Annotated in this window: 97 protein-coding genes, 11 pseudogenes and 2 riboswitches; of the genes and pseudogenes, 94 read left to right on the top strand and 14 right to left on the bottom strand. The window is 45.3% G+C overall.

What is annotated here, in order from left to right; genetic code table 11:
* The first annotated feature begins 5 nt into the window (after positions 1–5).
* The 11 genes and pseudogenes from XI25_RS36940 to XI25_RS34950 all read left to right on the top strand — a co-directional run bounded on the left by XI25_RS36940 (position 6) and on the right by XI25_RS34950 (position 7,834).
* Positions 6–167 carry an IS3 family transposase gene (locus tag XI25_RS36940; RefSeq protein ID WP_442950412.1) on the top strand — a complete coding sequence of 54 codons (162 nt, stop codon included), beginning with the start codon at positions 6–8 and terminating at the stop codon, positions 165–167.
* A gap of 220 nt (positions 168–387) precedes the next feature.
* Complete coding sequence (locus tag XI25_RS18200) at positions 388–768, top strand: VOC family protein (RefSeq protein ID WP_046679629.1); 381 nt, start codon at positions 388–390, stop codon at positions 766–768.
* 51 nt (positions 769–819) lie between these two features.
* The gene (locus tag XI25_RS18195) at positions 820–1,299 is read left to right on the top strand and encodes an NUDIX domain-containing protein (protein WP_046679642.1); all 480 of its coding nucleotides are present in this window, start codon (positions 820–822) and stop codon (positions 1,297–1,299) included.
* 183 nt (positions 1,300–1,482) lie between these two features.
* On the top strand, positions 1,483–2,241 hold the full coding sequence (locus tag XI25_RS18190; RefSeq protein ID WP_052759667.1) for a GNAT family N-acetyltransferase: 759 nt from the start codon (positions 1,483–1,485) through the stop codon (positions 2,239–2,241).
* On the top strand, positions 2,223–2,405 hold the full coding sequence (locus XI25_RS31455) for an N-acetyltransferase (RefSeq protein ID WP_052759666.1): 183 nt from the start codon (positions 2,223–2,225) through the stop codon (positions 2,403–2,405). The genes XI25_RS18190 and XI25_RS31455 overlap by 19 nt, the downstream gene beginning before the upstream one ends.
* Positions 2,406–2,692: 287 nt before the next feature.
* Positions 2,693–3,280, top strand: a complete 588-nt coding sequence (locus XI25_RS18185; protein WP_152669166.1) for a YkoP family protein — start codon at positions 2,693–2,695, stop codon at positions 3,278–3,280.
* A 2-nt stretch (positions 3,281–3,282) separates the two neighbouring features.
* A complete protein-coding gene (locus XI25_RS18180) occupies positions 3,283–4,011 on the top strand; it encodes a polysaccharide deacetylase family protein (protein ID WP_046679628.1) in 729 nt (242 codons plus the stop codon).
* A 513-nt stretch (positions 4,012–4,524) separates the two neighbouring features.
* The gene (locus tag XI25_RS18175) at positions 4,525–5,697 is read left to right on the top strand and encodes a serine hydrolase domain-containing protein (protein ID WP_046679627.1); all 1,173 of its coding nucleotides are present in this window, start codon (positions 4,525–4,527) and stop codon (positions 5,695–5,697) included.
* Positions 5,698–5,755: 58 nt separating this feature from the next.
* Positions 5,756–7,130 (top strand): annotated as a pseudogene (locus XI25_RS34960) (serine hydrolase domain-containing protein).
* Between the two features lie 103 nt (positions 7,131–7,233).
* Positions 7,234–7,485: a hypothetical protein gene (locus XI25_RS34955; protein WP_235439970.1), complete on the top strand. Its 252-nt coding sequence runs from the start codon at positions 7,234–7,236 to the stop codon at positions 7,483–7,485.
* On the top strand, positions 7,472–7,834 hold the full coding sequence (locus XI25_RS34950; RefSeq protein ID WP_235439969.1) for a hypothetical protein: 363 nt from the start codon (positions 7,472–7,474) through the stop codon (positions 7,832–7,834). Before XI25_RS34955 ends, XI25_RS34950 begins: the two co-directional genes overlap by 14 nt.
* Before the next feature lie 534 nt (positions 7,835–8,368).
* Here XI25_RS34950 and XI25_RS18155 read toward each other — a convergent pair.
* Positions 8,369–9,848, bottom strand: a pseudogene (locus tag XI25_RS18155) (aldehyde dehydrogenase family protein).
* A 198-nt stretch (positions 9,849–10,046) separates the two neighbouring features.
* Positions 10,047–10,136: riboswitch (glycine riboswitch) on the top strand.
* A gap of 11 nt (positions 10,137–10,147) precedes the next feature.
* A riboswitch (glycine riboswitch) is annotated at positions 10,148–10,247 on the top strand.
* 146 nt (positions 10,248–10,393) lie between these two features.
* Here XI25_RS18155 and XI25_RS18150 point away from each other — a divergent pair.
* From XI25_RS18150 to XI25_RS18065, 22 genes and pseudogenes are all read left to right on the top strand, one after another.
* Positions 10,394–11,774 (top strand): annotated as a pseudogene (locus tag XI25_RS18150) (alanine/glycine:cation symporter family protein).
* A gap of 504 nt (positions 11,775–12,278) precedes the next feature.
* Positions 12,279–12,395: pseudogene (locus XI25_RS32315) on the top strand (NUDIX domain-containing protein); the annotation flags it as partial.
* Positions 12,396–12,649: 254 nt separating this feature from the next.
* On the top strand, positions 12,650–15,286 hold the full coding sequence (locus XI25_RS18145) for a LuxR C-terminal-related transcriptional regulator (RefSeq protein WP_046679624.1): 2,637 nt from the start codon (positions 12,650–12,652) through the stop codon (positions 15,284–15,286).
* Between the two features lie 143 nt (positions 15,287–15,429).
* A complete protein-coding gene (locus XI25_RS18140; RefSeq protein ID WP_046679623.1) occupies positions 15,430–15,693 on the top strand; it encodes a hypothetical protein in 264 nt (87 codons plus the stop codon).
* A 333-nt stretch (positions 15,694–16,026) separates the two neighbouring features.
* A complete protein-coding gene (locus tag XI25_RS18135; protein WP_160308933.1) occupies positions 16,027–16,620 on the top strand; it encodes a DUF4386 domain-containing protein in 594 nt (197 codons plus the stop codon).
* Positions 16,617–17,333: an NAD(P)-binding oxidoreductase gene (locus XI25_RS18130; protein ID WP_046679622.1), complete on the top strand. Its 717-nt coding sequence runs from the start codon at positions 16,617–16,619 to the stop codon at positions 17,331–17,333. Before XI25_RS18135 ends, XI25_RS18130 begins: the two co-directional genes overlap by 4 nt.
* A 25-nt stretch (positions 17,334–17,358) precedes the next feature.
* Positions 17,359–17,562, top strand: a pseudogene (locus XI25_RS32310) (IS256 family transposase); the annotation flags it as partial.
* Between the two features lie 223 nt (positions 17,563–17,785).
* Positions 17,786–18,224: pseudogene (locus XI25_RS34945) on the top strand (IS1595 family transposase); the annotation flags it as partial.
* Positions 18,225–18,456: 232 nt separating this feature from the next.
* Positions 18,457–18,741, top strand: coding sequence for a hypothetical protein (locus XI25_RS18125; protein WP_235439968.1), 285 nt, complete (start codon positions 18,457–18,459; stop codon positions 18,739–18,741).
* A 497-nt stretch (positions 18,742–19,238) separates the two neighbouring features.
* The gene (locus XI25_RS18120; protein WP_046679621.1) at positions 19,239–19,661 is read left to right on the top strand and encodes an NUDIX hydrolase; all 423 of its coding nucleotides are present in this window, start codon (positions 19,239–19,241) and stop codon (positions 19,659–19,661) included.
* Between the two features lie 234 nt (positions 19,662–19,895).
* A complete protein-coding gene (locus XI25_RS18115) occupies positions 19,896–20,090 on the top strand; it encodes a hypothetical protein (RefSeq protein WP_052759664.1) in 195 nt (64 codons plus the stop codon).
* Between the two features lie 950 nt (positions 20,091–21,040).
* Positions 21,041–21,568, top strand: coding sequence for a GNAT family N-acetyltransferase (locus tag XI25_RS18105; protein ID WP_046679620.1), 528 nt, complete (start codon positions 21,041–21,043; stop codon positions 21,566–21,568).
* Between the two features lie 267 nt (positions 21,569–21,835).
* A complete protein-coding gene (locus tag XI25_RS18100; protein ID WP_046679619.1) occupies positions 21,836–22,183 on the top strand; it encodes a hypothetical protein in 348 nt (115 codons plus the stop codon).
* 181 nt (positions 22,184–22,364) lie between these two features.
* Positions 22,365–22,577: an NUDIX domain-containing protein gene (locus XI25_RS32305; protein WP_082112424.1), complete on the top strand. Its 213-nt coding sequence runs from the start codon at positions 22,365–22,367 to the stop codon at positions 22,575–22,577.
* A 53-nt stretch (positions 22,578–22,630) separates the two neighbouring features.
* Positions 22,631–22,834 (top strand): hypothetical protein, encoded by a 204-nt coding sequence (locus XI25_RS18095; protein ID WP_046679618.1) that lies wholly within the window; start codon positions 22,631–22,633, stop codon positions 22,832–22,834.
* Between the two features lie 11 nt (positions 22,835–22,845).
* Positions 22,846–23,568, top strand: coding sequence for a serine hydrolase domain-containing protein (locus XI25_RS18090; protein WP_046679617.1), 723 nt, complete (start codon positions 22,846–22,848; stop codon positions 23,566–23,568).
* A 587-nt stretch (positions 23,569–24,155) separates the two neighbouring features.
* The gene (locus tag XI25_RS18080) at positions 24,156–24,911 is read left to right on the top strand and encodes an alpha/beta fold hydrolase (protein WP_046679616.1); all 756 of its coding nucleotides are present in this window, start codon (positions 24,156–24,158) and stop codon (positions 24,909–24,911) included.
* 253 nt (positions 24,912–25,164) lie between these two features.
* The gene (locus XI25_RS32300) at positions 25,165–25,461 is read left to right on the top strand and encodes a DJ-1/PfpI family protein (RefSeq protein ID WP_082112419.1); all 297 of its coding nucleotides are present in this window, start codon (positions 25,165–25,167) and stop codon (positions 25,459–25,461) included.
* A gap of 327 nt (positions 25,462–25,788) precedes the next feature.
* Positions 25,789–26,343 carry an ATP-binding protein gene (locus XI25_RS18075; RefSeq protein WP_046679615.1) on the top strand — a complete coding sequence of 185 codons (555 nt, stop codon included), beginning with the start codon at positions 25,789–25,791 and terminating at the stop codon, positions 26,341–26,343.
* A gap of 265 nt (positions 26,344–26,608) precedes the next feature.
* Positions 26,609–27,034 (top strand): GNAT family N-acetyltransferase, encoded by a 426-nt coding sequence (locus XI25_RS32290; RefSeq protein ID WP_235439967.1) that lies wholly within the window; start codon positions 26,609–26,611, stop codon positions 27,032–27,034.
* Between the two features lie 163 nt (positions 27,035–27,197).
* Positions 27,198–27,752 (top strand): GNAT family N-acetyltransferase, encoded by a 555-nt coding sequence (locus tag XI25_RS18070; RefSeq protein WP_046679614.1) that lies wholly within the window; start codon positions 27,198–27,200, stop codon positions 27,750–27,752.
* Positions 27,753–27,843: 91 nt separating this feature from the next.
* Positions 27,844–28,083, top strand: coding sequence for a hypothetical protein (locus tag XI25_RS18065; RefSeq protein ID WP_046679613.1), 240 nt, complete (start codon positions 27,844–27,846; stop codon positions 28,081–28,083).
* 598 nt (positions 28,084–28,681) lie between these two features.
* On the opposite strand, the gene XI25_RS35850 is transcribed toward XI25_RS18065, so the two are convergent.
* Positions 28,682–28,939 carry a prolipoprotein diacylglyceryl transferase family protein gene (locus XI25_RS35850; RefSeq protein ID WP_268794533.1) on the bottom strand — a complete coding sequence of 86 codons (258 nt, stop codon included), beginning with the start codon at positions 28,937–28,939 and terminating at the stop codon, positions 28,682–28,684.
* Positions 28,833–29,450 carry a prolipoprotein diacylglyceryl transferase gene (locus XI25_RS18060; RefSeq protein ID WP_268794532.1) on the bottom strand — a complete coding sequence of 206 codons (618 nt, stop codon included), beginning with the start codon at positions 29,448–29,450 and terminating at the stop codon, positions 28,833–28,835. The genes XI25_RS35850 and XI25_RS18060 overlap by 107 nt, the downstream gene beginning before the upstream one ends.
* A gap of 580 nt (positions 29,451–30,030) precedes the next feature.
* Here XI25_RS18060 and XI25_RS18050 point away from each other — a divergent pair.
* The 5 genes from XI25_RS18050 to XI25_RS18030 all read left to right on the top strand — a co-directional run bounded on the left by XI25_RS18050 (position 30,031) and on the right by XI25_RS18030 (position 32,523).
* On the top strand, positions 30,031–30,279 hold the full coding sequence (locus tag XI25_RS18050; protein ID WP_046679611.1) for a hypothetical protein: 249 nt from the start codon (positions 30,031–30,033) through the stop codon (positions 30,277–30,279).
* 162 nt (positions 30,280–30,441) lie between these two features.
* Positions 30,442–30,735: an antibiotic biosynthesis monooxygenase family protein gene (locus XI25_RS18045; RefSeq protein ID WP_046679610.1), complete on the top strand. Its 294-nt coding sequence runs from the start codon at positions 30,442–30,444 to the stop codon at positions 30,733–30,735.
* A gap of 17 nt (positions 30,736–30,752) precedes the next feature.
* A complete protein-coding gene (locus XI25_RS18040; protein ID WP_327204811.1) occupies positions 30,753–31,163 on the top strand; it encodes an HD domain-containing protein in 411 nt (136 codons plus the stop codon).
* 382 nt (positions 31,164–31,545) lie between these two features.
* Positions 31,546–31,899, top strand: coding sequence for a GyrI-like domain-containing protein (locus XI25_RS18035; protein ID WP_235439966.1), 354 nt, complete (start codon positions 31,546–31,548; stop codon positions 31,897–31,899).
* Positions 31,900–32,085: 186 nt separating this feature from the next.
* Complete coding sequence (locus XI25_RS18030; protein ID WP_046679609.1) at positions 32,086–32,523, top strand: GNAT family N-acetyltransferase; 438 nt, start codon at positions 32,086–32,088, stop codon at positions 32,521–32,523.
* Here the strand turns inward: XI25_RS18030 and XI25_RS34935 are convergent.
* Entirely contained in the window at positions 32,405–32,782 is a 378-nt protein-coding gene (locus tag XI25_RS34935; RefSeq protein WP_235439973.1) for an IS110 family transposase, read from the bottom strand. The two genes, XI25_RS18030 and XI25_RS34935, sit on opposite strands and share 119 nt — an antisense overlap.
* Here XI25_RS34935 and XI25_RS18025 point away from each other — a divergent pair.
* The 9 genes and pseudogenes from XI25_RS18025 (at position 32,757) to XI25_RS17985 (ending at position 38,886) form a co-directional block, all read left to right on the top strand.
* A complete protein-coding gene (locus tag XI25_RS18025; protein WP_046679608.1) occupies positions 32,757–33,431 on the top strand; it encodes an HAD family hydrolase in 675 nt (224 codons plus the stop codon). The two genes, XI25_RS34935 and XI25_RS18025, sit on opposite strands and share 26 nt — an antisense overlap.
* A gap of 89 nt (positions 33,432–33,520) precedes the next feature.
* The gene (locus tag XI25_RS18020) at positions 33,521–34,186 is read left to right on the top strand and encodes a CPBP family glutamic-type intramembrane protease (RefSeq protein ID WP_046679607.1); all 666 of its coding nucleotides are present in this window, start codon (positions 33,521–33,523) and stop codon (positions 34,184–34,186) included.
* Positions 34,187–34,263: 77 nt separating this feature from the next.
* Positions 34,264–34,817, top strand: a pseudogene (locus XI25_RS18015) (GNAT family N-acetyltransferase).
* 182 nt (positions 34,818–34,999) lie between these two features.
* Entirely contained in the window at positions 35,000–35,614 is a 615-nt protein-coding gene (locus tag XI25_RS18010; protein ID WP_052759662.1) for a class I SAM-dependent methyltransferase, read from the top strand.
* Positions 35,598–35,741 carry a hypothetical protein gene (locus XI25_RS33420; protein ID WP_160308932.1) on the top strand — a complete coding sequence of 48 codons (144 nt, stop codon included), beginning with the start codon at positions 35,598–35,600 and terminating at the stop codon, positions 35,739–35,741. The genes XI25_RS18010 and XI25_RS33420 overlap by 17 nt, the downstream gene beginning before the upstream one ends.
* Before the next feature lie 245 nt (positions 35,742–35,986).
* Positions 35,987–36,796 (top strand): hypothetical protein, encoded by an 810-nt coding sequence (locus XI25_RS18005; RefSeq protein ID WP_046679606.1) that lies wholly within the window; start codon positions 35,987–35,989, stop codon positions 36,794–36,796.
* Between the two features lie 33 nt (positions 36,797–36,829).
* The gene (locus XI25_RS34930; RefSeq protein WP_235439965.1) at positions 36,830–37,792 is read left to right on the top strand and encodes a hypothetical protein; all 963 of its coding nucleotides are present in this window, start codon (positions 36,830–36,832) and stop codon (positions 37,790–37,792) included.
* Between the two features lie 166 nt (positions 37,793–37,958).
* On the top strand, positions 37,959–38,480 hold the full coding sequence (locus XI25_RS17990) for a hypothetical protein (RefSeq protein ID WP_235439964.1): 522 nt from the start codon (positions 37,959–37,961) through the stop codon (positions 38,478–38,480).
* A gap of 139 nt (positions 38,481–38,619) precedes the next feature.
* Complete coding sequence (locus XI25_RS17985) at positions 38,620–38,886, top strand: DUF4176 domain-containing protein (protein WP_046679605.1); 267 nt, start codon at positions 38,620–38,622, stop codon at positions 38,884–38,886.
* 82 nt (positions 38,887–38,968) lie between these two features.
* Here the strand turns inward: XI25_RS17985 and XI25_RS17980 are convergent, their stop codons facing one another.
* Complete coding sequence (locus XI25_RS17980) at positions 38,969–39,244, bottom strand: WXG100 family type VII secretion target (RefSeq protein ID WP_046679604.1); 276 nt, start codon at positions 39,242–39,244, stop codon at positions 38,969–38,971.
* A gap of 86 nt (positions 39,245–39,330) precedes the next feature.
* Between XI25_RS17980 and XI25_RS17975 the strand changes: the two genes are divergently transcribed.
* The 25 genes and pseudogenes from XI25_RS17975 to XI25_RS31440 all read left to right on the top strand — a co-directional run bounded on the left by XI25_RS17975 (position 39,331) and on the right by XI25_RS31440 (position 56,013).
* On the top strand, positions 39,331–39,543 hold the full coding sequence (locus XI25_RS17975; RefSeq protein ID WP_152669165.1) for a hypothetical protein: 213 nt from the start codon (positions 39,331–39,333) through the stop codon (positions 39,541–39,543).
* Positions 39,544–39,644: 101 nt separating this feature from the next.
* Positions 39,645–40,121: a hypothetical protein gene (locus XI25_RS17970; protein WP_235439963.1), complete on the top strand. Its 477-nt coding sequence runs from the start codon at positions 39,645–39,647 to the stop codon at positions 40,119–40,121.
* A 47-nt stretch (positions 40,122–40,168) separates the two neighbouring features.
* Entirely contained in the window at positions 40,169–40,591 is a 423-nt protein-coding gene (locus XI25_RS17965) for a VOC family protein (protein ID WP_046679601.1), read from the top strand.
* A gap of 100 nt (positions 40,592–40,691) precedes the next feature.
* Positions 40,692–41,039, top strand: a complete 348-nt coding sequence (locus XI25_RS17960) for a GNAT family N-acetyltransferase (RefSeq protein WP_082112418.1) — start codon at positions 40,692–40,694, stop codon at positions 41,037–41,039.
* A gap of 170 nt (positions 41,040–41,209) precedes the next feature.
* Positions 41,210–41,722, top strand: coding sequence for an 8-oxo-dGTP diphosphatase (locus XI25_RS17955; RefSeq protein ID WP_046679600.1), 513 nt, complete (start codon positions 41,210–41,212; stop codon positions 41,720–41,722).
* A gap of 66 nt (positions 41,723–41,788) precedes the next feature.
* Positions 41,789–42,295, top strand: coding sequence for a GNAT family N-acetyltransferase (locus XI25_RS17950; protein WP_046679599.1), 507 nt, complete (start codon positions 41,789–41,791; stop codon positions 42,293–42,295).
* 21 nt (positions 42,296–42,316) lie between these two features.
* Positions 42,317–42,778: an SRPBCC family protein gene (locus tag XI25_RS17945; protein WP_046679598.1), complete on the top strand. Its 462-nt coding sequence runs from the start codon at positions 42,317–42,319 to the stop codon at positions 42,776–42,778.
* Positions 42,779–43,165: 387 nt separating this feature from the next.
* On the top strand, positions 43,166–43,378 hold the full coding sequence (locus XI25_RS36375) for a hypothetical protein (RefSeq protein WP_327204810.1): 213 nt from the start codon (positions 43,166–43,168) through the stop codon (positions 43,376–43,378).
* Positions 43,379–43,391: 13 nt separating this feature from the next.
* Positions 43,392–43,763, top strand: a complete 372-nt coding sequence (locus XI25_RS36370) for a GNAT family N-acetyltransferase (RefSeq protein ID WP_327204809.1) — start codon at positions 43,392–43,394, stop codon at positions 43,761–43,763.
* A gap of 291 nt (positions 43,764–44,054) precedes the next feature.
* A complete protein-coding gene (locus XI25_RS17935; protein WP_046679597.1) occupies positions 44,055–44,810 on the top strand; it encodes a class I SAM-dependent methyltransferase in 756 nt (251 codons plus the stop codon).
* A 117-nt stretch (positions 44,811–44,927) separates the two neighbouring features.
* Positions 44,928–45,422, top strand: coding sequence for a GNAT family N-acetyltransferase (locus XI25_RS17930; RefSeq protein WP_235439962.1), 495 nt, complete (start codon positions 44,928–44,930; stop codon positions 45,420–45,422).
* 121 nt (positions 45,423–45,543) lie between these two features.
* Positions 45,544–46,014 carry a hypothetical protein gene (locus XI25_RS31450; RefSeq protein WP_052759660.1) on the top strand — a complete coding sequence of 157 codons (471 nt, stop codon included), beginning with the start codon at positions 45,544–45,546 and terminating at the stop codon, positions 46,012–46,014.
* A gap of 65 nt (positions 46,015–46,079) precedes the next feature.
* The gene (locus XI25_RS31445; RefSeq protein ID WP_152669164.1) at positions 46,080–46,412 is read left to right on the top strand and encodes a hypothetical protein; all 333 of its coding nucleotides are present in this window, start codon (positions 46,080–46,082) and stop codon (positions 46,410–46,412) included.
* 69 nt (positions 46,413–46,481) lie between these two features.
* The gene (locus tag XI25_RS17920) at positions 46,482–46,925 is read left to right on the top strand and encodes an SMI1/KNR4 family protein (protein ID WP_046679595.1); all 444 of its coding nucleotides are present in this window, start codon (positions 46,482–46,484) and stop codon (positions 46,923–46,925) included.
* 147 nt (positions 46,926–47,072) lie between these two features.
* Positions 47,073–47,666 (top strand): SUKH-4 family immunity protein, encoded by a 594-nt coding sequence (locus tag XI25_RS17915; RefSeq protein ID WP_046679594.1) that lies wholly within the window; start codon positions 47,073–47,075, stop codon positions 47,664–47,666.
* Positions 47,667–47,777: 111 nt separating this feature from the next.
* Positions 47,778–48,242: an aminoacyl-tRNA deacylase gene (locus XI25_RS17910; protein WP_046679593.1), complete on the top strand. Its 465-nt coding sequence runs from the start codon at positions 47,778–47,780 to the stop codon at positions 48,240–48,242.
* A 152-nt stretch (positions 48,243–48,394) separates the two neighbouring features.
* The gene (locus tag XI25_RS17905) at positions 48,395–48,778 is read left to right on the top strand and encodes a histidine phosphatase family protein (RefSeq protein ID WP_046679592.1); all 384 of its coding nucleotides are present in this window, start codon (positions 48,395–48,397) and stop codon (positions 48,776–48,778) included.
* A gap of 383 nt (positions 48,779–49,161) precedes the next feature.
* A complete protein-coding gene (locus tag XI25_RS17900) occupies positions 49,162–50,163 on the top strand; it encodes an iron-hydroxamate ABC transporter substrate-binding protein (RefSeq protein ID WP_052759658.1) in 1,002 nt (333 codons plus the stop codon).
* A 154-nt stretch (positions 50,164–50,317) separates the two neighbouring features.
* Positions 50,318–51,025 carry a response regulator transcription factor gene (locus tag XI25_RS17895; RefSeq protein WP_046679591.1) on the top strand — a complete coding sequence of 236 codons (708 nt, stop codon included), beginning with the start codon at positions 50,318–50,320 and terminating at the stop codon, positions 51,023–51,025.
* Positions 51,026–51,141: 116 nt separating this feature from the next.
* Positions 51,142–52,182 (top strand): HAMP domain-containing sensor histidine kinase, encoded by a 1,041-nt coding sequence (locus XI25_RS17890; protein WP_235439961.1) that lies wholly within the window; start codon positions 51,142–51,144, stop codon positions 52,180–52,182.
* A 99-nt stretch (positions 52,183–52,281) separates the two neighbouring features.
* Positions 52,282–54,544 (top strand): annotated as a pseudogene (gene bahA / locus XI25_RS17885) (bacitracin amidohydrolase BahA).
* Positions 54,545–54,654: 110 nt separating this feature from the next.
* Complete coding sequence (locus XI25_RS17880; RefSeq protein WP_235439960.1) at positions 54,655–54,861, top strand: hypothetical protein; 207 nt, start codon at positions 54,655–54,657, stop codon at positions 54,859–54,861.
* A 52-nt stretch (positions 54,862–54,913) separates the two neighbouring features.
* Entirely contained in the window at positions 54,914–55,135 is a 222-nt protein-coding gene (locus tag XI25_RS34925) for a DUF1572 family protein (RefSeq protein WP_235439959.1), read from the top strand.
* Positions 55,065–55,505, top strand: a complete 441-nt coding sequence (locus XI25_RS17875; protein WP_327204812.1) for a DUF1572 family protein — start codon at positions 55,065–55,067, stop codon at positions 55,503–55,505. Before XI25_RS34925 ends, XI25_RS17875 begins: the two co-directional genes overlap by 71 nt.
* 19 nt (positions 55,506–55,524) lie before the next feature.
* Positions 55,525–56,013 (top strand): GNAT family N-acetyltransferase, encoded by a 489-nt coding sequence (locus XI25_RS31440; RefSeq protein WP_052759657.1) that lies wholly within the window; start codon positions 55,525–55,527, stop codon positions 56,011–56,013.
* 158 nt (positions 56,014–56,171) lie between these two features.
* On the opposite strand, the gene XI25_RS17865 is transcribed toward XI25_RS31440, so the two are convergent.
* Positions 56,172–57,959 carry a S41 family peptidase gene (locus tag XI25_RS17865; RefSeq protein WP_046679589.1) on the bottom strand — a complete coding sequence of 596 codons (1,788 nt, stop codon included), beginning with the start codon at positions 57,957–57,959 and terminating at the stop codon, positions 56,172–56,174.
* A gap of 461 nt (positions 57,960–58,420) precedes the next feature.
* Here XI25_RS17865 and XI25_RS17860 point away from each other — a divergent pair, with 461 nt between their 5' ends.
* The 6 genes from XI25_RS17860 (at position 58,421) to XI25_RS34920 (ending at position 61,999) form a co-directional block, all read left to right on the top strand.
* A complete protein-coding gene (locus tag XI25_RS17860) occupies positions 58,421–58,723 on the top strand; it encodes a hypothetical protein (protein WP_152669163.1) in 303 nt (100 codons plus the stop codon).
* Between the two features lie 17 nt (positions 58,724–58,740).
* The gene (locus tag XI25_RS17855; protein WP_046679587.1) at positions 58,741–59,055 is read left to right on the top strand and encodes a hypothetical protein; all 315 of its coding nucleotides are present in this window, start codon (positions 58,741–58,743) and stop codon (positions 59,053–59,055) included.
* A gap of 36 nt (positions 59,056–59,091) precedes the next feature.
* Positions 59,092–59,976 (top strand): phosphotransferase family protein, encoded by an 885-nt coding sequence (locus XI25_RS17850; RefSeq protein ID WP_235439958.1) that lies wholly within the window; start codon positions 59,092–59,094, stop codon positions 59,974–59,976.
* 45 nt (positions 59,977–60,021) lie between these two features.
* A complete protein-coding gene (locus XI25_RS17845) occupies positions 60,022–60,552 on the top strand; it encodes a GrpB family protein (protein WP_046679586.1) in 531 nt (176 codons plus the stop codon).
* 357 nt (positions 60,553–60,909) lie between these two features.
* On the top strand, positions 60,910–61,239 hold the full coding sequence (gene csaA / locus XI25_RS17840) for a chaperone CsaA (RefSeq protein ID WP_046679585.1): 330 nt from the start codon (positions 60,910–60,912) through the stop codon (positions 61,237–61,239).
* Positions 61,240–61,744: 505 nt separating this feature from the next.
* Positions 61,745–61,999 (top strand): hypothetical protein, encoded by a 255-nt coding sequence (locus XI25_RS34920; RefSeq protein WP_235439957.1) that lies wholly within the window; start codon positions 61,745–61,747, stop codon positions 61,997–61,999.
* Between the two features lie 108 nt (positions 62,000–62,107).
* On the opposite strand, the gene XI25_RS17830 is transcribed toward XI25_RS34920, so the two are convergent.
* Genes XI25_RS17830 through XI25_RS34910 form a run of 3 tightly spaced genes read right to left on the bottom strand, consistent with a single transcriptional unit; the run spans position 62,108 to position 64,429 of the window.
* Positions 62,108–63,133 carry an N-acetylglucosamine kinase gene (locus tag XI25_RS17830; RefSeq protein ID WP_235439956.1) on the bottom strand — a complete coding sequence of 342 codons (1,026 nt, stop codon included), beginning with the start codon at positions 63,131–63,133 and terminating at the stop codon, positions 62,108–62,110.
* Positions 63,130–64,068, bottom strand: a complete 939-nt coding sequence (locus tag XI25_RS34915) for a family 4 glycosyl hydrolase (RefSeq protein ID WP_268794531.1) — start codon at positions 64,066–64,068, stop codon at positions 63,130–63,132. The genes XI25_RS17830 and XI25_RS34915 overlap by 4 nt, the downstream gene beginning before the upstream one ends.
* Positions 64,069–64,072: 4 nt before the next feature.
* A complete protein-coding gene (locus tag XI25_RS34910; RefSeq protein WP_268794530.1) occupies positions 64,073–64,429 on the bottom strand; it encodes a family 4 glycosyl hydrolase in 357 nt (118 codons plus the stop codon).
* A 316-nt stretch (positions 64,430–64,745) separates the two neighbouring features.
* Here XI25_RS34910 and XI25_RS17820 point away from each other — a divergent pair, with 316 nt between their 5' ends.
* From XI25_RS17820 to XI25_RS17785, 9 genes are all read left to right on the top strand, one after another.
* Entirely contained in the window at positions 64,746–65,609 is an 864-nt protein-coding gene (locus tag XI25_RS17820; protein ID WP_046679583.1) for a MurR/RpiR family transcriptional regulator, read from the top strand.
* 179 nt (positions 65,610–65,788) lie between these two features.
* Complete coding sequence (gene murQ / locus XI25_RS17815; protein WP_046679582.1) at positions 65,789–66,703, top strand: N-acetylmuramic acid 6-phosphate etherase; 915 nt, start codon at positions 65,789–65,791, stop codon at positions 66,701–66,703.
* 37 nt (positions 66,704–66,740) lie between these two features.
* Positions 66,741–68,177, top strand: a complete 1,437-nt coding sequence (locus XI25_RS17810; protein WP_046679581.1) for an ABC transporter substrate-binding protein — start codon at positions 66,741–66,743, stop codon at positions 68,175–68,177.
* Between the two features lie 88 nt (positions 68,178–68,265).
* Complete coding sequence (locus XI25_RS17805; RefSeq protein ID WP_046679580.1) at positions 68,266–69,168, top strand: carbohydrate ABC transporter permease; 903 nt, start codon at positions 68,266–68,268, stop codon at positions 69,166–69,168.
* Between the two features lie 18 nt (positions 69,169–69,186).
* On the top strand, positions 69,187–70,047 hold the full coding sequence (locus tag XI25_RS17800; protein ID WP_046679579.1) for a carbohydrate ABC transporter permease: 861 nt from the start codon (positions 69,187–69,189) through the stop codon (positions 70,045–70,047).
* A gap of 223 nt (positions 70,048–70,270) precedes the next feature.
* Positions 70,271–70,393: a hypothetical protein gene (locus XI25_RS36365; protein ID WP_327204808.1), complete on the top strand. Its 123-nt coding sequence runs from the start codon at positions 70,271–70,273 to the stop codon at positions 70,391–70,393.
* Positions 70,386–71,237: a GNAT family N-acetyltransferase gene (locus XI25_RS17795; RefSeq protein ID WP_327204807.1), complete on the top strand. Its 852-nt coding sequence runs from the start codon at positions 70,386–70,388 to the stop codon at positions 71,235–71,237. Before XI25_RS36365 ends, XI25_RS17795 begins: the two co-directional genes overlap by 8 nt.
* 2 nt (positions 71,238–71,239) lie before the next feature.
* On the top strand, positions 71,240–71,944 hold the full coding sequence (locus tag XI25_RS17790; RefSeq protein ID WP_046679578.1) for a PIG-L deacetylase family protein: 705 nt from the start codon (positions 71,240–71,242) through the stop codon (positions 71,942–71,944).
* A gap of 5 nt (positions 71,945–71,949) precedes the next feature.
* On the top strand, positions 71,950–73,089 hold the full coding sequence (locus XI25_RS17785) for an exo-beta-N-acetylmuramidase NamZ family protein (RefSeq protein WP_046679577.1): 1,140 nt from the start codon (positions 71,950–71,952) through the stop codon (positions 73,087–73,089).
* A gap of 135 nt (positions 73,090–73,224) precedes the next feature.
* On the opposite strand, the gene XI25_RS17780 is transcribed toward XI25_RS17785, so the two are convergent.
* Positions 73,225–74,262, bottom strand: a complete 1,038-nt coding sequence (locus XI25_RS17780) for a hypothetical protein (RefSeq protein WP_235439955.1) — start codon at positions 74,260–74,262, stop codon at positions 73,225–73,227.
* A 321-nt stretch (positions 74,263–74,583) separates the two neighbouring features.
* Between XI25_RS17780 and XI25_RS17770 the strand changes: the two genes are divergently transcribed.
* From XI25_RS17770 to XI25_RS17745, 5 genes and pseudogenes are all read left to right on the top strand, one after another.
* Entirely contained in the window at positions 74,584–75,600 is a 1,017-nt protein-coding gene (locus tag XI25_RS17770; protein WP_046679574.1) for a S66 family peptidase, read from the top strand.
* A 104-nt stretch (positions 75,601–75,704) separates the two neighbouring features.
* Complete coding sequence (locus tag XI25_RS17765; RefSeq protein ID WP_082112414.1) at positions 75,705–76,298, top strand: TetR/AcrR family transcriptional regulator; 594 nt, start codon at positions 75,705–75,707, stop codon at positions 76,296–76,298.
* Between the two features lie 141 nt (positions 76,299–76,439).
* Positions 76,440–76,962: pseudogene (locus tag XI25_RS32280) on the top strand (DinB family protein).
* Positions 76,963–77,010: 48 nt separating this feature from the next.
* Positions 77,011–77,436 carry a DUF3995 domain-containing protein gene (locus tag XI25_RS17750; protein ID WP_046679570.1) on the top strand — a complete coding sequence of 142 codons (426 nt, stop codon included), beginning with the start codon at positions 77,011–77,013 and terminating at the stop codon, positions 77,434–77,436.
* A gap of 237 nt (positions 77,437–77,673) precedes the next feature.
* Entirely contained in the window at positions 77,674–78,624 is a 951-nt protein-coding gene (locus XI25_RS17745) for a DMT family transporter (RefSeq protein WP_152669162.1), read from the top strand.
* A gap of 45 nt (positions 78,625–78,669) precedes the next feature.
* Here XI25_RS17745 and XI25_RS17740 read toward each other — a convergent pair.
* The 4 genes and pseudogenes from XI25_RS17740 to XI25_RS17725 form a co-directional block, all read right to left on the bottom strand.
* Positions 78,670–79,066, bottom strand: a pseudogene (locus tag XI25_RS17740) (DUF2871 domain-containing protein).
* Positions 79,067–79,156: 90 nt separating this feature from the next.
* Entirely contained in the window at positions 79,157–79,489 is a 333-nt protein-coding gene (locus tag XI25_RS17735; protein WP_046679568.1) for an AzlD domain-containing protein, read from the bottom strand.
* Positions 79,480–80,203: pseudogene (locus XI25_RS17730) on the bottom strand (AzlC family ABC transporter permease). Before XI25_RS17730 ends, XI25_RS17735 begins: the two are co-directional and overlap by 10 nt.
* 95 nt (positions 80,204–80,298) lie before the next feature.
* On the bottom strand, positions 80,299–81,114 hold the full coding sequence (locus XI25_RS17725) for a TrmB family transcriptional regulator (RefSeq protein WP_046679567.1): 816 nt from the start codon (positions 81,112–81,114) through the stop codon (positions 80,299–80,301).
* A 361-nt stretch (positions 81,115–81,475) separates the two neighbouring features.
* Here XI25_RS17725 and XI25_RS17720 point away from each other — a divergent pair, with 361 nt between their 5' ends.
* Both XI25_RS17720 and XI25_RS17715 read left to right on the top strand, forming a co-directional pair.
* Positions 81,476–82,348, top strand: coding sequence for an aminoglycoside 6-adenylyltransferase (locus tag XI25_RS17720; RefSeq protein ID WP_046679566.1), 873 nt, complete (start codon positions 81,476–81,478; stop codon positions 82,346–82,348).
* Positions 82,349–82,481: 133 nt separating this feature from the next.
* A partial coding sequence (locus XI25_RS17715) for an HTH domain-containing protein (protein ID WP_327204806.1) occupies positions 82,482–82,685 on the top strand: 204 nt, incomplete at its 3' end.

The raw sequence follows: 82,685 nt of genomic DNA, 5'->3' as shown, positions 1-82,685 counted from the left end.
AGTTCATAAATCAAATCAATTTCCAAAGTCTTCACCATCTAAACGTAGAATTATATGATTATGTGAACTGGTTCAACAGGCATCGAGTTCATGGCTCACTAGGTTACATGACACCAGTTCAGTACAAAGCTGCAGCCCTTAAAAAAAGTTGTCTGATTTACTGTTGACAGTCCACAACTGCCCTTAATTTGATGATAGCCATGGTAAGAAAGGTTCATTATCATACAGGCCAGATTATTTATGTTGCAAAAATGAGAAAAGGACAACTTGTTTGGATATATGACTAAGTACATGTAGGGAATGACTTTAAGAAGAAATGCATGTGGGCCGACGTCTTGTCTCTTTTTTTGAAAAAAGTATGGCTAAAATCACGGAGGTATATACATTATGAAAAACCCAATTGCTAATAGAGTTGATACCATATTTATTCATGTAACCGACCTAGAGAAATCAGTTGAATGGTATAGCAAACTTCTGGGCGTAGATGTTAAGGGCCCGGTTCAAGGACCAATTTATACATTCGATATGGGAGCAGGGCGACCGGGGTTAACGCTGGATAATCATTGTTTTGATGACATGCACGAAATCAAACCACTGAATCATCCACTCTTTAATTTGAGTGCCGTGGATATAAATGCAGCCTATCAACATGTTAAAGATCTAGGTGCCGAGATCGTGAACGAGATTCAAACATTCCCGGATTTATCTGAGTTCTCTTTTAAAGATCCAGATGGAAATATCATGATGATATGTACTTGTTTTAGCTAAATAGTGGTAGCAGCTGATCAACTCAACGCAATATTAAGCAGAAAGGAACAGATCCCAACCGTGAAAATAATCGTTACTGCAGGAGCGATCATAAGAGATAATCAAGGCAGAATATTGCTTCAAAAAAGATCGGATTATGGCAACTGGGGATTACCTGGTGGAGGTATGGAACCGGGAGAAACGATCGAAGCCACAATGATAAGAGAAGTGCTTGAAGAAACTGGACTTGAAGTACTGAAATATCATTTTTACGCCGTATATAGCGGTGAGAGAATGCAGTATACATATCCGGATGGAAATGAAGTTGTTTTTGTAATGTTCTTATTCAATGCAGAAGTAGACTTGCAAGGAAAAGTAGGAGAAGACGGACAAATCTTACTCTATAATGATGCATCGAACGAATCTCTACAACTAAAATTCATCGATATGGAAGATATACATATTTCAGATTTAAGTTCAGTCCAAAGACCTGTATTTGAAGATCTAAAAGCTAACAAAAAAAACACTATTAAGAACATGACTTGTAGATAATACATGGAAGGTGTTAATATGAACTAACATTGCGGCATGCCGTTAGCCGGCAACATTAGCGTTGCGGAAATACATGAAATGAGGAATAAACTATCGTGAAAATACGATTCAGTAAAGAGCAAGTGAAGGCGTGGGCAAAAGAGGACCGTGCGAACGGCCTCCACCAAAGGAGATGAACAGGCATTGATCCAAGATGGCGTACATGCGTTTAAGCGATTTGACTCGGAAAAGCTTGCTTCCATTCGTCAATTGGCTGACCTGTGCAACGAGCATGATCAAATCATTCTGAAATTGAATTGGGACACCTTGCAAGATCAGAAGAGCAATTCAATAATTGGTTTTCTGTATTACGTTGGCGAGCAACTTGCCGGGTTTCTCGGTCTCTATCAGTTCCAGTCGTCAGAGGCAGAAGTGAGCGGTATGGTGCATCCGGAATATCGTCGCCAAGGAATATTCGGGCAACTCGTCCGTGCCGCTCAAGAGGAATGTCTTCGGCGAAAAACGGGGAGGTTTATCTTCATCTGCGAACGGCGTTCGGAATCCGGGAGGGAGTATGCAAAGAGTATAGGAGCGAATTACAGCTTCTCGGAATATTGGATGCAGCTTGGGGAAAAGAAGGATGAAGACCCAAGCAACTCGCTTCCCTCTGAGCTGAAGCTTGAGCTTCGCCAAGCTGACCCAACCGACATTGAACTGCTCACTCGGCTGAACATGGGCGGGTTCGATGTGACAGAAGCGGATGCGAGGGAATTTGCGCAGAGTTCTTTTCGTTCAGAATCCGATAAAACGTACATTGCCGAACTGCTGCAAGAGGGCGGCGAGCCGCTGCCAATCGGAAAAATTCATGTGCAGCTGGATGAAAATAAAGCGTTCATTTTCGGATTTTGCATCTTGGCGGCGCATCGGAAGCAGGGATACGGCAGATGGATCTGCGGCATATGATTCACACCATCAAGAGTCAAAATGAAGCCGCTGAAGTAGCTTTGGAGGTTGCGGTGGAGAATGAGAACGCGCTCGGATTATATACGTCATGCGGTTTCGAAATTCGCAATGCGAACGATTATTATGACATGGTTCTTACGGCCGAGAAAGTTCAGTCTACATAAAACAAAGACCTAATCCATTTACAAAGCAGTGCGGTACTGATAAGGTGCTGCACTATTTTTTTTGCTGTGCGAGTCGGAATTCGACTTGGGCCGTAAGAATCTTAAGAAACTTGTAAGATTAGAGAAAGAAAAAAGAAAATTCAGCCTTGTACTATAAAGGTGCTAGGAAAGTTTCGATCGAATCCTGCTTCTTCATTCACTTCACGATCAACAGCAGGCGAATAGAACTACTTTCTATCAGCAAGAAGATAAATGTATTTATACATAGGGAAGGAATTGATGTTTTCGTGAGTTACGCCTTATACAACAAAATGCTGCAGTCGCTGTGGATGGCCTGGGAGACTGTATTTGAACGTATAACGCCGCTTCGAAGTGTGTACCAGTCGCAATTCGGCATTTGCAAAATTGTCGTTCGCGCCCATCGTGGTAGTTCTATCCGCTGTGAGGATGGGACATACATACATGCGGGTGATCAAGTCTGTGAGATTCACCTTGATAATCGGGAAGTTCTGCAGCTATCCCGAACGGTCGGGGCGGATCGGGCCGCGATTGTAACGGCTCGCAGGCTGCGCGAAGCGTTGAAGGATATTGGCCGAGCGGTCGAATCAGATCCGAAATTGGCAAGGGTTAAGGCTTTGACCGGCATTACCTTGCTGCATCGCGGCATTATTCATGGATTGGGATTCGAGCTGCATCCGCTGGAGACGAAGTGGATGCAGCGGATATCGACGGTATATCTTCGCTTGCTGCTTCGTATGCTCAATCCAGAAGGGGCCAAACGATTAAAGCAGCAGAGATCGAAGCTCGTGCCGAAAATGCTCATGATGTCCCGAACGTCTTTGGTAAATCGATATGCAAGCGAGGCGAAGGCGTAATTATGGACCATCCCATTGCAGGTTTACTCATTTTCTTGATTGCGCTTTATATGGGGCTGCCTTTCCTGCTGACTCGAATATTCGGTTGGGGAGTTTTTCGCAAGGCAAATCGTAAGCGGGCAGTGCGCCATGTTGCCTTCACATTCGATGATGGACCCGATCCTCGCTATACGCCCAAGCTGCTTGATCTTCTTCGGGACCGAGGCGTGAAGGCAACCTTCTTCGTTCTCGGCAGCAAGGCGGAGAAATATCCGGAGTTAGTGAAGCGCATGCACGTGGAAGGACATCAGATCGGCATTCATAATTATACGCATATGCTGAATTGGATCATGTCTCCAAGAAACATACGTCGAAAGCACGTTGAACGATCTGCAGACATTATCGAACGAATTACGGGAGAACGTCCGACCTACTATCGTCCTCCTTGGGGGATTTTGAACATTATGGACCTGTTCCTGCTTCGCAAGGCATATCGGCTCGTGTTATGGTCGGTTATCGCGCGCGACTGGAAACTGAATACGGGTGAACGTCATTTGCATAATCTGCTGTCCGAGCATATCCGTCCCGGGGCTGTCATCGTATTGCATGATAGCGGCGATACTTTCGGAGCTGACAAAGAAGCCCCCGGACAAATGCTGACGGTGCTTCGGGACATCCTGTCCGAGACCGAGCGAAGAGGCTTGAAGTGCGTGCGAACGGATGAACTGCTGAAGCTGGAGCATGCAGCGTAAAATCGCAAAAAAGAAGGATCATTCACTATCTAAAAGCAGCAAACCATAGAGAGGCAAGGAATCCTTGTTAGCCCATTTCCCGGCCAATCCACGATTGCGGTCAGCCTCCGAAAGGGCCGGAATTCAACCTGTTCGGAGTAAATCGAATCTTAAATAATTTAAGGACGAAAAAAGAAACATAGAAGTGAAAAACTTCTATGTTTCTTTTTGATTTATTGGAAAATACTTTGCATTTTCCGAGCACAGATGCTCCTTCTAACCTATTATGGAAGCTATTTTGAACGTAATGGATTTGTAAGGAATGAATAAGAAAAAAAGAAATTTTTACTGTGTAGGATAAAAATATAAAGAAGGTGAGGGGGGAGTAGATAAGATATACTTATGTGAAAAACAAACCAGTAAAGATGATTACGAATTCATGTTGCCCTTTTGTCATTGGTGGAGATGTTAGCTGTGCAGTACGAAACAACAAGCAACCACCCATACCATATGAATAGAGGAGTGGAATGCCTTATGAAAACACGTAGTCAAATTACATTTGCAAGTTTGGCCCTTTTAATAGCTGGAAGTTCCCTGTTATACACAACAACACCAACCCCAATTGTAAAAGCAGAGCCCGCTCAAAGTGTATCTAGTTCGTTACAAACAAGTATTCAACGAGATCGTGCTTCCGTCAAGCAAGCAATGCGGGATACATTGCAACTTGGATACCCGGGGATACTTGCTAAAACTTTTGAGAGTGGAAAAACGTGGAGTTATGCCGCTGGGATAGCAGATCTGAGAACCAAGAAACCAATGGAAACAGATTTTCGCTTTCGCATTGGCAGCGTGACGAAGACGTTCACCGCAACGGTTGTACTTCAATTAGCCGGAGAGAACCGCTTGAATCTAGACGATTCCATTGAAAAATGGTTGCCTGGTGTCATTCAAGGAAACGGATATGATGGTAACCGGATTACGATCCGGCAGATATTGAACCATACAAGTGGTATCGCTGAATACTCAAGGTCAAAAGACTTTAATCTTATGGATACGAAAAAATCGTACACGGCTGAAGAATTAGTAAAGATGGGGATTTCTCTGCCCCCGGACTTTGCTCCAGGAAAGGGCTGGTTTTATTCAAACACAGGATACGTATTACTGGGTATCCTTATTGAAAAAGTAACCGGAAACAGCTATGAAGAAGAGATTGAAAATCGGATTATTGAACCGCTTGACTTGTCGAATACATTCCTACCTGGCAATTCAAGCGTTATTCCAGGCACCAAGCATCCTCGTGGATATATCCAACTAGACGGAGCGAGTGAGCTAAAAGACGTTACTTATTATAACCCAAGTATGGGTCAATCGGCTGGAGAGATGATTTCTACTGCTGACGACTTAAACAAATTCTTTTCCTACTTGCTCGGTGGCAAATTACTAAAAGAACAGCAACTAAAACAAATGCTTACTACAGTTCCTACAGGAATAGAAGGAATCGATGGATATGGTCTTGGAATTTATGAAACTAAACTTCCAAACGGAGTCTCGATATGGGGACACACAGGTGGCATTCCAGGATTTGATACTTTTGCTGGAGGTACATATGGAGGTAGGCATACGTTGGCCGTCAGTTTGAACAGTATGGGTAAAGTTAACAGTTCGGATCTTTTTAAAAATATTTTACTTGCTGAATTTAGCAAGTAGCCAAAAAGAAAAAACGGATAAATATGTCATTGTCATTATCTAAGGAGGCAATTCTCTCATGAAAAATAAACTATCTGGGGTGTTAGCCGCTACATTGGCGCTGACCATGACCCTGCCAACAGGAGCGATAGCATCTTCCAGCAGTAAGACTACAGTTGTGGCAAGCCAAGAAGTTGCTAGCCAAGAACTGAAGAAGATCGCAGCAGAGAAAGCTGCTCTACTCACGAAGTCCTATGGAACGACCAGCGTGCAGTATGCGCTAATTGATAATGGAAAAATTATTTTGTCGGGTCAGACAGGCAAGAACGATATGGAAGGGAAACAGCCGCTGACCAAAGATACTCTATACGGGATTGGTTCAACCAGTAAAGTATATACAGCTGCGGCTGTAATGAAATTAGTCGACGAAGGAAAAGTCGATTTGGATGCTCCTGTCGTCCGCTATGTTCCTGATTTCAAGATGAAAGATGAGCGGTACAAGCGCATTACGCCGCGTATGCTGTTGAACCACTCCTCGGGTTTGCCAGGTATGACGTTCAATAATGCATTTTTATTTAAAGATAATGATACTTATGCCCATGATATTTTGTTGCGGGAACTATCCAGCCAAAGCTTGAAGGCGGACCCTGGCGCGTTCTCGGTATACTGCAACGACGGCTTTACGCTGGCCGAGATTTTGGTGGAAAGAGTCAGCGGTATGAGTTTTACTGAATTTCTACATCAACGGTTTACAGAACCCTTAAAGTTGAATCATACGAAAAACGCCGCAGGACAAGTGGGAAGACGAAAAGCGCGCTGGACTTTATACTCCGACGTATCAAGGGCAGCTTCCTATTGAATCAGTGAATGTGATTGGTTCGGGAGGGATCTCTTCCACGGCAGAAGATGTGGTGCGATTCTCACAATTATTTATGGGACAGGGAAAAGGAATCCTTTCTAATAAGGCAGTCAAGGAGATGGAGCTAGAGGAATATAAAAAAGGAATGTGGCCGGGGGATGGAGATAGTGTGTTCAACTATGGTCTTGGATGGGATAGCGTGGAACTATATCCATTCAATAGATATGGGATAAAGGCCTTGGCTAAGGGCGGAGACACGATACTGCAACATGCTGCACTGGTCGTGCTTCCGGAACAGAAGATGGCAGCGGCTGTGTTGTCATCCGGCGGCAGCAGCCTTACAAATCAAATGGTGGCAACTAAATTACTGCTCACCGCGCTTAAAGAGAAGGGTACGATTAAGGATATAAAGCCGGATAAAACCTTTGGCAAGCCAGTCAAGGCTAAGATGCCTCAAGACGTGGCAAAGAAAGCGGGCCTTTACGCAAATACCTACAGTCATTTCAAAATAGAAATTACGAAGAAGGGAGAACTGCTCTTACCATTTAAGCCAGAAGAAAAAATATGTATATACGGCGGATGGAAGCTTTATTAATGAAAAGGGTACCTCCAAGCTCAATTTCGTCACCGAGAAGAATGGAAAAACTTATTTGAGGGAGAACACATATGAATTATCGCCGGGCTTGGGGCAAATTGCAATGATTAACTATTTAGCCGAAAAACTAGAAGATAATGTGCTACCGAAGAAAACCGCTGCTGCATGGGCGAAGCGGGAAGGCGGCAAGTTCTATCTTGTGAACGAGAAATTTAGTTCCATGAACTATCTTGGACAACTAATACCTCATATCACACAAATCACTGTCAAGGAAGGCTATTGGGAAGGCAAAAAAAATAACGGGTCCGAATACGGCGAAGCATCAACTCCAGATTCCCGTTATGGATGGGCGTGATACGAAGGAAGCTCGTTTCTATACAGAGCACGGTAATGAATATATGGAGATGGCCACCTTCTTATACGTAAGTGAATCCAACGTAAAACCGCTTGATGCAGGTCAATCATCGAAAGTTACATTGCAAGCAAATGGACATGCGAAATGGTTTAAGATCCCGCAAGCGGCAGCAGGAAAAACGATGACCGTGGCGTTGCCATCGAAGAGTTCGTTCGCGGTGTATGATGAGAAGGGAGTATGCATCAATTTTAGCGTTATGAGCGGCAATAACAAAGTAAAACTGCCGAAGAACGGAACGGTTGTATTTGCTGGTGCGCCGAACTCGGAATTTGCAATTACGTTGAACTAGCAACAATTTAAGATGAACTTCAACAAAACCAGCACGACATAGAAAAGATGTTTTGCTGGTTTTGTTTGTATTTTACGTATTGCCTTTACGAAGAGGCTTTATAATATCACGCTCAAACTCTGTAAGAATAGCAAGCATATCAGTTCTGGGTTATCATCTTTTGCCCCACTCATCTTCTCGGTGTAAATACGTTCGCAGCCGGTATTATGATGTATAACCCCGCGGGACTCGCGATAGCTGCCCGGATATGGGAGCGTCCTTCGTATCATGACGGCGAAGGACGCTTTTTTTCAAGAGATAAGAAAGTATAAACTTCAGAGGATTGGCCACCTTATCTCGCAAGAAAAACTTCCGCAAACTGCGGTCTGTCTTCTGAGAAAGTACGTCGATAGACGTTTTTTCTTATGGCCGGTGAACGCAAGCGGTAAAAGGAATCGCTTCAGGATAGCCATTGAGGAACACGATCTCCCGGTGGCCGTTCGGCAACAGATGCTCGATCGCCTTCTGCGGTTTAAATTAAATAGTTGTACTTGCCTAGTCCATGTTTACCCAGACAGTCTTCACTTCCGTATAATTGTCGAGCGCATAAGAGCCCATTTCCCGGCCGAGCCCCGATTGCTTGTAACCTCCGAATGGAGCGGCTGCATCGAACACGTTATAGCAGTTCACCCAGACGGTACCTGCTTTGAGTTTGCTTGCCAAATAGTGCGCGTGCTTCAGGTTTTGGGTCCATACTCCTGCAGCGAGTCCGTAGTTGGATTGGTTGGCCTGTTCAATCAAGTCGTCGAGAGTATCGTAGGGCATCGCTGTCACGACAGGCCCGAATATCTCTTCCCGGGCAATCTTCATCTTCGGATCGACGTGCGCGAATATAGTCGGTTCCACGAAGTAGCCCTGCGGATGCGGAACCCCGCCGCCTGTTACCAGTTCAGCGCCTGCTGCAGATCCGGCTTCGATATAACGCTTGACGATGTCATGCTGCTCGGAGGAAACGAGCGGTCCCATTTCCGTCTCCGGATCGAGGCCGGTTCCGACCCGGATTCGCTGAGCTTCCGATGCCAAGTCGGCCACGACGTTGTCGTACATTTTCTTCTGCACGTAGAGCCGCGAACCAGCTGAACATACCTGCCCCTGGTTGAATGTGATGCCGCGTAACGCTCCGGGCACCGCAAGTGACAGATCGGCATCCGGTAGGATGATGTTCGGGGATTTGCCGCCAAGCTCAAGGGTCACTTTTTTTGACGGTGTCTGCCGCTTCGCGCATAATGGATTTTCCGACGATCGTGGAGCCGGTGAATGCGATCTTGTCGACTTGCGGATGCCGCACGAGCGGCGCGCCTGCCGTCTCTCCAAATCCGGGAATCACGTTGATTACGCCGCGGGGGAAACCTGCTTCCTGTGTCAGTTGAGCCAGGTACAAGGCGGAAAGCGGCGTCTGCTCCGCAGGCTTCAGGACGACGGTGCAGCCGGTGGCCAGGGCGGCTCCGAGCTTCCAGGCTGCCATCAGGAGAGGGAAGTTCCACGGGATGATTTGCCCGACGACCCCGACGGCTTCATGCCTCGTATAGGTATGAAAGTTGCCCGCCGTAGGGATGGTTTGTCCGACTATTTTCGTTGCCCATCCGGCGTAATAGCGGAAATGCTCGATGGTCAAGGGAAGATCGGCCGCCAACGTTTCCCGCAGCGGCTTGCCGTTGTCCAGCGTCTCCAGCTCGGCCAGTTCTTGCTTGTTCGCTTCAATGAGGTCGGCCAGCTTATAGATGAGACGGCCGCGATCCGCCGCGCTGATCGTCGACCATTCTCCCTGGTCGAATGCTTGACGGGCAGCCTTTACCGCTCGATCCACATCCTCCTCTCTCGCTTCCGCCACAACCGCCAGCACTTCTCCGGTAGCCGGATTGATGGAGGAAAATTCGTTGTTCTGAACGGATTCAACCCATTCCCCATCGATAAATAGCTTTTTGGTGCCCTGCAAAAAGGATTCTACCTTCGGACTAAGTTGGATTTGCGACAATGGACATTCACTCCTTTGCAATCCATGTCATGGACAGGGATTAAATGATAGATTTTCAACCTATATGTATTCTTTTAAAAGAGGAATCATTCCCGTTAAATTCAAGTACGGTGGTGGCATGGAGGTTATTTCCATATCAAACATCCTTGCGCAATCGAAGCCGGTTTTCTATAATAGATGAACAACTTCATAAACTGGATGAAGTATGCGGGAGACAGGCACCAGCCTGGCCGAAGGGGCAAAACTCTCAGGCGTTTGTTTCAATCTTTAAAGGATTGCACGCAAGCAGGACCGTGTACGGACAGAACTCTGGAGAGACTCCGCTGAAACGGGGCACCGAAGGGGCAAGACGTGTCACCACACGTTAAAACTCTCAGGTAAAAGGACAGGGATTGCAGATGATATGCATTATTATTCGGATTCGTGATTAGTATCACCTATCGTTTTATTTGCGTTTCTGCAAAAATGTCCCCAGAGTCAAATCTATCGATTTGGCTCTTTTTCGTGTCGCGAGACACATCGATATCGATGAAGAGGGGAAGAGGATGAACATGTTGGAAGAATGGTTAAACCGTGTGGATCATTTTGTATGGGGGCCGCCGCTGTTGGTATTGTTGGTGGGAACGGGGATCTTTTTCACGATCCGCCTCGGTTTGCTGCAAGTGTTTCGTCTGCCGCTGGCACTGAGGCTCATTTTTACCGCGAAAAATGAAGGGCAAGGAGACGTCACCAGCTTTGGCGCGCTCGCTACCGCCCTGGCTGCCACGATCGGGACGGGGAATATTGTCGGTGTAGCGACGGCGATTCAAATAGGCGGACCGGGAGCGCTGTTCTGGATGTGGTTGGCCGCTTTTTTTTGGCATGGCGACCAAATACGCCGAAGGCGTACTGGCCGTGAAATACCGGAAGATAGACGAGAATGGGCAAGTCTCGGGCGGCCCGATGTATTATATTGAACAAGGTTTGGGCGCGAGATATAAACCGCTGGCCGTATTTTTCGCTGTGAGCGGGGTATTGGTCGCATGTTTCGGGATTGGCACCTTCCCGCAAGTCAATGCCATTGTAACGTCTACGCAGTCAAGTTTGGGAGTTCCAGCCGCTGCAACTGCAGCTGTGGTGACGGCTTTGACGGCATTGGTGACCATCGGAGGGCTCAAAAAAATAACAAAGGTGACTACCAAAGTGGTGCCCATCATGGCCATTGCCTATGTGGCAACAAGCTGTTTCGTGCTTGTTGTTTTCGCTGACAAACTTCCATATGCGCTGTCGCTCGTATTTCAAAGCGCGTTCAACCCGACTGCGGCAGGCGGCGGATTCCTCGGCGCTACGGTCATGATGGCCATTCGCAACGGCGTGGCAAGAGGCGTATTTTCCAATGAGTCCGGCCTTGGGAGCGCGCCGATTGCAGCCGCGGCGGCCAAGGTAAAGTGGCCTGCAGAGCAGGGACTTGTGTCGATGACGGGTACTTTTATAGATACGATTATTGTATGCACGCTGACCGGCTTGACGCTGATTGTGACCGGCTCATGGAATGGGGCGGCGGAAGGGGCTGAGATGACCCAAGCCGCTTTTGATGCGGCCATGCCGTTTGGTTCCTTCATTCTTATGTTTTGCCTCATTTTATTTGCGTTTACGACGATTTTGGGCTGGAACTATTACGGCGAGCGCTGCATGGTATATTTATTTGGCGTCAAGTCCATCCTGCCTTACCGCATCGTGTTTATCGTTCTGGTTGGAGCGGGCGCGTTTATCAAGCTTCAGGCGATCTGGCTTCTCGCAGACATTGTGAATGGACTGATGGCGCTGCCGAACCTGATTGCCCTGCTTGGTTTGTCCGGGGTGGTTGTGGCTGAAACGCGCCTCTATTTGCGGCATAAACGGCGAGAGAAAGTGATTGGGGAAGAGAAGATGAGGACAGCAGGATAAGGAGTACTATAACGATTGGGCAATTCGGACGAATTGGAAAACGAGGTGATCTGTCACGGCTTCCCACGGCCAAGCTTGCCTCCGAATGGTGGTCAACCCGTATTTCCGATTTACTTCAGAGTCCTGGGTGTATCTATACAACTGAGAAAATTTGCTCTTTCGCAATACTGGACGTATCCTGCTATACTAGTGTTTTGAAAAACCTGGATATCTTTCAGGCGACAGTTTTCGTGCTGTCGCCTGTTTGCGTGAAAACAGTCGGAGATTGATTTCGTAGAAGAAGTTTATTCGGACAGTAGGACGGAAGGCTTTGTTTGAGTAGGAGTAAACCCAAAAAGCTTTGGGTGTCTTAGGAGTTGGAGTGTTTACGAAGTTCAGCAATGCACGTATGATGGAGGTATTCACGAAGTTCGTGAATATGACGTTATATGAAACCTGCGAAGAGCATATAAAAACAAAAATACCTTAGATCATTCTTAGATCAATCTATTAAGGAGTGAGTTTATGAATCCACCAAAGCATATAGTTTCGGCAGGTGCAATTGTAATAAATGACAAAAACGAATTGTTACTTATTAAAGGACCAAGAAGAGGCTGGGAGATGCCTGGTGGTCAAGTTGAAATTAAATAAAGAAATTACTCTGATCAATTCGCAACTTGATAAATCTTCCTACATTACAAAACAACAATATGATAAGGAGTTTTCGATATATCCAATCATCCGCAAATCCTGTTGACGGTCAGAGGCATGGGGTATAAGTGGAAGGTAACGAATTGAGGTGGGGCGATGAACCTAAAAGTTGTGTCATTGTGCAAGTACGGTAGAGAAGCTGCCTCGATTGTGCGTAAAAATGAAAAACGTGGTGAAGAAATTTTATGAACATACCTATATTAACCACAAAGCTGCATATTCCTCCAGCGCGATCGAATGTGGTTCAACGCTCACATTTGTTCAAACGCTTGTATGAGGGTCAGCGAGGAAAACTAACGCTTATCTCCGCTTCTGCAGGCTATGGTAAAACCACGTTGGTCAGCGAGTGGCTGGCTGACTGTAGACATCGGGCCGCTTGGTTATCGCTGGATGAAGGTGACAATGATCCTGTGCGATTTCTCCTTCTTCTTATCGTTGCAATAAAGAAGAGCGTTAACGTTAACGACCAAGGTGTATGGAAAGCGTTGCAATCTCCGCAACCGTTGCCGATCAAATACATCCTTACTGCTTTAGTCAATGAAATATCATCCGGTTCAGATCCATTTATTCTCGTTCTTGATGACTATCACGTCATTGAATCTCAATCCGTGCATGATGCTCTGTCTTTTCTAATCGATAATCAACCGTTACAGATGCATTTGATCATCATGACGCGCGAAGAGCCGCAGCTGCCGATCGCCAGATTACGGGCAAAAAACCAATTGACCGAACTGCGTGGAAACGACCTGCGTTTCACCCGGCATGAAGCGACGTTATTTTTAAACCAAATCATGGGGTTTAATCTATCGTCTGCAGAGGTATTTTCTCTAGGGGCACGCACAGAAGGGTGGATTGTCGGGTTGCATTTAGCCGCTATCTCTATGCAGGGCTGTTCGAATACGGCCCAATTCATCTCGTCCTTTACCGGCAGCCACCGTTTTGTGTTGGACTATTTAATGGAGGAAGTCCTTACGCAGCAGTCCGAAAAGGTTCAGACCTTTTTGCTTCATACCTCCATTCTTGATCGATTTTGCGGTTCCCTCTGTGATGCAGTTCTACAGAATGGCATGGGAGGATATGAAATCCTGGAGTATCTTGAGCGTTCCAACCTCTTCATCATCCCGTTGGATAGCGAGCGTCATTGGTACCGCTATCATCATCTTTTTGCCGATTTGTTGCGACAGCGTTTTTATCATGCCTATAAGGATAAAGCCAATGAGATTGCCGTTCTGCACATCAGGGCAAGCCATTGGTTTGAAGAGAATGAACTTGAGATCGAAGCTTTTCAGCACGCTGTGGCGTCTCAAGATGTGGATCGGGCCGCAACATTAATCGAAGGAAGGGGAATGCCTCTACATTTTCGCGGCGCCGCACAGCCTGTATTAAATTGGTTGAAGCGCCAGGATGAGTCCACGCTCAATGAGCGGCCATCGCTTTGGGTGATTTATGCCTCCGCCCTATTGATGACCGGTCAATTGAACGGAATCGAACAAAAACTATCCGCTGCCGAAGCGGCCATGAAACATATCGATCCCCATGAGGTAGATCATGATCTAATCGGGCATATAGCATCGATCCGGGCCACGCTTGGAGTCACTCGGAACGAGACGGATACCATTATTGCCCAATCACTCCTCGCGCTGGATCATCTGCATCCGAATAATCTACCTGTGCGCGCAGCGACAACCTGGACGTTAGGCGTTGCCTACCAGCTGCAGGGCGATCGCGCAGCCGCCAGACGAGCTTATACCGAAGCGTTATCGATAAGCAAGCGAATGGGACACCTGATTATTACGCTTATGGCAACTTTAGGTACAGGCCAGATCCAGGAGCTCGACAATCAGTTGAACCTGGCCGTGCGAACCTATAAACAAGTCATTGAACTAGCTGGCGAACCGCCACTGCCGGCCGCTTGTGATGCATATTTAGGCATGGCTCGAATCTTCTATGAATGGAACGATTTGGAGGCAGCCGAACAACATATACAACAGAGTATCCTGTTGGCCAGGCAGATCGAGAATACGGATAGGCTATCCGATAGTGAATTATTTGCTGCAAAATTGAAACTCGCCAGACAAGATATTTCTGCATCGGAAGCTTTGTTAACTAAAGCTCGTCATGAAGTGCAAGAACGATCCTTTACACACCTTTTGGGCGAAGTTCAGCACTTGGAACTTCTTATTTCTCTTCATCGCGGCAACTTTCCGGAAGCCGTAAAGCTTCTGAAAACTAGTAAATGGCCTGTTCTTCAGTCAAGAATCGATATGATCCAAGGGAACGCAAGAGCGGCCCTGGCAATACTGGGTCCTTTGTATGACCAAGCGAAAGCGAAGCAATGGAAGAACGAACAGCTTAAGCTTCTTGTACTCCAAGCATTGGCGTTTCAGGTCCAAGGCAATATGGAGAGGGCGCTTCAAAGATTAAATGATGCTTTGACGCTGGCGGAGAATGAGGGTTTCGTTCGTCTTTTTGTTGACGAAGGAAAGCCCATGTTTGATTTATTAACGGAAGCGGCTATCCGTCGGATCCAGCCGGATTATACCGGGTTTTTACTGTCTAATATTTATAATGAACAGAAGCTCAATGATTTCGCTATTCACAGGCCCCCCATCCGCTTCGAACCTTTAATCGATGCCTTAAGCGAGCGTGAACTGGAAGTTCTGCAACTGATCGCCCAAGGCCTCTCCAATCAAGAAATAGGTGATCGACTTTTCCTGGCCTTAAGTACGGTGAAGGGGTATAATCGCAACATTTTTGATAAATTACAGGTTAAACGGCGAACCGAAGCGATCGCCCGTGCCAGGGAACTCGGACTGATTTAACTTACTCCGGTCTTAAGCAATGCCTAGAGGCAATGCTTGGGCCTTTTTTTATTTCGAACCATACTTTAATACTTTAGTATCTACTCGGTCAAACCTTGCAGCAAATATAATATTCAAAGATCAGGTGGGAGGGAGAACATAAAATGAAAACTTACAGAATGACAGCCGTGATCGTACATCATCGGAACGGTATCGGGGATTTTAAGTCTTGTTGTTACCAAGGATTTGCTTGCTGGAGAGGATTTTTTTTAACCCGAATCGCCGCCAATCCTTCTCAGCTTAACCTAGGCGCATTCAGCAAAGAATTCACTGCCGCTCAGGCAGAGGCGGCTTCGTTACAGGTTGTTGGTCATGTCCTGCTACAGACCAAAGACATCATAACCCCCCGTTCTGACGATTGTTTTTAACATCGGGGCCATATTTTTATACACCCTCTTCTATCTCACCAAACTTATCCCTCTCGTATTATTCGGACTCGACCTTCACTTGGATATTTTGTATGTACCATTGGCCGTACAGGAGATGGCTACGGCACTCTGGCTGATCATCAGGGGATTCAGTCAAACGGCCCTTAATGAGCTTCTGAATGATAAGCAAAGCGCATAATTACCAGAAAGCAAAAGGGGGTGTAGTCATACAAACCAACAGAAAAACGGCTGTCTATCTTGGGCTGCTGCTTATATTCAGTTTTGTTTTTGGAATATTTAGCTCTGTTCCTGCATTAGAACGTTCAGATTACCTTGAAAAGTTGTCAGAGATCGAAATGCAAGTTTTGGTCGCAACTTTTTTTTCAAGCGGCAATGGCTGTAGTATATGTCACGATAACCGTATTATTATATCTAATAATTAAAAAATACAACAAAAGTCTGGCGGTGGGATATTTCGGTTTCAGGATTATTGGCTCAGGCTTTCTCTTTGCCGGTATAGGCTCTCTTCTTCTTTTATTAGGATTGAGTCAGAGTTCTGCAGCTGCCGGTCAAGCTGACTCATTGTATTTTGAAGTTATAGCTGAATTGTTTAGACAAGGCAGAGATAATTTGAATCATATAGGGATGATATTGCCATGGAGTATTGGGGGTTTGATGCTCTATTATTGCCTATATAAAATTAGACTTATCCCAAGATGGTTATCGATATGGGGTATAATCGGTTCTACCTTGGCTCTTCTGGCTACGTTACTGTTGATGTTGAACATCATAATATTAGCGAGCCCGGTCTACTTTATCCTAAATGCGCCAATAGCTATTTGCGAGATGTTTCTTGCAATACTTCTAATATTCAGAGGATTCAATCAAGTTGAAATAAAATCTAATGATAACGGAGATGGAATATGAGAGTATTAGTGCTTGGAGCAAGCGGCGCAACCGGCAAACAAGTCGTCAGGCAATTTATCAAAAGACAAATCCATATTCGAATTCTCATCAGAAAGAGTGCTGTTCTTCCCGTAGACGTACAAGAACATCCATTAGTGGAAATCGTAAAGGGGAATATTAACGAATTAAATGATGCTGAGATGAATCACCTTATAAGTGATTGTGATGTCGTTATCTCCTGTCTTGGTCACAATGTTACGCTCAAAGGGATGTTCGGCAAACCTCGATATTTGGTATTTGATGCAATAAAAAGAATCTGTGAGACAGTCCCAAAAAGGGCTGACCAAAGAGTAAAACTCATACTGATGAGTACAACAGGTTATACGAATACGTTATCGGGAGAGACAAATTCACCGGGAGAAAAAATCATCTTTTCCTTACTAAAGCTCTTGCTTCCTCCTCATCGAGATAATGTTAAGGCTGCAAATTATTTGATTGCCAGAATGGGTAAAGAAGACGAAAATGTCGGATGGATTGCCGTACGGCCGGATACATTAGTCAATCATGATGAAGAGAGCCCATATGAAGTTTGTGAATCTCCGGTAAGCAGCCCAATATTCAATGCGGGTAAAACAAGCAGAATAAATGTAAGTCATTTTATGGCTGAACTAGCGACAGGTGATAAACTGTGGAAATGTTGGGAATTCAAAACTCCGGTGATTTATAATAAATAGAGAGGCTGCGCATGAAGATCGAGGAATGATTGAGAGTTACCACCGCCAATTACGCAAAGTAACCAAAGGCAAGAGCATATTCCCCACCGTTGAAGCTCTCTTGAAAATGCTCTATCTGGTCACCGTAGACGTTACTCGCAAGTGGACAGGTCGTGTCCAGAACTGGGGACAAATACTGCTTCAATTGTCCGTTTTCTGCAATGAACGAATCGGGCAGCACTTACCATGAAAGGCCACCTCCCATAAAACGGAGGTTCCCATATATTAGAGTTTACACAAGCTTATTGACAGACCCTTTTTATTTGGAGGAATCGGTTTGTTGATACTGTCATATATGCATTCCTTAAGAAAGATTATAAAGTGCGTTAAGTAGTGGGATTAATCAAAGAGGAAGTCACTTTGCCTAACACCATATTTACGCTGCGGAGCCCGCGTCTCCTTGGTCTGCAGGAGTTGGGTTCGGCAAATACGTCATTAAAATTCGAACAAAAGTTATCGAACGCCAACGTTACGCTGTAAATCCTTCCGACAAACGTTTAACAACCTCACGAATACCTTTCTTCAACTACCTGAAAACATCATCTTTAGGTTCGATTTTATCGAATGTATGTTCGAATCTATTTACTTAGGCGATGTGCTGAGCTGTTGAATGAAGAGGTGACGTATATGACTTTTTTTTATGCAACATAAACTCTTATCCGATTTGAAACAAATTCCTACTGAAACATTTCAAAGAATCGTTGAAATGGATGAGACTTATTTCTTAATCTCAGAAAAGGGTAAATATCTTTGGTCGTAAGTCTCGTAAACGTGGCGGAAAATCAAAATATTGTGGCATCAGATAATGACCAAATATGGTCTTTAGATAGCAAGGAATACGAAAACACAACGTCGAATAAGAAGAATATGCTGGTTACTTCTTGCCTGTTTACTGTAAATGAGACTAATAACAAACTTCGACAATCATCATTCTTGGAGGGAGTTTATGCGTAAGTCCTGTATTATGTTGCGAAAGATTAGGGAAGATGCTGACTTTTTCTAACTGAGGATGATTGCCAATCCTCCTCAGTGCCCAATTAATATTGATTTCTACACAACCTAACTGGAAAGGAAAAATTACATTATGGATATTACGCCACAAGAAGAATCCATGATTAAGGCTCTCCGTGAGGCTGCATTACCTCCTTTATTCGTGCTCATACGAATAAGAAATGATATTTCAAATGACACTGTAAATGTCGAAGCCAGCCGAAGAGATGACGTCGTAAAAACATTAGAAAAATACATCGGACCACTATGGAAAGAATATCATGAAGAAAAAGAAAGCACATTCAACTGTCAACGATCAAGAATAACTATGATTCAAAATCAGCAATGTGAGCTATTCGATTCAAGAGTCCGACCATAACGGATGGCTCATTAGAAGAGCACTTTATAAAAATATCCGATAATTAAACGTGAAGCTAAAGTACTCTATTAGCTTAGTTAACCGCCTTTACATGAAGGCGGTTAATTTTTAACCCAGCCGGACTCTTTACAAACCAATCATTTTATAAAGATAAGGATGACAAAAAAAATGTTCAGTAGTTGAGGGAACTAGGACCTATGAAACTCAGTCAACAATGAATGTTATATAATCTAATGAAATAATAAGGGACGTGAATTAGCAAATGTTCGAAGGCGGGACATCTTATAACATTGCATTCACGCATCAGGCCGACCGGCGTCGACTCTTGGTCCACGAAATGCGATTGGCAGAGGAAAGAATTCAGCGGACAACCCTGCACCGGCTAAGATAGGAAGTATCTAAGCCGATGAGGGTTCATGAATATAAGAACGTTATCCGAAACTGCCTGAAGCAATATTAAAACCATGTAAAAAAAAGAGAGCATAGGGGGAGATGTTATGGAGAAATATACGCATTTAGGTGTCTATGGCATCCTTATAAATGACAATCAAATCCTTTTGATAAAAAAGTCTAGAGGGCCACATATAGGCAAATGGGATCTGCCAGGTGGAACAATTGAATTTGGTGAAGAACCATATGAAACACTCAAAAGAGAGTTTTATGAAGAAACTGGAATAAATGAAATTGAAGGGACAATTAGAACTGCGAAATCATATACAATCGTATACCCATATAAGGATGACCAGTTAGAAGAATTACACCATATAGGAATTATATATAATGTAAAACTTATTAATGAAAAATATCATTTAAAGATTGATGGAGATAACCAAGATTCATTAGGAGCAAGATGGATTAGTATAGAAGAAGTAAAGCATTTGGAAATAACGCCCTTTGTAAAGGGGTTATTTAGTTATTAATGTATGAAAAGTTAAAGAAGAGGCAACATCGGAAACAACGTTTTCCTCCCGGGTCGCATTCGCTCCTTGGTCTGCCCGAGGGATTTCGAGAAAAAAAGTTTCAGGCGCTCAACCCTGCGAGGCTAAGACTTGCGGCCCGACGTTACGCCTTTTAGCCTCTCGGGTTTAGGAGCACAATAACGTTATTGGAAATCATCATAAATACATATTATTGAACGAAGGGAAGTGAATAAAGTGAAATCTCCTGGGGGTTCGATATTTCCTTATTATTATAAGGGTGGCGAAATTCATTGTTTAAAGTATGGGAATAAATATAAAGATGAAGAAAAGCTTTTTGAATTGATGAAACAAGAAGAAGATTTCATAATCAAGACAAATAAGAAACTGAAAATATGGGTTGATATGCATAAAAACATCGGTAACAAGTAAGGTTCTTAGAGAGTTAATAAATAATCTAAAAAAATTTAGATGACTATATTGAGAGACTATCGTTTGTTGGATTATCTGGAATAAATGAATGGAGGTTAAAACGAAGTATTAAAAAAAGCAGGAATTAACCTTAAAAATATCATATTATACTGATCCCGAAGCTGCCAAGACATGGTTAGTAAGTGAAAGATAATTAATTCAAGATGACGTTGACATCAGATAACCATGCATCTTCGCTGCGGAGGAGCGAGCCCTCTTGCGAGATTTTAAAAGTAATTTCAAAGAAGGCAGTTCCATCGGATAACAATGTAAGCCGCTTGAACGTCGGGAATGTGAAACGTTATATGCAATCAGGTCAATAATAAAAAATGGTATAGAGGAGCATTTATGAGAAAATTTCTTGAAGAACCTAAAGGAACTACATATAAAGAATTATTAGATGTAGCATTTAACATATGTGACGAGTTTCTATTAGTTAAAAGGGACCAACTTGATCTAAATAAAAAACGCTATAAAATTTATTGAAGAAATAAAGCCATACATAAAAGAAATAAGAAGGCAGGATGAATGGCCAGGGACGACTTTACTTGGTCATTACGCAGATGTTTATTATTTTTATTGTAATGAAGAGTTGAAAGAAGTTTTGATAAGGAAAACAGAGCGCTTATACCAATGGTTACAACCGGAATTACTTGAAGATATATGCTTCTTTAAAAAATGGGGAAGTTTGGCTTGCTACTATAGCACATGAAAGAATAGGAGTTATTATGACTGAGGACCAAAATGAAATTGAGAAAATCAGAGGGATAAATGGAATTATAATGTCATAATGTGGTATTTCGAAGATGACTCTGACAGCATGTAACATAACATTCACGAATGCAGAGCCTGATGGCTCCAGGGTTCACACGAGGAAGATCAATGCAAAACCATGAAAGGTAGTGAATATCATGAAGATCGATGGAAATCGCATAAGTCTCTCAAGAATCACTTATGATGATTTGGATTTTATTTGTGAACTTGAATGCAATAAAAATATTTGGTTTTTTGAAGAATATGTTGAATCTGACAAGAGTATCGTCAAAGAAAAGTATATTGAAAAACTAGATTCACATTTTAGTTATGACTTTATTATTAAGAAGTTGGGGGATGAACAAGAAATACCGGTCGGGTTGGCTCAGATTTGGAGTTATGTCGAGCATAGAAGGAGTTGGGAATTTGGTTTTGCTATTCTCCCTGATCACCAAGGATATGGTTGCGGAATCGATGCCGCCAAACTCTTACTGGAATTTGCTTTTAATAATCTTGCAGCACATAAAGTAGTTGGCATGTGCAATTTTAAGAATATTAAATCGATTAAGTTAATGGAAAACCTAGGAATGAGAAGAGAAGGAGTATTTAAAGAAGAACTCTACTGGCAAAATCAATGGACTGACCAATATTTTTATTCGATACTGAGCAGCGAGTATCATCTTTAATGAAATTTATCAAGCAACTGTTGGGGGATCAAGGATGCATACAGTTTATCGGAGTAACTCTTACATACCTGAATTAGTTCAAACTACAAAAAAAACTTGCAATTGAATATGGATTTACAGAGTCCTGTACTGATGAGTTTGGCAGATTACTTTATACGCTAATTGGTCAAGTTAAGGGCAATATTTTAGAAATCGGTACCGGCCTTGGAGTAAGTACATCATGGATAGTGTCTTCCATGTCCACAAGCAGCTCAAATCTCATTTCGATTGATAATCAACAAGATTGAAGCAATTAAACCCTTTTTCAGGCAAGCAAATGTAGAGTTCATTGCCGGTGACTGGAAAGAAATTATGAATAAAGGACCATTTGATTTTATTTTTGCTGATGCTGTAGATGCAAAGAGAATACATGCTGAGGAGTTATTCAAACTATTGAGGGTAGGCGGAGTTTTAATTATGGATGATTTTACACCGGAAGAGTATTGGCCGGAGGAGTGGAGAGGTAAGCCAGACGTAGTACGCGAGTACTGGTTGAATCACCCTAAACTCGCAGCAACCGAAATATTATTAACACCACAAAAAGCGGTGATTATTGCTTCGAAGTTAGAAGAATAGTAAGCGATCAATGAAGGCAGAATTTTTTTATAACATTATATTCATGCTCAGGCTCGACTGGCGCCGATCTTCGGTCTCCCCGAGGCATTTCGAGGAAGAGGAGTCAATCTGACACTCCTAACTGAACAAGCGCAGCCGATTCCTGGCGGAGCCTTAAGCCTCTAGGGTTCGTGAACTCCACATTCGAGAAAAGACGTTTACTTTAAGGAAATGCACCCCAATTGTTAGACTATGGGATTTACCCGGGGGTACAATTGAATTTGGCAAAGATCCTTATGAAACCTTAATTAGAGAGTTTAATGAGGAGACAGGACTGACAGAAATACAAGGTGTTATAAAGACAGCAACGTCATTTACAATTATTTATCCTTTTGTTAATGAAGTCTTTAAATAATCATTCGGGAACGTTATGTGATCGTTCTGAAAAAACAATTGGAGGTCGAAATCATGGTAACACCAACATTAATGGATAACAAATTTATGTCTTTAATTACATGTACAGAAGAAGCGGGAGAAAAGTTTGGAGCTTCAGCTGCTTCTATTGTGATCATTCAGGACAACAAAATTTTAACAGAATGGTATTCTGGAAAGCATCATTTTAAGAATGGTATTCTGGAAAGCATCATTTTAAGAATGGATCTCTCGCAGTAACAGCTGATTCGATGTTCAACTTGTATTCACTAAGGAAGACGTATGTTGGACTGGCTACAGCAATTGCTGTTGTAGAAAGCAAATTGTCCATTGACAGTAAAGTTTCTGAAGTTCTCACAAACATGCCTGAATATGAGTTGGGCAATACCACAATAAGAGATTTAGCTACAAAATCAGGTGCCAAATATTTTGGATCAAATCGTATTGAACGCGAGGAAGTAGCGTGTGACCTCATAAAAGAACTTACAGGATATAATATTGCTGAACTGATTACAGAACGAATATTTAAACCAATGAAGTTAACTGATACGGAGTGGGTTTCGGTACCTAAAGAAAAATTGGTTTGTGATTTTCAAGCTGCAGACGGCTATGCATCCGTTAGAATTGAGTCAAATGAAGGTCATGAAAGAAATCTGTATTCAAGTGCAAGAGACCTGGCACAGTGGGGGAATTTACATCTAAATAGAGGTTTAATAAACCATAGTCAGTTAGTACCCGTTGAAGTTTTTATGCTCATTGAAGAATTACGAATGGATACCGAAGATAAGAACCGTATTTTTGGATGGTACTATCAGGATAAGTGTTATTATGCATCAGGTGCAGCAGGTTGCCACTGTGTAATTGTGCCGGAGTTTAATGCGGTAGGAATTCGAATGTTAAATAAATATACAGAAAACTACACTGAAGATCAGAATTCTTTTAATGAAATATTTTATAACTGCCTTCAAGCGTAATGATACTGTAAGTATTTTATTGAACCGGAACCATGACATAATAATGTATCTAGGCTGCTTCCGGAATTTTCGGAGAAAGTTCGAGAAAGCGTTAAGATGGAAGTCCTGAAAACTGCTTTAGAGATGCATTGACGCTCGGGAGTCTTCGTTTTCGCTGCCTGTTAATGGGTATGAACGAAAATTAGTTTTTGAACGCTCTCCGCTTCGTTCCAAGCCACGTCATCGCCAATGACTTCATATAAACGGAAAGGAAAGCCTGCGAATGATAGACTTCCCAAAATTAGAGACAACAAGATTATATCTTAGAGAATTAACATTATTGGATGCGGATTCAGTTTTCGATCATTTTTCAGATTTTGAAGTAACTCAATTTATGGATATAGAGCCATGTAAAGATCGTAAAGAAGCAGAGGAAATCATCCAGTTTCATATAGATGATACAGGATGTAGATACGGTCTGTTTAATAAGCTGAATCATGAGTTGACGAAGGAAGATGCATTCAGTAGGTGTTGAAGCCTTCGATTGTTTAGCATGCGTCCGCGATTCAAACGATAACTGTCTGAAAATAATAGGAGGGATTAGCAGATTGCCATATGTACAATGTAATAACATCGAAATGTTTTATGAAAAAATGGGTGTCGGTGATCCAGTGATATTTCTACATAGTGGATTTTCAAGAGGGATATTAGCCTTCTCAAGTCAAATTTTTGATTTTCAAAATAAGTATACCTGCTATTTTCCTGATTTTCGTGGTCATGGTCGAACGAGAAGCAGCAGCCTTGAATGGAGTACTCCTCAACATGCTGAAGACATTGCCGCATTCATGGATGAACTACAAATTTCCAAGGCTCATTTCATTGGATATAGTATGGGAGGAGCAGTTTCTCTGTATTGTGCTGTCAATCATCCTGATCGAATCGCATCGTTAACGTTAATCGGACAAAGCGGATTTGTTTCTCCATTGGGGTCTGAAGAATTTGAGCCCGAATGGCTTTTAGAAAATGACCGACATCACTTTATTGATTTGATGAAGGAAAGGCATTTTGAAGCACATCGTGGAAATTGGCAAGAATTTTTACGGCAAAAAGTAAAGGATTGGCGAACATACCCCCAACTTAGCGAAGAGCAATTACGGAGAATCAGTTGCCCGGCCTTGTTTATTTCGGGAGAGTTTGATCAATTTGCGTCTGAAGCGGATCTTAGGCGCGTCACTGCTCTCATTCCTGACTCTCAATATGTAATAGTGGAAAGTTGTAGCCATAGACCTCACATGATCAAAGAAAACCCGGTTTATGTAAATGAAACTATTTTTCATTTTTTTGGAATCGCTGAGCTAGCGTAAAAACTTCACCGGTTCCGACTGGAGTTCTTTCATGGTAGCAACCTCTTCTTGCGAAACGGCGTAGAATCTCATTAAGTCTCTGAGTTCGTAAAGTGAGGATAAGATAGAAAAATTAATTTACTTTGGAGAACTAATATGTTGAAACAATATAAAGTTGGAATTTTGTTATATGACTTCGTTGATATATTGGATGTATCAGGACCTTCTGAGGTGCTTTCTTTAACTGCGTATTCAAAGCTACAGCAAAAAAATAATGTTGTACAAAAGATTGCTGCCTAATAGAAGACCTTTTACAGTTAAAACATTTTCGGAATCAGGAAAATCGATTAAAACTCACGCAGGAATCGAACTTAAACCGGATTATTCTTTAGACGATGCGCCTGAATTTGATATTTTAATCGTCCCAGGAGGACCATTACGAGCGGTAAACAAAGTGCTAAAAAATAGACAAATAATGGACTATATAGCTAAGTCGCGGAACATTGAAATGATTTGTTCTGTTTGCTCAGGTTCTTTTGATTTTAGCAGAAACTGGCTTGTTAAATGGTAAGACAGCCACAACTCATCATTTGGCCCTATCAATACTGAAAAATAAATGGCCAAGAATTCAAGTTGAGAATAATAAAAAAAGTAATTAAAGATGGAAATATTATTACATCGGGTGGTGTATCATCGGGAATAAATATGGCGTTGTTTCTTGTAGAAAAGCTGTTCAATAAAGATATGGCAAAAAAGAACGGCTAAAGCTATTGAATTTGATAGTTATATAGACGCAGATATAATTGAAATAATGGAAAAATAATACGAGGGAATCCGCGCCAAACATCAATTAACATCTGGAGGTTATTAGGATACCTAATAAATTGGGGGACTGTTATTGAAACGACTTGTCATTATAACAGTAGGCAAGACCCATAGTGGAAAAACAACATTTGCAAAAGAACTAGAACAACAATTGAAGAATTCAATTGTGATTGATCAAGACAACCATGCTGAATTCGTTAATACATACTATGCATCATTACGCCCCTTAAAAGGACCGAATACGATCAAATATGCTATTACAAATACAATTGTTGATTATGCTGTACAGAGGACAGATTTTCATCTCATACTTAGTAATTCAAACCGCAATTTTAAAGGCCGTTCGGAACTGCTCACTTATTTTCATGATAAGGATTTTAAAAGTGTACTGGTTCATTTTGATCTTCCTGATTCCATTCTTCAAGAGCGTGTACATGCAAGTCAGCGCAGTAAATCTATATTTCGGACTGCCTCAAGTTTTATGGAAGTACTGAATAGACAAACCACAGAATCTGAAAAAGAGGATATATCTGATCCTAAACAAGGAGAAGCAAACTACTTATTTGTAATTAAAGATTCTACTGAAATTAAGTCAGTCATACAAAGCATAGTGAATCTGAGTAAGTAATTTATGTTTAAGACAAGGTCTTTGTACCGACGTCCTGTTTTGGAGTCAGATAGGAAAAACAATATACATGGGGAAGCACGAGTTCAAGCTTTGGATTTTTATAAGAATGAAGGATTTGAAATTTACGGAATTATAGATAATGCAGGACGACATACACACTACTATATGAAAAAAGAATTCTTATAAAGTAATTTGTATAGGCAATTCACCATTTATTAGAGGACTCTACCTTCATTTTCTCCCTGATTTAGAAAAAATAAAGCCATTGTCACCGCCAGCCAATTTTACATATGAAAGTGTTGAGAAGGATGAGGTTTCCAAGTTATTGGGGCTTGAAGGACTTGATAATGCAATTATATCTAATATAAATCATCCTTATCAGACTGTATTGTTCGTACTTGCCAAGCAAAATGGTAAAATTGTTAGCATGGCCGGGGCGTGTAATGTGAGTGCAAAGATGTGGCAAATTGGTATTGAGGTACTTCCTGAATACCGTCATTTGGGATTGGCAACTTATCTTGTAAACAGCTTAACCTTTGAAGTATTAAATCGTGGTTGTGTACCAACTTACGATGTGATCTCAAGTAATATCGCCTCACAAAGAGTAGCTTACCGGGTAGGATATTATCCGGCGTTTGTGACGGATTGGCGATGTAATTTTAAGGATTTTGAAACGTCATCTAACAATTAACTATAAACTTGGTACATAGAATCAAAAGGTAAAAAATGCAAACCTGCAGAGCTATACTTGGAAGACTTTTTGTAAGTCAATCATCGCAGTGCATCGCCTAAAAATGTATATACACTGCGAGCGGGTTTGATATCAAAATTATAGATTAAGCGGGAGATTGTATATGAAAAAATTGCCGACTATTCAATTAGAAAGACTGATTTTACGACCTTTCAGTTTAGATGATGCAAAAGTAGTTCAAGAATTAGCAGGCGATAAATACATAGCTGAAATGACATTATATATCCCGCATCCATATGAGGATGGGATAGCAGAACAATGGATAGAAACACATATCGATAATTTTAAAGAGGATCGATCGCTTGAATTAGCTATTGTACATAAAGAAGAAAAATATTTAATCGGCGCTATAAGTATAGGATGCAATAAGAAGTTTGGTCATGGGGAGCTTGCATATTGGATTGGGAGAAAGTATAAGAATAATGGATATTGTACCGAAGCAGCAAAAGGAATAGTAAAATATGCATTTGAGGAAATGAAATTAAACCGAATATTTGCACGTCATCTAGGAAAGAATCCTGCATCGGGAAAAATTATGATAAAATTAGGCATGAAATATGAAGGATTATTAAGACAGCATGTTAGAAAATTGGATCAATATGAGGACCTTGTATATTATGGTCTTTTAAAAGATGAATATATTTCAGAAATTAACTAATTAAAGATCCACCCGCCGTCATTGACATCATAAAATAACGGATTTACGATGCATGGCTGACGTTCATTAAATAATTGAGAGGATTTATTCGATGAAGAAAGTTGAATTAATAAAGAAAACACAAATAGAATTCGATGAAGTGCTTCATAATTCGGATATTGAATCATTAAAAATTTGGAATTGTAAGATTAATGACTATAGTAAACTTTCCAAACTGAGTAATTTAGTTGAACTTGAGATTTTTGTTTTCGATAAAGGTCAATTGAGCGACCTTTCTGAGTTAGTAAACTTAAAAAAAGTTGAGATTGATACATATTCCACAAATTCATGACTTGTCCGGATTAGGAGATTTGACGAATCTCGAGGAACTATATCTAGAGTCTTTACCGAGCTGGGACTCATCCGGAAAAACCTTAATTTTCAATAATCTTAAACCTATAGGTATTTTATATAAATTAAAGAAATTGACTTTAATGAAAGCTAGAGTACACGAGTTTGGTCTGCAACCCTTAGAACAAATGAACAGACTAGAAGAATTTATAACAGATAACACATTTTCAATCCATGATTTTGCAAGAATGTCAGGATTTTTACCAATGACAAAATGTATTTATTTTAATCCGTTTCATGAAGTGAACTACTCGAAATGCAACAAGTGTGGCTCTTTGAAGGTTAAATTATCAGGAGTAAGTCGTGGAGGTCTTATTTGTCCCAAATGTAACTTAAAAAAAACTGAATGAACATATAAAAGAATTCACTCATATACAAGCATCCGTACGATAATCAAACACCTCATCTATACGATAGGAATTGCCTTTAGTTTGCAAGATGAATAATTGGCGCAGAAGCGGATTCAGCTCACGCCTTTCGAGGTTATGGTCCTCGATCAGCTAGCTGCGCTAAATGGAGGGATTGTAGGATGTCCGGGATTAAGTATTCCGATGTCTCATGGTTTGGTAGGTCTTCGCCAGCATGACCAGGCACGTAGCTGCCAATACCAGGAGCGATATAAATTGTGAAGTAGACAGGATCCCAACACTGCCGCGAATAATATCCCCTCGATAAAATTCGATCACAAATCTACCAAGACTGTAGAGAAGCAGATATAGACTTGCTATGAATCCGTTTGTTTTCTTTCTTTTCGCCAAATAAATCAGTACAAAAAAAGAGACCAAAGTTAAATACACTTTCAAGAATTTGAGTAGGAATCAGTTTCACTTCGTTTGGGGCAAACTCAGATTCGTGAAAGGTAATGCCAAACCAACCATGCGCTACTTCTCCATAACAGCAGCCTGCCAGAAGGCATCCGATTCTTCCAAACCCCTGGGCCAAGGCAATAGAGGGGACAAACAGATCGAGAAGCTGCAGGAAATTTAAGCCTTTCAACCTGCAGTAGATATAACCCGTGAGAACTCCGCCCAAAATGCCACCATATACCACAAAACCTGTAGACATATTCCATAATATTTCAGGATGATCGATTATATTTTTTCCTTGGGTTATCCAATATAAGATTTTTGCGCCTAAAAAACCACCCACTAGTCCCCAAAGCGTAATCGAGGAAATATGGGAACGCTCTATTTGCCTTTTTTGCGCGCGCGTTACCAAGACTTGATAGGCTGCAATAATACCGATCGCAATCATCAATCCATATCCATATATGGTTATTGGACCGATATGGAGCAACTCGTTCTTCATGGCTATACCCATTCCTTTCCCTTCGCTCAAGGCACAAAAGTTGGAAATATGAACCAAGTATACCGAAAAGCAAGCTTTATTGTCAAAGTAACAGGGTTACTTGATTGATACCGAAACGCCTCGATTGAAGATGCAATAGAAGAATGGAATCTACCCTGAATGAGAAGAGTGGGTGGTTTAATTATGTAAATATTGACGATTATGTTATGAACATGGATACTCTCTTTAAGAACGATAAATCGAACATGAATAGGAAGGAAGTGAGATTGTTGAAAATACAAAGCGTAAATCTCCTTACGGATTACTTAAAAGAACAGGAAGAATTTTATACTCGTACCTTTGGATTAACCTTAGTGGAAAGAACAAATAAATCATTTACAGTGAAGGTTGGCCGTTCTTTTTTTGACTTTTGAACAATCTGAGAAGGCAGGAGATAAGCCCTTTTATCATTTCGCATTTGATATCCCTGGAAATAAGGTAAGTGAGTCAATCCATTGGCTGAACTCTAAAGGGATATCACTAAATCTGCTACCGAATCATACGATTGAATCCTATTTAAAAACATGGAATATATGTTATTATGGTAAAATATGCGATATTGCCATCCGATCTCCCTGAGCGTGTTTTGGATTTTTTTGATTCCATAAGAGAGCCTTTAATCCACATTTTTATGGATGAATACACGAAATTATCCGGAATTACCTATGATGAAGTTACTCCATGGATTTTACCTGTTGTAGCACGGAAATTATCAGCCGATGCAATTTCAGAGGATGAAAAGAAGCTATTAATTCAAGAAATTAGACGAAACCTGGATGCAAAGCTCTAAGTATCCCAGGAGAAAACTTCAGCTAACAATGTGTTAAAGTATCGTCGGTCAAGCCGCCGCGGTTCCAGAAGATAAATTGAGCAAGCGATTGCTGGAACACATCCGCACCGACTAACCGTTTCGCGGCCGCTCACTATAATATCTGGAAAAGGAAAAATAAGAATGATACTTGAAGTGGCATTGCTGCAAGTCAAACCAGGTTTGACAGAGGATTTCGAATACAATTTTAAGCAGGCGGCGGGAATAATTTGCAAGATGAAAGGTTACATAAACCACGAATTACGGAAATGCATAGAAGACAAGAATAAATATATATTGTTGGTCCGTTGGGAAACGTTAGAAGACCACACGAAAGGATTTCGGGAATCGGTAGAGTATCAAGAATGGAAGAAATTGTTACACCATTTTTATGAGCCGTTCCCTACGGTCGAACATTTTGAAGAGATTCCTTCTTAATTAAAGGGGGTTTACTCATGAAGCCAGTATATGATAACCTCGTTTTACATACTTTAACAGGAAACCTTAGAGAGGACATACATAACTTCTTAATAAACAATAAATGTCCGAAGACTGCGGACCATTGTATTAAGGTCGGGGAGGCAGCGAGAAAGATTGCTCAAAGATTCAATGCAAATATGGATTCTGCTGAAATTGCCGGATACTTGCATGATATTAGCGCTGTCTTTTCTAACGATGCAAGGATTCATGTTTCACAACAACTAGGCATCGAAATACTGCCGGAAGAAGAAATTTTTCCGATGATCATTCATCAGAAGATTTCGAAGGAAATGGCCAAAGACCTATTTAATATTAAGGATGAGGAAATTCTTCATGCAGTCGGTTGTCACACGACATTAAAAAAAGGATTCGACTTTATTAGATAAGGTCTTATTTGTTGCAGATAAAATAGAGTGGGATCAGAGCGGCACACCACCATATTTGGATCAGATGATGATGCAACTCGAGCATTCATTGAACCATGCCGCATTTGAATACATTAATTTTTTATGGGAACAGCGAGAAAACCTTAGAGTTGTTCATCCTTGGCTTAAGGACGCATATTTCGAATTGCAAGACTTGGTTGGGTGAATGAAATCAGGAATTAAGAGCCAGTGATGATTCATAAATTTATTCTCATATAATAGGTGATATGAATGTCTGAACAAAACACTGTAAATATGGAAGAATTGTGGACAGTTAGACGGGAACGTTTCGGGAAGCGGCTATTGATCGGAGTGCAAAATCAACTCCCACAATCGTATGAAGATGAAAAAACATCTTTTTGCAACTCTTGATGCCCGAAAGGATGAAATCCAGGATCAAATAATGGATAATAATACATACATGGTAATTCATGATCATGGATCTAAAATGACTGTAGGATTGATAGTAAGCCATATCAGAGAAGTACCTGAAGGGATGGTCTCTTTAACACTCCCTGAAGAAGAATATGAAGTATTTCGATTTGAGGAGAAGCACATATGTTCATTTTGGCAGTATTTTTGCGACCAGGATCATCAGAAGAAGTATGGATTAGATACTGTTAAACCAAGATATGAAACATTTAACGACACACTGCAACCTAATGGAATGACGGAGATCTATTATCCGAAGAAATAAACAGGATTTATGGCAAACAAACTCCAAGGGACGAAGTTGATGCGAGCGTAAAACCTTGAGAGATATTTTGAGAGGAGTGATGTGATATGAGTACTTATTACACTATTGTCCTGCCGGTGATGTCAAAATAATGAGTAGAGAGTCCTCAACCTAGGATTTCTCTACAACTATGGAGGAGTCCGATTTATGATTACTTTAAGAGCGATTGATAAGGATAATTGGGAAGATTGCATTGAATTGAAGCCTAGACAAGAACAAGAAGATTTTATTGCCTCTAATCTATATTCGATTGCGGAAGTTCAATTTTTACCCGGTTTTGTGGCGAAAGCCATTTATTTTGAAGAGATGTTAATAGGCTTTTCAATGTATGGATTAGATCTTGATGACAGTAACTATTGGATATACAGATTCATGATTGATGAACGTTTTCAAGGACGAGGGTATGGCGTACAAGCGATGAAGTTGGTTATTGATGATATTCACAACAGGGAAGACAGAACGGATGTCATACTACTCGGTTATGATCCTGAGAACACTCAAGCACAGAAACTATATGCGAAGCTAGGATTTGTAGAACAAGGAATAGCTCCTTGGGGAGAAATGCTGGCGAAGTATAGTTTTTAATCGGTAATTCGGTACCGCTACTCAACTCCGGAGACATTGCATAAAAGCATTTCGAGATGCGATTCTGGTTGGCATTAAAGGTTCCCGACTCGTAAACAGATGAATCCAGCCCTTCAAAAGCGGTCAACTGTTTCACGAAAGGGAACCTTTTTATATCCGAATCAACGTGGGTTTGCCGTAGAGATGGGGCCCATTGCCGGGAATCAACAGGTTTAGTTGGAGGGTTGATATTGATGAAGAACAAAAAGATTAAAGGCATCATATTTGATATGGACAATACCATATTGCGATCAAGCATTGATTTTCATTCCATGAAAAATGAGACATTTAAATACCTGGTTTCTCATGGGATACTTCCTGCTGAACTGGATATTTCGAACCATACCTCATCAACCATCATTGCGGAAGCCGCAATAACCAACCGGATGACGGATGCATTGGTTAAAGAAATGTGGGAGATTCCGAAAAGGTATGAGGTTAGGGGTATGCAAGATGCCGATCTTGAGTCGGGGGTTATTGAAATTCTTGAAGAGTTGCATGATAGGTACTGCATGGTTGTCGTTACGAACAACTCTATCGAAGCTGCAGAAGGTGCATTAAGAAAAAACGGCATTCTTGAATATTTCGATTGCGTTGTCGGCAGGGAGCTGATGAAGTCGCTAAAGCCATCCCCTGATGGATTTCTTTATGTATTACAACGTTATGAGAATTTTACGGCCGAAGAATGGGTATCCGTCGGAGATTCTTGGATAGACGGAAAGGCATCGACTGAAGCCGGCATTCGTTTTATTTCGTATCAGGGGGATGCTGAAACGATGAAGAAGATGGGGGTATGCCCTAGTGCAGAAATCACAGACATAAGAGAATTAAAAAGATTTATTGTAAGCAACGAAGAAATGAGGAACTAAAATGGTAAACGTTATACTTTTTCTAATCATGGTATTCATAAGTATTCCTGGCATTTTACTAATGAGCGTTCAGTCAAGCAAGTCACTATATGAAGTACCTGAAAATAAAAACGACATCCAAACAAGCTATATTTATGATTGTGTTCATTCAAACCTTATTTCTGGTCGCGTTGGCTTCTGCCGCAGGGGCTTATATGGGACCGGAGGTTGGTCTTCGAGATCCTTTTATAGAAGGAATAATCAACAATGAATTCAATCTGCAATCGATATTAGATCAATTCATTTGGGGAATAGTTGGCGGTATGATTTGTTCTTTGGTTTGGATGTCCAGTTATTACTTCTTGATAAGGCCCAATCTAGATGATAAAACAGTACAAATATCCGAAATGCTAAGAAATCGGTTAGGTTTATGGACTAGAATAACTTCAGGGGGAATTGTCGAAGAAGTATTGTTTAGATGGGGGTTGCTAAGCTTAGTTCTGTGGGGAATGTCCTTTTTTATTGAATCGTCATCGACAGCTTTTTGGCTAAGTCTTTTATTAACCGGGATATCGTTTGGTTTACTTCATATTCCGGGTAATATTCAGGCTGGATGCAAACCATCCTTTTTGTTTGTCGCTTCAGCACTGCTTGGGAATTTATGGGTATCTTTATTCTGCGGATTCCTTTTTTTGGAGATACGGTATAATTTCGGCTTTTATCGTCCATATCCTGTTTCATGTCCTATGGTATCCATTGGATATGAAGAAGTATAAAGCGACTCAAAGCCACTTCTCATAACAGCTTCTTAGCTGAATGTCTGAAAAATCTATTTTTGATATGGAGATTGATTATGATCATTAACCAACGGGATTTTAATGTTAACGGATTAAGTTATATCGTAAGGTCGGCAACTAAAGAAGACGCAAAAGTTTTGTCTGCCCTGAGATTGCAAATTGACGGGGAAACCGAAAACATGGATAGGGAAAGCGGTGAGGCCTTCATCGATGCATCAGGATTTGAGCATATTGTTCAAACGGATACCGAGAAATCAAGAAACTTGTTTCTAGTTGCGGTTGTCAATCATCGGATCGTCGGGTTTTCACGCTGTCAAGGAAATGAATTGAAGAGATTCGCTCATAAAGTTGAATTCGGAGTATGCGTAATTAAAGAGTACTGGGGATACGGCATCGGAAAAAAATCTTTTGAAAGAATCTGTTTCCTGGGCCGACTCCAATGGGATCAAAAAAAATGACGTTGAACGTATTGGAAACAAACGTAAAAGCCATCGAGTTGTATAAACGATTTGGTTTTGAAATCGAAGGGATCTTAAGAAATGATAAACTTCTTTCCGACGGCAAATACTATAATACGATGATTATGGGGAGGTTTAATCAAGAGTTTTAAGGGAAGTGAGTTGATTTGAATCAAGAAGTCGCGCTTTCTATTATTTCTATGCGTACTTGGTTCACGTAAAGCTTAGATCCAGGAACAAATATTTACGAATATAACAGAAGTGACGTCACTTTAAGAGATCATGAAACCGGCGAAATGGAACAGGGGACCACCTATTGGAAGGAGGCTAAACCATGAATAAAATGACGCGTGAGAAGGCTGGGCAATATGCAAAGTATCGATTGCCTTATTCAATCGCAGCCAGCAAGTTCATCATCGATGCCGCGAATGTCAGCCAAGGAATAGTTGCCGATATCGGTGCCGGAACCGGACTTTTGACAAAGCATTTTGTAGGAAACGTTAAGAAGATATTTGCGATAGAACCTGATTTTGAGATGCGCAATCTTGCCCAAGATTTAATTGGAAAAAGACAGGATCTTGAATACATAGATGGAATGGCTGAGAATACCAAGCTGCTTGATCATTCCATTGATTTAATCGTGGCGGCCAATGCTTACCACCGGTTTCAACCGGAAAGCTCGATAAAAGAATTTAAAAGAATACTGAAGCCGAATGGAATGTTGGCCATTTTCTCCTATCAGGATGATGATCATTTTCTGCGAGACACCATGCGTGTATGTAACGTTGATCAATACAACAAACGGTTAGCTGCAACAAGGCATCAGGAACCGGTCCAATATTTTTATGGAGACTCCGCACCAAGCCGATATTTATTCAAACAAGAGCTGAACGAGACATGGGATGAATACTGGGGGGGCAGTGATCTCCGGGATGGAAGCGCCGGATGAAAGCGACGCTTGGTTCGTATCTTTTCAAAAAGCGCATAAACAACGATTTAACGATATGGCTTCAAATGGCGTGATTACGGTACCTTACAGTACGGAAGTATGGCTGGGACAGCCGAAATATGCATAACAGGTATGTCGTGCTTCGTATCGAAAACGGAAAAGGCATACCTCAAAATTTCAGACGAAGGTTGTGCACGGGTTCACTAATGAAGAATACCAACTTATGAAATTGCTGCTAAATGTGAAGTAAGCCAGGTATAATTTAGGGCCTTGGGCATGGGAGTTTAGAGTGATTGAGTCCTTCTCCTTTTCCTCATAAAATAAGTTGAATAGACTCTTGTCGTTGCAGTGGCTAAAAGGAGGGACGCATATTTGACATCATCGGTTTCGTTTCAATTAACGGTGGCGGAAACGGCATTTATGTTCCAGTTAATGGGAATCCCGGAAGGGGAAACGATGCTTGAAGATTTTGGTGCGGCTAAAGCCGAGAACGTGCCTCCAGAGGAATTTTATAGGAATGCGAAGAAGAATTTGGAGGATGCGGGACTCCTTCAGTCGGATGGAAATCATATCACGTTCGAGTTATCGATATTGGATCATTTAAAAGCCTGCAAGTACAGCAGCGCGTCAGTTCGTCTCGAAGTTCACGGCACCGACGGCGAATCCTCAATAACCTATGCATTCATATCGGGTTCGCAGGTTGTTGAAATGAGATGGAACTCAAAAACGGGGGACGTTATCCTGACCTCATTGGGGGAAGGGTTTGAAGAACAGCTATCGAGAATCGGAGACCGTCTTCCGCTGCCAGACACGGAGGAAGGCTCTTATCGAATCCTGATGCGATCTGAGACGCTTAAGCGGTTGCAAGAACAGTTTGGCAGCGCGGATCCCGCTATGCATCAGGCAGTCTTGCGAAACGATACATGGGCCGACGTTCAAGCGGCGGGAGCTTTAATCGAAGCCTTCTGTTCGGTTGACCAATGGGGAATATTCGAGACCGCTATTCGAGGAACGGAAATTCGTTCAAAACCCGTTCAGTTTATCGGCAGTCCTGCGGGGCATTGGCTTTTCATGCAAGAGGAAGGCGATCGGGTGCAGGGTTTCCAAATCACCAAAACGGAACTCATTCAGAGTCTGTATCTAGTTGCGAAGCGTACATTATCCATATTTGCTCCGGATTGATATTACAGATCCGATGGCAAAGGAGGGAAAAACATGACCAAGATCGTCATGAGATCCGAATATCTGAATGCACTCGTCCAGCAGCTGGAGCAGGTGACCCAGCAGCTTCAGCAAGTGGATGCGGCACTCCAGCATTCTTTGCAGGGAGCTGCGTGGCAGTCGTCAAGCCGTGGGGACATTATGGCATTGTATTCAAACCACCAGCGAAACTTTCAGTCTGCATCCCAAAATATGCAGCAGCTGGCGGCCTTCGTTAGAACAACACGGGAAAAATTTGAGCAAGAGGATCAATCGGGCGGAGGGCTTGGCATCTCCGGTTTTAATCCGATGGCTCCGCTCGACGGGCCGGGTAATATTACCGGGACGATTTTGGGCGCGACCGCCGTGGCCAGATTGGGATACAGGGTCCACAACGGGTACATGGTCAAGCAGCAGCTTGACCGCAGGCTTCCGCGTATTCTGGTCCGGGAGAGCTACGAATCGGTCAGGTCGAATCCGCACGTAAACGGAAGACCCAGGGATTACAAAATCTATTATCTTAAGGATATCGAAGCCAAGATTGCCAATGGAACGGCTTCACCCAAAATCAAGGAAATCGCTGCCATGGCCGATCCTTTATATGGAGCCAAGGCAGCGTTAAAGGACAAACTCGGCTGGGCGAGCGTTGGTATCGACGTGTTTACGGATACCCAAGAAAATCTGGAGAATCATGCCTCGTCCGATAAAATAGCGGGAGACATTATCGGTAACGTCGTTGTCGGCGGAGCCACGACCGTAGGGGCCACGCTTCTTACGGCAGCCATCATGCCGGCGGCTGCGCCTGTGCTTGCCGTCGGTGCCGTCGGTTTTGGCGTATCGGTAGGACTGACCTACCTTGCAGAAGGGATTAAATTGGATATGGATCTGGACAAGGATGGAGAGGATGATTCCTTGAAGGACATCGTCAAGCATGGGGCCAAAAATGTGTGGTCTACCGTTTCGGGGTGGTTTAAGTAAATGGCTAAACATCACAACCATCAAGTCGAAAGCCAAGTCTGGGAGGGAACGAAATATAACAGAAAGGCGTTTCGAACTTATCTATCCTTATATCCGGTGAGCGGTATTAGGCTGAACGCAGGAATATTGGTACTTTTTTTTTCTTAACCTGTTTCTGGTTATCCCTGTGCTCAGCGTACCGTACGAACCGCTTTATGCCTATCTGTTGCTCCCGCCGCTTGTTATCATGAATGCATGGGCATTGGCCCTCATTGCGGTTCCCCGGAAGCTTCAGCTGAATTATGTCTTGTTCCGAGGGGTGTTTGGGATCGTCTGCTCGGTCGGATTTATGATCGTTACCCAAAAGTTTGCGTACAGCGGGCTTCATTTGACGACTCCCTGGTATGCAGTCGGGTCTTTTGCCGCATACGGATTTGCTCTTTACCAGTATGTGCGATCCCATATCCGGAAACTGGAGACTCCACGAATGCAAAGTCAAGATCGCTCGGGCATGTCCATGATGACGCTAACCATACTGACCGGTCTTGGTTATTTGCTCGCCAATCTCTCTCTCATGTTCGTAAGCGAGAAGACGGTCACGATCGTTCTGATGTGCGTGTATGCCATGCTGGCTTTTGTTATGTTTCACTTTATCCTGGAGCTGCACCGTTATTACTGGCTGAAGCGGGCCGGCAAGGCTTCGACGTAACAAAAACATCTATCGACGTACTCTCAATGAAGACAGACCGCTCTTCAATGTAGTTTTTCTTGCGATATCAGGATGTGTTTCGATTGAAGTTATACTTTCTGATATCTAAAGTAGTACTTATAAAGGAGGGCAACCGGCCTTGAACAAACCAGAAACGCTTCTCCCCAACGGATCCATCGTTCGGTTGAGAGAAGGGACCAAAAAACTTGTGATTTATGGAAGAAAACAGATCATGATGACCGAACCGCCCCGTTCATTTGACTATATCGGATGCCTGTATCCGGAAGGATACATCAACCCGGATTACACTTACGCTTTCAATCATGAAGATATTGAAGAAGTGGTTTTCACCGGTTATGTAGACGATGAAGAAGAACGTTTCGCTGCTCAACTGACGAATGCCTAGCCATCGGTTAAAAAAAGAGAAGTGCAGAAAAAACAGCCATGAGATCTTCTCATGGCTTTATTGCTAGACAAACATGATATGATTAGCGGGATTGATCCGCATCTCGAAAACGCGAAGCCGTCCGTTGAAGCTGCGTACCGGTTTCCTGAAGTCCGTGAAGATAAGTCTTTACGGAGGACAGGCTCTCCTGAATTCTGTGGAAAAACTCCCTTTGTCGTTCGCCTTCCCACTGGCCTTCGGATTGGTCGATCACGGTGTTTAACTGCTGAATAATGTTTTGTCCGTTCTGGGAAGCCTGGTTAAACCCTTTGGCGATTTGCAGGAGCTCATCAGGTTGGAGATCGATTCGCTGATTCATTTTTCGCAACTCCCATCTCAAACTGAATAATATTGCTGTAATGATTATATCCGGAAATTGGCAATATGCATAGGGATTCAACCGTAATGAGAGCTTCTCTGAAGGACAAGTTAACCAATGAAAAGAAGGTGGAAACGGGGATGTTCATTGAAAGAGTTAGTACTTTCGAAAAATACGACTTAACTTTATACACTGAGAATCCAGCAGCCGATAAGTTGTACAGAGATGCCGGCTTTTCCAGGGCTGATGGAGTATACAAGGCAAGTCACGTTTTGGAGCTCGCAAGAGCAGAGCGTTGAGATTTCTCTAAACTTTGTTCAATCTGATGTAAAGGATAATAGCGATGTCGAATACGATATGCATGCCGAAAAACCGAAGGCATGAAATGGATGACATTAGGATGTCAAACGGATTGACCTCCGTTTTTGTTGAGGTCGTGGTTTTAAGCGGATCGATTCTTGCGAAGGCGGATAGAGAAAAGGAAATGATCATATGGCTTGCTCAACAGGATCAGTCCGTCATAGGTGTGGGAACGATCGGTTTTGCTCTTGACGATATGCCGTGGACATTAAACCATTTTGAAAGAGAAAAAGCATTTATGCTTCGAACGATTTCCGGTGCCATGGAAGGCTTGGGATGGGAACGTTTAAGTTATGAACCCCGGAAGGATTGGGTGCTGGAATGTCTATCACGGTTTCAGTCTATGATTCATGCTTTTGATCAAGAAAACGTAAATATGAACAGTTATTTGTATTGGTCAGAAATCGAAGAGGAAGAGGATGAGGATAGCCCAACGATACCGCGGGGTTACCCGAAATGCCGCAAGCATCAGATTTATTTGTCGTGCCATGGTTGCATCCTGTGTAATAATGAATGAAGGCATAGATTTAGGCATAAAAAAATGTAGGCCTGGGAGTGGAGAAAATGATTCAATCCATAGTACATATTGCGCTCGTCGTTAAAGATTACGATGAGGCCATCGAGTTTTACACGAAGAAACTGAACTTTACGTTAATTGAAGATACCTACCAGCCTGAACAGGATAAACGGTGGGTCGTGGTATCCCCGCCGGGTTCGGCCGGTACCACCATATTGCTGGCCAGAGCGTCCAAACCGGAACAAGAGGCGTTTATCGGCAATCAATCCGGGGGTAGAGTTTTCCTGTTTTTGAACACGGATGATTTTTGGAGAGATTATCATGAGATGGTTTCCAGGGGAATTGAGTTTGTAAGAGAACCTAAGGAGCAATCCTATGGCATGGTTGCCGTATTTAAAGATTTATACGGAAATCTGTGGGACCTGCTGGAGCTGAGGGAAGATCACCCGTTAATGAAACGATTGAAATAGAAGGCAAAAACGTATGAATGGTGAATGGATCGAAACGGTCCAAAAAAATTGAATTGGCAACGGATCGAAATAGTCATTAGTCAAAAGGAGCAGAACCAACATGTCCAACGTCATCTCTCTTAGCGTCTATAAGGAGGAACACTACGCGGAACTTGTTTCATTTGAGCTTCCCGGCGATCAAAAAAGCTTTACCTCACTTCCGGAGGAAGTGCTCGAAACCGCGCTGCAGGACGTGAACAGAATCCCCGTTGTTATTTTGAAGGACGTAACGCCGATCGGTTTCTTTGTCCTGCACAAACATTCCGAGTATGCAAGCAAGGTCGGGAACGTGGAGGCGATATTGGTACGGGCTTTCTCGATCAATTTCGAATATCAAGGAAAGGGATACGCCAAGGAAGCCATGAACAGGCTGCCCGGCTTCGTCCAGAGCCTTTTTTTCAGAGGCTAATGAGATTTTTTTTGGCTGTGAATGAAAAAAAATGATGCCGCCCGAAAACTATATGAAAAAGCAGGGTTCATGGATCGTGGTTTTAGAATAGAAGGACCACAGGGACTTCAAATCATAATGCACAATAGTATAAGCGTTTCATCCATGCCAGCAAAAATGGGGGGAGCCGAATGACTGTTGAAGTAAAACATCAAGTACTAACGATGAGCATGATCCAGGATGGAAACAAAATATTGCTGCTAAATCGTCCGGAGCATTTGGGATTCCCGGGATATATCGCTCCCGGAGGAAAAGTGGATTTTCCGGAAAGCATTGTAGACGGCGCCATTCGAGAAGTGAAAGAAGAAACCGGGCTCATGGTTAAAGAAATCACCTATAAAGGATTGATTGAGTTTTGCGAAGTGAATTCCGGGCTTCGATATATGGTTTTTCATTATCTGGTCACATCCTTTGAGGGGGAATTGCTGAACGATCCCCCGGAAGGGGAATTGATATGGGTGGATAAGGACCACACGGATGATCTTCCCATGCAGGATTGGTTCCGGGAACGAATCCCTTTATTTTTTGAGCCGGGAGTATTTGAGTACAGTACCATATGGGATAAAGAGAAGGATACGGTACTCCATTCAACCCAAAAACAATATCATGCGGGTGAGGTTGAAAAAGCCGAAGCCATCAGCTAATGAATATTTAACGCGAGGGATAACCTCACTTTATCAAGTCACAAGAGTAGGATGGAGGAACTGGCAATGATTCATATTAAAAATATTCAGCCGGAACACGTTGGGATGTTTTGGGAGCTAAGGCTGGAGGCATTAAAGACGCATCCTGAAGCGTTCGGATCCTCTTACGAAGATTCGGCAGGGACTCCGCTAGACAATGTGGTCAAAAGGATTAAGAACGAAAAAGATAATTATATCCTGGGGGCATATACCGAGGATGGGCAGCTTAGAGGCATGGTTGGATTCGTAAGAGAGTCGGGGATGAAACTGAAACATAAGGGCACCATTTGGGGAGTATATGTATCGCCCGCATACCGGGGACAGGGAATAGCCCAAACGCTATTAGAGGAAGTATTGAATAGAGGTAAAGAAATAGAAGGATTGAAGCAAATCCACCTTAGCGTGGTGACCGCCAATAAAACAGCCAGCGAACTGTATAAGAAACTGGGGTTTGAAACGTACGGTATCGAGAAGAATGCATTGGTGTATAAAGGCCAAGGGTATGACGAGGAATTAATGGCTTATTATTATTGAATATGGAAAGGGGAATAAATGATGACCATCCTGAACCAAATGCCGGTTGTTCAAGCGGAAATGCTGATTCGAAGACCGGTCCAAGAGGTATTTGAAGCTTTTGTCGACCCGGCCATTACCACCAAATTTTGGTTTACCAAGAGCAGCGGGAGATTGGAAGCGGGAAAGCATGTCCGGTGGGATTGGGAGATGTATGGCGTCTCGGATAACGTGTACGTGAAAGAAATCGAGCCCAACAAGCGGATTCTGATCGAATCCATGGACGGCACTGCGGTGGAGTGGATATTTACCTCCCGCGCAGATGACGAGACGTTTGTTACCATTAAGAATTCCGGCTTTGCAGGGAACGGCGATGAGATCGTACGTCAAGCCATTGACTCGATGGGGGGGTACACCATGGTTCTCTGTGGATTAAAAGCATTTCTTGAGCATAACATGATTTTAAATCTTGTGGCGGATAAGGCTCCGGATGCGCATGTATAAGGCGTCTCTAACAATGCAAGCGGCAGTTTAAGAACGGCAGAGAGAACAAAATATCCGTAATTGAGGATTACGGTTAATCTTGAAGACCATATGGTGCAGAAGATGTAGAAGGAATGGTTCCAACCAGGTACGACGAATAAGGCTGTCCCCTAAGTTGATGCTGCAACTTATTAGGACAGTCTTTGCTTTTTGATACGGTAAATTTACGGTCGCCAGAACACGCGGTCGAAACTCCGACCGAAGACGGAGAACAAATCTGTACCCCAGCCGGATGGGTGTAATTTATTATTCAAGTATGATGTTGATAACGGAATGACGATATCAACTTTGGAAGCAAGGAACCTGTTTTTCATCTGTAATGTGATTTTGATATAAGGGGGGCCCAAGGTGGTTCAAATCAAACGCATGGCAGATTATGAGCGCGATGTGCGTGATGAAGCGGCCGAGGTTTTTGTGGATGGCTATTATAAAGAGCTATCTTTTTTCTCAAAAGACAGAAATAAATTAAAAGCCGCATTCAGGGATCTTTTCTGCCCGGATGTTTTTTTATGTTGCGGAAATACAGGGGGAGATCGTCGGCATACTGGCTTGAGCGAATAACAAACAGCGTGCGATGCCGGCAAATAAAGCTTCGCTAAGGAGCGGCCTTGGTTATGTTATGGGGAGTTTGGCCTATTTCGTATTAAAAAAGGAATTCAACGCGCCCCTGCCTTATTTTGATGAAACCGGTTATATCGAGTGTGTCGCCACCTTGGAGAAAGCGCGTGGCCAGGGCGTATCTACAGCCTTGATGAGACATGTGATGCATCAGCTGCATTTTCATCATTATGTACTTGAGGTTGTGGATACGAATGAAATTGCATATCGACTATACAAAAAACTGGGGTTTGAAGAATTTGAGCGCAAACAAGCTAAACCGTCCCCAAAAAGAGGTTTTAACGAGCGCATATATATGCAGTGGAACAAGCCTGACGTTCCGCTCTAGTGAAGTTTTTTGCAGGTTTAAGCCCGTTCTGCGTGATACTTATGAATGGGATATGATGGTATAATAGGAAAAGCAGGAATCATTACGGGCTGTACTTTTAGAAACATTAGAGAAAAGCGAAATCAACACTCAAAAGATAAAAGGGGGATTGGACATGATCTTGAAATTCGGTAACCGCCCGGTGCAGTTGAACCAATCTGATAACAGATTGTGCCGGGCCGGTTTTTAATGTGTTATCAGTCAACTGCACCTAATCACGTTCATTCAACCATGTGAAAGGGGTAGTTATAGATGGACTGCGATCAATGGAAGGCGATATGGTTAGCCGAAGAAAAGAAGACTTTCAGCGGTTGGGATTTCTCCTGCATCGCTAATCGGACCTCGGAAGAATGGCTGCCGTGGGATTATAAAGAGATTGTATTATCATTCATGGATGCGGAAACCACAATGCTTGACATGGGGACCGGCGGGGGAGAATTTTTGCTGTCGCTTCATCCGCCCCAAGGCCGTACTTTCGCAACGGAAGCTTACCCGGAAAATTTTGAATTATGCAAAAGAATTCTGCTTCGCCATGGCATTGAAGTTCACCAGGTATTTGACGATGAGCATTTGCCTTATGAGGACGATTATTTTGATTTAATCATCAATCGGCACGAATCTTTCTCTTCTCGGGAAGTGTTTCGTATCCTGAAACCGGGAGGAATATTCGTTACGCAGCAAGTGGGCGGGCAAAACAACCGAGAACTCTCCCGATTTTTGTTAGGGAATGATGCCATGCGGACAGAACCCGATTTCAATCTTCAAACCGCCCAAGACGACCTTGCAAGCGCAGGGTTCACGATTTGTGACGGAAAAGAGCACTTTCCGTATCTAAGGTTTTTTGATATTGGGGCACTGGTATACTTTGCCAAAATCATCGAATGGGAGTTTCCCGGCTTTTCGGTCGAAAAGTGTTTCGATCAACTATGCGAACTGCAGAAGACGATCGAGGAAACGGGATACATGGAGACCATCGAACATCGATTTATGATTGTCGGGCGCAAATAGTCGTCTTCTAAACGAACGAATGAAGTAATGATAAGGCAGGCTAGGGCATTTCATGATGTTCCGGTCTGCCTTATTTCCTACATGGGGGTTGTTATCTTGATCATTAGAAAAGCGGACATGAATGATATTGACGGGATTACTCATGTCCATATTGAAAGTTGGAAGACAACATATAAGGGCATCATTTCGGAATCTTATTTATCCAACCTCTCCTTTGAGAACCGGAAAAAGAATTGGAGCGATATTTTCAGTAACCTAAAACAGGATGAATCCGTATTTATTGCTGAGAACACGAATGGGTCTATCCTTGGATTTGCAATGTCCGGAAGAAACCGGAATCATGAGTTTGATCATGCGGGCGAGATTTATGCGATTTACATTTTGTCAGAATTCCAAGGTCAAGGCATCGGACGATTATTATTTCAGGAAACCATTGGTTCATTAATGGAACAGGGGTACGAATCGATGATGTTGTGGGTGCTTGCGGACAATCCTTCCCTTGGCTTCTATCAAAGGTTAGGGGGAACTGTAATCGGCAGGGAAAATATCAAGATTGGTGAGGATCACCTGATTGAATTAGCGATAGGATGGAGTGAACTCGTGAAAGGGTAGAAATGGATTCGAAGGATGGAAGATTGAATGCGGATCATATGGCCCGATGGGGGAATGAAGGATTGCTGTTGATTTAATAAAACCAGGGATTGGAGGCATAACCGGATGGATAAAAAAGAAAATGAGCTTGCTCAAAAAGCTGTATCACTCAACCAATTCAAAATACGATCGTGAACGGGAAGTGAGTTTATACAAGGAAGATTCATTAACGGAACCGGAAAAAGAGCTGCTGAAAGAAATGAATTGGCAGGTCAACCAGTTGGAATGGCTTACTCATGACTCATGCGTCAAGGAGTTAATACAACTAAGGCAGGACAAACGCTTAACCCGTGAACGCATCGCAGACGGCTTTATCGCGGGCGTTGGCGGAAGCTATCCCCGAGGGCTGTCCCCATTGGTCAGTTATTATACCATGCAGAACATCCCGGATCATGAGTATCTGGCGGCAGATCGTTATGCGGCTTGCAAAATATGTTCCTTTTCGGATCATATGCAAGACGGTTTCTGGGAAAACGCTTCATACCTTAAATATGTCCTCTATTTAGGGAACTCGTACGGCTCAAGCCCTTGGGGGGGCGCTCCTGGACCTTAAGGACTTGGCAGAGCAGGATTCGGTCAAACCAACGAAGGAGGATATCGGCGTTTTTTCGGAATTTATTGGCCAGTTTGTCGCGTTCCGAGCCGGATGAAACTCCGGGAGAATATGAGAAGCGGCTGACCTCGGAAAAGATCATGCCGAAAAATACATATGTGCGGCGGGGGATATTGAATTCGCTGGCTGTAACGGGAGTCCTTCCAAATGTGTTTGTGCAGACTCATTTCAACGCTTGGACCGATTTCGAAGATATAGTGAGTCACGAAGAAAAGCTTGCCAATACAAGAGGCCGTTCGGATATGGAGATGCCGTGGGCGGCTTGGAAAGGAGAGCTAAAAATCAACTGGGACGTGGTAGAAGAACTTTTTGGAGAGGAGTACGTACTTTCCATGTAAGCAGAATCCGGTTTGATGAATCGGTGGGACTATAAACTATTCCATTGAGCAGGGGAAGGGGCTCTGTATATGAAGGAAGAACTTATGAAGCGGCTGCGTGATTTTTATGCTAAAGAAGAAAATGCAGCTCTCGTCGGCGTACCTGCCAGCGACGAACAAATAGCTGAGGCGGAGAAGGGCCTGAACGTGACTTTTCATGCCGATTATGTCGAATTTATTAAAGCATTCGGCGGGGCTTTTGCCGGGATTTCCATACATGCATTTTCCAACGGATCCGTGATGGGAAAAGAAACCGTTGTTGAATGGACGGAGGAGTTTAGGCAGCAATTGGCCGAGACGTCACTAAAGGAACAACTGGAGGACGGCTACGTCATTTCTATGGATGGTTCCGGAAACCCCGTCATGATCCATTCCACAGGGGAAGTCCTCATTTGCTATCTTGATTCGGGAGAGACGGAAGTTCTTGCGAGTTCGTTTGCCGAGTTGATCGAAGATCAGTTCCATGAATGGTAGGCTCCGCAAGCCTGATTTACATCAACCGATACGCTTGCACCGAACAATTTTAAACCGAAAATGCAGACTGGGAGGTCCCAATGAACAAAGCCGAAAATGAACTGAACAAAGTCGATAGGCGTTTTTCTTACCGAAGGGGGTAGGGGTGTGGAACCATTTAACCGAAGCTTTATCAAATATGACGGCGGTTTGGTCCGATCAGCAAATTTACCTGAGCACACGGAAGAACAGCTTCTGCAAAAAGGGCTGCCGTTTATTTCTTCCGAAGACGCCGTTTTAGGCGTTCGCTTTCAATCGTTTACGAATACGGGGCTCATCCAAGCGGGTGATCGAAAGTTGTTGCCGATTGGCTATGAGTGGAGTCCGGAGGATGCCATTCTGGGGCTGGCTGCGGACTCGGGGCATTTGTATTCGTTCCACCCGTCCTCCGGACAATGCGGTTTCGTCAACTCGGATATCCGTCATTTTTTGTCGTTTTTGTCATCCATTCGATCTTTCACAGCCGGCCAATCTCAGGAAGACACCATGACGATCATGTCCTCGGCGGAAGCGCATGAGCGTTTAGCCGCTTTCAGGCGCGGCGAAATCATTCCGAAGCAGCCGAAACAGCAGGGACTGGACCGTACGGCGGAGCTGTCAAGGCTGCGGGCTTTGTTGGAAGAGAAAGATCCCCTCAGCTTGGCTGATGAGGATCATTGGTGGAGCTGCGTGCTGGAACAACTGGAGGATGGCTTGCTGTAATTGTTTTGTTAACAGCGGGAGGGGGCAGGAAGCATGCTCTTTCTGGCTAGACGAGGATTTCATGGAAATCCATTTTTTGAATGATAAAAAGAAGTGGAGAGATAGACAGCGATGAAAGCATTTGAAGCTAAAATACAAGAGCATATCGCAGCCCATCATTTACAAGCCGAACATATCGTTCTCGAGCAAAGCTGCCACTCCGTTCAGGAGGCGGCCACTGCCGTTCAAGGATCTGCCGATCAATTCGTCAAAAACATCTGCATGATTGACGAGTTGAACCGGTTAATCGTGGCCATTGTCAAAGGCGAAGACAGAGCGAGCACGACAAGAGTCGGCAAGGCTTTGGATATCGAAAAGCCGCGATTGGCCAATGAGGAGGAAGTGATCGAACGAACCGGATATCCGGCGGGCGGGGTGCCGTCATTCGGTTATGAAGCCTTGTTTCTGATTGATCCCAAGGTTACGGAACAGGACTATGTATATACAGGCGGCGGGTCTCCCTTTTCGCTGATCAAAGTGGCTGTAAATGAAATGTTAAAAGCTAGTGGAGGACGAGTGATACGGGTAAGAAAATGAGAACGCAAGCAGCATGGTGCTTAGGGATGCATCACTAAGGTATAAATTCACTAGTCAGTGCAAGGCGCAGCCACGCTTGGATTGAATGGCTCGCAGAAATCGGGTTTCGTGCATAAAAAAAGGATCATAAAGACGAAGGAGTAACCTACCGGATGGCAATATACCTTGTTAGACATGGCAAAGACGAGGAAGGATATCGTGGCGGATGGAGTGATAGAGGACTCGTTGATCTATATTTCTCAAGCTTGCGAATGGATGAAAGGTATCCCGGTGGAGAAAGCCCCATCGAAAATTACATGCGGATAGAAGAAGCATTCAACGAATTATGCGGCGAGCATATAGACCATACCCATAATAAGAACATACTCGTCGTAAGGCATGGCGGAGTTATTAATATTGTTTACTACATTTTAAAAAACATTAAGTGGACCAATAAAAACAAGTTTTTTCCAGCCTCAAATACCGGTATTCACCGGATTGAACGGGTCAACGGAAAATGGGAGTTGACATTGGAAAATCAAACCGCTCATTTATAGTTCCGGAGAGTAAATATTCGGAATCTGATTGTTATACTGATAACTGAGAAAAGCTTCGACGATACCAACTTTATTATTCAAGGGGACAGCACAGCGAACAAGGACAGCTGGTCGATGATCAGCAGTCTGCTTTCGTCCGATAAAGAAACGATAGAACTTCAAGTAACATGGGCGGAAGAATAATAGATTCTTTGTTGTCTTGGTACGGGCGAGGCTGCATAAATATTGTGTTTTGAGAAGGTCGGGGAAGGGTCCCGACTTTTTTTGTTTTAAGCCATTTTTTTAAGATGATTAGAAATAAAGATTGATTGTTGGACTTCTCTCTGATAAACTGACTATCGAAAATGATAATCATTATCAATTATGTGGAGGGGAAATTTAATATGAGTGTCCAATATATCAGAAAGTTCAGCATTGTCATTCTTCTTCTGGCCTTGTTTGTCATGCTGGCCGCATGCGGCCAAGGATCTGACAGCAAAGCCAAGTCCGACGTGACTTCTTCCGTACAATCTTCGGATACGGATAACAGCGAACAAACGTTGCCTAGTAACGAAACGATGATCTACCAGACTGCTGACGGCAAAGTGGAAATACCTAAAAATCCGCAACGAATCGTCGAATTATCGGACAGTTATGTGGGCCATTTGCTTGCGCTTGGCATCAAACCTGTCGGAATCACGCAGCATGCCATGGATAATCCATACTTTAAAGGTCGGTTGGATGGCGTTGAAAATCTGGGTGACGGAAAATCGATCGAAAAGATTTTGGAACTGCAGCCGGATATAATCATTACGTTTAGCGGAGATGCCGCGTTCACCGATGAGCTCTCCAAAATCGCACCGACAATAACCGTTGAATATGGAAAATTGCCTGTTCGAGAACAATTGGTGGAATTCGGAAAAATAACAGGCAGGGAGGACCAAGCGAAAGCGTGGATAGCGGAGTGGGATCAAAAAATCGCAGGGTACAAGCCGAAGGTCGAAGCCGCGGTTGGAGATAATACCGTGTCCATTCTGCAACCGTACTCGAAAGGCATTTATGCGTTCGGGCATAACTACGGAAGGGGGGGAGAGATCCTTTACGGGGAATTCAAATTAAAGGCGCCTTCTCCCATTCAGAAAGAGGCGATTGATAACGGAAAAGGCTGGGCCAGCCTGTCTCTCGAAGTTCTTCCGGAGTATGCCGGCGACTTTATATTCACCAGCCCGTGGACCGGGGACGATGGCGATCCGGATGCGGTTTACGGGAGCAGCCTTTGGAAGAAACTGCCTGCCGTAAAGAACAATCGGGTGTTTGCTTTAGTGAAGGACGGTTCTTTCTTTAATGATCCCGTTTCCCTGGAGGGACAGCTGGAGTTTATCGTGGAAAGCCTTACGCGGAAATAAGGAGCCCGTTCAACATTACATAGGAACTCTCGAGCGTATCATCGGCTCCCGTGGTATAGTTACTCTCGTAAAATCGGTTAACGCAACAACATAAAAAGGAAATCCTGCCTCCGAAGGAGAACCATATTAAGTACTTGAGGAGGAGGATGCCTAAATGCCCAAAACCATACTTGTGGTCGATGACGATCCGGATATCGTTGCCATGCTTAAGCTCTATCTGGACGCGGAAGGATATACGACTTTGGAAGCTTTCGACGGAAAAGAAGCCTTTGAACATCTGCGGAGCAAACACGTCGATCTCGCCATTTTCGATATCATGATGCCGGTTATCGACGGATACCAACTGCTCCGAATGATGCGGCAGGAATATAAAATTCCGGTCATTCTCATTTCGGCCAAAAATCAGGACATCGATAAAATAACGGGTCTCAAGCTGGGAGCGGACGATTATGTTTCCAAACCGTTCAGCCCGCTGGAAGTAATGGCTAGAATTCAAGCCCAGTTAAGGCGTTCCTATGAGTTTAATGAACCGTCGGCGGCTCCGCCGGTTTCCGAAACCTGCGTCGGGGACTTGCTGCTGGATCACCGCGAATGCATGTTGTACATCAAGGGAAAGCCGATTTCGCTCAGCGCCATCGAGTATAGAATGTTAAAACTGTTTATGGGGGAACCCGGGCGCGTATTTACGAAAAGGCAAATTTTTGAACAAGCTTGGGATGAGCATTATCTGGCCGACGATAACGCCATTATGGTGCAAATCAGCAGGCTGCGCGACAAAATCGAAGCCTGTCCGAGAAAACCCGTCTATATCAAGACCATTCGCGGCCTCGGTTACCGGTTTGCCAAGAAAGATGAGTTATAGCCCATGAAATCGCCAAATCGTTTACAGCGTTCACTGATCAGCCAATATATTTTTTTTCTTTTTTTACCATTGCGCTCATTGCCGCGATTTCGCTGTTCGTATTAAATGCGCAAATCATGAATTATTTTATGGATACATCCGGGCAAATCAAGGTGGAGGATACTGACCGGGGCAATCCAACCGCCGTATCTGACGGCGACAGCGCTCAGCACGAGAGGGTGTTTTACAGAATAGCTCTGCAGACCCTGCTGCTGTTTCTCGCTCTGTTTGCGGTCACCGTGTACACGTTCGGAAGATGGACGGCTTCCAGGCTCACGACCCCGCTCAGCTCCATAGCCGACGGCATCAGGAACATTGCCCGCGGGCAGTATCACAAAAGGTTAAACTTCAAAGCCAGTTATGAGCTCGCGCAAATCCAGGACGATTTCAATGACATGGCGGAGCGGCTCGAACGGATGGAGAGGGAAAAGCGGGAGTTGGAGGAGAGCAAACAGCGAATGCTGATCGACATTTCCCATGACTTGAAGACGCCCATGACCACCATTCGGGGTTATATCGAAGCGATGGAAGTGGGTCTCATCGATACGGAGGAGAGAAAACGTCAAATTTTGCATTTGATTTCCGACAAAGCCAAGCTTGTGTCGGAGCTGATTGACGGCATCTTTGAACTATCCAAGCTGGACAGTCCCGATTATCCTTTTACCGTTGTGGCCTCCGACATTGCGGAATTCACGAGGGAGATCGCCGCCGAGTATTACGAGGTTTTCGAAGAAAAAAAGTTTGATTTCCAATACGATATTCCCCATCGGGAAATCATGGTCCCCTTCAACGCTACCTGGTTATACCGGGCGGTTTCCAACATTCTGTCCAACGCATTAAAATACAACCCGCCCGGAACGACCGTGCAATTGAAATTGTTAAACGCCGGGAAAGGGGTTGAAATTCACGTTTCGGACGATGGCGTCGGAATCCCGGAAGCGATAAAGGAAAAGGTGTTCGAAGCATTCGTTCGCGGAGACCAGGCTCGGAAAAGCGATGGGGGCACGGGTCTGGGTCTTGCGATTGCCAAACAAGTGGTAGAGAAACATGGGGGGAAGATCACGCTGACAACGAACGGGAAAACGAAATTCGTGCTTTTTTTGCCGAATGATTTGTAAGATTACTGAAAGAATTGGGAAAGCGCGGGGAAAGAGTTATCCGGTAACCTCATTAGTAGAGTTAACTACTATATTCGCATGCAGGAGGACTGGAGAAAATTGGAGATACAGAAAGAGAAAGAAAAAGAGAAAGGCTTTGTTTTTTTTAAGAGAATATTAACAAATCGGAAACGCATGCAGCCTTTATCCCCCGGATGGAAGGGGGCGTCGCTTGGGCTTGGCGCCATCGCATTCATCCCGGTCCTGATTCAGGCCAATTATTTTTTGGAGGGGCAAGGGTTCTTTCGTTTCATTGTGGGTATGTTCCTGTCTGTCTTAACGGTAGCGTTCTTAAGCGGCTTGGCCGCATTGCTGCTGCATGGGGTCAAAAAACTGCCAAGCCGTTATATTTGGATATTGCTGTGCTCCCTCATCATGCTTTTATTCTGTTTCATTGGGCCTATGGAAGTATCGGTAGTTTTCATCGTGTCTGTCGCCGTTGTTTTTTTCTTTGTTTGGCGCATTGGTTTATAAATTTGCAACGGGAAGTTACAAGCAAGCGCCCAAAACCAGGAAAATCGGCGCCATCGCCTGTTTGTCCCTGATCACTGTCGTGATCGGAGCCGGCACCTTCTGGTTGGTTCGGGCCGGGGATGAAGCCGCCGCTCCGGACGTGACCTTGAAACAGCTGAAAACTTCAGCCCGATATGATGGCATGGCGATGAAAAACCCTGCCGAACACGGCTCCTTTAAAGTCAAAAGCTTGTTATACGGAAGTCCGGACAACTACAGGAAAGAGTTTAACCAAAGCGGATCCCTGACCACCAAAACAGTGGATGCCTCCGAGTTTGTCGAGAAATGGTCTTCTGTGCGAACGAAATCGCTTGGATTCGGACCCGATGCCATGCCGTTAAACGGAAAAGTGTGGTATCCCGAAGGGAAAGGCAATTTTCCGCTTGTCTTGATTGTACATGGAAACCATTTAATGAAAGATTATTCCGATCCGGGTTATGAATACCTGGGCAAACTGATGGCGAGCAAAGGGTATATTTTCGTCTCCGTGGATGAAAATTTTCTAAATGTCTCCCCTTATGAAGACCTTTTCCTGATCAGCCCGCTGCTGAACGAAAATCCGGCAAGAGGCTTGCTGCTGCTGGAGCATTTGAAAACTTGGAAGGGCTGGAACAGCGATCCGGACAATCCGTTTTATCAAAAGGTTGATATGGAACGAATCGCCCTCATCGGGCATTCCAGAGGCGGGGAAGCGATTTCGATCGCGGCAGCCTTCAACAAGCTCGGCAGCCATCCGGACTTTGGCCACATCAAGTTTGATTATAACTTTTCGATCCGCTCGCTCATTTCCATTGCGGGAACGGACGGGTACTATAAGCCCCAAGGCAAACCTCTGCCGCTGCAAGACGTGAATTATCTGTCTTTGCATGGAGCTCATGACATGGATGTCAACAGCATGGATGCTGCCCATCAATATCATCGGATTAGTTATACCAAGGGCACAGATTACATGAAATCGCTGGTCTATATTTATGGAGCCAACCATGGCCAGTTTAACGGAGGATGGGACAGAGGAGATGCGGCAGGCTTGGGGAACCAGCTGTTTAACGTACGTCAAATCATGCCGCGGGATGAACAGGAAACCATTGCTAAAGTGTTCATATCTTCTTTTCTGGATGCCACGCTGAAGGACCAACGGCAGTATCGGGAAGTGTTCAAAGATTTCGGTTACGCCAAGGAATGGATTCCGGACAACCTGTATGTGGGCAATTATTACGATTCGAACACGACCTTGATCGCCGATTATTCAGAAGACATCGATCTGCAGAGCACGACGCTCCCTGGCGGGAGCCTGATGGGTGAAAACCTCCGAGTATGGAAAGAAGAAAAGGTGAAATCCAAAATGTTCCAAGCGGATTACAGCGCGGTTCGCTTAGGCTGGAACTCGAACGGATCGTCCAAGCCGGCTTCCTATACGGTTACTTTGCCGGATCAGGGGGTAAAAACAGGGAAGGAAAGCTCCATCGTATTTTCGCTCGCCGATATCCGCGGGAAAGAAGAGGCCGGCGACCCGAAAGAACTCATTGATTTAACGATTACCGTCGAAGACAAGGATGGCCGTCAGGCAAGCCTTCCCCTCAGCGATCTTTCGAAATTGCCGCCCGTGATTGAGGGTAAAGTGCTCAAATGGCCGTTCTCTAATGCCGGAAATACCTCGGAACCCATATTTCAAAACTATGATTTCCCTTTAGGCGATTTTAATAAGATGAATCCGGACTTCAATCCGCAGCAGTTAAGCAAGATCCGTATTCAATTCAACCTGACCAAAACAGGAACCGTACTGTTGAATGATCTTGGCGTCCGAAATTAGCCCGGGTTTGTATTAAACGGCCCGAAAGAAAAAAAACGTTCTTGATCGCCGGGTACAGGAAATAGTAGACTAATTTTGAAGTAAACGACTCATACATGGAGGTTATGCGGATGACACCTCTTGACGTCAACGATTTTCCTGTCAACCTGGCGAAGCCGGCGGTTCGAGCACTTGCGAACGCCGGCATTTCCTGTTTGAAGGACGTTTCAGGTTACACCGTGAAAGAGCTGAAACAGCTGCACGGGATCGGACCCAATGCGATCAAGCAGCTGCAGCACGCTCTGGAGCATAAGGGTCTGTCGTTCAGGGATGAATGAATCCTCTCCGGGTGGAAGTAAACACCTGAACATTGAAGGAGGCTGGATCAAAATGGATTATGGCGAGCTCTATTTGGAAAGCGCAAAAAAGCAGTTTCTTTATTACAAGACGCTTGGCGAAAAAGCGATGGAACAGGTGGAGCCGGAGCAGCTGTTTGCGGCTTTTAACGAGGATTCCAACAGCATCGCGGTCATCGTGAAGCATTTATGGGGCAATATGCTGTCCCGGTGGACCGACTTTTTTAACGACGGACGGAGAAAAGCCTTGGCGTGACCGGGACGCGGAATTTGCAAACGATGTTCAAGATCAAGCAGAGCTCCTGAAGAAATGGAATGAAGGATGGGAGTGCTTGCTGAACGCCCTTCAATCGATTCGTCCGGATCAGCTGGACAATATCGTCTATATCCGCAATGAAGGTCACACCGTTATGGAGGCGATCAACCGGCAGTTGGCGCATTACCCCTACCATGTGGGGCAGATCATTTATGCGGCCAAAATGTTAAGCAAAAAGGGATGGAACACCTTGTCCGTTCCCAAGAACGGTTCGCAGCAATATAATGATGAAAAATTCGCAAAAAAAAAAAAAACGATCAGCAATTACACAGACGAAGAGCTGAAAAGGCTGAATAACCCTGAGACGTAAAGTAAGGAGTTATGATGTTTTGAACATAAAGTCAGCGGGCTTAGGCCAGACGGAGCAAATCGTGTATATCTTGAATGAGGTTACGTTAGACCTGCATCGCAAAGGGATTAAACAGTGGACGTACCCTTGGACTATCCGGGATATCGAGAAGGATGTCCATAACAACGATGTTTATGTTCTGTGGGACGGTCACCGGGCTATAGGTACGTTCACGATTAGCGTCATCGATCATATCTGTGGGATGGCGGTTGAACAAAATAGCAAATATTTAAGCAGGATAGCCGTATTGCCGGATTACCAAGGGAAAAACGCAGGGTCGAAAATCATGGAATTTGCCCGCTCGTCCGTGGATGGTACACCGTTTTCCTTGTATTTGGACTGCTGGGCGGGAAACGCAAATCTCAAACAATTTTACTCGGCACATGGGATGTTATATGTGGGTGATTACAAGGAAGCGGATTATTTTGTAAGTATTTTTAAATACAACCATGGAGTAGGGACCCTTTAATTGTTGTTTTGCTTGATTCAGGAAAGATTGTGTAAAGTAGGTTGTACTGTATTATGATTTCCAGATAATGGTAATGAATCCGTTGTGATATTCACAACGGATTTTTATTTTTCTCGCACTACCCGCAGCCTTTAACGGCATAGCGGGTACGCTTTGTTCTATTGATTGTTTTGCTTGACGTTAATCGTTTCAATGGCCTTCTCCAAATAAATGTCGCGCCCTTCGCGAACTTCCTCAATCGTTCGCTCCACCGGCACGGTAGGCTGAATGCCAATGAGATGGTGCTGGCTGCCGTCTTGTTTTAAGGTTACTAAACCCGTCCATCCCACGACGCTGCCGCCCGGCAATAGAATGAGGTTCGCGTCTCCGTTCGCTCCCGCAGTCGGTTGTCCGATAATTTCCGCCAAACGGTAATGTTCGACGATGCCCATGATCGTTTCGGATTGGCTTAGTGCACCTCCATAAGTCAGAAACGCCAATTTGCCCTTTAATTTCGGTTGCGCCGGTTCATGCGTATATTGAATGAGATTAAACTTCACGTTTTCATGATCCGGATATACAAACAGAGGCATATGGAATTGCGGCGTCTGGAACGGAGAATCCGCCAAATATTTCAATATGTTTATCCCGATTGTACCCGGATTCGGATAACCTCTTAAATCGAAGATCACGCCTTTTGCATGTTCCAGCTTCGCGAGGTTCTTCTGGAGCATGTCTTCAGTCAACAATTTCAGATTAACGTAATAAATACCGTCTTCCACCTGCTCGATAACGTCTGGCGTGATGAATTCATCTACTGCTCGGTCGGCATAAGGAATGGCAAGGTCAAGCTTGTTCTTGCCTCGTTGCACCGTCAGCTTGGCTTCCGCCCCCTTTTTCCCTATAAAAAATTGGCGGGAAGCTAATATGCGTTTATACTGCTCGCTGCCTTGCATCATCATTTCCAGCTCTTTATGGTACGAGTCGGCTTTTTTGCCGTTTATCGTTAAAATGACATCTCCGGGCTTAAGGCCGGTCTCTTCTTTGGCGTTCGTTACGACAACTTGTTCTTCGATCCATTCGACTCGATAAGGAGCGTATGCCGCCTCGCGCTCAAGGTCTGGAATCATAACGAGGCTATGTCCATCCTGCAGTTTCGCCAACATCCGCTTCATGGTAAGCGCATACTGATCAACCGTACGATTGTTCAAGCTTTGACTCAGCGCATCGGATAACGCCCGTTTCCAGTCGACCTTCACGACATCGAAATAAGGGTAGAAATGTTGAATGGCATTCCAGGTAATGACCACATTTGCCAATTGGACGTTCCGGTCGTTTAACGAAGCTTTATCCAAATCGATTTGCGAAAGCTGCTGTTGAAGCTTGGCAAATCCATTCGTCGATTCCGGCGTTGCGCCGATCGTACCTTTATCGTTTCTGTACAGAACGATCGGGATATGGGCGAATACGTCCGGGGTTATCCGCTTGACAACCGTCTCTCCCGGCTTCAAAACATGCTTCTGGAGTTTGATTTTGCTCGTATCGGCGGACTGCAGCCGCTCGCTCGTGTATTGTTCTTGGGGAGAGTTCATTTTGACGCCTTGGTGAAGCCATGCGGTCAAATTACGGGCTTGCTTGGGCGGGCTGAGCCGAGTTGCTTTATCCTTTTTCGTAAAGCTCAGCGTCGGCGCAATCGGATAGAAGAGCTCTTGCAGCGTTGCCGTTAATTCCTTTTCCGATTTTGCAGCCCTTACTTTGCTTACCCCGTGAATGGCGAACCGGTGCCAGTCGACTTTCTCGTTCTCGTCGCTCGGGTGGAAGAACCGTATGTACCCGTACAGCTTCGCAAACGCTTGAACGTTCGCAACCTCTTGATTAACGGGCGCCTCCGTTTCCTTCGCCAAAGCGGGTAGCGCCGACATGAGAAAGACGATAATAGCTACAACTAAAAGACTTATCCGTTTCATTTTGGTCATATTCTCCTCTTAACAAGTATTTAGTATAATGCGTCCATTCCGTTTGTTACTTTCGAATCTCTTCGTTCATGCCGCATCGACCTCCTCTTCGGTAATGTCCTAATTTTAACCAGTCTATGTTGTCGATAAAATAGCCTTAGGACCAGACTGCTGATAGACCTTGGTCCAGTTCGCAACTTAACGCTCACCGGGCAGCCTGCCGAGAAAAATCGCAAAATTTTTCTAATTGTCACCAACTCTTTGCGTGGATGAATTATGGGATACTCTCCAATTCTAAAAAAAATCGATGATGTATTGAAGGTTCTTGCTTAATAGAATTTAGGATTGAGCGAGTTAAACAGAAGCTATCGATAATTGAAAAGCTTCTCTTTTTTTTGGTTAAATTTAGTGAGGATCAAGTAAATGGAGTTCAACTTGTTGTGGGACATGTAATTCCGACGAGAGGAGTGTTAATGGTGGGAAAGTTCTTTCTACCGCCTTTGCTGGCGCTAGTGCTGCTCCTTGGCTGCAGCGATAGATCTGCCGGGGTAGAGAACGATGATGCCATAAAATCAGACGTCTCGAATAAAGCTGTTGTTCAAACCGCACTGTCCGGTTCCGGGTCCTCCGTTTTCGTGGAACCTTCGCCTGCGCAGTGGGAGGAATATATCAAGGTGGTCAGAGAATATTTCCATCTTAGAACGAAAGCCGTTCTTCACAAGGATATGGAGATTCTGTGGAACCGGTATCCGGATTTAAAAAAAGGGCACCGATAGCAAGAAAGGCATAAACGTTGAAAAAAAACGATGTGGAGAACACTCGTGACTTCAATCTGAGCGATGCAAATGTTCAAGAAGAAAGCCATGAGAGAATTAAAGTCCGGCAGATGAATGATCGTCAAGCCATTGTCCGAGTCCATGGCAGCTTGATCTATGTCAAGGATGATTTTGACGTTGCCAGAGGGGAACTGCTGATCCATTTACATCTGGAACGGAAAGACGGACGGTGGACCGTGGTTAAATCCGACGAGTATACTCTACCCGAGTATAAAGAATGGATAAAAAAAACAATAAGCAGTAAGATCAAAGGAGGGGCCACCAGCTCGTAGTCTCTTTCAATGAATTATGGAACCAAGGAGTTTAATATGACCTACGCAGTTAAAATGGAGGTTGTCCGCCATCTTTATCCTGATTTTCGGATCAACCATATAGAGCCATATACGCATGGACAGAACAACGATGTATTCCTCGTCAACCAGTCGGTTGTTTTCAGATTTCCCAAATATACGGACGGCATGAAACAGTTGCAAACCGAGACCGAGCTATTGGTAGCCGTGGGGCCATATATCACCCTGCCTATTCCCAATCCGATTTATCAATCCTTTAAGGAAAATGAAGTCGGTAAGGCATTCATGGGGTACCATTGCATTCCAGGCTCTCCGTTATGGAAGGAAGACCTGCTTGGCATCGAAAATGATGAAATCCTGAGCGGAATTGCATCACAGCTTGTCACCTTTCTGCAAGAGCTGCACAATATCCCGCAAGAGGCCATCCCGTCCTTTTACAAGCAGAATCAGACGCCAATCCGTCCTTATTTTGAAGGCCTATATCAAAATATCAAATTAAAGCTTTATCCCTGGATGAGACCGGAAGCCCGCCAAACCGTCTCAAACCAATTTGAACACTTTCTGGACGGAGCAGCCCATCTGCATGCCGAGCGGACATTGATTCACGGGGATTTCGGCACGTCCAACATTTTGTGGGATAAGGATGCCGGCAGAATTACGGGAATCCTTGATTTTGGCGGTTCGGAAATCGGCGATCCAGCCTACGATTTTGCCGGACTGTTGTCCGGCTACGGAGAAACGTTCCTGAGAAGGTGCCTTGAGATGTATCAAGCTGGGGATGGCGAGGATATGCTGGAAAGGATTTATTTTTATAAAAGTACGTTTGCATTGCAGGAGGCGCTGCACGGCTTGGAGCATAACGATAAACAGGCCTTCGAGGATGGAATTCGAGCATACCGATAAACGGATTTCAGATTGGTCTTTGAGGAAGACAAAGGAGGGTTGAGCATGAGAGGTAAAGTAGAAATCCATGAATACAGTCCGGATTGGCCCAAAAGTTATGAGGCGGAGAGAGACGCTATTTTAACTGCCCTTCAGGGGATCTGCGAACATATGGAGCATATTGGAAGCACATCCGTGCCGGGGCTGGCGGCCAAGCCGGTCATCGATATGATGGCCGGGGTTCAAGAATTATGCCTCGTGACCCCCGACTACATTAAGCGTTTGGAAGCTGCAGGTTATGAATATGTACATAAACCGGAGTTCCCGGAAAGGATGTTTTTTCGCAAAGGATTATGGAGAGCCGGTACCCATCATTTGCATATCTATGAACATGGGGGAGAGCACTGGCTTCAAAATATCAGGTTTCGCGATTATTTGATCAAGCATCCCGAAGCCCGCCGGGAGTATGCCGCGTTGAAAAAGGAACTGCAAACGTTATACAGCGATGATCGGGTACGGTATACAGAGGTAAAGGCCCCGTTTATTTCGAACATGATGGAGCGGGCTCGGCGTGATTGGGAATCGGCAAATCATTAGCATTCGGCAACAACAAGAGAAAATATGAGAACTTATGGCTTCATTCAGCAAAGGAGAACGCATTTTGACTAATTTAACGTTGCTAAAACGGAAAGATCCTGATCTGATCATCGAATTATCTGTTTGAGAATACGGAGGAGCAGGTTTTAAATGCCGTCGCGTTAATTCAAAACATTCCATCCAATAAAGTTATCCTGAAATGCGGGTTCACAATGGAGAACGTGATAGAGATAGATGACGAACTGCACCATCACTATACGCTGAAGAAGCAGGACTGGTTGATGGGCGAAAATGAGAAGTAATATTAATTGGTAAGATAACCATCGGCATGCTCACATAAAGGAGAGATCATTAGTCATGGCAACGATCGAAGACTTTTTGAAGCTGGATATCCGGATTGGAACGATTTTAAAAGCAGAACCTTTTCCCGAAGCCCGAAATCCATCCATTAAGCTGAGAATCGATTTCGGCGACCTGGGCGTGAAGGATTCCTCGGCACAAATTACCCGGCGGTATAAACCGGAGGAGCTGGAAGGCCGCCAAATTGTTGCCGTTGTCAATTTTCCGCCAAGGAGAATTGCGGGGTTTAAGTCGGAGGTGCTTGTTCTGGGCGGGACGCCGGAGAAAGGCGACGTCGTGCTGCTTAGGCCGGATCATCAAGTGCCCGATGGTACCCCGATTGCTTGATTTTATGACTCGGCTCGGTTCAGTTCAGGTGCTTCGTCCAGAATAGACCAAGACTTTGGTCCAGGCTTTATCCTCTTCTCCGGTCGGTTTTGAATTGATCGTCCCGCGACTACAATAATGCTATGAGATTCAAGTGGCTTGGAGGAATAGGAAATGACTCATCAGCATTATGTTTATGTATTATTAACGGATACGGGGACGCTTTTTACAAGGCTCATCAAGTTATTTACTTCCGCACCTTATAATCACGCTTCGCTCGCCTTAGACGAGGGATTGCGCGAAACTTACAGCTTTGGCCGAAAGCATCATGCGAATCCGTGGAGGGGCGGGTTCGTCAGAGAAGATATTCACTCAGGCCTATACAGCCATTTTCCTTCTACCCGATGCGTGGTTCTGCGTTTGGAGGTTACGGACAAACAACGTACGGCGCTAAAAAAAAGCGATTGCTCAATACGAAAGAAACAAGGAGGACTACCGCTACAATCTGATGGGATTGTTCGGGGTCATGGTGAATATGAATTACGAGCCGAAAAATGCGTTTTTCTGTTCGCAGTTTGTTGTTGAAACGTTGAAAAAAGCGGGGATTTGGCTCTGGAACCGGCCGTCCGGTTTAGTCACTCCGCATTGCTTCCTGCTTCATCCGGAGCTTGAAGTGGTATATGAAGGGAAGCTTTCCGACTATCCGGGTCTGGAAAATTCTAGATCCGCTGCTGCGGTTCAGAGAATCAGGGATGTTCAGTATCAGGAACAAGCCGTTTGACTTATTACATATAATGAAGAGACGGCCGTCATGAAATGCTCTTTCATGATGGCCGTCTCTTTTTTTTCATTGTCTTGCCAGGATAATTCTGGAATGATTTTGAAGAAATCAAGCAGGGGATAGCCCTTTTTGAATCTTTTCAACCGAATCGATGATCATGGCCCTGGTTGCGGAGTCCGCCGGATGGCCGCGATGAAGCTCCAGCGCCCACAGGATGGCGCCCGTGGCGGGCGGCACCTCGAGCAGAATGAAATTGCACCGGTGACGTGCAAAGGATTCGACGTATGCCTTGTAAAGATCCCGCAGGACCGGACTGGCGACCTTTACCCACACCGAGCCGGCCATCACGATGTCCACCTCCGGACCGAAATCCAGGTTATGCATGCACCCTACGGTAGAGCAGGCCAGCTGCTGTGCGCTGTGGTCCAAAATCCGAAGCGCGGCTTCATCCCCCTGATCCGCAGCGGCGAACAGAATTTGAATCAGCTCGGTATTGGGCAGCGTCCGGTTGACTACGCCTTCCACGGCGTACTCCATGAAATAGGGCTTGCCGGGAATTTGCAGAAGCTCCATGACCGGTTCCGTCATCCGGGTCTCCGGTCCGAGGCGGTAGAAATAATCATACACCGCCCGAAGCACCTTTCTGGCCAAAAAGTACCCGCCTGCCTCATCGCCGGCCAGTTCGCTGCCTACGCCGCCAACCTGCAAGCGTTTACCGGTTGGGGATATACCGCCGGTAACCGTGCCGGATCCGTTGATCGAGCAGATGCCATAGCCTTTACCGCAGCCGGCCTTCACGCCCAGAAAGGAGTCGTTGTCCACGGCATAACGGGTAAAGCCGATCCGCTCGATAACCCGGCACAGGTTTTCCTTTTGCGAAGGGACGTCCGCCCCCGCCAAGCCAAAGGCTGCGGCGGATACCTGGTCCAGTGTCAACCGATTTCGTGCCAGCAGCTCCGTAATGTTCTCGTTCATGATCCGGTACGAGCTCTCATAGGCGTCCGGAAAACGCTCATGACTGCACGTTCCGGCGTGGATATGGTCCACGAATGTCCCGTCCATATCAAACAGGAAGTAGTCCGTCTTGCTGTTGCCGCCGTCTACGCCGATCACATACCGCTTTTCCGTCATCATATCTTTTCTTTCACGAAAAATTGCGGCAGATATTCCCGGTGGGCTTCCTTCAGCTCATGGAAGCAGTTGTAGGCGGCATCGTAGTCGCCCACCAGCGGGTTCATCAGGAGCGCGCGCATGGCGGCATCCTCATCGCCGCGCACGGCCGCGGCTACCGTTTCGCGCTCGTAAGCTTTAACCATTCTCATATAATCGATGATATGTTCATTATCGAAACCGGGAGCTTTTATCGGCTTCGCGCCGTCTTTGCCGATGACGGCACACACTTCAACCGCGTCGCTGTCCTTCATAAATTCCAGAGCGCCGTTGTTCAAGAGGTTAACCACGTGAACCTCTTGCTTATCGTTATAAATGGCATCGACAAGGCTGATCGCAACTTCCGAGTAATTCGCTCCGCCGCGGGAAGACAGGAGCTCGGGCTTGCTGTGCAGCTCCGAATCGGAGTAAATGCCAAGCAGTTCTTCTTCGATTTGCATGCATTTCTCTCCGCGCGTCAGTTCGCTTTCCTGGAGAAGCTTCAGCTTCTTGTTCTTGAAATAGTAATATTCCAAATAAGATGACGGGATGGCGCCGACCATCTGGACCAATTCCTTGCTGAAGCCGCTTGAAGGAATGTTCTTCATCGCTTCGCTGTTCAGTCCCATTTCGAGAGCCGTCTTCAAATAATCTTTGCCGTCCTGTTCAATGGCGGTAATCCAGCTGAGATGGTTCAAGCCGACATAAGTGAAGTTCGGATCCTTCAACTGAAGCGTTTCGCGAATGCTCTTGAACATGTTGAACGGAACATTGCACAGTCCGAGCATTTTCACATCGGAATGATTCAGCAGCGCTTCGGTGATGATTCCGGCCGGGTTGGAGAAGTTGATAAGCCAGGCGTCGGGACATAGCTCTTTCATTCGCTCCGCGATATGCAGCATGACCGGAATGGTCCGCATCGCTTTAAAAAAAGCCGCCGATCCCGCAGGTTTCCTGTCCGATCATGCCGTACTTGAGCGGAATGGTTTCATCCAGCACGCGTGCGGGCAGCTTGCCTACCCGGATTTGACCGAGCACGAAACTTGCATCCTTCAATGCCTCATCCAGATCCTGCGTTTTGATAACGCGGCAGGTCATGTCTTCGGCCTGGATCATGCGTTCGCACAGGCTCCCGACAATGTCCAGTTTTCGCGTATCGATATCCATCAGGACAAGCTCATCCAGAGGCAGAACGCTTTTGCGTTTAATAATCCCTTCGATCAGTTCCGGCGTATAGGTGCTGCCTGCTCCAACAATTGCGATTTTCAATTTTTTGCCCATCCGTTATCCCGTCCTTTCATTCCGCGAAAAAGCGGAAATCAATCGTCTCGATTCGCTGTTATTATAGCATTGCATTTCGAATTCCCGCAATATAAAATAGAATTAATATTCCAAAATGATAGATTGATAATGAAATAAAATTTCGAGTGATTGAGAGGGGGCTATAAGGCAAGCTGGCAGATTCGGCTTGTATTTTGAACCGATTGAGCTTATGATGATATTGATTTTTATCAAAATGCAAGCAGGTTTAAGATCAATCAGATATGAATACGGTGCAATACTATTTTATAGACCAGAGGATGAGTAGGAAAAGGATATGTCAATCAACGATAATATTTTAATCAAGATCCGGGACATGAAGGACAGCCTGACACCCGTAGAGAGGACGCTCGCGGAATATATTCTGGACAACCTTGAAGAAATTCCGCATCTGTCGATCAAAAGCCTCGCCCAGCTGACGAAGACCAGCGATGCTTCGGTGCTCCGGTTTTGCAAAACGATGGGGTACAGCGGCTACCGCAGCTTTATCGTCAGCATTTCGGCCTCGCTGGGCTCGATGGACGAGGAGCAAAAGCATCAATACACGGATATCCAGCCCGGCGACGACCTGACAACGATCATCTCCAACATTTCCAGAAACAATATCAAATCCATCGAAGACACGCTCAGCGTGATCAATAAGGAGGCGATTGCGCGTGCGGTGAAAGTGCTTCGGGAATGCAAGCGGATCGTGTTTTTCGGCATCGGCGCTTCCGGCCTTGTCGGTATTGATGCGGAGCAGAAATTCACGCGAATCAATAAAATGTGCCACACCTATACCGACGGGCACAGCCAGCTTACAGCGGCAACACTCCTTGAAAAGAACGACGTAGCCATTTTCATATCCAATTCGGGGAATACGGTTGAAATCTTGGATGCTCTCGACATCGCGAAGAAGAACGGTGCCAACATCATTGCGATCACGAAATACAACAAGAGCGAATTGGCGGAAAAGGCGAATATCGTGCTCAGCATCTCCACGCCGGAATTGACGATCCGCAGCGGAGCGATGGGGTCGAGAATCGCCATGCTGACGGTCGTCGATATCCTTTTTGCCGGCGTCGCGAGCGCGGAATACCGCAATGTAAAGAAATATTTAACGAAAACCCACAACATCATATCGAGCAAACACCGCAAATAAACCCAAAAGACACCGGCAAGATTATCGCTTGAGCCGATGTCTTTTTTTTGTCGAGTTTACAAAATAAAAAACCATTAAATAATTTTATAGCGAAATTTTATTTCAAAATATATTGACCAAACTGAAATTTATCGTTAAGATGCAATTAGAAATTAAATATAACGGAGAGGGGGATGGTTATGGATGAATATCTTGCGGGTCTGACAACGGAGGGAATCAACGATAAGACACAGATGATCGATGAATGCTCGACGGAACAGATGCTGCTTCTGATGAATGAGCAGGATGCGAAGGTGCCGGCTGCGGTTGCGGCTGAGATCCCGAACATCGTTAAAGCCGTAGACACCTTGCACGCTACGCTCCGGAACGGAGGCAGGATGTTTTACATAGGCGCCGGCTCTTCAGGCAGAATCGGTGTGCTGGACGCATCGGAATGTCCGCCGACCTTCGGTACGGATCCCTTGCTTGTGCAGGGTTACATTGCCGGAGGGGACATCGCGCTGAGACTTGCGGTAGAAGGTTCCGAAGATAACGAGGAGGAGGGGATCGCGCTTATCGAAGAAATCGGCGTCACCGATAAGGATGCGGTTGTAGGAATTACGGCCAGCGGGAGCGCCAAATTCGTGATTGCCGCTTTGCGAAGGGCAAGAGAGATTGGGGCGGCGACGATCGGGGTCGTGAATAACAAGGAATCGCGTCTTGCGCCGGTATGCGACATATGCATTGCGCCTGTCGTAGGGCCGGAGGTGATCATGGGTTCCACCCGCTTAAAGGCGGGGACGGCACAGAAACTCGTGCTGAACATGCTGACGACCTGCACGATGGTAAAACTCGGCAAGACCTACAACAACCTGATGGTAGACTTGAAGGCAAGCAACATCAAGCTGTACGATCGTTCCGTACGAATCATAAAAGCAGCCACAGGCGTTGATGACGAGACGGCTATTCCGTATTTGGAAAGCGCTTCCATGAACTGTAAATTGGCCATCATGATGATCAAAACCGGACTGGACGCAGGGGAAGCAGCGAAAGCATTGGAGCAATGCGAGGGCAGCCTGAAAGCGGCCATTCGCAGCTACTCTCAAGTGGTGTAATCGATTCGATATATATTTCAGGGGAGGTCTGTAAGAAATGAAAAGAAAAATGCGTACATTGGCATCCGTTTTTGCTTTAACTTTTGCTTTGACTTCTGTAACCGCTTGCGGCGGCGGAGACAAAGGAACTGAAAGTCCAGGGGCAACGAATAACCCGTCAACGGCTGACGCCAAAGACACGATCACGGCCCTGCTGCCTCCGGTATCTTCCGGATTCCAGGACAATTTTGCCCAAATGGAAAAAGATTTTAACGCGCTGTATCCGAACCTGACGCTGAAAATCGAGCCTGCGAGCTGGGAGGACATGACCCAAAAGCTGGACACCCAGGTTAACGCGGGCAGCCCTCCGGACATCGCTTTCATCGGCTCCGGCGGCATTGCGAAATACGTCGAGCAGGGAATGCTGATGGATATTAACGATGTGGCAACGAAAGAAATGGTTGAGGACTTCGACCCGGCTCCGCTGGAATACATGAAGCAGGGCGACAAGCTTTACGGATTCCCGGGATACATGGAAGTTCACGCCATTGGCGGGAACAAGCAGTACCTGGAGGAAGCCGGCATCGATTACAAGAAGGTGCAAAAGGACGGCTGGACTTACGAAGAGTTCCGTGAAGCGATCAAGAAAGGCGTCGTGAAAGAAGGCGACAAAACGTCCCGCTACGGCTTCGTATTCGCCACCGCCGGCGTTGCCTCAAAAGACTACCTGAACATTTTGATCAAAAACGCAGGCATGCCTGCCGCGTTTGACAAAGACCTGAAGTATGCATACACGCACAAAAACTTCCTGGAAGTGCTGAAGGCGATCCGCCAAATGATCGACGACGGCTCCATGCCGAAAGAGCTGAGCTCCGTGGACGCGGGCAAACGCTGGAACATGTTCCTTACCGGTCAAACGATGATTACGGGTAAAGGTCTTGCCACATTTGAAAACTCCGCCATCAAAAACAACGAGAAGCTGAAAGCCAATGATGGAAGCGCTGTACAAGGCAGTATCCCTGTAGATTACATCGTGCTCCCTGTTCCGACGTTCGTGGGCGAAAAGCAGCAGGCGAGCGTAGCGGTTGACGGTTACGTCACATTCCGCGGCAAGAAAGAACCGACGCCTGAACACAAAGCCAATGTGGTGAAAGCGGCATACTTCCTGGCCAGCGGCAAAGTGGCGGCGACCACGAACAACGATCTGTTCGCGGCCCATATCACGAAGAGCGGCAGAGAAGCTGCAAAAGACATGAAGATCGATAGAAACCCGGATAACGTGGCTGCCGTTGAAACGTTGCTGACGCAAGCCACGCCTGCACGCCCGGATATCCCGACCGATTTGGGCGCGAAGTCCATCAAATTGGAGGATGAAGTCATCATTCCTAAACTGCAGGCTCTGATTGCCGGAGAGATTACGCCTGAACAAATGTACGATGCCGTGAAAACGGCGGCGATTCAAGAATTCGGGGAAGACGGCATAGTGAAAAACTAAATGTAAACCATCGGATAGCCGCCTGGCAGCGCCTTCGCGGCTATCCGGTATATGCTTTTGAACCGAGCAGTGAAAGGAGCTTTGCATGATGACTCAAATCGCCAAACGAACGAAAAGACATCGAATCAAAGGAGACGGCGCGTACGGTTATGCTTTTATTGCCGTCGCCCTGGTCGTATTTGCGCTCTTTACCGCGTACCCCGTTGTCAGCGCGTTTATAATCAGTTTTCAAAAATACAAACCGCTTGGTTCAGAGTATGTCGGATTCGAAAACTATATTAATACATTCAGCGACAGCCTATTCTGGAAATCGGTTACGAACACGGTTGTATATACGGTGCTAACGGTTCCGGTATCTTTGTTCCTGTCTTTTGCCGTTGCCATTCTGATCCTTCCCTTGCGCAAAAAGCTGCAGACCGCGTTCAAGGCCATCTATTACTTGCCCGCGGTTGCATCCGGCGTGGCGCTTTCGGTGGTATGGCTGTGGATCTTCGATCCGATGCCAACCGGTATTTTCAACCGCCTGCTTGGCGTGTTCGGCATCGAAAACAGCAACTGGCTGGGATCAAGTTCCACCGCCATGTTCTCCCTCGTCCTGATGGCTTGGCTATCCAGTCACGGCACGAGCATTATCATCTATTTGGCTGCTTTGCTTGGAATCGATGAAAGCTATTACGAGGCTGCGGAATTGGATGGAGCGACATTCCTGAAAAAACTGTGGTATATCGTGATCCCGTGCCTGAAACCAACGACGCTGTTCCTTCTCGTTACCGGCGTCATCGGATCCTTCCAGGTGTTCCAGAACGCATACCTGATGACGGGCGGCGGTCCGGATAACGCAACCACCATGGTAGGCCTGCTGATCTTCAATAACGCCTTCAAATATTTTGAATTCGGCGAAGCGGCAGCTCAATCCCTGGTCTTGGCCTTCATCATTGCCACCATTTCATTCATTCAATTCAAATTCCTGGGCAAAGAAGTGGAATATTAAGGAGAGGAGGGCACCGATATGGCGCTGTATAACAGTCACACAGGAAAACCGGTCTTAAAGCAGACCCGTAACACGGCGATCATGGTTGTTCTTGTATTATTTGCTTTGGCTACGCTGTTTCCGATTTACTTTATGATCATTTCTTCCTTCGGGGATCCGGTGGAAGCGGGCGCAATGAGTTATTCCCTGTTCCCGTCCAAGATATCGTTCGAGTCGTACAAATTCTTCTTCAATTACAGCGAGCATTCCGTCCGCTGGTTGTTCAACTCGCTGATCGTGGCTACCACGGTTATGGTTTCCAACGTGTTTTTTGCCAGTCTCGCCGGTTATGCCTTCTCGAAAATCCGGTTTAAAGGCAGAGCAGTGCTGTTTTCCGTATTGCTTGTTTCGATGATGATTCCGTATCAGGTAACCCAGGTTCCGCTGTATATCCTGATCGTCAATGTCTTTGAAATTCAAAACACGTATTCTGCGATGATCGTACCCGGGCTGGTTACGGTGTATAACATATTCCTGGCCAAACAATTCATGGGCAGCATCCCCTCGGAAATTTTGGAATGCGCCAAGATTGAAGGGTGCAACCAGTTCCAAATCTACTTCAAAATCATATTGCCCTTATCCAAAACGGTGCTGGCCGTTATGGCGATCCTTACGTTTATGGACAGCTGGAACACGTTCTTCTGGCCTTTCCTCGTGACCAACACGATGGATATGCAGACGATTCAGGTAGGTTTGAAAAACTTCCGTTTTGCCAACACGACATACTTTGCGCCAATGATGGCGGGTGCCACCATTTCCGCCCTGCCGATGTTCATTCTTTTCTTCAGCTTGCAGAAATATTTCCTTGAAGGCGTTACCGTAGGTGCGGTTAAAGGATAAAGCGCAAAAGAGAACGTCATCATATTGCAACGACAAACGATGAATATGGTGAGGAGCCATATGCCCGGGGGAGACGAATGCCGAACTTCTTCGTATGCTGATGCAGTAAAGGGGTGACGGACGTATCCCTGCTTGTCCGCGAATAGCGGCGGGCTTTGTGCTCATCTGATATAGATTGAAAATAAGTCAAGGCGGCTGCCGACAGTCGAAAGGGTTGAAGGATATGCTGAAGTCCTGGGACAACCGTTATGCCGGAGAGGTTATCGCACTCTGGAATCATGAAGCGGTGAAGGACGGGTATAAGGAACTGACGGAGCAGAGCTTTCGGGAAATTTTTTTTGAATAACCGGTACTTTGATAAGGATAATGCGTTTGTACTGTTGGATGACGGTCGGGTTCAAGGTTTTGCGTGCGGATGTACGGGGGATGATCTGCCGCTCGGTCAAACGGCCGGATACATGACATGCCTTATTTTGGCGGTGGATTATCAGGAAGAGGGCAACTATCAATTGCTGCTCGAAGCGCTGGAGAACCGCTTCAAAGCTTTGGGCAAAAAGCAGGCGGATGTGCTGTTCTTCAATCCCATGATGCTGCCGTGGTATATCCCGGACACGCCCAAGCATGAGCACAACAACGCACCCGGCGTTCCGGTTGACGGAAAACTGTATGCTTTCTTGCTCTCGCAAGGCTACATAGAGCGCGCCAGAGAATGTGCGATGTATTTGAATCTGTCCGAATTCGTATATCCGGATGAAATGGCGGTCAAAGAAAATAAAGCGGCCGAGGAAGGTTATGCCGTGGAGCTGTTCCATCCGGACCGTCATCACGGGGTGTCCGATATGCTGTCGGGTTTCGATAATCCGCTTTGGCAGAAGGAAATCAGCGAATGCACGGCGGGCGGGGTGCCTGTCGTTATCGCGGCTCATAACGGGAAGGCGGCGGGGTTCGCGGGACCGGTCATCCGGCAGGACAACGGGCGCGGTTATTTCGCAGGCATCGGCGTTCATCCGGAGCATGAGGGACACGGGCTCGGAAGCATTTTGTTCTTCAAGCTTTGCGAGGCTTTCAAAAACATCGGCACCGAATATATGTCATTGTATACCGGGAGCGGCAATCCGGCCATCCGGATATACGAGAAAGCGGGCTTTCGGACGGTCAAACAATTTTCAGTCATGCGAAGGGAGTTTTAACGATGAGCGATGAAAAAATAACGGTGCTTGCGATTGGCGGACATGTCGGGGATGCGGAGCTTACGGCTGGCGGCGTGCTTGCTCACCATTCTTTGAAAGGCGACCGGATCGTCACGCTGGCTTTGACCGCCGGGGAGCGCGGAGTTCCGGCCGGCCGGGATATGGCCGATTACCGGGAGCAGAAGGTGCGTGAGGCCCATGCTTTCGCGGAAATGCTGGGCGGAGAGGCGATCGTCTTCGATACGCCGGACGGAGAGCTGAAAGACGATGAGGAAAACCGCTGGAAAGTGTGCGACGTCATCCGCAGGGTGCGTCCGAGCGTCATTATTACCCACTGGAAGAACAGCATGCATAAAGACCATATGACCACGCACCGGATCGTGAACGACGCCCGTTTTTTTGCCGGACTTCCTTCTTTTGAGCGCGAGTTGCCTGCTTTTTTTGCATCTCGTTTGTATTACGCGGAGAACTGGGAAGACGCTGTGGATTACAAGCCGTACGTATACGTGGATTTCTCCCGGGAAGCTTTTGATCTGTGGGTGAAAGCGGTGTCCCAACATTGGTTCGTAACCGGCAGCAAGTCGTTCCCTTACCTGGAGTATTATAAGCATTTGGCACGGGTGCGCGGGATCGAAGCGAGAAAAGAATACGCGGAAACGTTCATGATTCCCGAAGAGAGCAAGCGTGTTCTGAGAAGCGAGCTGTAGCCGATATGATCCGAAACGGTATTGATCGCATAGAGGATTATGCCCGTTTATTCGAAGGCCAAAGAATCGGGCTGATCACGTCGCCGACCGGGTTAAGCCGGGACTTTACGTCCACCATACAGATTTTGCACGAAAGGTTTCATTTGACCGCGCTGTTTTCGCCCGAGCATGGGGTTCGCGGAGACCAAGCGGCAGGAGCGTTCGTGGATACGTATAACGATCCCATAACGGGCGTGCCGGTACACAGCTTGTACCGCAAGGATTCCAAGCGTCTTACGCCCGAAATGCTGGATGAGGTGGATCTTGTCGTTTACGATATTCAGGATGTGGGAACACGTTATTATACCTTTATTTATACGATGCTTTATGCGCTGGAGGACTGCGCCAAGGCCGGCAAGGAAATGGTCGTGCTGGACCGGATTAACCCGCTGGATGGCGTAACGGTGGAAGGGAACGTGCTGAAAGCAGGGTACCAATCGTTTGTCGGGAATTACCCGCTTGCCATAAGATACGGCCTGACGGCCGGCGAAGTGGCGCAGATGGCCAATGAGCAGATGAACTGGAAGGCGACTCTCCATGTCGTGCCCTGCGGGGGATGGGAGAGGAACATGTTGTTCCCTGAAACCGGCGGGTTATGGGTCATGCCATCGCTCGGTCTTCCCAGATTCGAATCTTCGCTCGTATACCCCGGCACCTGCCTGTTCGAAGGAAGCAATCTGTCGGAGGGAAGAGGGACGACTGCTCCGTTTGAAATGATCGGAGCTCCGTTTATCGAGGCCGAGAAGCTGGCTGACGAGATGAACGGCTTGAAGCTGCCGGGAGTTCGGTTCCGCCCGGTATACTTTAAACCGAGCTTTTCCAAGTTTCAAGGGGAGCTTTGCCGCGGGGTTCAGCTGCATGTCACGGACTATCGGGCGTTTAAGCCGGTTGAAACCGGCGTCCGGCTTCTGTTCACGATCAAACGAAACTATGGAGAGTTCTCGTTTCTGCCGCCTGTAAAGGACAACGCCCGGCCGTTTATCGATCTCTTGGGCGGAGACAACATTTTCCGCGAAGAGTCATTGAACGTAGAGGATATGCTCCGAAGGTTCCGGGAAGAAAGCAGCGCTTTTGCAAAGTTGAAACAGCAGTATCATATCTATTAATGTTCAATGTGAGAAAAGCAAGACACTAGCCGAAGAAGCGGCTAGTGTCTTTTTTAGAGATAAAAAAGTATAACTTCAGAGGTTTGCCATCCTTATCTCGCAAGAAAAACTTCCGCCAAATTAGTTTACATAATATTATTCATGTAAACTTAGGTCCGGATCCACTTTCAGCGCCGCGATGAATTCCTGCGGCCGATCGATACATAGGTTAACATGCTTCACGCTGCGTTTATTTCCAAAGCGGCTCGTAACCTGGACGGGTGTGGCCATTTCCAGGACGATGTTCGGCGTGCAAAACAAAGGCGCGGCTGTCGTGCGTAGCTCACGAGCAGGCAATGGCTCGGTCAATAGCCGGATTCCAGAGATTTGCTCTCGCCTCAGATCGGTCCAAATGTCATGAGCAAAACGGATTCGGACCAGGTGTTCCGACACCAATACCGGATTCAGTTTCGTCAGTCGGAAGTCGGCGATCAGTACAAAGATGATATATGCATTGGAGAGGGACAAGATCCATGCCGCGACGGCGGACCATTGATGAATGAGAAAATGCAGCCCGATTCCTTCTAGGACAAGCAAATGAGCGGCAGCGATGACGATAACCAGCATGTTGGACTGTTCCGTAGTGCTGAAGGCTGTCGCATGTTCTTTCGTATACGGCTTTTTCCGCCAACTGAGCAGTGCATGGTAGCCGATAGAGGCTTCATGGGCGAACAGGCGGCCCAGCTTTTCAGAAGACGCCGTACCGGCAAAAGCGTTCGCAATGGCGTCTACGGGAGATGCTCCATCTTTCCTTAAAAAACGGTAGGAAGCGCGAAGGCGTGTCAAGAAGTAAAAAACATAGGCAGAGAGCCCGATTCCGGCACACAGGGCAGCCATGTCGATTGCCGGCCGGAACCCGGATCCGTGAATAGGAACGAACCATTGAGCGGTGAAGTAACCGGCCAAAGCGGTGGCTAGAGCCTGAGCGATAGCAGCCGGCTTCTTATTGCTTTGGCGGCGCATGCGCATCCAGAACACAAGCAGGGGCAGCACGAGCATGAAATCAAGAGCTACCCCCATGGACACGAGTGACGGAGGTGACTGGGCGGTTAGCATCATGGCAATATCGCTTGCTGCAATCAGCAATAGAAAGGCTAGCGGCCACGAGATGGAATTTCGGTTCAATCGAACCATGGTAACACTCCTCTCCAAACTTTTCTATTTTCATCTGGATAATTTCATCCGCTACAGGTACCAAGGGAACTTAAAAAACATGACCCCCATTCAATATTGAACTTTTCAAAAATCGGGCTGATCCGTTAAGTAAAATTCATGAAACAACTTTATTTTAACATTTCACTTTGTTTCGCACACGAAAAAACTGGAATTTTTTTTATGGGAAACGGTATATGGGGTCATGAAGGTTGAGAGTTAAAAACCGCTGGATAATAACGATTGGAACAATTTGTAGATCGGTGTAAAATAGTTGAAATAAACAAGGAAAGCAGGGGGAACATGATTAGATATCCGAGATTTACAGAGGGAGCTGTCATCGGAGTAACCGCTCCTTCTTCCGGGTTGGAACTTGAACTTCATGATTTGTTGAGCCAGTCGGCAGAACGAATGAGGGGAAGAGGCTTCGATGTCGTCTTGGGAGAGACGGTATGGACTCAGGATAAGGCCAAGTCGGCATCAGCGAAAAAGCGCGCCCTGGAGTTCAACGGCATGATGCAAACCAAAGAGATGGATGCGATCATTCCTCCGTGGGGCGGGGAATTGCTGATTGAAATTTTGGACCGCGTTGAATATGGCCAGTTAAAGGAAAAATGGATCCTCGGCTACTCGGATATCAGCGTTCTGCTTCTGGCCGTCACCTTGAAAACAGGAATAGCCACGGCCCACGGAACCAACCTGATTGATCTGAGAGGAGCCTATTCGGACGAGACGACAGCTATGTGGGAGCGGGTATTGTCTACGAAAGCCGGTGAATCGGTGACCCAGCACTCATCACCCAGGTACCAGAACGAATGGAAACACGATAATCCGACGCCTTGTATTTTTCATCTGACGGAAGAGACGAATTGGAAAACGGTCTCGGGCCGGAACGAGAAGATGGAGGGTAGGCTGTTAGGGGGATGTCTGGACGTGATCCGTCATTTGGTCGGCACCCCGTACGGCGACGTGGAGGGTTTTAGGAATAAGCACATCCCCGGGGAGCCGATTTTGTGGTATTTTGAAAACTGCGAGCTGCATACGACGGATCTTCGCCGCTCCCTGGTTCAAATGAAGCTTGCAGGGTGGTTTGATCACAGTTCCGGCATCATGTTCGGCCGCAGTTCGGCTAATGAACCTATCGGGAATTATACGGTTTTGGATGTTTACAAGGATTTATACGACGAGCTTCAGGTTCCTGTCATTTATGATATCGACTGCGGCCATGTGCCTCCGCAAGTCACGTTGATTAATGGGGCGCTTGCGGCGGTTGAAGTCGTGTCTGGAAAAGGGACGATCGTGCAGCATTTTAAACCGTAAAGGAATCACGGTGTGCGGTTGAAGACCTTTACCATCATAAAAATTTGAATAAAATGTATTGTTTCATTACAAAACATTGGGTATGCTGTAAGATGAGGTGATGAATGATGGATGGGTACAAACGTCGTACCGAAATGAAGAAGGAAAAAATCAAGAGGGCTGCCATGGAGCTGTTTATGACATACGGAATCGAGAAGGTCAGCATGGCCGAAATTGCAGGCAAGGCCAATGTTTCTCCGGTAACGATCTACAATTATTTCGGAGCCAAAGAAGAACTGTCCAAAAGAGTCATATCCGACATGCTTGAAGAAATGTGGCAGGAACGGATCCAATGGATCCAAAGCGAACTGCCTTTTCAGGAAAAAATAGAGAAGATGATTTTTGAAAGCACCGAATTTTCGGGAATGGCGAACCCGGATTTTTTGAAGGAGCTGATGTCGAGCAGCCCTGAAATGAGAAGAATCGTGGAGGAGGTGTATCAAAAATATTTAAATGCTTTACTGCAGTTTATCGATGAGGGCAAAAGGGAAGGGAGCATCAACAAGGACATTTCGAATGAGGCCTTTGTGTTTTATTTCAATATTTTGAAAGAGGCGAGCGCCAAAATCGAGGTGACGGCAGACAAGGATAAAAACCAGCGGATGGTAAAGGATCTCGTGACGCTCGTGTTTTATGGACTGTTAGGTAAACCGGAATAGCCGGGTTGGCGCAGCTCGCGCTGCATTTGCCAAAACCATTCATGCTTGGGGATAGCAGTAGACTTTTGAATGCGTAATATGCTAGTTTAGTAAAAAAATGATTTTTTTACATAACCGGTCAAGAGCCAAAGGAGGAGAAGCATGTTGTTAAAACGTCCATCTCAGAGTGATTATCCCGAGTATTATCAAACCTATGTAGGTTTAGTGCCGGAAGGAAACATGGAAGACCTTCTCAAAGAGCAGATGAAAACCACCGAAGAAATGCTCTCCAACGTATCCGATCAACAGGCAGGGTATCGGTATGCCGAAGGCAAATGGAGTTTAAAAGAAGTGCTCGGCCATATGATCGATACCGAACGGATCATGAGTTACCGCCTGCTGTGGATCGCCAGGGGAGATCAAACGCCTCTTGCGGGATTTGACGAGAACTTTTTTTGTGGGTCACGCCGGGTTTGACCAGCGGAGCATGGAGGATCTGCTAGATGAATATTTGGCCGTAAGACAATCCAGTTTAGCGTTGATCAGGGGCTTGCCGGAAGAGGCTTGGAGCAGAAAAGGATTTGCCAATGACAATGTGACTTCCGCCAGCGCGTTCGCTTACATCATCGCCGGACATGAGCTCCATCATCAGAAGATCATCAAGGAAAGATATTTGGTACAGTAAAATGTTTGGGGAGGCCCAAACTCGGCTGCCGATAGGGGGATCTACGGGATGGTAACGGCAATTCCTGTGTTGGCCGCGTGTATTTTGTTTGCTGTCGGCTTGCTCCATATATACTGGGCCTTTGGCGGGATATGGGGAATGGGGTATGTTCTTCCCGAGCAAGATGGCAGGAAAGTTTTATCCCCTGGGGTCGGCATGACTTTGCTAGTTGCCATACTAGTGATTGCGGCAGGAATTGTGCTTCTCCTTCAAGCCCGAATTATCGAACTGACCCGCCCCTATCTTTTGGTCCGAATCGGGGCATGGGTGTGTGCTTGTGTCTTTGCCCTTCGGGTCGTCGGTGAGTTCAATCATTTCGGTTTATTCAAGAAAAAGAGAGATACGGCCTTTTCGAGGATGGATACTCTATTGTATATGCCGCTTTGCGCATTTTTGTCCTTGGCATTTATCATCGCGCTAAGTTATGAAGGATAAGATCAATAAACTTAATGGCATTATCGTAAGATGAATTCTATCAGCACAAATCGTGTCGGGGAAAAAACGCAGATGCTTCTCCATCGTGAAGGCCGTTAGGAACGGCCAAAAGGGAGGGGAGTCTGCGTTTTGTCTTTTGGGTAAAACAAGGTAAAATGTGAGAGTGCCTCATAAGAAACAGGGTCCTGCGGCTGTAAAGCCAGCAGGTCCCTTCAGCCGATTAAGGAGTGATTCATCGTGCCAGGAAATTCAAAAGCATCTGCCTATGCTGCTGCCATAGCCAATGCCCTGATTATCGGACTGTCCTTTTTATTCGTAAAAATCGCTCTCGATTCGGCAGATCCCTTGGATGCGTTGGCCCACCGGTTTACGATATCGTTTGCGGCCGTTTTGATTCCCGTACTGTTCGGCTGGTTGAAGATTCATATTCGTTTCAGGGACGTTGTAAGGATATTACCTGTTGCGATATTCTATCCGGCGCTGTTTTTCGGGTTTCAGGTTTTCGGGCTGATGTACAGTACTTCTTCCGAAGGCGGTATCATTATGGCGTTATCGCCGATTTTTACGGTTCTGCTCGCCGGGATCTTTCTGAAGGAACAGACCACGGTTTGGCAGAAATACGCCGTTTTGCTTTCGGTTACGGGCGTGATTTATATTTTTGTCATGAAAGGCACTTCCGTGGACCTTGCCAATTTTAAAGGGCTTGCGCTGCTGGTACTATCCACGATATCCATGGCTATATACAGTGTGATGGCTCGAACGATGACCAAGCAGTTCAAGCCGTTGGAACTGACATTTGTGATGCTGTTGATCGGGTTCCTCTTCTTTAACGCGATTTCGCTCGTCAACCATGCCTGGAACGGCAGTCTGAACGAGTACGTTCAGCCGTTAACGGTTCCGTCCTTTGTGTTGTCTACTTTATATCTGGGAGTCCTGTCTTCGTTTGTAACGTCGTTGTTGTCCAACTTTGCGTTATCACGGATCGAAGCTTCCCAAATGAGCGTTTTCGGCAATCTGGCTACATTGATTTCGATGCTGGCCGGTGTCCTGTTTTTGCAGGAAGAGCTTGGATATTACTACATCATCGGAGCGGTCATGATTGTGGCGGGCGTGCTGGGCGTCAACTTCCTCACCCCGTCAAGATTAGGACAAGGCAGGGCAGCAAAAGAGATAACGAAGGAAAGCTGAGGAAACAAAATGGGCCGACGGAATTTTTCCGCCGGCCCATCGTCTTTATTGGATTCGTTTGCCGAGAAGAATCAGCAGCCAAATGATGCCGGCGCCCAGAATGGCATGGCCCAGTCCGGCAATGTGAGGCAGGAAACTGATGTCATCTCCGTTGACCTGAAGCATGCCGCGGACAGCCATGGCAGCGATAGTCGTGAGCAAGCCGAGATTATACACAATGTACCAGGCCCCAAAGGATTTAGCCTCATGCACATGAAACAGCTTGCCGAGGATCAGGGCTATAATAAAGAACATAAATCCAAGGACGAGGATGTGGGTGTGGACTCCTACCAAAACCGTATTTCCCGTAAAGTCGTTATGCTTGGTGATTTCGCGGTAAAAAAATGCCGGCCATGAGCCCCAGGATCGCATAGAAAAAAGAAGTATAATATAGTTTTTTCATGATCATAATTCCTTTCGTTGTATGGATTACCGAGAGTATAACACGCAAATAAGAAGGGAATATGAACTGAATGTTACAAGGTGAATAATTTCACACTAAACTTAAATGAAAAGTTTTAATAAAAAAGATGACCATAATCCCGGCAGCGACGGTAAACACAAGGCTTTTGGTGAGCCATGCGACGGTAACGGATACTGCTGCCGCCATCAGCCTTGAAGGCTGCCATGAAGCTTGTTCCCCCAAGGGAAGAAGCTCTTGAGCGAGCAATGACGCCAGAATGGCAACCGGAATATAGTGGAGCCAACGCATCGCCCATTCTGGCAGATTGATTTTGCTCAGAACAACCAGGGGAACTACCCGGGGCAAAAAGGTAACGATGGTTCCTCCTATGATGATTAACAGTACTTCCCATCTTACTTCCACTTTTCCATCACCATCCCTAACGCCGCAGCCATAATGGTAGCGGCAATCACATCCAGACCCGAAGAAAGGAAAGGGCTGGCCGCCGCCGTGAGAATAACGGCACCGATGACAACCCAAAGATCAACGCCCATATTCGAACGGCCGAGAAGCTGTAATATCAGCAGTCCGATAAACATGGCGGGCAGGGCGAAATCAAGACCGAAAGCCTCGGGCTGCGTGACCCACTGTCCCAAGTATCCGCCGAGCAGATTTGCAATCGCCCAGTTGAGATAGGCCGTTACGTTTAATCCAAGCATCCAGCGGAAGTCAGCGCGTTTTTTTACTTGAAAGCTCATTGGCTGCGACGCCGAAGGTTTCGTCTGTCAGCAAAAAGCCCGTAATCGTATTTTTCCATGTTGACAAATGTCTGAAATAAGGCGAGAGGGCCGCGCTTAATAAAAGATACCTCAGATTGACAATAAAGATCATGATAATAATGGACGTCACGGGTGCACCGGCAACCCACATTCCCGCGGCGATAAATTGGGCGGAACCGGCATAGAGCAGCAGGGACATCAAGGCGATTTCCATCAGGCTGAAGCCGGCCGTTCTCTCGACGACTCCGGCAGCAAAGCCGATGCTCAAGTACCCGAGAATGGTAGGCAGGCAGTCCTTGACTCCTCTCAGAAAGCTGTTCTCCTTATTTAATATGGCCGCATTCTGTTTAAGCTCCAATTGCAATCCTCCAATCTAATGTTCGAATCATTTCGTTCAACCCGTTTTAGAGGTTATAGACATAACTACTATAAAAAAGCGGGAAGAAAAACGGTTCATTCAGACGTGAACCGTTTCCCAGTCACCACTTGAATCAAATCGGGTTTGGTTCGCCACAGGGCATCCAGCTTGTTCGGGCCAAACTCCTGCGTAACCTCCTCAATCATGATGTCATGTCTGATATATTCGGTGGCAACGAGCACGAGAGCGGGATCTCTCGTCTTAACCGCCCAAGCGGGGGAGTGATCCGAGAAATTGGCGATCATCACTTCTTCGCCGTCCCGTGCCGCAACCGTCAAATGGCCCCCCATCCGCTTTTTCACGACGTCAGGCGGCATATAGTTGTGGTGGTAGGTTAACCCAAGACGTGTTTCGGGTGCCCCGAACAGGATCGAGAATACCTGCGTCCCTGTTTCAGTCAACCGATCAACCGCTTCCTTGATTAGGAGGGCCTGCGGTTCCCAAACGGACAACCATAATTCATGCTTGGTTTGATGAATCAAGGCGAGCATTTCTTCCATGACATGTTCGTTGCTTCGAATCCGCCAGATGACATCCGTCTCGCGCTCGCTTTCGAGAGCGGATAATTCGTTTTCCAATAACTCAAAAGAGGCTTCGAACGTTTTACGCAAACGTTCAATTAAGTCTTTTGCCGGTACCGGCGAATATTTCATGGGCTCCGAAGGGACCGTGTAAACAGCACCCTTATCCAATAATTTGCCGAGAACTTCGTAGATCATCGAACGGGGAACGCCCGACCGCTTGCTTATTTCGTATCCGGTTACCGGAGAATTTTTGAGCAACCCGACGTAAGCCTTGCATTCATATTGCGAGAAGCCCAATTTCTGAAGCTCTTTATAGATGACCTCCATGGAATGCAAATCCCTTCAATTTTAGTAGTTATTAATATACCTACTATTAAACTTCACGTACCCTTTATTGTCAATCGTTGTTTGTCACCTGCCTGAGAACAAGCGGCAGCCCAAAAAAGGAATGGGCTTAAATACCCTTGAGCATTCTGCTTAGAGGGGATTGTTCTTAGATTGAAGAATCTGTTAATCTTTAGGGAGACGTAGATCCTATAGATAGGAGAGAATATGATGAAAAAAGAACTTGATAAATTATAACCTTTTCTTCCGGCGGGCAATTGCGGCACACGACGGATTCGTGCGCCTCCGGACTGAGTTTTGGACTTCAACATTGAATATGAATACGGAGGCGTGCGAATACGAGATGAGAAGCGAAAAAGAAATGCTGAATGTCATATTGGAAGTGGCCGAACGGGACGAGAGGATTCGCGCGGTAACATTAGAAGGCTCAAGAACGAACCCCAATGTTCCGAAGGACATGTTTCAGGATTATGATATCGCCTTTCATGTAACGGATATGGAGTCTTACATTAATGAACCCGGATGGATCGATGTTTTTGGCGAGCGGATCATTCTGCAGACTCCCGAGGCGATGTCCATGTTCCCGCCGGAACTTGGTGGATGGTTTTCCTATCTGATGTTGTTTACGGATGGCAACCGCATTGACCTGACCTTGATTCCGCTGGATGAAAAGGACGATTATCGTGAGGAAAATAAGCCGATGACGGTGCTTCTTGACAAAGACAACGTGCTTTTCGATGTTCCCCCGCCAACCGACGAAGGCTATTGGGTAAAAAGGCCTTCAGCCGCTTTTTATGCGGATTGCTGTAACGAGTTTTGGTGGGTCTCCACGTATGTTGCGAAAGGTTTGTGGAGAAAGGAAATCCTTTATGCGCAAGAGCATTTGAATAAGGTTGCAAGACCCATGCTGTTGAAGATGCTGGAATGGCAGGTTGGGATTCAGACCGATTTTAGCGTCAGCATCGGCAAGTGCGGCAAATATCTGGAGAAGTATCTTGCGGAGGATCGTTGGAAGGCACTTTTGTCCACTTATGCCTCGGGAAGCTATGACGAGGTGTGGAGGGCCCTGCATGCGGCCGGAAACCTGTTCCGGACGACGGCGCTGGAGGTAGCCCGAGCGTTAAACTTCGAGTATCCGATCGAGGACGACCGGCGAGTCGCGGCCTATCTGCGCCACGTACAAGGGTTGTCGCCAGATGCGACCGAAATTTATTGATCATTAATTAAACAAAAACAGTCTGACACTCTTTTGTTGAACTGTGACCCATAAGATGGACACTTTGAAAAAAGTGACTTCTTGTGGGTCATTTGTGTTTTAATCAAGGTATGTGACGAGGAGTGATACGAAAATGGGAAAGTTGAAACGGGTGCTCTTTACCGAGGAGCAAATGAGGAAGCTGGATCATAATCCAAACGTACATCATGTGACCGAGGCGGCCATTACATACACACCTACATTCAAGCTGGAGGCGCTGAAAGCCTACAAGCAGGGGCAGACACCTTCAGAAATCTTTATTCGTGCAGGCTTCGACCTGGACATTATTGGTCATAAG

Origin of the sequence: Paenibacillus sp. DMB20, assembly GCF_000987955.1 — a bacterium.
In the GTDB taxonomy this organism is placed as follows: domain Bacteria; phylum Bacillota; class Bacilli; order Paenibacillales; family Paenibacillaceae; genus Paenibacillus_AQ.
This window is presented reverse-complemented; position numbering and strand designations above follow the sequence as displayed.

Excerpts from the sequence above, each read along its gene's own strand:
- XI25_RS18200 (WP_046679629.1), top strand. The coding sequence starts at position 388 with ATGAAAAACCCAATTGCTAATAGAGTTGATACCATATTTATTCATGTA.
- XI25_RS31455 (WP_052759666.1), top strand. The coding sequence starts at position 2,223 with ATGGATCTGCGGCATATGATTCACACCATCAAGAGTCAAAATGAAGCC.
- XI25_RS18180 (WP_046679628.1), top strand. The coding sequence starts at position 3,283 with ATGGACCATCCCATTGCAGGTTTACTCATTTTCTTGATTGCGCTTTAT.
- XI25_RS18175 (WP_046679627.1), top strand. The coding sequence starts at position 4,525 with ATGAAAACACGTAGTCAAATTACATTTGCAAGTTTGGCCCTTTTAATA.
- XI25_RS34955 (WP_235439970.1), top strand. The coding sequence starts at position 7,234 with ATGATTAACTATTTAGCCGAAAAACTAGAAGATAATGTGCTACCGAAG.
- XI25_RS34950 (WP_235439969.1), top strand. The coding sequence starts at position 7,472 with ATGGATGGGCGTGATACGAAGGAAGCTCGTTTCTATACAGAGCACGGT.
- XI25_RS18145 (WP_046679624.1), top strand. The coding sequence starts at position 12,650 with ATGAACATACCTATATTAACCACAAAGCTGCATATTCCTCCAGCGCGA.
- XI25_RS18140 (WP_046679623.1), top strand. The coding sequence starts at position 15,430 with ATGAAAACTTACAGAATGACAGCCGTGATCGTACATCATCGGAACGGT.
- XI25_RS18130 (WP_046679622.1), top strand. The coding sequence starts at position 16,617 with ATGAGAGTATTAGTGCTTGGAGCAAGCGGCGCAACCGGCAAACAAGTC.
- XI25_RS18125 (WP_235439968.1), top strand. The coding sequence starts at position 18,457 with ATGGATATTACGCCACAAGAAGAATCCATGATTAAGGCTCTCCGTGAG.
- XI25_RS18120 (WP_046679621.1), top strand. The coding sequence starts at position 19,239 with ATGGAGAAATATACGCATTTAGGTGTCTATGGCATCCTTATAAATGAC.
- XI25_RS18105 (WP_046679620.1), top strand. The coding sequence starts at position 21,041 with ATGAAGATCGATGGAAATCGCATAAGTCTCTCAAGAATCACTTATGAT.
- XI25_RS18095 (WP_046679618.1), top strand. The coding sequence starts at position 22,631 with ATGGTAACACCAACATTAATGGATAACAAATTTATGTCTTTAATTACA.
- XI25_RS18090 (WP_046679617.1), top strand. The coding sequence starts at position 22,846 with ATGTTCAACTTGTATTCACTAAGGAAGACGTATGTTGGACTGGCTACA.
- XI25_RS32300 (WP_082112419.1), top strand. The coding sequence starts at position 25,165 with ATGTTGTACAAAAGATTGCTGCCTAATAGAAGACCTTTTACAGTTAAA.
- XI25_RS18070 (WP_046679614.1), top strand. The coding sequence starts at position 27,198 with ATGAAAAAATTGCCGACTATTCAATTAGAAAGACTGATTTTACGACCT.
- XI25_RS18065 (WP_046679613.1), top strand. The coding sequence starts at position 27,844 with ATGAAGAAAGTTGAATTAATAAAGAAAACACAAATAGAATTCGATGAA.
- XI25_RS18060 (WP_268794532.1), bottom strand. The coding sequence starts at position 29,450 with ATGAAGAACGAGTTGCTCCATATCGGTCCAATAACCATATATGGATAT.
- XI25_RS18050 (WP_046679611.1), top strand. The coding sequence starts at position 30,031 with ATGGTAAAATATGCGATATTGCCATCCGATCTCCCTGAGCGTGTTTTG.
- XI25_RS18045 (WP_046679610.1), top strand. The coding sequence starts at position 30,442 with ATGATACTTGAAGTGGCATTGCTGCAAGTCAAACCAGGTTTGACAGAG.
- XI25_RS18040 (WP_327204811.1), top strand. The coding sequence starts at position 30,753 with ATGAAGCCAGTATATGATAACCTCGTTTTACATACTTTAACAGGAAAC.
- XI25_RS18035 (WP_235439966.1), top strand. The coding sequence starts at position 31,546 with ATGAAAAAACATCTTTTTGCAACTCTTGATGCCCGAAAGGATGAAATC.
- XI25_RS18030 (WP_046679609.1), top strand. The coding sequence starts at position 32,086 with ATGATTACTTTAAGAGCGATTGATAAGGATAATTGGGAAGATTGCATT.
- XI25_RS18025 (WP_046679608.1), top strand. The coding sequence starts at position 32,757 with ATGAAGAACAAAAAGATTAAAGGCATCATATTTGATATGGACAATACC.
- XI25_RS34935 (WP_235439973.1), bottom strand. The coding sequence starts at position 32,782 with ATGCCTTTAATCTTTTTGTTCTTCATCAATATCAACCCTCCAACTAAA.
- XI25_RS18020 (WP_046679607.1), top strand. The coding sequence starts at position 33,521 with ATGAAGTACCTGAAAATAAAAACGACATCCAAACAAGCTATATTTATG.
- XI25_RS18010 (WP_052759662.1), top strand. The coding sequence starts at position 35,000 with ATGAATAAAATGACGCGTGAGAAGGCTGGGCAATATGCAAAGTATCGA.
- XI25_RS33420 (WP_160308932.1), top strand. The coding sequence starts at position 35,598 with ATGGAAGCGCCGGATGAAAGCGACGCTTGGTTCGTATCTTTTCAAAAA.
- XI25_RS34930 (WP_235439965.1), top strand. The coding sequence starts at position 36,830 with ATGACCAAGATCGTCATGAGATCCGAATATCTGAATGCACTCGTCCAG.
- XI25_RS17980 (WP_046679604.1), bottom strand. The coding sequence starts at position 39,244 with ATGAATCAGCGAATCGATCTCCAACCTGATGAGCTCCTGCAAATCGCC.
- XI25_RS17975 (WP_152669165.1), top strand. The coding sequence starts at position 39,331 with ATGAGAGCTTCTCTGAAGGACAAGTTAACCAATGAAAAGAAGGTGGAA.
- XI25_RS17970 (WP_235439963.1), top strand. The coding sequence starts at position 39,645 with ATGTCAAACGGATTGACCTCCGTTTTTGTTGAGGTCGTGGTTTTAAGC.
- XI25_RS17965 (WP_046679601.1), top strand. The coding sequence starts at position 40,169 with ATGATTCAATCCATAGTACATATTGCGCTCGTCGTTAAAGATTACGAT.
- XI25_RS17960 (WP_082112418.1), top strand. The coding sequence starts at position 40,692 with ATGTCCAACGTCATCTCTCTTAGCGTCTATAAGGAGGAACACTACGCG.
- XI25_RS17955 (WP_046679600.1), top strand. The coding sequence starts at position 41,210 with ATGACTGTTGAAGTAAAACATCAAGTACTAACGATGAGCATGATCCAG.
- XI25_RS17950 (WP_046679599.1), top strand. The coding sequence starts at position 41,789 with ATGATTCATATTAAAAATATTCAGCCGGAACACGTTGGGATGTTTTGG.
- XI25_RS17945 (WP_046679598.1), top strand. The coding sequence starts at position 42,317 with ATGACCATCCTGAACCAAATGCCGGTTGTTCAAGCGGAAATGCTGATT.
- XI25_RS36370 (WP_327204809.1), top strand. The coding sequence starts at position 43,392 with ATGCCGGCAAATAAAGCTTCGCTAAGGAGCGGCCTTGGTTATGTTATG.
- XI25_RS17935 (WP_046679597.1), top strand. The coding sequence starts at position 44,055 with ATGGACTGCGATCAATGGAAGGCGATATGGTTAGCCGAAGAAAAGAAG.
- XI25_RS17930 (WP_235439962.1), top strand. The coding sequence starts at position 44,928 with ATGAATGATATTGACGGGATTACTCATGTCCATATTGAAAGTTGGAAG.
- XI25_RS31450 (WP_052759660.1), top strand. The coding sequence starts at position 45,544 with ATGAGCTTGCTCAAAAAGCTGTATCACTCAACCAATTCAAAATACGAT.
- XI25_RS17920 (WP_046679595.1), top strand. The coding sequence starts at position 46,482 with ATGAAGGAAGAACTTATGAAGCGGCTGCGTGATTTTTATGCTAAAGAA.
- XI25_RS17910 (WP_046679593.1), top strand. The coding sequence starts at position 47,778 with ATGAAAGCATTTGAAGCTAAAATACAAGAGCATATCGCAGCCCATCAT.
- XI25_RS17905 (WP_046679592.1), top strand. The coding sequence starts at position 48,395 with ATGGCAATATACCTTGTTAGACATGGCAAAGACGAGGAAGGATATCGT.
- XI25_RS17900 (WP_052759658.1), top strand. The coding sequence starts at position 49,162 with ATGAGTGTCCAATATATCAGAAAGTTCAGCATTGTCATTCTTCTTCTG.
- XI25_RS17895 (WP_046679591.1), top strand. The coding sequence starts at position 50,318 with ATGCCCAAAACCATACTTGTGGTCGATGACGATCCGGATATCGTTGCC.
- XI25_RS17890 (WP_235439961.1), top strand. The coding sequence starts at position 51,142 with ATGAATTATTTTATGGATACATCCGGGCAAATCAAGGTGGAGGATACT.
- XI25_RS17880 (WP_235439960.1), top strand. The coding sequence starts at position 54,655 with ATGACACCTCTTGACGTCAACGATTTTCCTGTCAACCTGGCGAAGCCG.
- XI25_RS34925 (WP_235439959.1), top strand. The coding sequence starts at position 54,914 with ATGGATTATGGCGAGCTCTATTTGGAAAGCGCAAAAAAGCAGTTTCTT.
- XI25_RS17865 (WP_046679589.1), bottom strand. The coding sequence starts at position 57,959 with ATGAAACGGATAAGTCTTTTAGTTGTAGCTATTATCGTCTTTCTCATG.
- XI25_RS17860 (WP_152669163.1), top strand. The coding sequence starts at position 58,421 with ATGGTGGGAAAGTTCTTTCTACCGCCTTTGCTGGCGCTAGTGCTGCTC.
- XI25_RS17850 (WP_235439958.1), top strand. The coding sequence starts at position 59,092 with ATGACCTACGCAGTTAAAATGGAGGTTGTCCGCCATCTTTATCCTGAT.
- XI25_RS17845 (WP_046679586.1), top strand. The coding sequence starts at position 60,022 with ATGAGAGGTAAAGTAGAAATCCATGAATACAGTCCGGATTGGCCCAAA.
- csaA (WP_046679585.1), top strand. The coding sequence starts at position 60,910 with ATGGCAACGATCGAAGACTTTTTGAAGCTGGATATCCGGATTGGAACG.
- XI25_RS34920 (WP_235439957.1), top strand. The coding sequence starts at position 61,745 with ATGGTGAATATGAATTACGAGCCGAAAAATGCGTTTTTCTGTTCGCAG.
- XI25_RS17830 (WP_235439956.1), bottom strand. The coding sequence starts at position 63,133 with ATGATGACGGAAAAGCGGTATGTGATCGGCGTAGACGGCGGCAACAGC.
- XI25_RS34915 (WP_268794531.1), bottom strand. The coding sequence starts at position 64,068 with ATGCGGACCATTCCGGTCATGCTGCATATCGCGGAGCGAATGAAAGAG.
- XI25_RS34910 (WP_268794530.1), bottom strand. The coding sequence starts at position 64,429 with ATGGGCAAAAAATTGAAAATCGCAATTGTTGGAGCAGGCAGCACCTAT.
- XI25_RS17820 (WP_046679583.1), top strand. The coding sequence starts at position 64,746 with ATGTCAATCAACGATAATATTTTAATCAAGATCCGGGACATGAAGGAC.
- murQ (WP_046679582.1), top strand. The coding sequence starts at position 65,789 with ATGGATGAATATCTTGCGGGTCTGACAACGGAGGGAATCAACGATAAG.
- XI25_RS17810 (WP_046679581.1), top strand. The coding sequence starts at position 66,741 with ATGAAAAGAAAAATGCGTACATTGGCATCCGTTTTTGCTTTAACTTTT.
- XI25_RS17805 (WP_046679580.1), top strand. The coding sequence starts at position 68,266 with ATGACTCAAATCGCCAAACGAACGAAAAGACATCGAATCAAAGGAGAC.
- XI25_RS17800 (WP_046679579.1), top strand. The coding sequence starts at position 69,187 with ATGGCGCTGTATAACAGTCACACAGGAAAACCGGTCTTAAAGCAGACC.
- XI25_RS36365 (WP_327204808.1), top strand. The coding sequence starts at position 70,271 with ATGCTGAAGTCCTGGGACAACCGTTATGCCGGAGAGGTTATCGCACTC.
- XI25_RS17790 (WP_046679578.1), top strand. The coding sequence starts at position 71,240 with ATGAGCGATGAAAAAATAACGGTGCTTGCGATTGGCGGACATGTCGGG.
- XI25_RS17785 (WP_046679577.1), top strand. The coding sequence starts at position 71,950 with ATGATCCGAAACGGTATTGATCGCATAGAGGATTATGCCCGTTTATTC.
- XI25_RS17780 (WP_235439955.1), bottom strand. The coding sequence starts at position 74,262 with ATGGTTCGATTGAACCGAAATTCCATCTCGTGGCCGCTAGCCTTTCTA.
- XI25_RS17770 (WP_046679574.1), top strand. The coding sequence starts at position 74,584 with ATGATTAGATATCCGAGATTTACAGAGGGAGCTGTCATCGGAGTAACC.
- XI25_RS17765 (WP_082112414.1), top strand. The coding sequence starts at position 75,705 with ATGATGGATGGGTACAAACGTCGTACCGAAATGAAGAAGGAAAAAATC.
- XI25_RS17750 (WP_046679570.1), top strand. The coding sequence starts at position 77,011 with ATGGTAACGGCAATTCCTGTGTTGGCCGCGTGTATTTTGTTTGCTGTC.
- XI25_RS17725 (WP_046679567.1), bottom strand. The coding sequence starts at position 81,114 with ATGGAGGTCATCTATAAAGAGCTTCAGAAATTGGGCTTCTCGCAATAT.
- XI25_RS17720 (WP_046679566.1), top strand. The coding sequence starts at position 81,476 with ATGAGAAGCGAAAAAGAAATGCTGAATGTCATATTGGAAGTGGCCGAA.